Here is a 115,100-nt window from a genome sequence, read left to right on the forward strand (position 1 = left end):
GGCCACCCGTTCGGCCGACTCGACGTCGAGGCGACCGTAGGAGATGCCGTGCGGCAGGGTGAGCATGGCGCCGGCGAACCGGTGCCCGCCCAGGTGCGTGGTCTCCCAGGTCTCCTGGGGGTGCTCGGCACTCAACGCGGCCACGACGGGCCGGCCGAACTCCGCGCAGCACGCGTCGCGGCGTCCGTTGGTGCAGACCAGGAGCAGCGGGTGCTCGACTGGTTCGAGGCCCGACGACCGGCCCTCGGCGAGCCCGTCGAGATCGAGGTCGAGCAGGTCGTCGGCCACCTCGAACACGGTGGTCTCGAGCCACGCGCGACCCGGTGCGGCGTACCCGAGGTACACCCGGAAGGCCTCGGTCGTCGAGGAGCGACCGTGCCGCCTGATCAGCTGGACGCGTACGCCGGCCTCGGCGGCGGTCTCGGCGAGACCTGTCCGCACGTGCTCGGGCAGGCCGCTCTCGGCGAGGGCCTTGTTGCCCCAGGGGCCGGTCTGCTCGACCAGGAGGTACGCCGCGTCGACGGCCGCCGATCCGGCCAACTGCTCGTCGAGTGCACCGACCGAGCACCGGAACCGGTCGGAGGAGGCGTTCGCGGGGTCCGTCATGCGCCGAACACCCCGAGCCAGCAGTCGGCGAGCACGTCGAACCCTTGGGGCGTCGGGTGCACGCCGTCGCTGACCAGCGCGCGAGCCCCGTCCGACGACGCGGCCTGCGCCATCGGCCCGTCGGTGGCCACCAGGTCCGCGTCGAACTCCTGCGCCAGTCGGCGCACCATGGCGATCTTCTCGTCGAGGTCGGCCCGCCACGACCACTGCTCGTCGCGCACCGGCAGCAGGAACGGCTCGAGCACGATGATGCGCTCGACGCCGGCAGCGCGGGTGCGGACCAGCAGGTCGCGATATCCGGTCTCGAACCGGGACACCGGCGTCGGCTCCTGACGGGTGTAGCGGCGCCACATGTCGTTGACGCCGACCATGACGGAGACGACGTCCGGGGCGTGCGCGAGCACGTCGCGCCCCCAGCGCTGCTGCAGGTCAGGGACCCGGTGGCCGTTGATGCCGGTGTTCAGCACCTCGTGAGCGGGCAGGGCCGCGGCGACGCGGGCGACGTACCCGGTGCCGAGGTCGGTCGGGTCGGTGAGGTCGCGGCCGGCCGCCGTGATCGAGTCGCCGGTGAGAAGGAGCCTCACGCGTCGGCCCTGATCTCCATGGCAAGGTCGATGTCGATGACCTCTGACTTGGCGCCGACGGTGAGCTTGCGGGAGGCGGCCCTGCCCGAGTCGGCCCCGGCCGCGCTGACGATGTAGATGCCCGCCAGCGGCAAGGGCACGGTGAACTCGCCCTCGTCGTCGGCGTGGTCGGAGAGCACGAAGTCGCCGCCGCCCTGGTGCAGCGTGACCAGGGCTCCGGGGACGACCGCGCCACCGTCGGTGACCGTGCCCGACAGAGTCAGCTGTCGCTCCAGCGCGACGTCGTGCTGCAGCGAGCCACCACGGAAGTCGAGCACCTGTGCCTGCGGCGCCCAGCCACCGGCGTTGCCGATCAGGAGGTACTGCCCGGCGCCGGGCAGCGCCACCGAGAAGCGGCCTTCGTTGTCGCAGCGGGCCCAGTCGACCGGCCGGCCGTCCATGCGGGTGACCGTGACGATGGTGTGAGTCTGGCGGGGCACGTCGCCGCCGGGCAGGATCCGGCCGCGCACGACGGTCTCGCTGCGGTCTCCGGCGACCGCCACCGCCGGGACGCCCTCGCGTCCGGCAGCCACCGTCGAGGGCACCGGGATGCGGAGGATGACCAGGCAGGCGACGAAGCAGGCCAGCACGGAGAGCCAGAACATCAGCGTGAACGCGTGCTCGGCGGGAATCTGCCGCCCGGCGAAGCCGACCGTCATCGAGGTCAGGATCGCGGCGAGCACGGCACTGGACGTCGACCCGCCGACCGCCCGCATCAGCGAGTTGAGGCCGTTCGCGGAGGCGGTCTCGGTGATCGGCACCGAGGCCATGATCAGCGTCGGCATGGCCGCGAAGGCGAACGCCGTGCCGATGCCGACGAGCGTCGCCCCGATGATGATCTGGAGCACCGACTCGTGCACGAAGATGCGGAACACGTAGCCGCTGGCCATGATCGCGGAGCCGAGGAACATGGTGCTGCGCCCGCCGTACCGGGCGAGCAGGATGCCGGAGACCGGGGACAGCAGCACCATCACGAGTCCCGAGGGCACCATCGCCAGCCCGGCGGCACTGACGTCGAGGCCGAAGCCGTAGCCGGTGGCCTTGGGCAGCTCGAGCTGCTGCACGGTGAGCAGCATGTTGACGTACATCGAGAAGGCGATCAGCACCGACGCGACGTTGGTCAGCAGCACCGGCTTGCGTGCCGACGTACGCAGGTCGACCAGGGGCTCGCCGACCCGCAGCTCGTAGGGGAACCAGCCCGCCATCACGACGGCGGACAACGCGAGGCAGCCGAGCACTTCGGGGCTGGTCCAGCCCCACTGTCCGCCGTTGGTGACCGCGAGCAGGAACGAGGTGAGCGCGACCGAGAGGAGGACGGCGCCGCGGTAGTCGAAGCGCCCCGGAGAACGGACGTCGGACTCGTCGACGAGCAGGTAGACGCCGGCCGTGACCAGCACCCCGAACGACGCCGACACCCAGAACAGCGAGTGCCAGCCGAAGTGCTCGAAGAGTACGCCGGACAACGGGAGCCCGAGCGCACTGCCGATGCCGAGGGTGGCGCTCATCAGCGCGACACCGAAGCCGACCCGGGCGGGCGGCAGCTCGTCGCGCATGATGCTGATGCCGACCGGGATCATCGCCGCGGCGAAGCCCTGCAGCGCCCGGCCGATCAGGGCGGTCAGGAACACCGTGCCGATGGCCAGCATGAGCGAGCCCAGCACCATGCAGACCAGCGCGGTCAGGATCATCCGCTTCTTGCCGAACATGTCGGCCAGCCTGGAGACGATCGGGGTGGCCACCGCGCCCGTGAGCAGCGTGATCGTCACCATCCACGAGGCGTTCGCCTCGGAGACGTCCAGGATCTGCGGGATCTCGGGGGTGAGCGGGACGACCAGGGTCTGCTGCAGCGCGGCGAGCATGCCGGCCAGCGAGAGCACCGTGATGACCGCCCACGTGGGTGCCCGACGCGCGGCTGTGGTCAAACCCGGCTCCTGACGGTGGTGGTGGACACCCCGCAGTCTGCCAGCACCCGTCAGCCCCCGGCGATCAGTCCCGGAAGAGCCCAGGATCAGTCCCGGATGAGCCCGCGTCTGCGCCCGATCGCCGCGGCCTCGGTGCGCCCGGACGCGCCGAGCTTGCCGAGGATGTTGGACACGTGGACGCTGACCGTCTTCACACTGATGAACAGCTGCTTGGCGATCTCGCCGTTGGTGCGCCCGACCGCGACCAGGGTCAGGATCTCGGTCTCGCGGGGGGTCAGCGTGGTCGAGGCCGCCGACTCGGCCCGCACCGGCGTGGTGCCGAGCGACTTCAACGCGTCGAGGACAGGTTTGGCGCCGAGCGTCTGCGCGGACTCGCGGGCCAGGTCGGCCAGCTCGCGGGCTCCGGCCACGTCACCCGACGCCCGCAGCACCGACGCCAGGTGGGTGCGCGCCCAGGCCAGCTCGAGGGCGTGCCCGAAGTCCTCGAAGAGGATCACCGTCTCGCGCCAGATCTCGATGAGGTCGTCGACCGGCGGGGTGTCGATGCCGGCCAGCCAGCGGAAACGCAGGATCTCGGCGTCGAGCCGTTTGCCCCAGGCCCGCCCCTCGGGACCCCACAGCACCGCGGACTCCGCGGCCGCGTCGAGGACGCGGTGCCCGACGGCGAGCAGCTTCTCGGCGGTGGCGGCGTACGTCGCCCGTTCGTCGGTGCTCATCACCGGCACCGACGCCGAGAGGGCGGCGATGGTGACCGTGGACAAGCGCACCCGGGCCTGGAAGAGCTCGGGCCAGTTGGGGGTGAGCGTGTCGATGACCAGGTCGTGGGTGTCGACCACGGCCTGCGGCTTGGCGGCCCGTCCGAGCGCCTCGATCTCGACCGGCGCCGAGATGATCGCCAGCACCCCGTCGCGCGCCCAGTGCTTGCGCAGCCTGCGCAGCTCGGTCGCGTGCGCCCCACCGCGGGCGGTGAGGACGGCCAGCCGCAGCGCGACCAGCATGTCCTCGGCCATCGTCGGCGGCGACTGCCCGGTCATGTCGGTGAGCGCGAGCACCGACTCCCACATGCCGACCACGTAGGCGATCTGGGCGTGCTGGAACCGGCAGTCGAAGGCGTACGGCGCCCACGGCACGCCGGCCTCCTTGGCCCGTGCGGTGCCCCGGGCGAACGCCTCGCAGGCCTCGGTGAACCGGCCACGGTCCTGATAGGCGCGGCCGAGCAGATAGAGGGCGCGCAGCTCGGAGTTGATCGCACCGGTCTCGAGGCCGCGGCGTACGGCGTCCTCGAGGGCGACCTCGAGCTCTTCCATCGGCACTCGTTTGTCGAGGCCGACCATGGTCACCGTCACGTCGGCCGCGGTCTTCGACAGGCTGTGCGTCTCGGAGAGCGCGAGCGCCTCCATCGCGGCCTCGCGGGCGCGCTCCTTGGTGTCGCTGCCGAGCATCACCCGGGCGAAGATGGCCAGCAGCTTGGCCCGTCCGCGAGTCGGCTCGGTGGGGATGAGGGCATAGCCCTGCTCGGCATGCGCCTCCCAGTTGGCGTCGTTGTCGAACAGCTGGGCGGTCTGGGCAGCGGCCAGGTGCAGGTGGGCCAGCGCCTCGGGGTCGGTGTCGTCGGACAGGGAGGCCAGGTGTCGCTCGAGCAACGTCAGCCCGCGGTGGGGCTGGCCGACGGCGAGCAGGGCGTCGCTGGCCTTGACCACCAGGTCGGTCACGTCGATGTCGGCGGCGAGCTTCGGGTCGCTGGCGATCTCGAGGGCGTGCTCGTAGTGACGCGAGGCCTCTTGAGGCCCACCGACGGCCATCGCCTCGTCACCGGCACGGATGCTGGCATCAAGTGCGGTGGCGAAGTCGCGGGCCGCCCGGGCGTGGTGCGCGAGCTCGGCCGCCGTACCGCCGGCGCGACCGTCGCGCAGGGCCCCGGCGTACGACGCGTGCAGCCGGACCCGTTCGCCGGGGAGCAGGTCGTCGTAGATCGCCTCGGCCAGCAGGGCGTGGCGGAAGGCGTAGGCGTCGTCGCGCGAGGTGACCAGGACGTGGGAGTCGACCGCGGAGCGCAGGGCGCGGTCGAGGTCGCCCTCGGACACGCCACTGGCCTCGACGAGGAGGCGGTGGGAGACCCGGCGTCCGGCGACGGAGATGGCGCGCACCACCTGGCGGCCGACGTCGTCGAGCCGGTCGAGCCGGACCAGCAGCAGGTCGGCGAGGTCCTCGGGGACACGGGAGGCCCAGGTCGCGCCGACCAGCTCCTCGACGAAGAAGGCGTTGCCCTCGGCGCGGTCGACGATGTCGGAGACACCGGACTCGGTGAGGGTGTCGGGGTGCAGCTCGCGGATCAGCTCGCGCACGGCTGCCGGGCCGAGGGGGCTGAGCATGAGGCGCTCGACGCCGCGGATGCGGGACCACTCGGCAACCTGGGCACGCAGGGGGTGGCGGCGGTGCAGGTCTTCGGCGCGGTAGCTGACCACCATCGCGACCGGCTCGAGGAAGGGCCGGCTGCACAGGAAGCTGATCAGGTCGCGGGTGGACTGGTCGGCCCAGTGGGCGTCTTCGATCACCAGCAGCGTCGGGGCCTTCGCGGCGGCGGCCTCGAGCAGGGCGTGCACGGCCTCGAAGATGTCGGAGCGGTCGACCGAGCCCTCTCCGGCGTCGCCGCTGAGCATGCGGCGGCCGGGTTGGAGGCGGCCGAGGCCCGGGTGCATGCCGGCGACGGTGTCGACCACGTCGGGCAGGTCGGTGGCCAGGCGGCCCATCACCTCGGAGAACGGGAGGTAGGGCAGGGCGCTGTCGCCGAAGTCGAGGCAGTGGCCGGCGACGACCTGCCAGCCCTCGGCGAAGGCGACGTCGCGCAGCTCGGTCAGCAGGCGGGTCTTGCCGACCCCGGCGTCACCGGCCAGGAGCACGACATTCGGTTGGGCATTGGACTGGGCAGTGGGCTGGGCGTTCTGGCGCGCCTCGACCCTCGGCGGACGGACTCCGAGCATTTCGCTGAGCTCAGCGAGTTCGGTGTCGCGTCCGACGAGGGCCTGTTGAGTTCCGAGAGACGCCACGTCCCCCATGATGCCGGGTTCGTGGGTGGTTTCGCTCGCGGGTTTCACCCGCACGGTGCTCAACTCGCGATGTCGTCGTCCAGTGGGCGGCGTACTGAAGGGATTCGGTCCGCGTCGCGCAGCTTGCGACGACGGCGGACGGGCTTCCACAGCTCACGGTTCCGGTTGTTGCGGTAGTCGATCTCGGCGTTGGCGTAGTAGATGCTGTTCGTGTCCATGCCACAGAGACTGCGCGCCTGAGGTAGGCCACCACATGGGGCGTGAGCCCTAGGTGGGCTCCTGGGTGCCTCAGATCCGGGGGGTCAGATTCGCCGACCCGCCACCCATGTCTCCTGCACAAGTGGTACGCCGGGCCGGTAGGCCAGGTGCAGGTGGTTCGGGGCGTCGAGGACGGCGAAGTCGGCCCGGCTCCCGACCGTCAGCGTGCCGACGTCGTCGCGGGCCAGGGCCCCGGCTCCACCGCGCGTGGCGGCGTCGAGCGCCTGAGTCGGGGTCAGCCCCATCTCGCGTACGGCGAGGGCGATGCAGAACGGCATGGAGCTGGTGAAGCACGACCCGGGGTTGCAGTCGGTGGCGATCGCGATCGACACCCCGGCCGCCAGCAGGGCACGCGCATCGGGGAACGGGTGCTTCGTGGAGAACTCGACCCCGGGGAGCAGGGTGGCGATCGTGCCGCTCTGGGCCAGCGCGTCGACGTCGGCGCGACTGAGGTAGGTGCAGTGGTCGACCGCGGTGAGCCCGAGCTCGCAGGCGAGCTGCACGCCGGGGCCCTCTCCGAGCTGGTTGGCGTGCATGCGGCCCCGCAGTCCGGCGGCGATCCCGGCCCCGAGGACGGTGCGGGCCTGGTCGGCGTCGAAGGCGCCGGTCTCGCAGAACACGTCGACCCATCTGGCGTGTGGTGCCGCCGCGGCCAGCATCGGGCCGGTGACCAGGTCGACGTACTCCTCGGGAGTGGTGCCGTCGGGCACGACGTGGGCGCCGAGGAACGTGGTCTCGTCGGTGAACTGTCGCGCGACGGCCAGCGACCTGGCCTCGTCGAGGACGCTGAGTCCGTAGCCGCTCTTGATCTCGAGGGTGGTGGTGCCCTGCCGGCGCATCTCCTGCACCAGCCGGCCCACGTGGGAGGTGAGCTGTTCGTCGGTGGCGGCGCGCGTCGCACGCACCGTCGTACGGATGCCGCCGGCGGCGTAGGCCTCGCCGGCCATCCGCGCGGTGAACTCCTTGGCCCGGTCGCCGGCGAAGACGAGGTGGCTGTGGCTGTCGACGAAGCCCGGGATGACGGCCCGGCCGCCGACGTCGTACGTCGCGTCGGCTTCCGGTGCGTCGATCGCCGGGCCCACCCAGGCCACCTTGCCGTGCTCGACGACCATCGCCGCCCGGTCGAGGGTGGGCCGGTCGTGCTGCCAGGTGACCAGCTCGCCGATGTTGGTGACCAGGGTGCTCATCGGACTGCTCATCGGACTCCTCATCGGGCTCCTTCGATCGCGGCCTGCAGTTCGTGGCCGATCTCGTGACGGGTGGCTGCGGTCTCGTGGAGCACGCCGTCGACCATCACCGAGCGGACGTCCTCGGCGACGGCTGCGAAGACCGCCGTCTCGGGGCCGGCGCCGGTGCCGGCGGTGCGTGGACTGGTCAGGTCGAGGGTGACCAGGTCGGCGCGCTGCCCGACCGCGATGCGGCCGGCGTCGGGGAAGCCCAGGCTGGCGTGGCCCTCGTGGGTGGCGGCGTGCAGCAGGTCGATCGCCGTCCAATGGCCGCGCTTCTGGGTGGCCAGGCGCTCGTCGAGCTCGACCGCGCGCATCTCCTCGAACGGGTCGATCACCGCGTGGCTGTCGGACCCGAGGGTCAGCCGGGCGCCGTGGTCGGCCAGGGCGCGGGCCGGTCCGACGCCGTCGCCGAGGTCCCGTTCGGTGGTCGGGCAGAAGCAGGCGCGGGCCTGTGACCCGCCGAGCAGGGCCAGGTCGTGGTCGGTGAGGTGGGTGGCGTGGACCGCGCTGGTCATCTCGCCCAGGGCGCCGGCACCCTCGAGCAGCTCGGTCGGCGTGCAACCGTGGGCGGCCAGGCACTGCTCGTTCTCGGCGACCTGCTCGCTGAGGTGCACGTGGAGGGGTTTGCCTCGTGCTTGGTGGGAAACGGTCGGGATCTGGTCCTTCGGGACGGCGCGCACGGAGTGGATCGCGGCACCGATGACGGTCGAGTCATCGCCCTTCAGTGCGTCCACACGCTCCGCCCAGCGGTCCGCGTCACCGTCGGAGTAGCGCACCTGCACGCCCTCGGGCTCCTTGCCGATACCGGACGCGAGGTAGCACGTGTCGAGCAGCGCGATCCGGATCCCGGCGTCCCTCGCCGCGGCGATCAGCGCGTGGCCCATCTCGTTCGGGTCGGCGTACGCCGTGCCGTCGGGCTGGTGGTGCAGGTAGTGGAACTCACCCACCGCGGTGATGCCCGCGGCGAGCATCTCGCGGTAGGTGGCCCGGGCCAGTTCGTAGTACGTCTCCGGGGTCAGGCGCTCGGCGACGGCGTACATCTGCTCGCGCCAGGTCCAGAAGCTGCCCAGGCCGCCCCGCGTGTGACTGCCCTGCGTGTGGCCGCGCAGGGCCCGGTGGAACGCGTGTGAGTGGCAGTTCGCCAGCCCCGGGAGGCTCAGCCCGGCCAGCCGGATCGGCCGCGCGTCCCCGTCGCCCGTGTGCCGGGGGAGTACGTCGACGAAGCGGCCGTCCTCGACCGTCACGACGACGTCGTCCTCGACCCGATCGCCGACCAGTGCCTTCTCCAGCAGGTAGGACGTGCTCACCCGGCCGCACCCTCTCCAGCCAGTCTTTCCAGCGTCGTGGCGAGTGCCTCGACGCCGACCAGGCAGTCGGCGGTCTCGGCGAACTCGGCAGGCGAGTGGGAGACCCCGGTGGGGTTGCGGACGAAGAGCATCGCGGTCGGGATGCCCGCGGCGGAGAGGACGCCGGCGTCGTGGCCGGCCTGGGTCGGGATGATCGGCCAGTCACCGACAGCGTGGCCGGTCGCGAGCCGCCTGGCCAGGTCGTCGTCGAAGTGCACCGCCCCGGAGACCGACTCCGCGGTCACCGCCAGCACTGTGCCGTCGAGTCCGGCCCGGTCGTGGCCCATCCGCTCGATCTCGGCCATCAGCGCCGCCAACGAGTCGTCGGTGGCGCAGCGCGCGTCGAGCCAGGCGGTGACCCTCGAGGGCACGGCGTTGGTGCCGTTGGGGACGGCCTCGATGCGGCCGAACGTGGCCCGCTCCCCCGACAGCCTGGCCTGCTTGTTGGCCGCCAGGGCGGTCATCGCGTAGGTCAGCATCGGGTCGTGCCGGTCCTCCATGCGGGTGGTGCCGGCGTGGTTGGCCTCGCCGGTGAAGTCGAAGCGGTAGCGCCCGTGGGGCCAGATCTCGCTGGCCACACCCACGGCCGCGCCACGGTCGACGAGGTCGCGGCCCTGCTCGACGTGCAGCTCGACGAAGACCCCGACGTTCTCGAGCAGGTGACCGGTGCCGAGCTCGGGCTCCAGACCGGCCGCCGACATCGCGTCGAGCAACGGGACGCCGGCGCGGTCACGCAGCTCCCGGGCCTGCTCGGGAGTGGTGGCACCGGTCATCAGGCGCGAGCCGAGACAGGCGAGCCCGAAGCGTGAGCCCTCCTCCTCGACGAAGGCGCCGATGCCGATGGGACGCGCGGGCACGAAGCCACGGTCGCGCAGGTGATCGATCGCCGCGAACGACGAGACCACGCCCAGCGGACCGTCGTACGCCCCGCCGTCGAGCACGGAGTCGAGGTGGGAGCCGGTGAGGACGCCCGGACCCCCCGCCGACGCGGCGCGCCACCAGCCGATCGTGTTGCCGTTGCCGTCGGACTCGACCTCGAGCCCGCGGGTCGCACACTGCTCGAGGAACCAGGCGTGGCACTCGCGCTCTGCGGATCCGAAGGGTTGTCGGAAGTAGCCGCCGCTGCTCGCCGAGCGTCCGATCGGGTCGAGGTCACGCCACAGCTGCTCGAAGGTCACCCCGACAGTCCACCGGTCGCGGGTCCCCGGGTCAACGCGGCCCGCCCGCGACGCGTCTCGGATCCGAGACGTGGGATGCTCCCGCCCATGGAGTTCAGTGAGGTCGTCCGACGACGGCGCATGGTTCGGCGGTACGACGACCGCCCGGTCGACCCGGCCGTGCTGGACCGGATGCTCGAGCACGCCACCCGCGCACCGAGCGCCGGATTCACCCAGGGCTGGGCGTTCCTGCGTCTGGACACCCCCGAGTCGGTGGCGCGGTTCTGGCGCGCCACCAGCCCCGACGAGGGCGCGAGCAACGACTGGCTGGACGGCATGCGCACGGCGCCGGTGGTGATCGTGCCGCTGTCCCACAAGGACGCCTACCTGACCCGCTACGCCGAGGAGGACAAGGAGTCCTCCCACCAGCGCTGGCCGGTGCCCTACTGGCACATCGACACCGGCATGGCGGCCATGCTGATCCTGCAGACCGCGGTCGACGAGGGCCTCGGTGCGTGCTTCTTCGGCATCCCCGACGGGTGCACGCAGTCGTTCCGCGACGAGTTCGGCGTACCGCCGGAGTTCAAGCCGATCGGCGCGATCACCGTCGGCCACCGGCTCCCCGACACCGGCTCGAAGGGATCGCCCTCGCGGCGCAGGCGAAGGGCAGTGGACGAAGTCGTGCACCGCAACGGCTGGTAGCGCATAGGGTCGCGCCATGGGAGACCCCAGCACGCCGATCGGGCGGCTCCAGGCACTGATCCGCATACCGACGGTGTCGTACGCCGACCGCGCGCGCACCGACACGACGGCGTTCGAGGAGTTCGCCCGGCAGCTGGCCGAGAGCTTCCCCCTGCTGCACGCGAAACTCGACAGGACCGTCGTGCTCGACCACGGCCTGCTCTTCCACTGGCGAGGCGCCAGCGACGCCAGGCCCGTCGTACTCATGGCGCACATCGACGTCGTCCCCGTCGAGGAGTCCGACACCTGGCAGCACCCGGCATTCGGCGCCGAGATCCACGACGGCGTGCTCTGGGGCCGGGGCACCCTCGACGACAAGGGCTGCCTGGCCGGCATCTGCGAGGCGGTCGAATCCCTGCTGGGGCAGGGATTCACGCCCGCGCAGGACGTCTGGCTCAGCTTCGGCTGCGACGAGGAGGTGATGGGCAAGGCCGCCCCCGAGGCGGTCCGCATCCTCACCGAACGTGGCGTCGAGCCGTGGTTCGTGCTCGACGAGGGCGGCGCCGTCGCCTACGACGCCTTCCCAGGTGTCTCGAAGCCACTGGCCGTCATCGGCGTCACCGAGAAGGGCATCACCAACGTCCGGCTCACCGTCGAGGGCCGCGGCGGGCACGCCAGCATGCCGACGAGGATGGACACCACGGCCCGTCTGGCCCGGGCCATCCTCCGGCTCGACCAGAGCCCGTTCCCCAGCTCGGTGCCCGAGCCCACGGTGGAGATGTTCCGACGCCTGGCGGCGCACCTGCCGCTGCCCCTGCGGCCGATCGCCCGCAACGTCGACCGGCTCAGGCCCGCGCTGGCCCGGGCACTGGTGGCGGCCGGCCCCGAGTCCGCCGCCATGACGCGTACGACGACCGTGGTCACCACGCTGAGCGGATCGCCGGCCAACAACGTGATCGCCTCGCGGGCCACCGCAGGCATCAACGTGCGGATCATGGTCGGCGACACCGTGGCCGGGGTGGTCGACCGGATCCGCACGGTGGTCAACGACAAACGGGTCAAGGTCGACATCGTCGAGAGCAACGAGCCGAGCCCGCTCTCCCCGACCGACGACGACGCGTTCCGGCTGCTCGAGGCCACCATCGCGACCACGTTCCCCGACGCGGTCGCGACGCCGTACGTGATGATGGGCGCGACAGACTCCCGCTTCTTCACCGCGATCTGCCCGCGGGTCTATCGGTTCGCGCCGTTCCGGATGACCAAGGCGCAACGCGAGTCGATCCACAGCTACGACGAACGCATCGGGGTGGACGACTACCTCGAGGGTGTCGGCTTCTACCGGCGCCTGGTCAAGGGAATCCGATGACGCAGCCGATGGCACCGGCGCAGCAGAAGGGCCCGGTCGTCCCCGGGCTGTGGGCGATCGTCGGCTTCCTGGTCTGCGTCGAGCTGGCCAGCGGCGTGCTGCAGGGCTACTACACGCCGATCTTCAGTGACATCGCCGACCACCTCGGCATCCGTGACGCCGACGTCAACTGGTTCGAGGCCGCCCAGCTGATCCTCTCCGCCCTCGTCGTACCGCTGCTGGCCCGCCTGGGCGACCTGATCGGCCACCGCAACGTGCTGCTCATCTCGACCGCGGTGACCGCGTTCGGCTCGTGGATGCTCGCTTTCTCGCCGTCGTTCACCACGTTCCTGATCGGCTGGGCGCTCCAGGGCGCGTACGTCGTGTGGTTGCCGCTCGAGGTCGCGATCATCCACCGCCGCACCGCCGCGTCGGGCCAGCAGACGGTGCTCACCCGTCGGGCCGCGGCGTTCCTCGTCGCGGCGCTCGAGACCGGCGTGATCATCGGCGCGCTGACCAGCGGCGCACTGGTCGAGGCGACGTCCATGACGTTCCTGCTGTCGCTGCCGGCGATCGTGGTCACCGCGTGCTTCTTCGTGATCTGGTTCGGCATCGAGGACGTCCGCGGCGTCTCGTCCGGCGGCGTCGACCTGCCCGGCCTCGGCCTGATCACACTCACCCTCGGGCTGGTGATGGGCGGCCTGATCGTGGTCCGCCTCCAGGGCGTCGACAGCCTGCTCGCGTGGGGCCTGATCGTTCTCGGTGCACTGAGTCTCGTGCCGTTCATCCGCTACGAGGCAGGCCAGTCCGAGCCGTTGATCGACGTACGCCTCTTCGCCCGGCCGGACCAGTGGCCGATCCAGCTCACCGCGTTCCTGTTCGGCATGTCGGTGCTCGGCGCGCAGATCCCGCTGTCGACGTTCGCCCGCACCGAACCCGCGGAGGCCGGCTACGGCCTCCGCGCCGACGCCGGCTTCGTGTCCACCCTGATCGGGTTGTACGTCGTCGCACTGGTGATCGGCGCGCTCACCCTGCCGCTCGTGGCGCGCGTGGTGGGTGCCCGCGGCGCGATGATCGTCGGCTGCCTGCTGGTGGCCCTCGGCTACGCCCTGTTCCTGCCGTTCCACGACTCCACCGCACAGGCGCTGATCAACATGGCGGTGGCCGGCATCGGCTCCGGCGCACTCGTGGCGGCGCTGCCCGCTGCGGCCGCGGCGGCCGCACCACCCGAGCGCACCGGCTTCGCCACCGGCATGACGAATGCCACCAAGACTGTCGGCGGGGCCATCGCTTCGGCGGTCTTCGCGATCGCGCTCTCGGCGACCGGATCCCTCGAAGGGCCTGAGGAGGGGCATGCCGCGCTCGGCGGCTACCTCACCGTATGGTCGGTGTGCGCCGCAGCCGCCCTGATCGCGGCACTGGCGCTCTTCGTCATCCCCAAGGAGCCCCAGGAGCCAGAGTGACCGATGAACGACGCCGGACCCACGTCCCTCGCCTTCCCGGCCCGCTCACCTTCCTGCTGGTCCTGATCGCCGCACTGCTGCTCCCCCTCGCCCTGGTGAGCAGCTGGACCGCAGCGGTGGTCACCGACACCGACGAGTACGTCGAGACGGTGACGCCGCTGGCCGAGGACCCGCACGTGCTGGCCGGCGTACGCCGCGAGCTCGAGATCGCAGCCGTCCGGGCGATGGCGCGAACTCCCGCGGCTGGCCAGCAGACCACCCAGGTCAACCGGGTGATCAAGCAGGTCACCTCCGACAGGCGCTTCCGCACCGTCTGGGCCAGCGCCAACCGCACCGTGCACCAGCAGGCGATCGCCGTCCTGGAGAACGACAACAGCAACGTCGACACCTCGGGCAGCTACGTCACCATCGACCTCGAGCCGCTGGTCACCTACCTCGAGCGCGACCTCGACCGGTCGGGCATCCCGACGCCGCGGGTGGCGGGCGCGACGTTCATCAACGTCATGAAGACCTCCGACCTGGAGAAGTTCCGCAGCGGCTACGTCGCGATCGACCGGCTCGGCTACTGGCTGCCGATCGCCTGGGTGGTGCTGGTGATCGTGCTGCTGCTGACCGCGCGCCGCCGCCTGGCGACGCTCGGCCGCCTGGCCGTCGGGTCGATCATCACGCTGTTGCTGCTCGCCGCCGTACTGTCCGTCGCGCGCGACCGGGTCGTCGAACGCTCGCCGGACGAGGACCTGCTCGGCGCGGTGTGGGACACGTTGGCGTCGTCGCTCTGGACCAGCCTGTGGACGCTGGTGATCGTCGCGGCCGCGACGCTGCTGGTGCGCATCGTGGTCGGTGTCGTGCTGAGGACGCGGAACCGGGGCCACGCGCTGCCCCGGTGACGCCCGAGAGGCCACCGGGGTTGCGCAGCACGCACCTCTTGCCCCCTCGGTCGCGCCCCAAACCCACGTAGTCTGGAGCCGGAGCTCCCGTCGACGAGGAGGTGGCGACGTGTCCGCGAGTGAGAACCAGCCCGAGGACCGACCCGAGAGAAGTACGCCTGAGGGCAGTGCCGCCGCGGCTGCCCGCATGCGCCAACCGCACCTGTGGGTCGACCTGCAGGTCAAGCAGGCGATGGAGCGCGGCGAGTTCGACGACCTGCCCGGCGCGGGCAAGCCGATCGACGACCTCGGCGAGCACCACGACCCCGACTGGTGGCTCAAGAAGCTGGTCGAGCGCGAGAAGATCAGCATCCTGCCGCCCGCCCTGGCGCTGCGCAAGGAAGACCTCGAGCTCGAGTCCGTGCTCGACAAGCAGGCCGGCGAGAAGCAGGTCCGCTCGACGCTCGAGGACTTCAACCGCCGCATCGTCAACGCCCGCCGGCAGCTCGAGGGTGGCCCCCCGGTGGTCACGGCCCTGCGTGACGTCGAGGCCGAGGTGGAGGCGTGGCGCACTCGTCGTACGGCGAAGCGCGAAGCTGCCGCGGCCCGTCAACGCGAGACGGACGAGGGTCGACGACGCTGGTGGCGCAGGGGCTGACCTACGACCCGTCGTCGGCGAGCCGGTCGATCGCCACTGCGCGTGCGAGGTCGTCGGCGGGCAGCCTGACCTCGCGGACGATCTCGGCGCCCTCGCGACGCCACACTTCGGCGGCACCGACCCCGCGCAACGCGGGCTTCTCCCAGTCGGCGTTGTCGATCACGACGTCGGCCAGCCCGACCGGATCGCACGTCTCGCGGTAGATCTCCTGGGCGCGCAGGTAGCGCTGCTGGTCCGGGTGCGCGAGGTCGGCCGGCGTGCCGTCACGCTCCGACATCCGGGCCACCGTCACCTCGGGCGGCACGTCGAGGTAGACCGCGAGGTCCCACCGGCCCACCAGCTCGGGACGCTGCAGGAATACCCCGTCGACCACGAGGATCCCCTGCGCAGGAACGCTGGCCGGCTGCGGCTCGACGTACGCATCGGTGTCGACGTCGTGCCAGACCGGGGTGTACGTCGACCCCGCGCCGGCACGCCACGGGTCGAGCAGCTCGCGGTGCATCGCGCGGTAGTCGAAGTGCCGGCCCCACACCGCTTCCGGCGTCCGCCCGAGCGCGTGGCGGTGCTCGCGGGGGTGGTGGAAGTGGTCGACCGACGAGCGCGCCACGGGCCGGCCGCGAGCCGCGAGCTCGTCGACCAGTGCCCGGGCGAAGTGCGTCTTGCCGGAGCCGTCCGGGCCGTCGATGCCGACCAGCACCGGCCGGCGTACGTCGGCGACGAGGTCGGCGACCGCTGCCACGACCTCCCGGGACTCACTCATCCCGTCATCCTGCCAGCAGTGCTGGCAGTGTTTCTGGAAGCGGTCAGGACTCCTGCATCGGGATGCGTACGTCGCGTTCGGCCGCGACCTCGGCGGCCAGCTCGTAGCCGGCGTCGACGTGGCGGATCACGCCCATGCCGGGGTCGTTGGTCAGCACCCGCTCGATCTTCTGCGCGGCCAGGTCGGTGCCGTCGGCGACGCAGACCTGCCCGGCGTGGATCGAACGGCCCATGCCGACGCCGCCACCGTGGTGGATCGAGACCCAGCTCGCGCCGGACGCGGTGTTGACCAGTGCGTTGAGCAGCGCCCAGTCGGCGATCGCGTCGGAGCCGTCCTTCATCGCCTCGGTTTCCCGGTAGGGCGAGGCGACGGAGCCGCAGTCGAGGTGGTCGCGTCCGATCACGATCGGCGCCTTGAGCTCGCCGGAGGCGACCATCTCGTTGAACTTCAGGCCGGCGCGGTGGCGGTCGCCGTACCCGAGCCAGCAGATGCGGGCGGGCAGGCCCTGGAACGCGACCCGCTCGCCGGCCATGTCGATCCACTTGTGCAGGCGGGCGTACTCCGGCTTCTCGTCGGCCGGGAAGAGCTCCTTGATCGCCCGGTCGGTGGCCGCGATGTCGGCCGGGTCGCCGGAGAGTGCGGCCCAGCGGAACGGGCCCTTGCCCTCGCAGAACAGCGGGCGGATGTAGGCCGGCACGAAGCCTGGGAACTCGAACGCCCGGTCGTAGCCGCCCTTGCGGGCCTCGTCGCGGATCGAGTTGCCGTAGTCGAAGACCTCGGCACCGGCGTCCTGGAACTCCACCATCGCCCGCACGTGCGTGGCCATCGAGGCCTGGGCCTCCTTGGTGAAGCCCTCGGGGTCTGCCTCGCGCCGGGCCTGCCACTCCTCGAACGGCACACCCACCGGAAGGTAGAACAGCGGGTCGTGGGCGGAGGTCTGGTCGGTGACGATGTCGATGGGGGCGCCCTGCTCGAGCAGCCGGGGCAGCAGCTCGGCCGCGTTGCCGAGCACGCCGATCGACAGCGGCTTGCGGGCGTCGCGGGCCTCGACGGCCAGCTCCAGGGCGTGGTCGAGGTCGCGGGCCTGCACGTCGAGGAAGCGGTGCTCGATGCGGCGGGTGATGCGGGACTGGTCGCACTCGATGCAGATCGCGACGCCGTCGTTCATGGTGACCGCCAGCGGCTGCGCGCCACCCATGCCGCCGAGTCCGGCGGTCAGCGTGATGGTCCCGGCCAGCGTGCCGCCCTCTCCGGCGATCGAGCTCGTCGAGATCTTGTCCGCCACCGCGGCGAAGGTCTCGAACGTGCCCTGCAGGATGCCCTGGGTGCCGATGTAGATCCACGAGCCCGCGGTCATCTGGCCGTACATCGTCAGCCCGAGGTCCTCGAGTCGACGGAACTCCTCCCAGTTGGCCCAGTCGCCGACCAGGTTGGAGTTGGCGATCAGCACCCGCGGCGCCCACTCGTGGGTGCGCATGACGCCGACCGGCTTGCCGCTCTGGACGAGCATCGTCTCGTCGTCCTCGAGGGTGCGCAGCGTGCGCACCAGGGCGTCGTACGCCTCCCAGTTGCGGGCCGCCTTGCCGGTGCCGCCGTAGACCACGAGGTCCTCGGGGCGCTCGGCGTTCTCGGGGTCGAGGTTGTTCATCAGCATCCGCAGCGGGGCTTCGGTCTGCCACGACTTCGCGGTCAGCTCGGTGCCGTGCGGCGCGTGGATCGGCAGGCGCGGGTTCTGCTCAGTCACTTGAGTTCTCCGATCACTGATTCGGCGGCGGCCAGCACCGCTCCGGACTGGACGAGCGAGACGGCGGTCTCGATCTCGGGCGAAAGATGGCGGTCGGGGCCGGGGCCCTGCACCCCCGCGTCGCGGAGGAGTCGTACGACGGCACCGGTGGCCGGCGACGGTTCGAGCGGGGCCCGCATGTCGAGCGCACGGGCGGCGGTGAGCACCTCGATGGCGACGACCCGGGTGAGCCCGTCGACGGATCGGCGCAGCTTGCGGGCGGCCGACCAGCCCATGGAGACGTGGTCCTCCTGCATGGCGCTCGACGGGATGGAGTCGACCGATGCCGGGTTGGCCAGGCGCTTGAGCTCGGAGACGATCGCGGCCTGGGTGTACTGCGCGATCATGTGGCCGCTGTCGACGCCCGGGTCGTCGGCCAGGAACGGGTTCAGCCCGTGGTTGCGCGCCTTGTCGAGGAACCGGTCGGTACGGCGTTCGCTGATCGAGGCGACGTCGGCGGCGATGATCGCCAGGAAGTCGAGCACGTAGGCGACCGGGGCACCGTGGAAGTTCCCGTTGGACTCGACCCTCGCGCCCTGGCCGTCGCTGGCCGCGAGCACGACGGGGTTGTCGACGGCACTGGCCAGCTCGCGGCCGGCCACCTGCGCGGCGTACTCGACGGTGTCACGGGCCGCGCCGTGCACCTGCGGCGAGCAGCGCAGCGAGTAGGCGTCCTGAACCCGGTTGCACTGTGTCCCATCTTCTGGGGAGCCGCGGTGCGAGGCGACGATGCCGGACTCGGCCATCAGCGAGGTCAGGTTGGCCGCCGACAGCGCCTGCCCGGGGTGCGGGCGGATCGCCTGCAGCTCGGGGGCGAAGACCCGGTCGGTGCCGAGCTGGCCCTCGACGGACATGGCGGCCGCGATGTCCGCCGTACGCAGGAGCATGCGCAGATCGGCGATCGCCATCACCAGCATGCCGAGCATGCCGTCGGTGCCGTTGATCAGCGCGAGGCCCTCCTTGGCCGCCAGCTCGACCGGCTTCAGCCCGGCGGCGGCGAGCGCGTCGGCGGCGGGCATCAGGGTGCCGGCGGCGTCGCGGACCTCGCCCTCGCCCATCAGCGCGAGTGCGCAGTGGCTCAGCGGTGCCAGGTCGCCGGAGCAGCCGAGGGAGCCGTACTCGTGCACGACCGGGGTGATGCCGTGGGTGAGCAGGTCGGCCATCAGCTGCGCGGTCTCGAGGCGGATGCCGGTGTGCCCGGTGGCCAGGGTCGAGAGCCGGAGCAGCATCAGCCCGCGGGTCACCTCGCGCTCGACCTCGGGGCCGGAGCCCGCGGCGTGCGAGCGCACGAGCGACTTCTGCAGCTGGGCCCGCATCTCGGTGGGGACGTGGCGGGTGGCCAGGGCGCCGAACCCTGTCGAGATGCCGTACGTCGGGGTCTCGCCGGCGGCCAGCTCCTCGATCACCTCGCGGGCCTGGTTGATCGCGGCCTGCGCGTCCTCGCCGAGGGTGACCGCGGCGCCGTCGCGGGTGACGGCGACGAGCTCTTCGAACGAAACCGGGCCGGTGCCCACGGTGATACCAACTGCGACGGTGTCCATGCCGACCATCCAACTCCGGTCCGGCACCCCCGACCAGTGCCTACCGCCGCCCACAGTCTCGAATCCCAGACTCCCCCTCCCTCCCCTCCGCGAACCGTGTGTCGTTGATGCGCGAACCGCGTGTCGTTGATGCGCGAACACCGGATTCTTGTTGCGCGACACAAATCTCGACAAGAAGGTGCAAGACCGGATCGGACGGGTACCGGACACCCTTGGGCGGCGCCTGCACCCCGGGCGCGCGCCACCCGCCAACAGGTTGGAGATTCCCGTGGAGACCAGCACGATCATCTGGATCATCGTCGCCGTAGTCGTCGTACTGGCGCTGGCGGCCGTGATCGCCGCACTGATCAACAAGCAGCGGGCCGAGTCACGTCGGGCCCGGGCCGACGAGTTGCGCCACGAGGCAGCCGGCCGGGCCGGCAGCCTTCAGAACACGGACCAGGAAGCGCGAGCCGCCCAGGCGGAGGCCGATCAGGTCCGACTCGAGGCCGAGCGTGCCGAACAGCGGGCCGCCGAGAAGCAGCGCGCCGTCGACCAGCAGCAGGCCGACGTCGAGGGCAGGGTGCGCGAGGCAGACCGCCTCGACCCGGACGTCGACCACAAGGCGAAGGACTACTCACCCACCACCCCGGACCCGACGCCCCAGCCGGGCTCGACCACCCACATGGGCACGACTCACTCCGCCGGAACGGGCGACCCGAGCCACGCGCCGCAGCACCCACAGGGCACCCTCGCGAATCCCGACGGCACGCTGACCTACCCCGACGGGAGCCTGCGCAACAGCGACGGCAGCCTCTTCGACCTCAACGGGCCCAATCACCGCGCCTGACGCCTGCGCCACGGTTGGTCAGGCGGGAGCCAGGGCCTCGTCGGCGTCGGCGTCGGCGTCGGCGGCAAGCTGCTCACGAGCGAGGCGCTCCTGCTTGACGGCCCAGACGATGCCGCTGATCCAGGCCGCGGCCAGGCCCGCGACGATCGCCCAGACCGTGGAGGTCTCGAGGCCGAGCGACTCGAGGATCGTGCGCGCGTTGGTGACCACGATCAGGCCACCAGCGGCCACGCCGAGCACGCGGGCGGGGAGGACCCGCACGAGCCAGGCGGCGATCGGGGCGGCCACGACGCCACCAGCGAGAAGCGCCACGGCGTAGCCCCACTCGATGCCCGACGAGCCGAGCGCGAGGATGAAGCCGAGCGAGCCGCCGACCGCGACCACGAACTCCGAGGTGTCGATCGAGCCGATCACCTTGCGCGGCTCGAGGCGACCCGAGGAGAGCAGCGACGTCGTGCCCACCGGACCCCAGCCACCGCCGCCGATCGCGTCGAGCGCGCCACCGAAGAGTCCCATCGGGGCCAGGAACGCGACCGACGGCCGCTCCTTGAACTGCGGACGGCGACCGCCGAGCACCAGGAATCGCCAGATCACGTAGGCACCGAGGACCAGCAGGATCCCGCCGACGATCGGCTTGGCCGCGTCACCGTCGAGACTGACCAGGAACGTGGCTCCAGCGAACGCTCCCACGAATCCCGGTACGGCGAGGATGCCGACCGTGCGCCAGTCGACGTTGCCGAACTTCGCGTGCGAGGCACCGGAGACCAGCGACGTGCCGATCTCGGAGAAGTGGACGGCGGCAGACGCGGCAGCCGGGGCGACACCCGCGGCCAGCAGCAGCGACGAGGAGGTCACGCCGTAGGCCATGCCGAGCGAGCCGTCGATGAGCTGCGCAAGCAGCCCGACGACGCCGAGGACGAGGAGTTTCCGCATTGCCGGAGTCCCTTCGATAGTGGATCAAGGTGATTGGCTTTGTTTATATAGTAGACCAGTAGAAATTATCACCTTGGTACACGTCAAATCGACGCGCCGATCGGCTCAGCCTGCCGCGGCCTGGGCCGGGGAGGCCCCGCGCAGGATGGCCCGTGCCGGTGCCACCGCGGCAACCACCGCGATGACCACGCAGGAGACCCCGATCGACAGCAGGCTGCCCCAAGGAATCGTCAGGGGTACGTCGTGCAGACCGTCGGTCATCGGCGCGCGGAGCAGCACCGCCACCCCCACGGTGATCAGGCTTCCGAGGAGCAGTGCCACACCCGCGACGAGACCCGCCTCGAGCACCACCAGCCGGCGTACCTGCTGTTCGGTGGCGCCGACCAGACGCGTCGCGATGAACTCGTGACGTCGCTGGAGACTGCCCATCAGCAGCGTGTTCGCGATGGCGATCGCGGCGTACACCCCGCTCGGGCCGAGGACCACGACCATGCTCAGCACGTTGTTGGCCCGGGTTTCCTCGTCGCGGTCGGCCACCCACTGCTCCGACGCCAGCACCTCCGCGTCCGGAAGGTCCCGTGAGAGGTCGCTGACCATGGCCGCGGGAGTCACGCCGCTCGCTGGGTCCACGAACCAGGTGCCCGTGCCCTGTCCCCCGTGTTCCTCCGCCAGGCGGCGCGGCACCAGCACGGACTCCTGAAGGGTGTTGGCATCGTCGACGACGGCGACCACGGTCAGCTCCAGCCTGGCGTCGTCGCCGAAGGTGACCGGCACGACGTCCCCGAGCGACACCCCGGCATCCCAGGCGAAGCTGCGGCTCACGGCCATGCTCTTGCCCGTCAGCGCCGAGAGATCGCCCCTGTGGGCCCTGGTTCCTCGCCCGGCAGCCGCAGCCTCCGGGTCGATGCCCTCGGCGGTGTCGCCCGACTCGAGACCATCGGCACCGATGCCCATCGGCACGAGGAGTCCGGTGTCGGCCACCCCGACGTCGTCGCGTGCGGCGAGCTGCTCGCCGGTCCGTTCGTCGCCGCCGGTCACGACCACCGGCGCCTGGAGCTGTTGCCTGGTGACCCCGTTGTCCCAGTCCGCGGCGAAGCTGAGCGACAGGATGACCGTCCCCGCGATCCCCGAGATGGCCAGGATCGGCGCCGCGAGAGACGTCGTACGGCGTGGCATGGCGAGCACGTTCTCCCGGGCCAGGGCCACCAGCACGTTGCCGCGCAGACCGAGGGTGAGCAGCCGTACGAGCAGGGGCATCAGGAGGGGCCCGACGCAGACCAGGCCGATCACGAGCAGCTGCGGCACGAAGATGGAGAGCGCGAGGGCCAGCTCGGCGTTGCCGGCCCTGATGCCGACCAGCATGACCACTGCTCCCACCAGGCAGAGCAGGCCGGTCAGCGCCCGCCCGATGCCGATCCTGGACCGCTCGGCGGAGGCCTCCCGCATCGCCTGGATCGCGGGGATCCGTGCGGCTCGTCGGGCCGCGATCCAGGCTCCGACGAAGGCGACGGAGACTCCGACGCCGGCCGCGATCACCATCGGCCACCAGGGAGCAGCAAGGGGGATCTGCCCGGGCGCGAGTCCACGACGGTTCATCGCCCACAGCGCCACCGGCGTCAGGAGCCAGCCCAGCACACAGCCGGCGGCAGCTGCCGCCGCCGCGACGACCAGCGACTCCCCGCGCACCAACCGTTTCACCTGCCGGGGCGTGGCGCCGATCAACCGTAGGAGCCCCAGCTCACGCTGGCGTGCGGTGACCGCGAACCCGAAGGTGCTCGCCACGATGAAGATGGCCATGAATCCGGAGAAGCCGGCGACCACACCGAGCATCGCCATCGTGTCGTCGAGCGCCAGCAGGAGCTCCTCGTCGGCCGGGTCGACCGTGGCGGTGAACTCCTCCACCGACCAGATCAGCATCGTGCTGAGGGCGATCAGGGCCACGCCGAGGCCCAGGGCCACGAAGGATCCGGCGAAGAGCGCCCGGTTGCGGCGTACGTTCTGGCGGCTCAGTGACAGCATCATCGCTCGAGCTCGCTCATCGCAGCGGCGATCTGTGCGGCGTCCGCCCGGGCCAGGTCGCCGACCAGTCGGCCGTCCTCGAGGAACAGCACCGAGTCGGCGTACGACGCGGCCACCGGGTCGTGGGTCACCATGACGACGGTGAGACCGTCCCGCTCCACGGTCGCCCGCATCAGCTCGAGCACCTGTCGCCCGGTCGTGCGGTCCAGGGCACCGGTCGGCTCGTCGGCGAAGACCACCTCGGGGCGGGTCACCAGGGCGCGGGCAATCGACACCCGTTGCTGTTGTCCGCCGGAGAGCTCGGGCGGACGTCGACGGTGGTGGTCCTGGAGGCCGACCCTGGCCAGCGCCCCCATCACCTGCGCCCGTGTGGGCCGGTGACCGGCCAGCTTCAACGGGAGGGCCACGTTGTCGAACGCGGTGAGTGCCGGTAGCAGGTTGTAGGCCTGGAAGACGAAACCCATCGACTCACGCCGCAGCTCGGTGAGCCTGACCTCGGAGAGCCCGGCCAGGTCGATGCCGCCGATCGCGACGCGACCACGTGTGGGCCGGTCCAGCCCGGCCGCGCACTGCAGCAGGGTGGACTTGCCCGAGCCCGAGGGCCCCATGATCGCGGTGAACGTCTGCGGGGCGAAGGTGTGCGTGACGCCGCGGAGGGCGTCGACCGTCCCGGCGCGGGACTTGTACGTGCGGGTGATGCCGTCGATGACGACCGCGTGGGCGCGGGTCGGCAGGCTCTGCGGGGGAATCCTGGTCTGGGTCATGCGTCCAGCCAATCCGGGATCCGGGGCCCGCACGATGGCCCGGGCGAGAGGTCGGGGTAGCGCCTGCGCTACCGACACGAGGGCCGCAGGGCCCCTAGGCTCGGCCCATGCGCCGACCGACGACTGCCTGGGCAGCCCTGGCCGGGAACCCCCTGCGCTTCCTGACGTCGTCATGGCCGTGGCGTTCCTGGGCCTACCTCGCGGGCTCGTCCCTCACCGGGCTCCTCGCGCTCGTCGTCTTCATCGCGCTCGTCCTGGTCGGGATCGTGACCAGCCTGTTGGTGATCGGCCTGTTCGTGCTGGCCTCGCTGCCACTCATGGGCGCCGTGGTGGGCACGCTCGAGCGACGCCGCCTGCGGTTGATGGCGCCGGGGCAGCCGCTTGTGCCGAGCCCACACCCGCCGATCGTCGGGAAGGGCGTGCGCGCCTGGTTCCGACAACGGAGGCGGGAGGAGGTGCCGCGTCGGGAGCTCGGCTACACGGTGCTGCTCGCCGTGCTCCTGTGGGTCATCGACCTGGTGCTGTCGGTCAATGCCGTCCTCATCACCGTGATCCTGGCGCTCAGCCCCCTGCTGGCCCGGTTCGACCAGGTCAACGTCCTGATGTGGCAGGCGAACACGCCGCTGGAAGCATTGCCGATCACGCTGGTCGGCGTACCGGTCGCGTACGTGGTGTTCGCCTACGCGTTGACGGCGGTCGCTGCTGGCCAGTCCGCGCTGGCGCGGATCCTGCTGGGTGCCACCGACGCACAGCTCGAGGCACAGGTCGGTGCGTTGCGTCGCTCGCGACTCGACCTGGTCGACGCCTTCGAGACGGAGCGGAAACGCATCGAGAGGCACCTCCACGACGGGGTGCAGCAACGCCTCGTCGCGCTGACCATGACGTTGGGCCGGGCCGAGCTCGACGTGCCCGACGGCCCGGCGCTCGACCTGGTGCGGCAGGCACACGGTGAGGCCGAGGCGGCCCTGGCCGACCTGCGCGAGGCCGTGCGCGGCATCCACCCGCGGGTGCTCGTGGACCTCGGTGTCGAGGCCGCGGTGCGGGAGGTCGCCGATCGCATGCCGATGCCGGTGTCGGTCGACATCGCACTCCCCCGGCGACTTCCCGCCCCTGTGGAGGCAGCGGCGTACTTCGTGGTCAGTGAAGCGCTCACCAACGTGGCCCGCCATGCCGACGCGCGGAGCTGCCGGATCACCGGCTGGATCCAGGGCGAGCAGTTCGTGCTGTCCGTCGCGGACGACGGTGTCGGGGGCGCCGCGGTCGGCCGCGGCAGCGGTCTCGCCGGTCTCGTCACCAGGCTGGACGCGCTCGGTGGCACGCTGGGCGTGGACAGCCCTTCGGGCGGCCCGACGCAGATCAGGATGGAGTGCCCGTGCCGAATCGATCCCTGAGGGTGGTGATCGCCGAGGACCTCGCCCTGCTGCGCGAAGGACTGGTCGGCATCGTCGAGCGGGGTGGCCACGAAGTGGTGGCGGCGGTCGACACGGCCGAGGCCCTGCTGGCCTGGGTGCACAACGACCCACCCGACGTGGTGATCACCGATGTCCGGATGCCGCCGGGCCACTCCGACGAGGGGCTGAGGGCGGCCGCCACCATCCGTGCCGAACACCCGGAGACGGGCATCCTGGTGCTGTCGCAGTACGTCGCCGACGCCTACCTCTCCGCACTGCTCGAGGCGACCGGGAGCGGGGGCACCGGCTACCTGCTCAAGGACCGGGTCGGCCACGTCCGCGAGTTCCTGGAGAGCCTCGACCGGGTCGCGGACGGCGGCATGGTGGTCGACCCCGAGGTCGTCAGGCAGCTGCTCGGACGACGGCGCGACGACGGGCCACTCTCGGGCCTCACCGCGCGTGAGCGCGAAGTGCTCGCCCTGATGGCAGAGGGGCGCACCAACGGCGGCATCGCCGGCGAGCTGGTGGTGAGCGAGGCCGCCGTCCGCAAGCACGTCGGCAACATCTTCGCCAAGCTCGACCTCGAGCCAGGCAGCGACCGCCGGGTCTCGGCCGTGCTGACCTACCTCCGCGGGTGATGTTCCTGCGCGGGTGACCGGATTCGGCGCTGCCGATCTGTGCCAGCCCAAGGCCTTCCGGTCGCATTCCCGCGCGGCAACACTCGGTGACGCCCCGCGCCGGCAATGACGCCGGCCACGTCCGAAGGAGAATGTTCGTGCATCCCATCAAGTCCGGGCTCGCCGCCACCGGCGGCATGCTCGCCCTGGCCCTGGCCATCGCTCCCGCCGTACCCGCCTCGGCCGAACACTCGGCCGCAGGCGACAGGACCACCCCGGTGGCCCAGGAGTCATCGAGCCTCAAGGCCTCCGAACAGTCGAAGACCGCCGCCGCGAAGTCCGCACTGGGCCTCGCCTCGGGTGAGCAGCTGACCGTCAGGTCGGTCATCAAGGACGCGAACGGCGCCACCCACGTGCGCTACGAGCGCACCGTCAACGGCCTGCGCGTGATCGGCGGCGACTTCGTGTCGCACAAGGCCGCCAACGGTTCGATCAAGGACGTGACCTACAACTTCGGCCGGAAGTCCGTGACGCCGGCGTCGTTCTCCCCGAAGGTGAGCAGCGCGACCGCGAAGGCGAAGGGGCTGGCGACCGCACAGGCCACCAAGGGCGAGAAGGCCTCGGCAGGCGAGCTCGTCGTCTTCGTGACCGCGCAGGGCCCGAAGCTCGCGTACGACGTGTTGACCACCGGCATCCGGGCAGACAAGGTCCCGACCCGACTCCACACGTACGTCGACGCCGACACCGGCGCGGTGCTCGCCACCGACGACGAGATCAAGACCGGCGAGGGACACGGCATCCACCTCGACAACGTCACCATCGAGACCCGGACCCACACGGGCGGTGGCTTCGAGATGCGCGACACCCACGGCAACACGGCAACCGACGTACACAACCAGGGCGACCCCAACACGGGCCAGGGCCCGGCCGGTGACCTGTTCCTCGACGCCGACGACGTGTGGGGCAACGGCTCCTACACCGACCGTGCGTCGGCGGCCGTCGACGCGATCTACGGCGCGACGAAGACGTTCAACTACTACAGCACGCAGCTGGGCCGCAACGGGATCTGGAACGACGGCCGAGGCGCACCCTCGCGGGTTCACTTCGCCGACGAGATGTCGAACGCGTTCTGGGACGGCAGCCAGATGTCCTACGGCGACGGTGTGAACAACGCCGCCCCGCTGACCGAGCTCGACGTCGCCGGCCACGAGATGAGCCACGGCGTCACCGAGAACACGGCACGACTGATCTACTCGGGCGAGGCTGGTGGCCTCAACGAGGCGACCTCCGACATCTTCGGCACCGCGGTCGAGTGGTACTCCAACGCAGCCTCCGACGTGCCGGACTACCTGATCGGCGAGCTGATCGACATCCGTGGCAACGGCACTCCGCTGCGCTACATGGACAAGCCCTCCAAGGACGGTGCCTCGCGCGACTGCTGGTCGTCGACGCTCGGCGGCCTGGACCCGCACTACTCGTCGGGGCCGCTGAACCACTGGTTCTACATGCTCGCCGAGGGATCGGGCGCCAAGACCATCAACGGGGTCAGCTACAACTCACCCGTGTGCGGCAGTGCCCCCGCAGTCTCCGGCATCACCCACCAGAAGGCCGAGAAGATCTGGTACCGCACCCTGTCGACGTACCTGACCTCGCAGAGCAACTACGCCGCGGCTCGCACCGGAGCGATCAAGTCCGCCAAGGACCTGTACGGCGCCACGTCCGCGGAGTGCAAGGCGGTCGAGGCGGCGTTCACGGCCATCTCCGTCCCGGCCGGCACGGAGAAGTGCGACGGCACCACCCCGCCTCCCGGCGGCACGCTGACCAACGGCGGGTTCGAGTCCGGCCAGACCGGCTGGACCGGCACCACCGGACCGATCACGAACAACAGCGGACGCCCGGCACACTCCGGCACGTGGAAGCTGTGGCTCGGTGGCAACGGCCAGACCGCGTCCGAGAACGAGTCCCAGACCTTCGCCGTCCCGGCCAGCGCGTCCTCCCCGACGCTGACGTACTGGATCCGGATCGACACGTCCGAGGGCTCGACCTCCACGCCGTACGACAAGGCGACCGTGCAGATCAACGGGGTCACCAAGCACAGCTACTCGAACGCGTCGACACCGAAGGGCTCGTACGTGCAGAAGTCGATCGACCTGTCGGCCTACAAGGGCACGAACGTGACCCTGAAGTTCGCGGCGACCGAGGACTCCTCGCTCCAGACCAGCTTCGTGATCGACGACGTGGCCACCAACTTCTGAGGCAACACTCCCTGACAGAACACCCCAAGGCCCTTGTGGTCGCCGAGGCAGCTCGGTGGCCACAAGGGCCTTTCAGAGCCAGCCGCGCCGGCTGGCCTGCAGCGCCAGCTGGAAGCGGCTGCGCGCGCCCAGCACCTCTTCGAGTCGCGAGATGCGTCGGCCCAGGGTGCGGGCACTGATGCCGAGGTCGCGGGCGATCGCCTCATCGGTGAGGCCGGCCGCAAGGTAGGCCAGCAGCTGGCGTTCCGCCTCGCTCGCGCCGTGATCGTGCACGTCGGACTCGGCCCCGAGGGGCACGCCCATCTGCCAGTAGCCCTCGAAGATCGAGACCATCGCGTCGAGCAGGCCGGACTCGTGGACGACGACGAGCGCGCGGCGCGACCCGACCTCTCCGGGCACCGAGAGGTAGCCGCGCTTGCGATCGAAGACGGTCAGGTTGATCGGCACGTTCGAGAACACCCTCGCTTCCTCGCCCGCTGCCATGCACTGCTGGACGGCGGCGAACCCGAGCGAGTCGTTGAACACGCTGACGCCGTAGAGGGCGCGCACGTTCACGCCTCGGTCGATCGCCTCGTGGAATCCCGGATGCACGGTGGGTTCGGGGATCTGCATGCCCGGCGGCAGCCGCCTGGGCGCCACCGGTCCGATGCACAGGGCGTCGACGGAGGTCACGGCGTCGTCCATGAGCTCACGTTCCACCGTGTTGATCGCGCACTCGTCGGTGACGATCTCGACGAAGCTCTGCCGGTTGGCGGCTCGCGTCCAGATCTCGGCGAGCACGGAGCCGGTCAGCCGCGCGGCGTCGATCGCCCTCGCGTGCTCGAGCGCCAGGCGCTCCAGGGGCAGCTGCGGGGCCAGCGCCCGGACACTGCCGCCGGACAGCTCGACCAGCCCGACCGACTCGAGAGCCGTGATCTCGGGCCGGACCATGCCGTCGTCGAGGGCAACGTGTCTGGCGATCTCACTCACGGTCGCATCACCGAGATTCACGGCGGCCTGGTAGATCGGTTCGGCGAGCGGCGACAGCGACGGTACTACCCGAGAGTCCATAGCAGTGTCCTACACCACATGTCCGGTTCGTGCACCCGCCGGAGCGTCGGGTCAGAGCGTCAAGGTTCCCCTGATCAGCGTCCTGGCGGCACCGCCGACCCACTGGTCACCGGACTCGTCGGTGGTGATGCGCACGTCGCCGGAGCGGCCCAGGGCGGTGCCCTGCCTGACGGTGTACGACGACGCCGCGAGGCCGGCACCGATCAGCCACACGGCGAACCCGGCGTTGAGGGAACCCGTGACCGGGTCCTCCGGCACGGCCAGCTCGGGGCAGAACGCGCGCACCTCGTAGTCGGCCGGACCACCCTCGGCGTGCGGCCCGATCACCCCGAGGTCGAGGTCCCCGATCGCCGCGTAGTCGGGCGTCAATGCCAGCACGTCGTCCGCACTGTCGAGGAGCAGGCCCATCCAGCCCGGCCCGTTGTCGATCCAGTTGACCGCGCGCACCCTCTCCGGCGCCACGCCGAGGGCACTCAGCGCGTGGTCGAGGGTGTCCTGGTCCACCTCGCCCGAGCGCAGGAACCCGGGAGCCCGGAAGGCCAGCACGTCGCCGTCCCGACGCAGCTCGACGAGACCGATGCCGCACTCCTGGACGACCATCTCGCTCGAGGCCGGCGTACCGCCAATCTCCAACCAGGCATGGGCGCTGCCCAATGTCGGGTGCCCCGCGAACGGGAGTTCGGCGGAGGGCGTGAAGATGCGCAACCGGTAGTCCGCGCGCGGGTCGGTCGGCGGCAGCAGGAAGGTCGTCTCGGACAGGTTGGTCCAGCGGGCGAAGGCGGCCATCTGCTCGTCGGTCAGGCCGGTGGCGTCGTGCACCACCGCCACCGGGTTGCCGGTCAGCGGAGCCGGCGCGAACACGTCCACCTGGGAGAAGTCGTACGTCGTCATGCGGTCAGCCTAGGAGGTCGCAGCCGTCTCGCACTCCAAGACATTTTCGTCCACATTTCGAGAATCAAACGGTCCGCCGTTGGACCGTGACGTTCACTGGGTGGGTGACACAGTCGTCCACCACCGACATCTCCGACGTACGCCGCTGGGCCATGCTCGCGGCCAGCACAGTCGCACAGGCCGCCGGCGCCGTGATGATCCATGGTCCCGCATTCCTGATCCCGGTGCTGCACGACCAGCGCGACATGAGCCTGGCCCGGGCCGGCCTGGTCGCGGCGTCGCCCACGATCGGCGTGATGCTGACCCTGGTCCTGTGGGGGCTGGTCGTCGACCGTTCCGGCGAGCGCTTCGTGCTGCTCTCCGGACTGGCCGGCACCACCGTCGCCGGCATCGCCGCCGTGCTGGTCGACAGCAGCGTCCTGCTCGCCGTGGCCCTGTTCTTCGCCGGGGCGGCCGCCGCGTCCACCAGCTCCGCCAGCGGACGCGTGGTGGTCGGCTGGTTCCCGGCGGGGCGGCGCGGCCTGGCGATGGGCATTCGCCAGATGGCCCAACCCGTCGGCGTGGGCGTCGCGGCGATCAGCATCGCCGTCATCGCCGACCGGCACGGCATCGCGGCCGCGCTCCTGGTGCCGAGCATCGCCTGTGGCCTGGCCCTGCTGGTGGTGGCGGCCGTGGTGATCGACCCGCCACGTCCCGAGCGTCGGGTCGGCGACGCGCCCAACCCGTATGCCGCCGACGGCTACCTGTCGCGGATCCACGGAGTGTCGGTGCTGTTGGTGGTGCCGCAGTTCATGGTGTGGACCTTCGCGCTGGTCTGGTTGGTCCAGGACCGCGACTGGTCACCCGCGGCGGCCGGCACGCTGGTGGCCATCGCCCAGCTCGTGGGCGCGTTCGGGCGGATCGCGGTCGGGCACCTCTCCGACGTCGTGGGCAGTCGGATGCGGCCCCTGCGGTGGGTCGCGATGGGGGCTGCGGCGAGCATGCTGCTCCTGGGCCTGACCTCCGGTGCCGACTGGTCGGTGGCCGTGGGCCTGATGGTCCTGGCCACCGCGATCACCGTGGCCGACAACGGGCTGGCGTTCACCGCGGTCGCCGAACGCGCCGGACCGTTCTGGTCGGGCCGGGCACTCGGCATCCAGAACACCGCCCAGTTCCTCGCCGCGTCCGCCGTACCCCCCATTGCCGGGCTGGCGATCACCGAGTGGGGGTACGCCGCGGCCTTCGCGACGTCCGCGCTCTTCCCGCTGGTCGCGATCGCGTTGGTGCCGGTGGCCGACGAGCGTGCGCTCAGCTGAGCGCACGCCTCGGCCGCAGAAGACTCAGAGGATGAGTCTGGCGAAGAACGCGAAGAAGATCGCCAGCACCACGAACAGCACGCCCAGGCATCCGTAGACCGCGAGCTGGGGCGTGCCCATCGGCGGCATCCAGGCCGACTGCTCCGGCGCGGCCGGGTCGTAGCGGATCGGGATCACGCTGCCGATCACCGGCGCGGAGAACATCGGGTCACGGCCGGGTGAGTCCCGTTCGACACCGTCAGGGGTGCGGTAGCGCCAGGTCACCAGGTAGCGCCGCTGGTTGTCGTTGCCGTTCCACGACTGCACCAGCTCGGCGCCGACCACCGTCGCCTCCGCCGGCACCCAGTCGCGCAGGCGGGTGCGATGCGCGCGGAAGCGGCGCGCCGCGATCACCGCGACCAGCACGAAGAACGCCAGCACGAGGACCATGAACACCTGCGCGATCGTCATGGCGGAAGCCTCGCAGGCTGCCCGGACTCACCGCCCACCGAGTCGGTAGGCACGGACCAGCGACTGCTCGAGAGTGTTGCCGTCCCGGTCTCCGACGCGCACCTTGAGCGAGACGAACTCCCCGTGGCGGGGGTGCCGGTAGTCCGCAGCGAACTCGCCGTCGCCGAGGGCCCGCGTGGGGGCGGCCGTCCACGTGGCGCCGTCGTCGTAGGAAACCCAGACCGACATCGTGCCGATCTCCCCGGCCACCGATCCACGCTGGTGCGTGGCCTTCAGGTGCAGGGTGACCTCCTCCCCTGGCCTACCCGTGTTCTCGAGGTCGAGCGCCGGCGTCGGGCTGTCCCGTCGAGTGATCCCCGGGTAGTCGACGTCGATCAACGGCAGCATCTGCTGGGCACCGTTCCCGGCCGAGCCGAAGGTCCACACGCTCCGGGTCCGCGTCGAGAGCCCCAGCACGGTGCCGTCGTGCTCGGTGTCGGCCTCCAGGCGGTAGGTCGCCCGCTCGCCGGGCACCGCGACGCCCCCGGCGAGGGTGCCGGCGCGCTCCAGCAGCAGCTCGTCGCCGCGATAGAGGCGCAGTGACTCCGCGCTGCCGGCAAGTCCCTTCATCCAGTGGCCGGCCGAGTCGGTCAGCCCGGCCAGGTCGAAGCGCAGCTGCCCACCCGCCGTGCGCTCGTTGAGCATCTTCCAGTTGTACGGCGTCGCGGTGTTGTTCGCGATGCCGGGAGACAGCGGGGCGGCGAGCCAGTTCTCGGTCACCTTCTGCCCCGGTCGGAACACCGTGCGGTCCCTGGCGAAGAGCAGGTCGCCGGGCATGTTGTAGAGGAACTGCCAGGCGGCGTACGTCGAGGTGTCGGGGTCGGCGGTGACGTACTCGGTGCGGGTGTAGCCCAGCTCGGGCACGTAGTCGGTGGCCGTCGGGGTGCTGCACGCGCAGGGTGCCCACGAGCCGTAGCGAAGGCGCCACCCGCGCTCGCCGGTGCCGGTGGTGTGGAACCGCGAGGAGATCGTGGCCAGGTCGCGTTCGCGTACGTCGTACTCGAGACGCCGGGGGATCTCCTGCTGCTCGACGAACGTCAGGCCATAGGCGTACGGCGTCCGCGGCGTCCCGGTCAGCCGGAGCATGGTCGGTGCGTGGCCGTGTGAGAGGCCACGCAGCCTCTCGCCCTCTGCCCGGTCGACCGCGAGCACCGGTATCGGTCCACCGACCCACGGATAGAACACGCCGTCCTCGGCCGAGTAGAGCATCACCATCGGCGCGCCCGCCTCGATGACTGCCCGCACCTGCTCGGCCCAGGTCATGGTCGCGGACTCCTGCACCAGTGCCACCGATCCCGCCAGCCGGAGGCCGCGCAGATCGGAGGCGGTGGCGTGGCCGGCGTCGACCACGCGCAGCGTCCGGCTGCCGTCGATCGCCGGCCCACCTTCCTGCACGGCGTTCACCGTGTGGTGTCCGCGACCGGTCACCTCCGAGGTCAGCAGCGGAACGCCGGTCTCCCACTGCGAGAGCAGCGCGAAGGGGGCGTCGTCGACGTGCTCGGTCGGCGCCACGGAGACCTGTGAGGGCTCGCCGTCGGTGTAGTTCCAGTACCACTCGTCGGAGGTCGCCAGGTTGGTGCCGGGTTCGCCTCGCTGCAACTTCATGGTGAGCTCGCGCGGTGTCGAGGTGCGTGGCGTGCGCACCTCGACCGGCGTGGCGTTGCGGGCATCGAGCGTCACCGTGGAGTTGGGTGCCTGCACCGACACCTTGGGGTCGTGGACGATGCTCTGCTCCTCGACGAACCGACCGCTGGCGTCGAACGTGGTGATCAGGCCGAAGAGGTTGTACTCGCCCTCGGGCAGCCGCAGGGTCCACTCGGTCTGGTCGCCGGTCAGGTAGATGTTGTCCGGGTAGTAGCGGTTGTCCTTGGCGAGGTACGGCGTGGCCCGCAGCCTCGCCGTCGCCGGGCGACCATGCGCGTCGACCGCCCGGAAGGTCACGTCGACGGTGTCGTCCTGCTTGAGGAAGCCGATCGTGGTCCGCAGCTCGAGCCCTTCGGCGCCAGAAGCACCCGAGGCACCAGAGGCGACGACGAGGCCGGAGAACTCGGCGGCCTCGACCTCGGAGACGTCCACGTGCACGGTCGCGTGTGCCTGCCCACCGGCCGGCACCGTCAAGGTCGCCGGCGTGACCGTGAGGACGTCGCCGTCGACCGGGTCGCCGTGGTCCTCGACCAGCGTCGTGGACAGGTCGAGGGTGACGTCCTGGTCCGACGTGTTGGTGTAGTTGAGCTGCTTGTCGGAGGTCAGCTGCCCGTCGACGAACGGCCGGGCGAAGTAGCCCATGAACTGCATGCCGGAGTCGACGTACACGTCCTGGCGGGAGGCACGACCGACGTCGATGACGCCCGCGCCACGGTCGAACGCGTCGCCCGACGTGGTCGGCCGGGCGGTCGAGGTCAGGGCCGCCTTCACCTGCACCGGCGTCCAGTCGGGGTGCTGTTGCAGGAGCAGTGCCGCGGAGCCGGCGACGTGGGGCGAGGCCATCGAGGTCCCCGTCATCGAGGTGTACGGCGAGGTGCCGGACCCGGTGCCGGCGGCGCGGGCGGCGACGATGCCCATGCCCGGAGCCATCACGTCGGGCTTGAGGGCGCCGTCGCCCATGACTCCGTTGCGCGACCCCGACCACTTCGAGTCGGTGCGCGAGACGGCGCCCACGGTCAGGGCGCTTGCCGCCGCCCCGGGAGCGGTCACGTCCATCGTGCCGGGCTGACCGATGCTGCCGTTGCCGGCGGCGACCACGAACAACGTGCCGTCCCGGCGGGTGAGCTCGTCGACTGCCCGGCTGATCGGGTCGTCGCCCTTGGTGACCGGACCACCCAGGCTCATGTTCACGACGTCGGCGTCGTTGGACGAGGCCCATTCCATGCCGTCGATCACCCACGACGCGGCACCCGCCCCCGAGTCGTTGAGCACCTTGCCGATCATCAGGTTCGCGTGCGGTGCGACGCCACGGTAGGCGCCGTCGGAGGCCGCCCCCGAGCCGGCGACGATCGAGGCCACGTGGGTGCCGTGTCCGGCCAGGTCGTTCACCGAGCCGGTCTCCGCGAAGTCGCGGGTGGCGCCGATGCGACCGCTGAAGTCCGGGTGCGTCGCGTCGATGCCGGTGTCGAGCACGGCGACCGTGGTCCCGTCTCCCTCGAGCCCGGCCTCCCAGGCCTCGGGTGCTCCGATCTGCGCAGTGCTGCGGTCGAGCGTGGCCTCGACACGGAAGTCGAGGGAGACCCTGGCCAACCCGGTGGCCAGTCGCGCTGGTGCCCTTCCTCTGCCACTGACGGTGCCGGCCACGTCAGCCCAGAACTGTTCGGCATGCGCCTTGGCGGTCGAGACGGCGAGCGCGTCGATGCTCTCGAGCACCCGGTCCTTGGTGGCGCCCCGAGGAGCGGTTTTCCGGGCCAGCGGGGCCCGGTCGGTCGCGGCCGCGGTGTACTCGACGATGACCGGGAGCGTGGCCCGGTGGGCGTCGTCGTACCCCTGGCGCACGAGCGAGCTGACGTTGAACAGCTCGGGGTCCAGGCGCCCGGCCGCGATCAGCGTCGAGGCCGGCCCGGGCTCGACGTGCACGTCTCCCCCGGAGGTGAACGTGTGATAGCCGCCGCGCGGGTCGACGCGGCGTACGACGGTGGCGTGCTGGGTGCCGTCGGGCGCGGTGTCGAGGCGGACCACGTCTCCGGTGACCAGGGTGACCGTCGCCGACGACGCGGTCTCCTGCAGGTCCGGTCCGGGGGCCCGCGCCGCACCGACGGCGCCCGAGCCGGCCGAAGCCAGGCCCAGGACACTGACCGGGCCGACGACGAGCACCAGGATGGTGGTGCGCCAGAACTGCGTTCCCCGCATGGCAGAGCTCCTCGGATCGACAGGTGCGATGTCGAGGACATTAGGGGCGGCGGGCGGGCCGTGGGGGCCCGTGCGCTGGCCAGAACGGACATCGCCACTATCGGCCAGCCGACGGGCTCAGCCGGGGCTCACACCAGGCCGCGTGCCCGGGCCTGCACCCCTGCCTGGAAGCGGCTGCGGGCGTCGAGCAGGTCCATCAGTCCCGCGACCCGGCGCCGCACCGTGCGGGCGCTGACCTGCAGCTGCCGCGCGATCGCGTCGTCGCCCAGGCCCGCGGTCAGCAGGGTCAGCAGGGGCAGGTCGACGAGGTGCCCCTCTGCCGCCCCGGTGGCGGAGGGTGCGTCACCGCCGAACGCCGACTCGAGGGGTACGGCGCGCTCCCACAACGCCTCGAACAGCATCACCAGCGCGTCGAGCAACGCCGACGGCCCGATCAGCAGGCCGGTCGAGCCGACCGACTCGGCGTCCATCGTCAACGGGATCAGCGCCACCCGGCGGTCCGCGATCGACATCTTCAACGGCAGCCCGGCCAGCACGCGCGCCTCCTCGCCGGCGTCGGCCGCGGCGGCGAGCCAGTCGAGCTGCCCGGGCACGTCGAAGGCAGCCGTGTCGTAGATGCCTCGGCTGCGGGCGCCGCGGGTGAGGTGCTCGATCTCGTCCTCGTTGACCCCGAGCGTCGAGACGTACGGCGGCCGGTCGAAGGTCAGCACCTCCTCACGGGCGCCCAGCTGCAGCTGTCGATAGCGTGCCTGGAGCGCCGAGCGACCGCGCACGATGTCGGCCACTCCGTAGCTGGGCTCCTCGCGCTGCTCGGCCCGGAACTCGTCCGCGATCGACCGGGCCGCCAGCACCGCGCGCTGCAGCTCGCCCTCGCGCTCGGCCACCAGCGCGTCGATGGCCAGGTCGGGTCGCACTGCGCGCACGAGGTCGTCGGGGTCGCGGCTGACCAGGCCGAGCGCTTCGAGCCGTCCGATCGCGGCCCCCACGTCGGTGACCTCCTGGCCGACGGTGGTGCTGACGTCCATCAGGCTGGCCTCGCCGAGCCGCACGACCGCGCGGTAGACGGCGGTCTCCTCGGCGCTGATCCCGAGAGCTTCGAGCATGCTTCCTGCCTCGCACGTGGCCGGGTGGGTGGCTGGATGCTCCACACTAGTGCCGGGCTCGCGGGAGTCCACGTCATTAAATCGCGCGCGGAAGGAGTGCCCGATGAGCCAGGTCCCAGCAGCCACTCGGACCCTCCAGGTGTTGCGCTTCCTTGCCGCGCAGCCAGGTCCGGTGCCGCTCGACCGCATCATCACCGGCGTCGGCCTCCCCCGCAGCACGGCGTACCACCTGGTCAACACGATGATCGACGAGGGCTTCGTGACGCACCTGGCCGAGGAGCGGCGCTACGGGCTGGGCGTTGCCGCCTTCGAGGTCGGCAGTGGCTACACCCGCCAGGCGCCCCTGCAGCGGATCTCGCGCCGCCCACTGGCGGAGCTCGTCGACCGCACCGGCCAGAGTGCGCACCTCGCGGTGCTGCACGGCCGCGACGTCCTCTACGTGATCGAGGAGCGGGCACCCGGCCGGCCGCCGCTGGTCACCGACGTCGGCGTACGGCTCCCGGCCCACCTGACCGCCAGCGGCCGGGCCATCCTGGCCGCGCTGCCCGCCGCACAGGTGCGCGCCGCCTACCCGGACCGCGCCGCGTTCGTCGACCGCCACGGCAAGGGACCGTCGGGTCCGCGCCAGCTCACGGCCGTGCTGCAGGAGACCCGCCAACGCGGGCACGCCACCGAGGACGGCGAGGTCACCCCGGGGTTCGCCAGCGTCGCCGCGGCGGTGCTCGACCACAACGACTACCCGGTGGCGGGCGTCGCGATCACCCACCCGGGCGCGGAGTCCTCCGAGGCGTACGTCGACGAGGTGCGCCGCACCGCGCAGATCCTGACCGTCCGACTGCGCGGGTGAAGGCCGACTGCGACCGGTCGGACCGTCAGTAGACCAGCGTCACCGTGGCCCGGCGGTTGCGGGCGCGACCACTGCTGGTGCCGTTGTCGGCGACCGGTTGCCGCTCACCCAGGGTCACGACCTGCGTACGGACCCGGCCGGGCAGGTGCAGGGCATCGCAGACCGCCTTGGCGCGGCGCAGGCCGAGGCCGCGGTTGTAGGCCTCCGAGCCCTGGCTGTCGGTGAAGCCGGTGCAGATCACGGTGGTCACCCGTCCGACCTTCGTGCCCACCGCGCGCAGATAGGCGGCATCCGAGCTGCGCAGCGACTGTCCGGACACGGAGAACGACGGGGCACGCAGCAGCGTGAACCGCTTGCTGACCACCCGGGTCGAGGCACGGTCACGCAGCGTCTTGCCCTTCGTGGTCCTCAGCACCATGCGTCCCTGGAGGACCTTGCCGCCCGGTGTGGCGGCCACGGCACGGCCCACCGCGTTGAGCGAGACCGTCACGTTCCTGCCCTTCGCCTGGCCGTGCCCGACGCGGGTGAGGGTGCCACCCACGTTGGCGAACAACGTCACCGTGCAGGACCGGGTCGTGGCACGTCGTACGACGCAGGTCGCCGGCACCCGGGCGGTCCGACCGGACGCAACCTTGGTGAAGCCGGGCAGCCGGAGCGTGGCCCGCGGGTTGTCCGCGCCCGGGTTCGGGGGCACGACAGTGCCCAGCACGGTGGGCGTGTACGTCGACTCGGCGGTCTGGTTGTAGGCGTCGATGAGGCGGTACTTCACGGCTGTCGCCCGGCCGGTCTTCCCGGCGTCCGGCACGAACGAGACCGTGGAGGTGGCGGTGTCGAGGAGATAGGTGCCCTGGGGGACCGAGACCGTGGTCGTCTCGACACCTCCGGCATCGACGAGCGTCACCGATCCGCCGGTCGGCGGGGTGAGCGCCACCGACTGCACGCCGGTCCCCGACGTGGTCAACGGCGACGCGACCGGCCCGGCCGGAGGCAGGACGGTCGGCGTGTAGGTGCTCTCGGCCTGCTGGTTCCATGCGTCGACGATGCGGTACGTCGCGGGGGTGGGCGTACCGGCGTACCCGAACAGCGGCGTGAACGTGATGACGCCGGTCGGCCTGTCGAGCTCGTAGGTGCCCTGCCCGGGAATCGTGATGCTGTCGGTGAGGGTGACCCCGTCGAGCAGGCGCACCTCCTGCTGTTCGCCGACGGCGACGGTGGCCGACTGGGCCCCGATGGCCTCGGAGGTCAGGGGGTCGGCGACCGGCGGGTTGGGCGCGTCGGCGATCGGGGCGAGCGCGGCGCCGCCCGAGTAGCCGAAGGCGTCGTAGCTTCCCCAGGCATAGACCTGCACGCCGAACTGGTGCGGAGCGCTCAGGGAGTGCTGGCCGAGACTGACACTGAGCTGGGCCACCGAGTAGTTGGTCCCGGCGACCTCGTTGAACTGCGCGGCATCCACCGGCGTCCCGTCGAGGGTCAGGGCCCCGAGGTCGCGGGTCTGCACCAGCACGTTGATCCACGGCAGCGTTCCTGCGCCCGACGAGACGATGTCGGGTGTGGCCAGGGTGTACGCCGTGAGGTGCTGTCCGATCGGGGTGACCAGCACCATGAGCGGGTCGCCCGCCGAGTTGTCGTACCCGGAGCCGTTGCCGAACTGGGCAACCAGGGTCGGCTTGCTGGTCTTGATGACCACGGCGTCGTTGCCCGGGGCGGTCGCACCGTCAGGCAGGACCGCCTCGTAGAACTCGCCGGCGTTCAGCGTGGCGACCTGGGTGTCGCCGATCGTGACGACGGTGCCGTCCTGGTCGGCCAGCACGCGGTAGGTGTCGCCCTTGGCCCGCGTCGCGAACCGGTTCGAGATGAACTCCGTGCCGAAGGCCGAGGTCGGCGGAAGCTGCTGGATGATCGGGTTGCACGCGGGAGAACCGGTCGGAATGTTCACGCATGCGTTGCCTCCGTACACCGCGACCGGCGCCGTGGCCGTCACGGTGGTGCCGGTGACGTCCTGGCCGTCGCCGGACGTGCCGAGCTGGTAGGTCTCACCCTTGTCGAGGGTGACGGTGAAGGGCACACCGGCGGGTCGGGCACCGACCGTGGTGTGGGGCGTGATCGTCACGTCGGTGTCGTCGGCCGACCCGATCACTGTCAGTCGGCTCGAGAAGCCGCCGATGTTCTGGGTGTAGCTCAGCACGCGGTACGACGTGCCGAGCGCATCGACCGGGGTCGCCTGGAAGCCGGTGGACGCGGCAGGGTGGATCAGCGCGCCGTAGACCGAGATCGGCGTGGTCGACGTGACCTTCACACCGGCGGCTTCGACGCCGTCGTTCGAGGTCACCATCAGCCCGGAGGGCAGATCGACCTGGGCGACCGTGCCGGACGTCACCGGGACGGTGGCGAGGACGGTTCCGGCGCGGTCGGCGACGGTGACGGTGCCGTCGCTGGTGGGCGACAGGTAGACCCGCGTCTGGAGCGGGTAGCCCGGCAGGTCCGGGAAGGCCACCCAGAAGTCGGTGCCGACCGTGTCAGGGATGTCGGGCAGTGGCGTGATCAGCGACGGACTGTCCGGATCCGGCGCGGCAGGTGCTGCCGTGGCCTGGCCTCCGATGAGCACCGGCACGAGGGCCAGAAGAAGGAGTGTGCAAACAGTTCGAGCAAGCCGGTTCATGTGTCCCCACACCCATTCATCGAGCACCGAAGCGGCGCTCCGCATACCCAAAATAGGGGACGTGGAGGGGTACCGCAGTCGAATGGACATACCCGCCCACACGGGCCGGAGTGACCTGAGCCAGCCCCTTTCGTTGTGCCCTACATGAAGTGCACGCCGAACCGTCATCACCTGCGACTCCTGCTCGCCGGAGGGATCGCCGCGGGGCTGGTCGCCAGCGCGATCACCGTGCCGACGTACTCCTTCACCCGGACGGCCTCGACGCAGCAGGCCTACGAGGACGCGCGACCGGCGCAGGCGGCCGACGGTCATTGGCACAAGCACGACCCGGCCCGCAAGAACGACCTCAGCCAGTCCGACGAGCTCGCCGCCGACGCACAGGCCTCCGTCCGGGCGGGCACCCAAGACCCGACCACCGCCGAGCAGGCGCGCAGGAACGCGGCGTACGCCGCCGGCAGCCGGTCCAGCACCGACCCCACGCTGGTCCGCGCGACGCTGCGCAGCCCGCGGCTGACCGTGCCGGAGAACCGCTACGCCGTGGCCGGTGGCTGCTACACCCTGGCCGGCACGCCGGTGCGGTTCCAGGCCACCGACCTCGGGGTGAACCTGCTCTACACCTCGAACTCTGCGTTCCTGACCGGCACCCGGTCGGGCGCGGTGACCGCGGCCGCGAAGCCGTCCGCCGACGCCGAGTGGGTCACCCGCAAGACCTCGGCCGGCTTCACCTTCCAGCTGGCCGACGGCCGCTACCTCGCCGGCAACGGCACCAGCACGGCCACGACCGCGAAGGCCTTCGCGTTGCGCGCCACGACCGGTTGCCCGGCGTACCCCGAGGTCGACGTCGACGTCTCGGGCAACCCGCACGCCGGCACCACGTCGTTCCAGGAGGTGCGCGGCTACGTCGACGCCCACGTCCACGGCATGGCCTTCGAGTTCCTCGGCGGCAAGGTGCACTGCGGCCGGCCTTGGCACAAGTACGGCGCGCCGTACGCGCTGGAGGACTGCGCCGACCACAACCTCACCGGAGGCAAGGGCGCGCTCCTCGAGGCGGTGCTCTCGGGCAACACCTCCCACGACCCGGTCGGCTGGCCGACCTTCAAGGACTGGCCGGCGCCGGAGTCGCTGACCCACGAGGGCACCTACTACAAGTGGATGGAGCGATCGTGGCGCGGCGGCCAGCGGCTGCTGGTCAACCTGCTGGTCGAGAACGGCAAGCTCTGTCAGGTCTATCCGATGAAGAAGAACTCCTGCGACGACATGGAGTCGGCCAAGCTGCAGGCCAGGGACATGCGGGCGATGGAGCGCTACATCGACGCGCAGGCAGGCGGCCCCGGCAAGGGTTGGTACCGCATCGTCACGACGCCGTTCGAGGCGCGCAAGGTGATCAACCAGGGCAAGCTCGCGGTGGTGATGGGCATCGAGGTGAGCATCCCGTTCGGGTGCACGATGAAGCTCGACATCCCGCAGTGCAACCGGGCCTCGATCACCCGACAGCTCGACGACCTCTACGACATCGGCGTGCGCCAGATGGAGCTGGTCAACAAGTTCGACAACGCGCTCTCAGGGGTGGCCGGCGACGAGGGCGCGGTCGGGGCCGTGGTGAACCTGGCCAACTTCCTCGAGACCGGCTCGTTCTGGAACATGAGGCACTGCGAGCCCGCCGACGGCGAGTCCGCGGACAAGACGCAGCTCGCGCTCCCCGACATCAGCGGCGGACAGCAGGACGCCCTGTTCGGTGCGGTCGCGCAGGTCGCCGGGATCGGCCTCCCGGCGCTGCCGCTCTACGGCCCACCACTGCACTGCAACCAGCGTGGGCTGACCGACCTGGGCGGCTTCGCGATCGAGCAGCTGATGGCGAGGAAGATGCTGATCGACCCCGACCACATGAGCGTGAAGGGCCGCAGCGCCACCCTCGACCAGCTCGAGGAGGCACGCTACTCGGGCGTCGTGTCGAGCCACTCGTGGTCGACGCCCGACGCCTACCCGCGCATCTACCGGCTGGGCGGCTTCGTGGCGCCGATGGCCGGCGACTCCACCGGCTTCATGAAGAAGTGGAAGCGCCACCTCGGCTGGGCCGACAGGCGCTACTACTTCGGGTTCGGCTTCGGCGCCGACATCAACGGGCTCGCCGAGCAGGGCCAGCCGCGCGGGGCCGACGCCCCGGACAAGGTGACCTATCCCTTCGCCGGGCTCAACGGGGTCTCGATCGGCAAGCAGCACAGCGGCGAACGCGTCTACGACGTCAACGTCGACGGCGTGGCCCACTACGGTCTCTACCCGGACTGGATCGAGGACCTGCGGCGACTCGGTGGCGCCACCGACGGCGCGGCCATCGTCGAGGACCTGAACCGCGGCCCCGAGGCCTACCTCCAGACCTGGGAGCGCGCACAGGGCATCAAGCCCGACTCGTGCCGCAACCCCGGCCTGCGTCGTACGCCGACCGCGGTGAAGCGCCTCGTGCGCCCGGGCATGACGACGACCGCGGTGATGAAGGCCGTCGGTCAACCGTTCACGAGGCTCGGCACGACGTACGGCATCTGCGCCCGCACGTCGACCGAGCCCAACGTGCGCATGACGATCACGTTCACCAGGGCAGGACGGGTCAGCTCGGTTCGCTGACCACCCGCACGAAGCCCCGGGTGCCGTCGACCTCGACGGTGGTGCCGGTCGGCAGCGCCCTCAGCGCGTCGGGCAGGCAGGTCACCGTCGGGATGCCGTACTCCCGGGCCAGGATCGCGCCGTGGCTGAGCACGCCACCGGTCTCGGTGATGAGGCCGGCGATGATCGGGAAGACGCTGGTCCAGCCGGGGTCGATGTTGGAGGCGACCAGGATCTCGCCGGGCCGCACGGCGGAGAGATCGGCCAGGGTGGGCACCACCCTGGTCGGGCCCTCGACCAGTCCGGCCGACGCGGCCAGCCCGGGCAGCGCGCCCTCGGGGAGGTCGCCGACCGGAGGGATCCGCCCCTCGGTCGGGACCTCGTCGAAGAGGAAGGTCGCGGGCAGCTTGTTGCCGTGCAGCGCCCAGTGCGCGCGCGCCTCCTCGACGTACGCCGCCAGCTCGGGGTCGTCGACCGGCCCTGACGTCGCGAGCAGTGACTCCAGCCGGTCACCGGTGAGCAGGAAGATGTCCTGCTCGTGCGGAAGCGCACCGCGGGCGACGAGGCGCCGCCCCTGCTCGAGCAGCAGCTGGTGCACGTGCGACAGGAGGTAGTCGAGGTGGTAGCGCTGGTTCTCGCGGTAGACCGTGTACTCCTGGCTGAGCCTCAACACCTTGGTCAGCACCCGCTTGCGGAGCCGCCCGCTCAGGCCGCGACCCGCGGCCGCGAGCACCCGCTGTTCGGCATCGACCCGGCGCGTGGCCGCCTCGTGCTCGAACTCGGCGGGACTGGTGCCGGCCTCGAGCGAGGCCACCTGGGCACGGACGAGGCTGAGCACGAGTGAGGGCTGCTCGGCCCACCGCTCGGCGGAGATCTCACGGCTCGAGGACCGGTGGCCGTGGGTGGCGAGGAAGCCGTCGAACCCGGCCCAGAACGCAGAGTCGGCGGTGGCGTCGCGCACCTCGTCGTAGGACGCGTCGGAGCGCAGTGCCTCGAGCAGCCCCGGCTCCTGGCGCACCGAGGCGCCCAGGTCGTAGAGGTCCTGGTTGATCTCGGCGGTGCGGGTGCCGGGCAGGCCGCTGATCAGCCGCTGGAACGTGTCGGCCGGCTCCTCGGGTGCCCACGAGCGCAGCAGCTTGGCGAGCAGCGCGTGGATGATCGGCGCATGCTGGGCCATCCCCCAGCGGATCACCCGGAAGTGGTTGCGGCCGAGCTCGTGGATCAGGTCCAGCTGGCGCTGCCACTCCTCATGGGTGAGTGCCGCGAAGTCCTGGTCCATCAGCGGGACGACCTCGTTCTCGATCCGCTCGCAGTGCTGGTCCATGGCGCCCGGGTTGACCGTGATCGGCCCGCGGCCCTTGTCCTTGCGGGGTGCCCGCAGGGTGCCGAGCAGCAGCTTCGGCTCGAACTTAGCGGTCCGCACCTTGTCGGCCCAGGTCGAGTCGAACCAGGCGGTCAGCGGACCCTCGCGGTCGGCCAGCGGCACCGCGCGGGCCAGCTCGATCGCGTAGTCGCCGTTGAGGTAGATGTAGCCGTTGTGGCGGCGCAGCTTGGTCATCTCGACGATGCGCGCGCGGCCCTGGAGCGCGGCGACCTCGTCCATCTGGGGGCCGGTGATCCACGGGATCATCAGGTCGTTGCCCAGTGGGGACACGTAGTCGGCGAGGTACTCGTCACCGAAGCGGCGGGTCCACACCTCCTTCGGCTCGCGCGGCGGCAGCCCCGTGATCGGCCGGTCCTGCAGCACGTAGAGGTGGCCGCCCTCGATCGCCCACTCGATGTCGCGACGCGCACCGATCGCGGCGGTGACGTCGTGCTCGAGCGTGTGCAGCGCCTTGAGGTCACGCTCCTCCAGGCAGCGCACGGCGCGGCGCTCGGCAGGCACCTCGCGTTCGGCGACCCCACCGATCCCGGTCGGGTGCAGCTCGATCTCCTTGGCACCGATGCGCTCGGTGAGCACCTCGCCGGACTCCCGGTCGAGCACCAGGTGGTCAGGGTCGGTGCGCCCGGACACGACGGCCTCGCCGAGCCCCCAGGACGCGTCGATCACGATCTCGTCGTCGAAGGGGCGGAGCGGGTTCTCGGTGAGCATCACGCCAGCCACGTCGGCCCGGATCATGCGCTGCAGGATCAGGGCGATGCCGGAGCGCTCGGTGGCCTGCTGCGACCGGTAGGCCTCGGCGCGGTCGGTGTCGCGTGCCGACCAGCACTCCTCGACGGCGGCGGCGAGGGCGTCGACGGAGTCGATTCCCATCACCGTCTCGTAGACCCCGGCGAACGAGGCGTCGGCCAGGTCCTCGGCCACGGCGGACGAGCGCACGGCCCACTGCGAACCGGGGAACTCGGCCGTCGCCTCGGCCCACCAGTCGGGCAGCGCCTCCTTGAGGCAGGTCGCCCGGGCCTCACTGTCCAGCGACACCGGCGCGGGCACCACCCAGGCCTCGGGCACGTCGAGCTCGGCGGCCAGCAGTCGCACCAGGCCTGCCCCCTTGCCGCCGATCAGCTCCAGGTCGGCACCACTCTCGACGGTCAGCCGCGCGATCACTTGTTGCTCCCGCGCTTGGCCAGGGCGAACACCGGCAGCAGCCTGGGCAGTCGCTTGGCGATGCCGAGGTGGCTGACGTGGTGCGCGTGCTCGAGGACACCCACCCCTCGGCGTACGACCCCGTCGATCTCGGTCCGGAAGGACGCGTGGGTCTCCTCGATGAAGAGCTTGTTCTTCAGCAGGGGCACGCTGCCGAGCGCGGTGGCCTCGATGACGTACGCCGTACCGTCCTCGACGCTCACGTGCAGGGTGGCCGACTTCGGCAGGTGCGGGGCCAGCCACGTGTAGTCGATCTCGACGGCGGTGACGTGGCGGACCTGGCCGGCGTCATAGACGAAGCCGACCGGCGTGCTGGTGCCGTTGATGTCCGTCCGGGTCGCGTTGAAGGAGAGGTCGGGGCCGAACTGGCACGCGATCCAGTCCCAGCCGGTGATGCCCTCCCACTCCCGCACGCCCCACGACTTGTCGCGCTGGCCGAGCCCGTCGATCACGTGCGTCACGCCGTCGAAGGTGGCCGTGCCGGTGACGGTGCCGGACTGCTCGAAGTGGTGCTGGATCTCGTCGGCGTCACCGGGGAAGCCGTGGTGGAAGTCGACGATCGGGGTGAAGGCGGTCCACGTCAGGTCAAGGCGGTCGCCGAGCTGGATCCGCCAGGACCGGCCGGCCTCGAGCATCGTGTAGGTGAGGTCGCCGACCCGCAGTCCGCCCTCGGGTGGGCCGTCGAGCTGGCCGGGTTCGACGGTGGTGCCGACCGAGGCGTAGACGTGCTCGGCCTTGCCGTCGCGCTGGGTCACCACGACCGCATCGGCCTTGCCTGATGCGGGATTGAAGCCGATCCGGGTGAGACCGAAGGTGCTCTCGTCGGTGGTGGCCCAGTTGAAGTAGAAGCTCTCCTGCCAGTCCGGGTCGGTGCCGGGCTGGTGGAGGTTCTCGTCCTGGAGAGTGATCACGGGGTGACTCCGAATGCTTAGTTGACAGTCGTCAATTAATGATGTGGCAACTGTGCTGCGTTAGGTTGACATCTGTCAAGTAACTTCCCCGATAGAGTTCCGCCCGACCAGAGGAGAGACCACATGCGGCCACGCACCGTCGAGGACCCACAGCTCCTCGACCTGCTGCTCGAGGCCTTCGCGGACCTCGGGTACGACGGCACCTCGGTGCGCGCCCTGTGTCGCCATCTGGGGGTCAGCCACAACATGATCCACCAGCGTTTCCAGTCCAAGAACGCTGCGTGGCATGCCGCGGTGGAGCACGCGTTCGCCACCCTGAACGCGGCGATGTGGGACCCCGAGCCCGAGGTCGACCCGGCCGACCCACTCGAGGCAATCCGCGAGGTGATGGTCCGCTTCGTCGATGCCACGATCGCCCAGCCGGCCCTGGCCAGGATCATCCATCAGGAGGCGGCTCGCCCCGGCCCGCGCTTCGACCACATGCTCACGCACCACATCGAGCCGGTGCAGCAACGCGCGATCGACGCCTTCGCCCAACTCCAGGACGCCGGTCTCGTGCGCTCAGGCCCGGTGCCCGCGGCGTACTTCTTCCTGAGCACGTGGGGCATCGGCGGCATGGCGTCGTCACAGCAGCTGGCCAGGCGCGTCGGCTTCCCCGGCGACGACCCCGTCGAGTCGGCCTACCTGGCCGTCGACATCCTGATCAGCGGGCTTCGAGCTTCTTCTTCAAGCCGTTGATCATCGACCCGACGGCCAATGACAAGCCCTGCTTGACGATCACGGCACTCGGCCCGGCGAACTTGGCCACCTCGACCGCGACGGTCCAGGTCAGCTTCGACCCGGTGGGCGTCGACTCGACGACGTAGTCCTCGGCGAAGCGGCGGATGCCGGGCTTGGTCGACTCGGTCACCGCGAACGTCATCCGCTCGTTCTCGTCCCAGCGGTAGAACTTCTCACGCACGGTCACCGCGCCACCGACGGTGACCTCGCGGATCGTGCCCACGCCGTACGGCCGCTCGCCCTGCCACCGCACCTTCGTGGCACCCGGCCCCCAGGAGACGACCGCGTCGTCGGCGGCGAGCGCCTGCCACAACGTCTCGACGGGCACGGGAACCTCGATCACCTTTGTGGTGATCGCCGGGGCGGTGCGCAGGAAGGCGTCGTCAGCGGGGTCGAGGGGATACCAGGTCATTGGGCGATCCTTTGCGAGCTGGAGGACGGAGTGACGACATCTTCGTCGATGCAGGAGCGCAGGAAGCTGGCGGCCCGGCGGAGGGCTCTGCGCGCCTCCGGCACGACTCGGTACATCGTGACGTAGGAGTGCACCTGGCCGCGCGAGACGATCAGCTTGTTGAGCACGCCGGCGCGGGTGAGGCGCGCGTGCAGGGCCACCGAGTCACCGGCGAAGCACTCGGTGCCGCCGACATGGGTCTGGATCGGCGGGAACGTGCGCAGCAGGCGCAGGCTCGTCGTCAGGGGTGAGAGGCGCGGGTCGTGGTAGTCGCCGCCACCGGGGTGGAAGACCTCGGCACAACGCGCCGCGAAGGTCGGGGTCAGCACGGGATCCGGCGCCTGCGCATCGCGGCGTACGGCCTCGGTCAGCGCCGGGTCGAGAAGCGGGGAGAACAGGGTGACGCCAGCCGGCATCGGTCGGTTCTGCTTGGCGAGCGTGACCAGCAGGCCCATCGCCAGGTGACCACCGGCGGAGTCGCCCGCCACCACGATCTGGTCGGCCGGGTAGCCCTGCTCGAGCAGCCAGTCGTAGGCCGCGAGGGCATCGTCGAGGGCTGCCGGGAACGGGTGCTCGGGAGCCCGGCGGTAGCCGACGGCCAGCACGGGCAGGGCGGTCAGCACCGAGAGCGGCTCGGTCACGCACCGGTAGGCGCGCGGCGAGGAGGCCACGTAGCCCCCGCCGTGGAAGTAGATGACGGCGCCGTCGTCGGCCGTGCGGGCGTTGCGGGCCCGCACCCACTCGCCCGAGAAGCGAGCCGTGGACACCGGCTCGACCTGGGCCGTTCCGGGCCAGCCGGCAAGCACTCCGCTGGCGGCGATGGCGCCACGCAGGTAGCGCAGCTGCGCGCCCTCGAGTCGCAGATGGTCGATCTGCGGCCGCACGACGAGCCGCGCACCGGCGACCACGGCCCTGCTGGTGAGGCTCGGCCCCAGCAGCTTGAGAAAGCGGTTCACTGCTCCGACTCCGCGCGGGCCTCGAGGTCGCGCACCATCTCGTGCACCCGGCGGTCGCGGGCGAGCACCCGGTCGACACCGGCGTTGAGCACCCCGCGGAACAGGGAGTACGGCACCCAACGGGCCGGGGCGACCGTGGCGGCGGCGCGGCCGGCGATGCCGTCGGCGATCGACTCGGCGGCGGCGTCGGCCGAGATGCGGTGGTTCAACGGCCAGCCGAGCAGCTCGTCGAGACGGCGGCCCATCGGGTCGTCGTCGAGGGTCGCGGTGGCCAGGGGTGTGTCCACGAAGCCGAAGTAGGCCACGCCCGCGCTGGCCCCGTGGGGCGCGAGCTCGAGCTTGAGGGCACGGCCGATCTGCTCGGCCGCCGCCTTGCTCGACATGTAGCCGACGCCCCCGACGCCGGGCGAGAAGGCGGCGCACGAGGCCACCACGACGACATGCCCCTTGGCCGCGATCACCGCGTCGAGCGCGGGCTGCACGGTGTTGAGCACCCCGGTCTGGTTGATCGCCACGACGCGGTCGTAGTCGGCCAGGTTCATGGTGCGGATCGTGGCCGGCGGCGGGGTCACCCCGGCGTTGGCGACCACGACGTCGAGCCGGCCGTGGTGCTCGACCACGCGGGCCACCGCGGCAGCCATGGCGTCACGGTCGGTGACGTCGGCGGTGATCGGCAGGACCCGCGCACTCCCCAGGCCCAGTGCGGCTTCCTTGAGGCCGACCTCGTTCACGTCGACCATCGCGACCGACGCACCCTGGTCGTGCAGTCGTCGGGCCAGGGCCAGGCCGATCCCCTGCCCCGCTCCGGTGATCAGCACGACCTTGCCGCGGACGTCGTACGCCGGCTTGCCGAAGAGGCCGCTCATGCCGGGACCCCTTCCTTCGCCACGCGTCGTGCGACGTAGTGGTCGAGGTCGACCGTGCTGGTGCGCGCCCGGAAGCCGGCGGAGAAGCCGGGGTAGTGGGTGAAGTTCCGACCGGTCGGGCTCAGGTAGTAGCTGTGGCAGCCGCCGGTGAGGAAGACCGACTTGCTGAGCCCCTTGTCGGCCCACTCGAGGAACTCCTGCTGCGCCTCGGCGGTCACCTCGAGTGAGCGAAGGTCGGCTCGTTCCATCTCGCGCAGGGCCTCGACTATGTAGTGCACCTGGTCCTCGATCGTGATCACCGCCGACGTGTAGACGCCGGAGTTCGGGCCGAGGATCAGGAACAGGTTCGGGAAGTCGTGCAGCGTCGTGCCGAGGTAGGCCGCCATCTCGCCCTCACGCCACCGGTCACCGATGCTGACGCCACCGCGACCGTGGACCAGGTCGAAGCCCGGGTGGTCGGTCATCCGGAACCCGGTGCCGAGAATGATCGTGTCGAGCTCGTGCTCGGCGCCGTCGGCCGTGACGATGCCGCGCTCGGTGATCTCGACGATGCCGTCGCTGACCACGGTGGCGTTGTCGGCGGTCAGCGCCGGGTAGTAGGCGTTGGAGAAGGTCGGCCGCTTGCAGCCCACGGCGTACGACGGCGTCAGGCGGGCCCTCAGCTCGGGGTCCTTGACCTGCTTCTTCAACAGCGCACGGGCCATCAGCTCGAGCGGCTTCTGCAGCTTCGGCTCGTGGATGAAGCCGGGCACGAGCGCCTCGAAGGTGAGCTCCCAGGCCTTGCGGGCGGCCTTCTGCGCACCGGGCACCCTGCGGTAGACCGTCTGTGTGACCTTGCTGACGGGGCGATCCGGGTGCGGCAGGATCCACGTGGGGGTGCGCTGGAAGACGGTCAGGTGACCGGCCTGTGGCTGCACGCGCGGGATGAACTGCACCGCGGAGGCGCCGGTGCCGATCACGCCGACCCGCTCGCCGTGCAGGTCGTGCTCGTGGTTCCAGGCCTGGGAGTGGAAGACGGTGCCGGCGAAGGTGTCGAGGCCCGGGATGTCGGGCACCGCCGGTGCGCTGAACGGGCCGATCGCGCCGACCAGCACCTGCGCGGTCAGGTCGCCCGTGCTGGTGGCGATCCGCCACAGTTGCGCGTCGTCGTCCCACGAGGCGTGGGTGACCTCGGTGTGGAAGCGCACGTGGGGCAGCACGTCGTGGTCGACGGCGCAGTGGTGCATGTAGTCCTTCAGCTCGGACTGCAGCGGGTAGAGCCGGCTCCAGTTCGGGTTCGGCGCGAAGGAGAAGGAGTAGATCAGGGACGGCACGTCGCACTGGGCGCCCGGGTAGTCGTTGATCTGCCAGGTGCCCCCGACTGCGCCGGCCTTCTCGAGCACGACGAAGTCGTCGATGCCCTCCTGCTTCAGCCGGATCGCGGTGCCGAGGCCACCGAATCCGGCACCGATGATGGCGACTCGCACGTGTTGGCTCATCAGGTTCCCTCGCTTCACAGGTCGATGGTGAGGCTGTCGCCAGCGGCGCGCGAGACGCAGATCAGCATCGAGTCGTCGCGCTCGGCGGGCCGCAGCTTGGTGTCGCGGTGCTCGACGTCGCCCTTGAGGACGGCGTGCTTGCAGGAGCCGCAGAAGCCCTGCTGGCACGAGTAGCGCACGCCCGGCACCTCGCGACGGATCGCGGCCAGCGCCGACTCCTCGGCGCCGACCGGAACGGTCACTCCGGTGCGGGCAAGGTGCACCTCGAACGGGCGGCCGCCCACCACGGGCGGAGCGGAGAACCGCTCGCTGTGCAGCGACCCGGTCGGGTTCAGCGTCGGCTGCAGAACTCGCGCGGCATCGATCAGCGGGGTCGGCCCGCAGACGTAGATCGCGGCGCCCTCGTCGGCGCGAAGGAGCAGGTCGGCGACATCGGGCACGCCGAACTCGTCGTCCGGCCGGAGCTCGAGCTGCCCGCCCCCGAGACTCCGCAATTCAGAGAGGAAGGGCATCGTGGCGAGCGAGCGCCCGACGTACACCAGCTTCCAGCTGGCGCCGCGGCGTGCGGCCTCGCGCACCATCGGCAGGATCGGGGTGATGCCGATGCCGCCGGCGACGAACAGGTAGGACTCGACGTCGATGAACGTGAAGGCGTTGCGCGGCCCGCGCACGGTCAGCACGTCGCCCTGAGAGAGGCGGTGCATGGCCAGGGAGCCGCCGCCGCCCTCGTCGATGCGGCGTACGGCGATGCGGTAGCTGTTGCGGTCGGCCGGATCGCCGCAGAGGGAGTACTGCCGCTGCACGCCCGAGGGCAGGAAGACGTCGAGGTGGGCGCCCGGCACCCAGACCGGCAACTCGTCACCGCCGGGACGGCGCAACGTGAAGCTGACGACGTCGTCGACCTCGCGGGTGACCGCGTCGACGACGAGCTCGAGGTCGAAGCCGGTACGGCGGACGGGCTTCGACCGCGAGAGGTACGGCGCGGCAGAGCTGGCCGCGAAGAGTGCGGAGTAGGCCTGGGCGCCCCTGGCCAGGGCCCGGAGCCCGCGTGAGGGCTCGCTGGATCGCTCGGACGTCATCGTCGCCATCAGAGACCGCTCGCGGCGGGCGACTGGGCGAGATAACGCACGGCCTTGTCGATCGGGCCCATCTGCGACGGGTGGAAGCCGGGACGGAGGTATTGCGGGATCTCCTTGAAGATGAACTTCAGGCCGGGCATGAGGCCCCTGCGGGTGTCCTTGACGAACGCGATCGGCCACGCCCACTTGGAGCCCTTGACGTTGGGGTCGTTGGCATACATCCAGCTGGAGGTGTAGAGCCACAGCGCGAGCAGTCCGCCCGAGGCGAGCAGCGCCGTACGCACCCGGCGGGCGTAGCTTCCGTCGACGTACTGGAACACGTCGTAGGCGACGTTGCGGTGCTCCATCTCCTCGGCGCCGTGCCAGCGGAGCAGGTCGAGCATGGTCGGGTCGACACCGATCTCGTCGAACGTGCGGTTGTCGAGCAGCCACTCGCCGACGGTGGCGGTGAAGTGCTCGGCGGCGGCGTAGATGCCGAGGCGCTCGTGGAACCACGCCTCACCGGCGCGGCCCTTCAGGCCGTGGTCGCCGAAGACCTGGTCCATCAGGAACTCCATCAGCCGCATGATCTTGGGGATGTCGAAGCCGTTCTCCTGCAGATGGATCCGGAACGACTCGTGCGAGCTGGCGTGGGTCTCTTCCTGGCCGATGAAGCCGACCAGCTCCTCGGCCAGACGCGGGTCGTCGATCTGCGGCAGCGCGCGACCGAGCACGTCGGCCATCGCGCGCTCACCCTCGGGCAGCACCAGGTGCATGACGTTCCAGAAGTGCGTGGCGTAGGGGTGGCCGGGGATGTACTCGGTCGGCACGTCTGTCCAGTCGAAGGACACGTCTCGAGCGTGGATCGCCAGCGCTTCGTCGGAGTACGCCTGCTTCGTGGTTGACATCGTCATTCCCTCCAGATCAACGGGTCATCCGACTGTAACAAAGCAACACTTGTTGTTGCAATGATTCAGGGAAGGTCGCGTATGCTCGTCGTCATGAAGGACGCCCTGAGCCGTGCCGTGACCGCGGTCGCCGACTCCGCGGGCCCTGACGACGCCGCACGCCGGTCGCCCGAGACCCAACGCATCCTCGACGCGGCACTCGAGCAGTTCGCCGAGTTCGGCATCAAGCGCACGACCATCGGCGACATCGCCCGCACGGCCGGCATCGACCGGGTGACGGTCTACCGCCGGGTCGGCAACAAGGACGCCGTGATCCAGGCCGTGGTCACCCGCGAGGCCACCCGTCTCTTCGAGCTGGTCGCGGCCACCGCGCGTCGCGGCACCACGATCGAGGAGCGCGTCGAGCTCGGTTTCACCTCGATGATGGAGCAGGTGCGCGGCAACGCGATGCTGGCCCGCATGCTGCAGGTCGAGCCCGAGACCGTGCTGATGCAGCTCACGACCGACGGCAGCCTGCTGGTCACCGGCGCCACGGTGGCCACCCTCGGCTTCTTCGACGAAGCCGTCCAGGACGGCCTCCTCGACTCCACCGACGGCATGGAGGCCGCGGCCGAGCTCCTCGTGCGCATCGTGCACTCCTACATGCTCACCCCGCGCGCCCTGGTCGACCTCGACACCCACCAGAAGCTGCGTGACTTCGCCCGCGCCCACCTCGTGCCGATGGTGCTGCGCGAGATGTCCCAGCGCTGACCTCAGGGCGCGCTCAGAGCCCGTGCCGGACCCCGAGCACCTTCTTCATCAGGGGCATGACGTGACCGGCCCTCCGCAGGGTGATCAGCTCGAAGCCGGGCAGCGCGAACTTCTGGCGGACGACGCCACGCGGCCGGGCGAACTCACGCAGGCCGTCGGCGCCGTGGACCCTCCCAAACCCACTGGCGCCGACGCCTCCCATCGGCACCGCTCCCATGCCGGCAAAGGCGATCACCGAGTTGATGGTGACCTGCCCGGCGCGCACCCGATCGGCGATCTCGTCGCCGTGCGCACGTGAGAAGACCGACGCGCTGAGCGCGTAGTCGTGGTCGTTGACGAGGGTGACCGCCTCGTCGAGGTCGTCGACGCGGCGGAGCGTCACCGTGGGGCCGAAGGTCTCCTCGCGTACGGCGACGGCGTCCTCGGGCAGGTCGGTGATGACGATCGGCTCGATCAGGCGCTCACCGATCGAGTCGGGTCCACCCTTGAGGAACGTCGCCCCTCGCTCGACCGCGTCCGCGACGTGCCGGCGTACGACGTCGACCTGGGCCGGCATCGTCATCGGGCCGTAGGTCGCGCCCTTCCCCGTGCCCGGACGCACCCCCTCGAGCTCGCGCAGCAGGGCCGCCTCGAACGCATCGGCCACGTCCTTCACGACGTAGACCCGCTCGACGCCGACACAGGTCTGGCCGGAGTTGGTGAACGCACCCCAGGCCACGGCGCGGGCCGCGGCCTTCACCTCGGCATCGGCGGCCACGATCACCGGGTCCTTGCCGCCGCACTCGAGGACGACCGGGGTGAGCGTCTCGGCGCACTGGGCCATCACCCGCTTGCCGGTGCGGGTCGACCCGGTGAAGCCGATCTTGTCGACACCCGCGTTGCACAGTGCCGCGCCGGTCTCGCCGAAGCCGGTGACCAGGGACAGCACTCCGGCCGGCGCGTCGGGGTTGGCCGCAGCGAACGCGTCGACGTACCAACGACTGACCGCGGGCGTGAACTCGCTCGGCTTCAGCACCACCGTGTTGCCGGCCGCGAGGGCGAACGAGACGGCGCTGTTCGGGGCGTAGAGCGGGTAGTTCCACGGACCGATCACGCCGACCACGCCCAGCGGGTCGTAGTCGACGCGTGCGGCGTAGTTGGAGAACAGCGGCCCGGGGTTGACCTTGTGGGAGCGCAACACCTTGCCGGCATTCCCGGCGGCCCAGTGCAGGTGCTCGACCGTGAGCACGACCTCGAGCACGGCGTCGTCGAGGGGCTTGCCGTTCTCGCGGTGGATCAGCTCGGCGACCTCGTCGACGCGGCGCCACATGTGCTTGCGCCACGCGGCCAGGCGCGCGGCCCGGCCGTCGAAGCCCAGCTCACGCCACCACGTCGACGCGGTGCGCGCCGTGGCGACGACGGCGCGGACGTCGTCCTCGCCCATCACGGGGAAGGAGCCGACCAGGCCGTCGTCGGCCGGGGCGAGCGAGTCGAGACTCACGCGTCGGCCAGGTCGACGGATCGGGCGTAGGAGTCCCGCAGCTCGCGCTTGAGCACCTTGCCGGCGCCGCTGATCGGCAGCTCACCCACGAAGTCGACGCTGCGGGGCGTCTTGTAGCCGGCGATGTGCTCACGAGAGTGTGCCTGCAGCTCCTCGGCGGTCACGGTCTTCTCGGGTGCCAGGACGACGCACGCGTGCACGCGCTCGCCGTACTTCTCGTCGGGCAGGCCGATGACGGCGACCGCTGCCACGGCGGGGTGCTTGCTCAGGGCACTCTCGACCTCGGCGGAGTAGACGTTCTCGCCGCCCGTCACGATCATGTCCTTGATCCGGTCGACGACGTAGACGAAGCCGTCGGCATCGATGTAGCCACCGTCGCCGGTGAAGTACCAGCCGTCGTGCAGCACGGCGGCGGTCTCCTCGGGCTTGTTCCAGTAGCCCTTCATCACGTGGCCGCCGCGCACGCAGATCTCGCCGACCTGACCGGTCGCGAGGTCCACGCCGTCGGCGTCGACGACCTTGATCTCGGAGTGCGGAGCCGCACGCCCCCCGGAGCGGAGGTACTGGTCGTGGTGGTCCTGCGGCAGCAGCAGGGTGGCCACCGGCGCGACCTCTGTCATGCCGTAGGCCTGGGTCATCCGGATGCCGGGGAAGGCGTCCATGGTGCGCTGCAGGACACCCTCGGAGATGACCGAGCCGCCGTACAGCATGCGGTTCATCGACGACAGGTCGTAGTTGGGGATGTCCGGGTGGTCGACGAGCATCTGGATCATCGTCGGCACCAGCAGGACGTCGGTCACCCGGTGCGTCTGTACGGCGTTGAGCACGGCCGCCGGCTCGAAGAACGGCACCATCACGTGGGTGCCGCCCAGGGCGACCTGCCCGGCCCACGCGGCGAGGTCGGCGAGGTGGAACATCGGCGCCGCGTGCAGGAAGACGGCACCTTGGCCGAGGAGCTCGCCGCTGGCCACGGTGCCCAACGCCGACGTGGTCATGTTGGCCTGGGTCAGCATCACGCCCTTGGGGAAGCCCGTCGTGCCACCGGTGTAGAAGATGCCGGCCAGGTCCTCGCCGGAGCGGCGGGCGTCCTCGACCGGCTCGGCCTCAGCCAGAAGGGATTCGTAGGAGAGCATCCCCTCCGGCGTCGGGCCGTCGCCGCAGTGGATCAACACGGTCAGCTCGGGACAGTTCGGCGTGAGCGCCGGTGCCATCGGCGCGAAGGCGTCGTCGATCAGCAGCACCTTGGTGCCGGAGTCCTTGAGCGAGTAGGCGATCTCGGCCGGGCTCCACCGGATGTTGATCGGGTTGACCACGGCGCCGGCCCACGGCACGGCGAGGAGGTATTCGGCGTAGCGGTCGCTGTTGAGCGACAGCATGCCGACCCGGTCGTTGTCGACGACGCCCAACGACTGGAGGGCCCCGGCGAGCCGCGCGATGCGGTCACCGTGCACGGCGAAGGTCCGGACCCGGTCACCGAAGATGGTGGCGGGCTTGTCCGGAGTGGCCTGGATGGCGCGGTGCAGTCCTTGGGTGAGGTACATGTCGGTCTCCTGTGTCGCGATTCTCGGTGGTGGGCTCAGTTGCCGTGGAACTTCGGTGTGCGCTGCTGCGCGAACGCGGCCATCGCCTCGTTCAGGTCCGCACTGGGGAGGAACGCCGCGTTCCACGTCGAGACGTGGCGCAGACCGGCCGAGATCCGGTGCTCGCGCTCCTCATTGAGGACCTGCTTGGTGCCCTGCACGGCCAGCGGCGCGTTGGCGGCGATGTCGTTCGCCATCGCCCGTGCCCCGGCCAGCAGTTCTTCGTGGGTGTCGAACACCCGGTTGACCAGTCCGATGCGCTCGGCCTCCGCGGCGTCGATGTCCTTGCCGGTCAGCGCCAGCTCACGCAGGTGGCCCTCGCCGATGACGCCGACGAGGCGCTGGAGGCTGCCGATGTCGGCCACGATCGCGACCTTCGCCTCACGCACGCTGAACACCGCACCGGCGCTGGCCAGGCGGACGTCGGCAGCACTGATCAGGTCGACGCCTCCACCGATGCACCAACCCGAGACGGCCGCGATCACCGGCTTGCGGCAGGCAGCCACCGAGGTCACGGCAGCCTGCAGCCGCCTGATCTCGCCCATGAACGTGGTGCGCGCACGAGCCCGGGCGCCGGCACCCGGGCCGAGGGCCTCGACCCAGCGCGGCATCATCTCGTGCAGGTCGAGACCGACGCTGAACGACTTCGCGTTGCCAGTGAGGACGATTGCGCGCACGTCGTCGTCGGCGTCCAGGGCTTCGAACACGAGCGGGAGCTCGCGCCAGAACGCCTCCCCCATCGCATTGCCCTTGCCCGGACCGAGCAGCGTCACCTCGGTGACGTGCCCGGTCTGCTCGACCCCGAAGGCCTCCATCAGGGGGCCAAGCGGTCGTGCGGGAATGATTCGGTGCTCACGATGAGCGGTCCTTCCGTCGGGGGTCAGAGCGAGCGCGCGATGAGTTCCTTCATCACTTCGTTCGCGCCGGCGAGGATGCGCAGCACGCGCACGTCGGTGTAGATGCGGGAGATCGGGTACTCGTCCATGTAGCCGTAGCCGCCGAAGAGCTGCAGGCAGCGGTCTGCGACCTCGGTGGCCCGGTCCGAGATCCAGTACTTCGCCATCGAGGCCTCGGTCGCGTCGAGCCCTCCGTCGATGTGCTTCTCGATGCACTGGTCGAGGAAGGCGCGGTTGACCCGCGAGATGGTCTCGCACTCGGCGAGCTCGAAACGCGTGTTCTGCAAGGCCATCAACGGCTTGCCGAAGGCGTGGCGCTCCTTGGTGTAGGCCACGGTCAGCTCCACGGACTTCTCGATCTGCGCCTGGGCGAGGATCGCGGTGATCAGTCGTTCCTGCGGGAGCTGCTCCATCATCTGGTAGAAGCCGTGGCCCTCCTTGGGGCCGAGCAGGTTGGCCTGCGGGACGCGCAGGTCCTCGAAGGCGAGCTCCGCGGTGTCCTGGTCCTTCTGGCCCATCTTGGCGAGCACGCGGCCACGGGTGAAGCCGGGAGTATCGTCGTCGACCTCGGCCACGATCAGGGAGATGCCCGCCGCGCCGTCCTCGTCACCAGTCTTGGCGGCGACCACCAGCAGGTTGCACAGGTGGCCGTTGGAGATGAAGGTCTTGGCGCCGTTGATGACGTAGTCGTCGCCGTCCTTGACCGCGCGGGTCTTGATCGCCTGGAGGTCGGAGCCAGTGCCGGGCTCGGTCATCGCGATCGAGAGCACCCACTCACCGCTGCACACCTTCGGCAGCCAGCGCTGCTTCTGCTCGTCGGTCGCGTACGCCGCGAGGTAGTGGGCCACGATCCCGATCGAGACCGCGAAGCCCATGGAGGTGTCGCCGGCCCGCACCTGCTCCTCGAGCAGCACGGCCTCGGCCGCGAACGACGCGCCGCCGCCGCCGTACTCCTCGGGCAGGGACATGCCGACCAGGCCGAGCTCGCCGGCCTTTAGGTAGGCCTCACGGCTGGCGTGGCCCTGCGCGCGGTGCTCGTCGGCGCGGGTGAGCACCTCCTTGCCGAAGTACGTCGCCGCGAGGTCGCGCACGGCCTCGAGGTCGTCGGTCATCCAGTCCGGTCGGGTGGAACGGGAAGTCGTTGTTGTTGGCACGGTGCCAATAGTGCCCTACTGTTGGCAGTCGGTCAACAAGAACTTCGAAAGAGCGAAAGCAGGCAGGCCAATGAACACCCGCGAGTACGCCGACATCACCTACGCAGTCGAGGAGCGGATCGCCACGATCACGCTCAACCGCCCCCAGGCGCGCAACGGCTACACGCTGACCATGGCCGACGAGCTCAACGACGCCCTCGACCGCGCGGACCACGACGAGGACGTGCGCGTCGTCGTACTCACGGGGGCCGGTGACCACTTCTGTGTCGGTGCCGACCTGTCGGGTGGAGGGTTCGACGTCAACGAGGAGGGCAGTGACGCGGGGGCCTGGCAGGAGCCTGCCGGGCGCTGCTCGAAGCGGGTCCACACGATGGACAAGCCGGTCATCGCCGCGATGCGGGGCGCGGCCGTCGGGGCAGGCCTGACCATCACGCTGGCCTGCGACTTCCGACTCGCCTCGACCGACTCGAAGTTCGGACTCGTCTTCGGCCGGCGCGGCATCTTCCCCGAGGGCGGCTCTGCCTGGTACCTGCCTCGCCTGGTGGGCATGACCAAGGCCCAGGACTGGATGATCAGCGGCCGGGTCTTCGGCGCCGACGAGGCGCTCTCCTCCGGCCTGGTCACCTCGGTCCACGCTCCGGAGGACGTGCGCGAGGCGGCGTACGTCGTGGCCCGCGACCTCCGCGACAACACCGCGCCGGTGTCCGTCGCCGTGATCCGCCAGATGCTGAACCGGCTCAGCGGCGAGGCCACCCCCTTCCCCGCCCACGAGGTCGACTCGCGCCTGATCGCCGGCCTGCCGACCAACGTCGACGCCATCGAAGGCGTGATGTCCTTCCTCGAGAAGCGCCCGCCGGCCTTCACCAACACCGTCACGAAGGACCTTCCGGAGTGGCTCCCCTGGCTCGACGTCAACGCGACAGGGCAGACTGCTCCGGGTGAACATGGCTGAGCCGAGATGGCGCCGACTGGGTGCGGACCAGCGCCGCGAGGAGATCCTCGCCTGCGCCCAACGCCTGTTCGCCGAGCGGTCGTACGCCGAGGTGTCGACCACCGACATCGCCCGTGAGGCGGGTGTCGCACGGGGGCTGCTCAACCACTACTTCGGCACCAAGCGCGACCTCTACCTCGAGGTCGTGCGCGAGGCGGCGACGGTTCCACTCGTGGCCGTGGAGTCGATCCCCGAGGGGCCACTCGACGAGCGGATCGCTGCGGCCGTGGTGTGGTTCCTCGACGCCTTGCAGGAGCAGGGCTCGAGCTGGATCAACGTCGGCGTCGGCCGCGAGCCCGATCTCGACCGCATCCTCGCCCGGGCCGAGAACGACTCCGTCGACCGCCTGATGCAGCTGCTCGGCCTCGACACCGAGATCGAGCACCGCAAGCAGGTGCGGGCCGTGATCCGCTCGTTCGGCCAGCTCGCCCGCGGCGCCGGGCGCGAGTGGCTGGTTCGCAAGGCCCTGACCCGCGCCCAGGTGCAGCTGCTGCTCACCGAGAGCCTGCTGACGATCATGCGCGACGTCCTGCCCAATGCCTTCGGGACCTCGCCGCCCCGCTCGGGTCAGGCGTAGAACGCGGGCGGTTCCCCCTGCCGGCAACGTGGTTACCAGCAAGTAGGATCACTCTCACACAGCGGGACCACTGACGCGGGAGCAGCCGCAGGAATAGGGTGCCCGAGAACAAGGTGCACAGCGATGCGCCCGGGTGTGCCAGAGGTTTGACGACGAGGAGCAGTTCTTTCATGCAGATCTTCGCCATTGTGGTGTCGTTGGCCGTCACGGTTGTCGCCGTGGTGCTGACCACCCGAGCAGTCCGGGCCATGCTCGGCACGATCCGGATCGGCCAGCCGGCGCTCGGTCGCACCGACCGACCGGCGGCCCGCACCGTGACCATGCTCAAGGAGACCTTCCTCCACACGCGCATGTTGCAGTGGACGTGGGTCGGCATCCTGCACTGGTTCGCCTACGCGGCCTTCCTGGTGCTGTCGACCGCGGTGCTGCAGGCGTTCTTCCAGCTCTTCAAGGCCGACTTCGCGTGGCCGATCATCGGCCACTGGGCGCTCTACGAATGGGTCTGCGAGTTCCTCGGCCTGCTCGGCGCCCTGGCGATCATCCCGCTCTCGATCTACCGCCAGATCAAGCACCCCAAGCGCCTGGGCCGCCAGAGCCGCTTCTTCGGCTCCACGATGTGGCAGGCCTACTTCGTCGAGGCGATGGTGTTCTTCGAGAGCATCGCGATCCTGTTCATCCGTGGCGCCGAATACAAGTACGTCGACCACGCCGAAGCGTCGCACTTCCCGATCAGCCAGCTGTTCAGCCACCTCTACCCGGACTCCAAGTCCTCGCTCGAGAACATCATCTTCTTCATCGCGATGCTGAAGATCGTCTCGGCGATGGCCTGGCTGATCGTGATCTCCTCCAACCTCACGATGGGCGTGGCCTGGCACCGCTTCACGGCCTGGTTCAACATCTGGTTCAAGCGCGACTCCTCCGGCCGTACGGCGCTCGGCGCACTGAAGCCGCTGACCTCCGGCGGCAAGGCGATCACGCTCGACGACATCGATGACCTCGACGAGGACTCCCGACTCGGCGTCGGCAGCATCACCGACTTCTCGTGGAAGGGCATCCTCGACTTCACCACGTGCACCGAGTGTGGCCGTTGCCAGTCGCAGTGCCCGGCCTGGAACACCGAGAAGCCGCTCTCCCCCAAGCTCCTGATGATGGGCCTGCGCGAGCACGCCTACGCCACCGCGGGCACGATCAACGCCGGCACCGAGGGCACCGACGGCTTCGATGCGGAGGCTGCCGAGAAGTCCCTGATCGGCAAGGCCGAGCCCGGCGAGGGCGGCACCGTCCAGGACTGGTTCTACAACCCCGAGGGTGCCGACTTCGTCATCGACGAGGACGTCCTCTGGTCGTGCACGTCGTGTGGCGCCTGCGTGCAGCAGTGCCCCGTCGACATCGAGCACGTCGACCACATCGTCGACATGCGCCGCTACCAGGTGCTGGTCGAGTCGAACTTCCCCGCCGAGCTCAACGGCCTCTTCAAGGGCCTCGAGAACAAGGGCAACCCCTGGAACATGTCCGCCACGGCGCGCATGGACTGGGCCAAGGACCTGCCGTTCGAGGTCAAGGAGGTCGGCAAGGACCTCGAGGACCTCGAGTCCGTCGACTGGCTGTTCTGGGTCGGTTGCGCCGGCGCCTACGAGGACCGCGCGAAGAAGACCACGCGCGCTGTCGCCGAGCTGCTCGACATGGCCGGCGTGACGTTCGGCGTACTCGGCAACGGCGAGACCTGCACCGGCGACCCAGCCCGCCGGGCCGGCAACGAGTTCGTCTTCCAGGGCCTGGCCCAACAGAACGTCGAGACGTTCAAGGAGTTCAAGGTCAAGAAGGTCGTCTCGACCTGTGCCCACTGCTTCAACACCCTCAAGAACGAGTACAAGGACTTCGGCATCGAGCTCGAGGTCGTGCACCACACGCAGCTGCTGAACCGCCTCGTGCGCGAGGGCAAGCTGACCCCGATCAAGGAAGGTGCCGGCGCCGAGAAGCGGTCGATCACCTACCACGACCCCTGCTTCATCGGTCGTCACAACGGCGTCTACACCCCGCCGCGCGAGCTGCTCCAGATCCTGCCCGGTGCCGAGGTCAAGGAGATGCCCCGCAACTCCGAGAAGTCCTTCTGCTGTGGCGCCGGCGGTGCCCGCATGTGGATGGAAGAGACCATCGGCGAGCGGATCAACGTCAACCGCACCAAGGAAGCCGTCGCGACCGGCGCCGACCAGATCGCGGTCGGATGCCCGTTCTGCCGCGTGATGCTCTCCGACGGCCTCACCGCCGAGCAGGCCAACGGCGGTGCCCGCGAAGAGGTCGAGGTGCTCGACGTCGCACAGATGCTGCTCGCGTCGGTCAAGGGCGAGGTCGCCACCCGCGTCCGCAAGCCCGCCGCCAAGAAGGAAGCGGTTCCGGCCGCGAAGCAGGACGCCGCGACCCAGGCCGAGCCTGCCGCCGGCGACGTCACCCAGACCGCCAACACGGTCACCGACACCGAGGACGTCGGCCCGGCCGCGAAGGCCTCGGGCGGCTCGTCCCTGTTCGACACCCCCGCGGACAAGCCGGCAGAGAAGCCTGCCTCGGGTGGCTCGCTCTTCGACACCCCGGCCGACGAGCCTGCTCCGGCCGCGGAGAAGCCTGCCACGTCAGGAGGCTCGCTGTTCGACGTCGCACCCGACGCCCCGGCGGAGAAGCCTGCCGCCAAGGCGGAGCCGAAGGTCGAGCCGTCCAGCGGTACGACGGACCTCGGCGCCGGTGGCTCGCTGTTCGACGTCGCGCCTGACGCTCCGGCGGAGAAGCCGGCGGCCAAGACCGAGGGGGCACCCGCCGAGTCGGCTCCGGCGCCCGCTGCCAAGGCGGAGGCCGCTCCGGCAACCGACCTGGGTTCCGGTGGCTCGCTGTTCGACATCCCGGCCTCCGAGCCCGCGGCTCCCGCGGCGAAGTCGGAGCCCGCGGAGACCGAGCCGGCGAAGGCCGAGGCACCCACCGAGGCTCCGGCAGCACCTGCTGCCGCGTCGACCAGCACCGCGTCGACCAGCACCGCGTCGACGCCGAAGACCGACGTCGACCTCTCCAGCGGCGGCTCGCTCTTCNNGCGTCGAGAAGCCCGCAGCCCCGGCAGCGACTGAAGCTGAGGCGGCACCTGCCGCAGATGCCCCGGCCGACGAGCCCACCGAGGCACCCCCTGCCCCAGCAGCTCCGGCCGCCGCCTCGACCAGCACCGCGTCGACGCCGAAGACCGACGTCGACCTCTCCAGCGGCGGCTCGCTCTTCNCCGTCGAGAAGCCGGCGGCAGAAGCCCCGGCCGAGACGACGACTGTCGCCGAGGTCCAGACCGAGGCACCCGCCGAGGTCGCGACCGATGTTGCTCCCGCCGAAGAGCCTGCTGACCCGGTGGAGCCGGCTGCAGAGGTTGCTCCGGCCGAGGAGCCTGCCGAGGCTGCTCAGGTCCCGGCAGCCCCCGCCGCTGCGACGTCCACAAGCGCGTCTGCGCCGACGACCGACGTCGACATCTCCAGTGTGGGCTCGCTGTTCGACATCCCGGCACCCGAGGCAACCACGGTCGAGAAGCCGGCAGCTCCGGCCGATTCGGCCGAGGAGCCTGCCACCGACGAGGCACCGGCGGTCGCGAGTGCCGAAGCCGAGCCGGTCGCCGAAGCCGAGCCGGTCGCCGAAGCGGAGCCGGTCGCCGAAGCAGCACCTTCCGGCGCCGAGGTGTCACAGGCGGCCAGCGCGGCTTCGCCCGAGTCGGCCGCGGAGACGGACCCGGAGACGATCCTCGACGCCGACGACGCACCGGCTGCAGAGGCCGACGTACCGGCGCCGGCGTCCGACGCCGGGGACAAGCCGGCCGAGGACGAGCCGGTCGAGGACGAGGGCGCCGAGGCACCCGCGAAGCCGAAGGGTGAGGAGAACACCCCGAAGCAGGCCAACATCAACGAGGCGAGCTCACTCTTCGACCTCTGAGGTAGCCGCAGCGCCACGATGGCACCGGATCTCTTCCACCGACTGGGAGCGATCCGGTGCCATCGTCAATTTCACGGGTCCTGCCCTTGACGCGATCACGCGGACCCCACGGTTGGCCCGGGTTCTGCGGCGGGTTGCCCCACGGGGGCTGGTTCTGGTCGGACACGGGGGCCTCCCGGGGTGTGGGCGCCCAGCCACTGAATGCGGCGACGCCCGCTGAGTGTCCTTCACGAAGCCGGTTTCAACCCGATGACCTTTGACCGCAACGCTCGTTGGACGTCGCAGTGGGTTCGTCACACCCGAAAGGTGCCCCATGCGCTCTCGTCGCACGTTCACGGTCCTGTCCACCGTACTGGCCGGCCTCTCGCTCACCGCGGCCGCGACGCTGGCCCCGGCAGCAGCCACGCAGGCACCAGCGCCTGCGCCTGCGCTCGCCCGGGCCGCCGACACGTGGACGCCTCGCGGTGAGGACTACACCGACACCGTCACCCTCACGGACCTGGCCATCCCCATGTCGGACGGCGTGATCCTGCGCGGCGACCTCATGGTGCCCGCCGGCCCCGACGGGAAGGCGATCGACGAGAAGCTGCCCGTGGTCGTCACCATCACGGCGTACAACAAGACCTTCCAGCAGTACGGCGGCGGGCTGGCCGGCGGCGATGCGTCGTACCTCGTCAAGCGCGGCTACGCCCAGCTGACCGTCGACGCACGCGGCACCGGCAGCTCCGAGGGCACGTGGCAGGCGTTCGCAGCACGTGAGAACAAGGACGCCGGCGAGGTCATGACGTGGGCCCACGAGCAGAGCTGGTCCAACGGCAACACCGCGATGACCGGGCCGTCCTACATGGGGATCAGCCAGATCTGGGCGGGCTCTGCGCAGCCGCCCGGCCTCAGGGCGCTGTTCCCGCAGGTGCCGGGCGCCGACGTCTACCGCGACGTCGTGGCCTCCGGGGGACAGCTCGACGTCGGGTTCATCCCGCTGTGGCTCGGCCTGGTCACCGGCACCGGGATCATCCCGCCGGCCGTGACCGCCAGCGACCCGGCCTCCGGCATCGGCGCCCTGCTCTCACACCTCGGCGGTGCCCTCACCTTCACGACTCCGCTGCTGCTCGACGCGGTGCTCGGCCAGGAGCCGGCGTACGACGGGGAGTTCTACGAGGAACGCAGCTCGATCAACGTGGTCGACAAGGTCAATGTGCCGACGTTCTTCGTCTCCGGCGAGTACGACCTCTTCCAGCGAGGCACCCCGCTGCTCTTCGAGAACCTGCAGCAGCGCGGTGTGCCGACCAAGATGGTCATCGGCCCGTGGGACCACCTGCAGGGCTCGTCGGGCGCCGACATCGACCAGGCCGGGTACGGCGAGCTCGGCGAGCTGCAGCTGCGCTGGTTCGACCACTACGTCAAGGGCATGCCCGACCCGACCCTCGACTCGGACATCGCGCCGTTGACCTACTACGAGCAGGGCTCCGGCGACTGGCGCACCAGCCAGAGGTGGATCGGCCCGCAGCTGCAGGCGACCAGCTACCGTCTTTCCGGTTCGGCCATCACCGGCGCGAAGAACGGCGGTCTCACCACGGGTACGCCGACCGCCGGCACCGCCGACGTACTGCCCCTCCCGGTGGCCGGCCTGTGCACGCGCTCGATGAACCAGTGGACCGCCGGACTGCCCAACGCGACCGGCCTGGCCAGCCCGTGCCTGGAGAACAACGCGCTCAACGACAAGGCGGGCGTCGTGTTCGAGACCGAGCCGGTCACCACGCCGGTGTCGATCCAGGGCCCGATCAACGCCCGGCTCTACGTGTCGAGCACCAGCGGCGACGGCATGCTGTCGGTGGCGGTCGAGGACGTCGCACCCGACGGCACCGTCTCTCGATTGACCGGCGGCTGGCAGGTGATCTCGTTCCGCGAGCTCGACACCTCGAAGTCGCGGTACCTCGACGGCAAGCTGATCCAGCCCTTCCACCCGTTCACCAGGGAGTCGAAGAGGAAGCTGCTCGGCGGCGCCGTCGAGCCGGTCGACGTCGAGGTCTTCCCGACCGGTGCGCAGATCCAGAAGGGCCACCGACTGCGGCTCGCCGTGCAGTCCTTCGACATCCCACACCTGCTGCCGACCCTGCCCGACCTGCTCGGCAGCCTGACCGTGATGAAGATCCACACCTCGGCGGCCTACCCCTCCGAGCTCACGTTGCCCACGATCAGGCCGTCCGCTTCCACCGCTGTCTCGCGGATCCGCAGGTAGCGCGCCCACCGAATGTGAGATCTGTGTCGGTCCCACAGCCGCTTCACGACACATTTCCCACTCCCGGCGCGCCATGACGCCACCGTGACACCAACTGATGTCACGAATGCCTTGACTTGACGTCATAGTGATGTCAATGTGGTGCGCATGGACATCACGCCGTACATCGACAGCCTCCGCCGGGACCTCGTGGCCGCGGCCGAGACCGGCGACGCCCAGGTGAAGGCGGCCGCCGAACGACTCGCCATGGCCCTCGACCCGGCCGCCCGGCTGGCGTTGATGGAGGCCATCTCCCACGCCGCCAACGAGATCACCGCCGAGATGCCGTCAGGCTCGGTCGACGTCCGCCTCAACGGCCGCGAGCTGGGCTTCGTCATCGACACCCCGATGGCCGCACCGGCCCCGCCGCCCCCTCCGCCGCCCGCCGCCGACGAGGTCGAGGAGGACGGCACCGTCGCCCGCATCACGCTCCGCATCCCCGAGTCGGTCAAGGCCCGGGCCGAGGAGAAGGCGGCCCGCGCCGGTCACTCGCTCAACACCTGGCTGGTCAACGTGGTCCGCACCGCGACCAGCGACGACAACGCGATCAACGTCGACATCGACCTCTCGAGCCTGCCGTTCCTCGGTGGTGACCCGTTCGGTCGTGGCCCCACCCGCGGCAAGCGCCGCATGACCGGCTGGATCTGAGCACCCAGCAACTCCCATCAAACAAACTCACGCTCCAGCGCGCAGGCTGGAGCGGTGGACGAACACACCCTGGAGAGATCATGGAACGCATCTTCGAGACCCCCGCCTCCGTCGAGCTGTACGTCGAACTCGGCCGGGGCAGCCTGAACGTCACCGCCGCCGACGTCGGCCGCACCACGGTCAGCCTCACCGGCAAGAACGCCGACCAGGTCAGCGTCGAACAGAACGGCGACGGCATCTCCGTCATCGCACCCAAGGAACGGAGCGGGTTCTTCGGCGGCAACGAGTCGCACGTCGACGCGGTGATCACCGTGCCGAGCGACTCGCGCCTGGTCACCAAGACCGGGTCCGCCGACCAGCACGCCGAGGGCCGCTTCGCACTCGGCAACCTCAAGTCCGGCTCCGGCGACGTGTCGATCGGTGAAGTCACCGGCGCACTCGTGATCAACACCGGGTCGGGCGCGGTCACCGTCGGGCAGTCCGGTGGCGACCTGCGGCTCAAGAGCGGCTCGGGCGACGTACGCATCGAGCACGCGGCCGGCACCGTCGGAGTCTCGACCGGCAGCGGTGACGTCACGATCGCCGAGTCCGAGGGGCCGGTGATCCTGAAGTCCGGCTCCGGCGACGTGGCCATCGGTATCGCGACGGGAGAGGTGACCGCGCAGACGGCCAGCGGCGACGTGACCGTCAAGGAGCTGGTGCGCGGCAGCCTCAACTCGAAGAACGCCTCCGGCGACATCCGCGTGGGCATTCCCGCAGGCATTCCGGTCTGGACCGACGTCAACACCGTCTCCGGCCGGATCGCCTCCGACCTGGCCGGCGCCGGTCAGCCCGACGGCGACCAGGACTACATCGAGCTCCGCGCCACCACCGTGAGTGGCGACATCACCCTCAAGCAGCTGTGAACCAGGAAGGCAGAAGACCATGGACATGACCAGCTACGACCTCGAAGCCAGTGCCCACCGCGTCATCGACGACCGGCTGGCCCGCGCCGCGCGACCCAAGGCGCCGGCAGGCAGCAGCGTCCGGGTTCCCGGACCGCGTCGCCGCCACGCGCTGGCCCGCCAGTTCCGCCGCATCGCCGACGCCCTCGACGCCTGAGTCAGGAGCGCATCGCGACGCCGTGCCGCCAGTAGCCCATGAAGGCCACCTGGTGCCGGTCGACCTCGAGCTCCTTGACCAGGGCCCGGCGCAACGTGGTGACGACCTTCGACTCCCCCGCGATCCAGGCGTAGAGCCCGGCCAGGTCGTGGCCCACCACGACCGCGTCGCTGAGGTCCTCCCCGGACGAGGAGTGCGTCGGGGTCTCCCACAGGTCGGGGTCGACGGCCTCGTCGGCCACGAACTCGACCACCGGCGCCAGGCCGAAGTGCTCCCGGACCGCGGCGATCTGCAACTCCCCGTGGGTCGCACCCTCGCGCGGCAGCCAGATCAGCTCGACGCCGTCGGGCCCGTCCAGCTCCTGCACGTCGGCGGCCACGGGCACCTCGATGAACGCCGTGCCCACTGCCGAGACCGGCAGGTCGTGCAGGATCGAGGCGATCGCCGGCAGGGCCGTCTCGTCGCCGACCAGCAGCAGGTTGCGCGCCGTCCCGGGCTCGAACTCGATGCCGCCGAACGGTACGCCGCGGCGCGGGGCCAGGGTCACGAGGCGGTCGCCGACCTTGGCCGAGGCGGCCCACGCGGACCCCGGTCCGGTGGCACCCTCCGCCAGGTGCAGCACGAAGTCCACGACCAGGCGGGTCTCCGCACCGGATCCGCGCACCTCGCGCACGGTGTAGGTGCGGAGGTGTCCGCGCTCCTCGGTCGGGATGTCCATCCAGGTGGCGAACCACGACTCGTCGGCGCCCTCGAACGACGCCAGCTCGCCGGCGTCATTGGGGAAGACCAGCTTGATCCGCTGGTCGTAGACCGGGCCGTCGACGCCGAAATCGGCCAGCTCCGGGCTGGCCAGCTCGACCCGCAGGAAGGTCGGCGACAGGCGTTCCACCGCGCTCACCTCCACCTCGGCGAGGATCATCGGCAGCTGCTGGGCAGTCGTGGTCATGAGTCGGTCCTTCCGTGGTGGCGGCCCCTCGGGACCACCATGGGGGTGTGGGAGATCGGGTCGTTGATCACACGGCTCTCGAGGCCGAAGACGGTGCGCACCGTCTCCTCGGTGACCACGTCATGCGGACTTCCCTCGGCAGCCACTGTTCCCTCGCGCATCGCGACCAGGTGGTCGGCGTACCGCGCGGAGAGGTTGAGGTCGTGGAGCACCATCACGATCGTGGTGCCGCGACTTTGGTTCAGGTCGGCGAGCAGGTCGAGCATCTCGACCTGGTGGGCGACGTCGAGGTACGTCGTCGGCTCGTCGAGCAGCAACAGGTCGGTGCCCTGGGCCAGGGCCATCGCGATCCACACCCGCTGGCGCTGACCGCCCGAGAGCTCGTCGACGAACCGGTCGGCCAGGTGCGTCGTGTCGGTCAGCTCGAGGGCCTCGGCCACTGCTCGCTCGTCGTCGGGGCTCCACCGGCGGAACGCACCCTGGTGCGGGTGACGTCCACGACCGACGAGGTCGACGACACTGACGCCCTCCGGCGAGATCGGGTTCTGCGGCAGCAACCCCAGGGCCCGGGCCACCTTCTTGGTCGAGGTCTTGTGGATCGCGTGTCCGTCGAGCAGCACGGAGCCCGCGGTCGGCTTCAGCAGCCGGGCCATGCCACGTAGCAGCGTGGACTTGCCGCACCCGTTGGCACCGACGATCACCGTCACTGCCTGGTCGGGCACCCGCACCGACAGCTCGGAGACGACCGGGCGGTCGCCGTACCCCAGGGAGACGGAGTCGGCGACGAGGCGGGCACCGCCGGGTTGCGTGGGAGTCGGCCCGGGAGTCGTGTTCACGGCAATCTCCTCACGCTCGACGTGTGCGGGCTCGATCAGGGCAGTCATCATGCCTTCCTTCCGGCGCGGCCGACGGCCAGCAACCACAACAGGAACGGTGCGCCGAGGGCGCCGGTCACGACACCCACGGGGTAGTTCACGTCCGTGAGCATGTAGTCGGCCGCGTAGTCGGCGGCCACGACGATCACGGCACCGACGAGCCCGGCGCCGACCAAGGTGGCGCGTCCGCGGTTCAGGAACCGGGCGATCGGCCCGGCCAGGAACGACACGAACGCGATGGGCCCGGCGGCCGCGACGGCCGCGGCCACCAGGATCACGGCGAGCAGCAGCAGGAGGTCCACGCGACCGGGGCGTACGCCGAGTGCCGCGGCGGTGTCCTGCCCCAGCTCGGTGATGCGCAATGCGCGGGCCACCCAGAACACCAGGGGCAGCAGCACCGCGAACGCCACCGCGAAGAACCTGACCGTCGGCCAGTCGACCTGGTTCAGGCTGCCGGTCATCCAGAGCAACGCCAGCTGGGCGTCGTAGGTGTCGGCGCGGGTGAAGAGGTACTGGATGACCGACATCAGCCCGGCCGCGACGCCGATGCCGACCAGCACGAGGCGGTAGCCGAGCAGGGTGCCGGCGACGAGTCGCACCAGGATCGCGACACCGATCGCACCGGCCATCGCGGCCACGCTGATCCAGTTGCCGGTCTGGTCGAGCGCCACGATCGCGAAGACGGCGGCGGCGCTGGCACCCGTGCTGACGCCGATGATGTCGGGGCTGGCCAGCGGGTTGCGAAGAGTCGTCTGGAAGACCGCGCCACCGACGCCGAACGCGACGCCCACGAGCACGCCGAGGAGCGCCCGCGGCAGCTTCACCTCCATCACGATGTAGGAGGCCACCGGGATCTCGGTGCCGGTGATGATGCGGAAGAAGTCGGGGATCGTGATCGTGTAGTCGCCGAGCAGGACACGGGCGCCGAACACCACCACCAGCAGGGCACCGAGGCCGGCCAGGACCAGGCCCGAACGGCGTGCCGGCCTGCGTCGCGCGCGTCGTACGACGGTCACGTCGACGTCACGCTCGGGGGCCAGGAGTGCGGTCATCACAGGCCTCCCATCCGGCGGCGGCCGATCATCCAGAGGAAGACGGGGACGCCGAGCACGGCGGTCATGATGCCGACCTGCACCTCGGTCGGCGGCAGGATCACGCGTCCGACGACGTCGGCGGCGAGGGTGAGCACGGCGCCGTACCCGACGCTGAACGGCAGGATCCGTCGGTAGTCGGAGCCGACCACCGACCGGACCAGGTGCGGGATGACCAGTCCGACGAAGGCGACCGGGCCGGCCAGGGCGGTGGCCGTGCCGGCGAGCAGCACGATCGCCAGCCCGATCACGATGCGGTCGAGCACGACCCGGCGGCCGAGGCTGCGGGCCAGGTCGTCGCCGAGGGCGAGCAGGTTGAGCAGCCCGGCGCCGGTGAAGGCGAGCACGGCGCCGAGCACGAGGAACGGCAGACCGGTGAGGAGCACGTCGAAGTCGCGCCCTCCGAGCGTGCCGACCTGCCAGAAGCGGAAGACGTCGAGGGTCTTGCGGTCGGTGAGGAGGATCGCGGAGATCCAGCTGCCGAGGGCGGCGGTCAGTGCGGCACCGGCGATGGTCAGCTTCATCGGGGTGGCACCGTCACGGCCGAGCGACGCGATGGCGTGTACGGCGAGGGCAGCGACGGCAGCTCCGGCGAAGGCGAACCAGAGGCGCCCCTGGAGGCCGTTGATGCCGAGCCAGGAGATGGCCAGCACCATCGCGAACGAGGCGCCGGCGTTGATGCCGAGGATGCCGGGGTCGGCCAGCGGGTTGCGGGTCAGGCCCTGCATGCAGGCACCCGCCAGGGCCAGGGCGGCGCCGACGGCCAGGCCCAGGCAGGTGCGTGGCCACCGGGCAAGGGCGATGCCGTGGTCGACGTGGCCGGGGTCGAGGACAGCGGCCGGGGAGATGGTCACGCTGCCGATGAGCATGGAGCAGGTGGCGACGACGACCACCGCCGCGATCATGATCGCGACGGCGGTCGTCGTACCGGTCGGAACCGGTCCCATCCGGCCGGCTGTGGCGGTCCTTCCGGAGGGGGTCGCCAGGGTGGTCACGAGCCGGCGACAGCCTTGGCCACCTGCGGCATGAAGTGCTCCATGGCGTAGGGGATCGACAGCGGCGTCGGCGACGAGAGGCCCAGCGCGTCGGTCTTGTTGGTCGAGGCCAGGACGTGGCCGTCCTTGATGCCGGGGATCTGGCCCAGCAGCGGGTCGGCCTCGAACTTCGCCAGGTCGCCGTCGGTCTCGGCGTACGTGATGAAGACGTCAGCCTCGAGCTCCTTGCCGCGGTCGGCGGAGAGGGTGCCGTAGAACTGGCCGGGCTTGCTGAGCTCCTCGATGATCGGGGCGTTCACCATGCCGGTGTCGGTGAGCAGCAGCGGGCGGTTGTCCGCGACGGTGTAGTAGTCGATCTTCGACATGTCGGTGGTCGCCAGCGAGGTGAAGATGAACGACTTGCCGACGATGTCGGGGTTGTCCTTGCCGGCCTGGGTCAGCGAGGCCTCGGTCTGCTTCTTGACGTCGGCCGCGATCGCCGTACGACCCAGCGCCTTGCCGACCAGGTCGAGCGAGTCCTGCCACGACGTGAGCCACGGGTCGCCGGGGAAGGCGACGACGGGGATGCCGCCGTTGATCTTGGAGAGCTTCTTGTAGTCCTTCTCCGTGATGCCGGAGTTGGTGGCCAGGATCAGGTCGGGCTGGAGCTGGGCGATCTCCTTGAACGGCACGCCGTCGGTGTCGCTGAGGCGCTCCGGCTGCTCGCCGCCGAGCTCCTCGAGCTTGGCGTCGAACCACGGGGTCGAGCCCTGGTCGTTGCCGCCCCAGCTGATGTCGGTGGCACCGATCGGCACGATGCCCAGCGAGAGCGCGGTGTCCTGGTCGGTCCAGCCGAGGGTGACGACACGCTTGGGCTCGGCGTCGATCGTGGTCTCGCCGTAGGCGTGCTCGACGGTGACCGGGAAGGCGTTGGCGTCGGGCTCGGTGACGACCTTGGAGTCGTCCTTCTCCTCGCCGTTGGCGGAGCCGGTGGCGCAGGAGGTCAGGGACAGGGCCGCTGTCGCCAGCAGGGCGGCGAAGAGGGTGCGGGGGCGCGTCATACTGCGTCCTCTCGGGAAGTTAGGGCATGCTTATTAAGGTCACCCTAACTCCGGCCCCCCGGAATTACGCAAGTGGGATCTGCCGTTAATCCGCCGTGACCCGCACCACAGTGTCGGACCACGCACAGACCGGCGCGCTCAGATCTCCGTGCGGTGGAAGTTCTGGAAGGACTTCGACGGCGTCGGTCCGCGCTGGCCCTGGTAGCGCGAGCCGTACTTCTCCGAGCCGTAGGGATGCAGCGACGGCGAGGTGAGCCGGAAGAAGCAGAGCTGGCCGATCTTCATTCCCGGGTAGAGCTTGATCGGCAGCGTCGCGACATTGGCGAGCTCGAGCGTCACGTGGCCACTGAAGCCGGGGTCGACGAAGCCGGCGGTGGCGTGGGTGAGCAGGCCGAGCCGGCCCAGCGACGACTTGCCCTCGACGCGGGCCGCGATGTCGTCGGGCAGCGTGACCACTTCGTACGTCGACCCGAGCACGAACTCGCCGGGATGGAGGATGAACGGGTCATCGCCCTCCGCCTCGATCTCCCGGGTCAGGTCGGACTGGTCGGCCGCCGGGTCGATGTGCGGGTAGCGGTGGTTCTCGAAGACCCGGAAGAACCGGTCGAGGCGGAAGTCGATGCTGGAGGGCTGGACCATTGCCGGGTCGTAGGGCTCGACGGCGATCCGCTTCGCGTCGATCTCGGCCAGGATGTCGCGGTCTGAGAGGAGCACCCGGACAACCTACCGTCCCCAGCTTTGGCGGTCAGGCAGGTCCGCGACCAGAATGGCCGCATGACCTTCCAGCGGTACGTCGCCCTGGGCGACTCGTTCACCGAGGGCGTCGGAGACCCCGACCCTGCCCGCCCCAACGGCCTGCGCGGCTGGGCGGACCTGGTGGCCGAGCAGCTCGCCGTACAGGATCCCGACTTCACCTACGCCAACCTCGCCATCCGTGGTCGCAAGCTCGACGGCGTGCTCGCCGAGCAGATCGAGCCGGCAGTGGCGATGCGGCCCGACCTCGTGACGATCTACGCCGGCGGCAACGACATGCTCCGCCCGAAGGTGGACCTCAACGGCCTCATCAGGCGGTACGACGACGGCCTCGGCAAGCTCGCTGCCACCGGTGCCCACCTGGTGCTCTGGACCGCCCACGACCCGAGTGCCTCACGGTTCTACGCGCCACTGCGCGGCCGGTTCGCGATCTACAACGAACTGGTCCGCGAGCTGGCCGACTCCTACGACGCCACGCTGATCGACTTCTGGCGATTGAGGGAGTACCAGGGCTGGGGCCTCTGGTCCGACGACCGGCTGCACATGAACTCGGCCGGCCACCAGCGGATGGCGATCGAGGTGCTGAACCGCCTCGGCATCACCCACGCACTCGAGGTGCCGGACCCGGCGCCTGCCCCGGTGTCCGTGCCGCGCCGGGAGGCCCTGGGCGCGAACCTCCGGTGGACCCGCACCGAGGCCCTGCCATGGGCGCATCGCCGCCTGACCGGCCGGTCCTCCGGTGACACGGTGAGCCCTCGTCGCCCGGAACTCGGTCCGGTCGAGTAGCATCTTCCCCGTCCGACACTGCTCCGCGTGGACCCTTCCATGCGAGCCGGCCGGACACTGCGGACGTAGCTCAGTTGGTAGAGCGCGACCTTCCCAAGGTCGATGTCGCGAGTTCGAATCTCGTCGTCCGCTCCATTTTCTCTTCTTCGCTCTCTTCTTCTCCTTCTCCTCCTCCCCACGAACCGCGTGTTCTTGATGCGCGAACCGTGGACTCTTGAGCGCCCAACCGTGGATTCTTGACGCGGTCCACCAAGAACCCACTGGTCGAAGCGCGACAACCCACGGTTGGCGCATCAAGAATCCACGGTTCGCGACGGATGAATTACAGGTTTGTAATTCGTACGGCGTGTCGCTGCGATGTTTCTCATGTGACTGATGGGATACTTGACGATTCGTGTGATCTCTGGGAAGAGTGGTGCGTGGCCCACTCCCGAGCCCATCGAGGTCTTCCCCATGAATCGCCGTCGAAGTGCCGCCATCGGCACGTTCGCCATGGTCCTGATCAGCTACCCCCTCACGTCGGGCGCGAGTGCCACGACCGCCTCCCCCTCCACGACCGCGAAGCCACCCGCCGCGCCGGTCCTCCCGCTCAACGCCACCGCGGATCTCGGCAAGGTCACCCCGGAGATGCAGGCCGAGATCGACCGCGTGCTGGCCGAGGGCCGCACCGTCGCCTCCCGCCAGGTGGCCCGCACCGACGCGGCCACCCTGGTCAGCAGCCAGGTGCGCTGCGCCGACCTCGAGGGCCAGCGCTACTGCCTGGGCACCGGGTGGACCGACGAGCCCGAGTCCGAGGTGCAGGCCGAGGCCACCGCCAGCACCCGGGTCGGCCTGGGCCGGACCACCGCGCGGACCGCCGCCACTGAGTCCACCGGCGACCTGACGTTGGCCGACCAGCTGCGCCAGCGCGCCGCACTGCCGACGGCCCAGCGCCAGAAGGTGGAGCGTGCCGAGCTGGTCACGGCGGCCCGGTCGGTCGCCAAGGTCTGGCTGTTGCGCCACCAGCTCCAGGGCAAGCCGCTGCCGACCGGCTTCGTCGAGCGGCACCCCGAGATCCACGCCGACGACTCCCCCCTCAGCGCCCGTACGACGACCGCGACCGCAGGCACCACGACGGCGGCGCCGGCCCGCAAGACCTCCGCGGACTACCCCGAGGCCTTCAAGATCCTCGACGAGCGCCGGGTCGCCGAGCAGACCAGGACCTACTGGTGCGGTCCGACCTCGATGCAGATGATCGGATGGGGCTGGCGGGGGTACCGCAACTCCCAGATCTACTGGGCCAACAGGCTCGGCACCACCAGCAGCGGCACCGCGATCAGCGAGATGGTGCGGGTCACGAACGCGTACACCGGGTTCGACAACCCGAAGCGCGCCGGCACCTACGTCGTCCTCGACGTCGGCAACTGGACCTGGGGACAGTGGTGGCTGCTGCAGATGCGGCACATCTACGACTACCGCGCACCGGTGATCCTCCACCCGATCCTGCTCAAGCGGTTCTACCCCTACCTCGATGACGACGCGAGCGGTCACTTCCAGGTCGGTCGCGGCTACGACAAGAACGGCAGCCGAGGCCGGCTGCTGAAGTACTTCGAACCGTGGAACCAGCAGCGCTTCGACCCGTCGGAGCCGTTCATCTCGCGCAACCAGACCCGCTACGCCTACCGGTCCTACCGCGCGAACCTGGCCCACTCGATGCACAACATCGGCGTCTGATGCGGGCACGCAGCATCACGGTCGCCGTCCTGCTCGCCGCGACGCTCAGCGCGTGCGGTGGCGGTGGTGAGGACGACGAACCGCAGGGCATCGCCGACCCCTCCGACACGGGGAGCAGCAGGACGACGGACGAGCCACCGACCGACGGCTCCACCCCGGACGGCTCCGACACCGACAAGGCGCCGGCCGACACCAGCCCCGAGGCCACCCGCAAGCTCCTCGACTGGCAGCCGGTGACCGGCACCGGTCAGAGCATCGTGCGCGACGCGGAGTGGACCCTGAGCACCGACGAGGCCCGCTCGCAGGCGACCCTGGACGGCCCCAGGCCGGTCACCATTCCCGCCGGGGCGGGGCGTCAGATCTCCGACACGTTCCTCACCGACTCCTCGGCCGTCGTGGTCGCCCAGGACAAGGCGGAGACGAAGCCGCAGCTGATCACGCAGGTCGACCTCGCGTCCGGGAGGAAGACCACTCTCACCGATCCCGCGCCCGGCCCCGGCGGCCCGTTCGCGGCGTACGGCGACACGTTGGCCTATGCGACGTACACGCCCGGCAGCGACTACTGCCTGGCCACCGTCGACCTCGCCGCAGGGTCCGGAGCGAAGGGCTACTGCGCACCCAGGCGGCACGGGTTCACCAACGTGTCGGTGAGCCCCGAGGGCACCTCGATGATGACGTTCGACGCGAAGCGTCCGGTGGCCTGCCGCACGCTGGTCGATGTCGAGGGCGGCGAGGTCACCCCGATCGACGGCGTCGAGGAGTGCAAGGGCTGGGACGTGCTGGCCACGCCGTCCGGCCACGTCTGGTCGACGATCCCGAAGGAGAACCGGATCGAGGTGGGCGACATGCACGCCTCGGTCGACGGGACGACGTACGACCTCGGTGAGGCCACGACCGGATCCCTGCTCTGGTGCGGCGACTCGGCGTACTTCTCGCGCGACCGCGGCGCCGACGGCAACGCGGCACTGTTCCGCTGGACCCCCGAGGCGACCCTCGAGCTGGTCTACGAGGCACCAGGCAAGGGCGACTCGTTCCTGGTCACCCCCACCTGCGCCGGCAACGTCCTCACGATCGAGGCCTACGGCGAGGGCGGCGACGAGACCGTGTCGGCTACCGTGCCCGGATGAGAGAAGGGACGTGAGCACGCGATGAGTCCGGACGTCACCGACGAGCAGATCCAGGCGCTTGCCGCCAGCGCCAAGCCCTACAGCCTGGCCCAGCTCCACTGGGGCCCGGAACGCCACCGGGCAGATGCCGACACGATCGAGCGGGAGCACCAACGGCGCATGGTGTCGTTGCGCGCGGAAGGCGTGATCGCGATCCTCTGCCCGGTGTCCTCCGACACCGTGGCTGGCGTGGCGATCATGACCGAGACGCCCGAGCGGGCCCGGGAGATCATGGCGGCCGACCCGTGCGTGCAGGCCGGAATGATGACCTGCGAGATCCTCCCGTGCGCCGGCTTCCCGGGCGACTCACTGCCCGGGTGAGCGGATCAGGCGGTCACGCCTAGGCTTCGGTCATGGCTGAGTTCGCCGGGTTCCCCGTTGCCGCACTGGACTTCTTCGACGACCTCGAGGTCGACAACACCAAGTCGTTCTGGGAGGCGCACAGACAGGTCCACGCCGAGTCGGTCAAGGCACCGATGGTCGCCCTGACCGCCGCACTGGAGCCCGAGTTCGGCACCGCGAAGGTGTTCCGCCCCTACCGCGACGTACGGTTCGCGAAAGACAAGACGCCGTACAAGACCCACCAGGGCGCCTTCGTCGGGGTCGCCCCGGCCACCGGGTGGTACGTCGAGGTGTCGGCGCGCGGCGTACGGACCGGCGGCGGGTTCTACGAGGCCAGCGCGCAGCGGTTGGCCGCCGTGCGCGACGCGATCGACACCGAGCACACCGGCAAGGAGCTCGAGAAACTCCTTACCAGGTTGAGGAAACTCGGCTGGAGCATCGGCGGCGACACCCTGAAGACAAAGCCCCGCGGCTACGACGCCGATCACCCGCGGATCGACCTGCTGCGGCACCGTTCGCTCACCCTCGGCCGCGACCACGGCTTCGAGCCGGTGATCCACACGCCCGAGTTCGCCGACGTCGTACGCCGGGACTGGCGCGAGCTGCGACCCGTCGTCGAGTGGATCGCAGCCCGCACCGACACCCTGGAGTGAGTCAGCGGTACCAGCGCTCACTGCTGACGATGGCGGCGAGCTGCTCGGAGGTCAGCGGAGGCTCCACGGCCACGATGCCGTCGGACCCCTTCTCGGCACCGGTGTTGAGCGCCATCGAGTAGAAGCGGTAGCCGTCGACACCCCAGTAGGACGCGTCGTTCGAGACCTGGTTGGCCGGCCCCATGCCCTTACCCCACTGGGGAACACGGTTGTCCTTGCGCAGGTAGGAACCGTTCGGCGTCTGCTCGCAGTTCGCTGACTGCGCGCACTCGTCGTCGATCGCGATCGGCTCGTAGCCCTTGTCGAGCCGCCACTGCGGGTTGTACTCGTCGATGTAGATCGAGACCGACGCACCGTCGACGGTGAAGTTGATGCGGTCGGCAGGACTCTGCGGGTCGTCGGTGTCGTGGCGCACGGTCAGGTCGGTGACGGTGACACCGGCCGGCAGCAGTCGGCGTAGGACCGCCTCCATCTGGCCGGTCGGGATCAGCTGCCGCTGGGCCTGCACCTCGGGTGCGGCGGCCACGTGGGGCGACGTGAAGTCGTCGCGCGCAGACGAGGCCGCCGGCGTCGCGTCCTCGAGGAACTGGGGTACGACGAACGCGCCGGCACCGATGACGCCAACGGCGGCCACCGACGCGATCGTCGTACCCACCCGTCGGCGCTGCCTACGGGTCCGGCCGCGGGCGATGCCACCCGCGACAAGCGTTTCGACGTCCGGGGTGAGGTCCCCGGTCGCCCGGTGCAACAGGTCCTGGACGCCAGGTTCGTGGTGATTGGTCATGAGGGTTCCTTCAGGGGATGAGCAGATCGGGGAGTGACGTGCCGAGGACGTCCCGGATGCGGGACAGGGCGCGCATGCTGCGATTGCGCACGGCCCCGGGGCTCACGCCGAGCCGGTCGGCCACCTCGGCGACGGAGACGTCGTCGAGGTAGCGCAGCACCAGCACCGCGCGGTCCATCGGGTCGAGCGCATCGAGCGCGGCGGCGAGCGAGAGCCTCAGGCTCGGGTCACCGTCGGGCGTTCCCTGTTCCGGCAGCTCGCCGACGGGCCGCTCGTGCGAGCTGCGCCGGCGCTGATGGTCGATCCAGGTGTGGACCAGCGCCGTGTGTGCGTAGCCGGCCGGGTTCTCGAGTCGTCGACCGAGCTTCCGGGTCCAGCGCACGTACACCTTGGCGAGGGTGTCCTGGACCAGGTCCTCAGCCCGATGGGCGTCACCGCACAGCAACCAGGCCGTGCGGTAGAGGTGAGGAGTCCGCAGCACCGCGAACTCCTCGAACTCCTGGTCCTTCGACATGTCACTCCTTCGGACAGTTGGCGTCACCCCTCATGACGCATCGACCTGCCCGATCTGTCACAGACCTCTTTTCTACTCCTTTCGGAGTGACTGGTCCTTGCGGAGCGTCGCCATGGTCCGCTCGACCTCCCAGTGCGCGGCCATCGAGGCGATCAGCCCGTCGTCGGTGACCCGGTACGTGGCGATCAGGTCGGTGTCGGCAAGCGTGCCGTCCTCCATGCGGGTGCTGAACGTGCCGATGTTGGCGCAGGCGTTGCCGTTGGCGAACGAGTCGCGGATGGTGAAGCGGAACTCGGCGACCGGCGCGATGGCCAGGTCCCAGAAGGCGGCGATCGCCTCCTTGCCGCGATGGCCCTTGCCCTCAGCGTCGAAGAACGACGGTCCGACGGGGTCCTCGAGCAGCGCGTCGTCGGCGAAGAGCGCGAGCCACTCCTCCTTGGCCTTGCGCGACACGGCGTCGTAGGAGCGCTGCGAGAGGCGGCGGGCGGGGTGGTCGCCGTCGGGCGCCTCCCAGGTGATGGCGTCTGACTCGATCATGTCCAGCATCGTACGCCGCAACTGCAACGTGTTCTAGTTTGTGCCTCGACAAGGTCACATCCGGTCGCAGTCGACGTTCTCCCACCGTTCACCGCGTCGTCGGATCGGGATGCCACGGTCGCACCATGGCACGCAAGAAGAAGATCCTCCTGCACATCGGCCCGAACCCGTCGGAGCTCGCACGGACGCACGACGCGCTCGCCGCCGAGGCGCCGCTCCTCGAGACCGTCGGGTACGCCGTCGCCGGCGCGACCGGAGACCAGTTGGACGCCGCCGCCCACGAGATGCTCCGCAGCCACAAGTCGGCTGGCCTGAAGCGCAAGGACGTCGAGGGCTCCTGGGCTGCCGCCTGCCGGCGCATCGCGAAGGCGAAGGTCGACGCGGTCGTCAGCCAGCCCCGCTTCTGCACCGCGGACGGCGCGCAGATCGCACTCATCGTCGACGCGCTCGCCGGTCTCGACGTACACGTCGTGGCGACGCCCGAGGAGGGCGAGGAGCCCGACGAGCTGGTGGCCCGCTGGTCGAAGCACCTGAAGCCGGGCCGCACGCACGTCGCACCGCTCAGCGCGGACGCGGCGGCCGTCGACCTCGCCGAGGAGCTGGTCGGCATCGCGCTGTGCCTGCAGCAGCGGGACCTCGACGCGAAGATCACCAAGCTCAAGCAGCGTCGAAAGCTGGTGCGCCACCGACTCGCGCTACGCGAAGCCTTCTGAGGACATCAAGGATCCACGGTTCGAAGCACAAGAATGCACGGTTCGCGACGCAAGAATGCACGGTTGGTCAGCACCGCCAGGCATCAGTGCGGCTGCCAGGCGTCCTCGTCGGCCGTCCGGGAGGTGACCGCCTTGGGCAGCTTGCCATCAGCGAGCTGGGCGATCGAGACCTCTTCGAAGACGTCGCGCAGGGAGCGGCGGGCCGCGATCCAGACGTGCTGGAGCACCGACGCCTGCTCGTTGTAGGTGACCGCCTCGGGACGCAGTCCGTAGACCGAGACCAGCGGACCGTCGACGGCCCGGATCACGTCGGCGACGCTGACCTTGCTCGCCTCGCCACTGAGCCGCCAACCACCGGACTGGCCGCGCTGCGACACCACGACCCCGGCCCGACGGAGGTCGGCCAGGATCGCCTGGAGGAAGCCGTGCGGGATGTCCTGTCGTCGTCCGAGCTCTTCGGCGCTCACCGGGGAATTGTCGGTCCGCCCGGCCATCTCGATGAGGGCGCGCAGGGCGTAGTCGGACTTGGCAGAGACTCGCATGTGGCCAGTCTCTCAGATAGTTGAGCGAAGAACTCGACCATCCTCCAGGTGACGTGACGGGTCTCGCCTTGCATCCGGGCGGATCGCAATCCATAATTAAGTTACTGACGAGTAGAAGATCAGCCTCGTCGCTTCCCTTCACATGGAAAAGGTGGGTCAGTGAGCCACTACAAGAGCAACCTCCGCGACATCGAGTTCAACCTCTTCGAGGTCCTCGGCCGAGACGAGATCCTGGGCCAGGGTCCGTTCGCCGATGTCGACTCCGAGACCGCGCGGGCGATCCTCTCCGAAGTCGAGCGCCTCTCCCGCGAGGAGCTCGCCGCGTCGTACGTCGACAGCGACCGGAACCCGCCGGTCTTCGACCCCAAGACCAACACGGCACCGATCCCCGAGTCGTTCAAGAAGAGCTACCAGGCCTGGGCCGACGCCGAGTACTGGCGCCTGAGCATCCCCGCCGAGCTCGGCGGAACCCCCGCCCCGTCGACCCTGAACTGGGCGATCGGCGAGATGGTGCTCGGCGCGAACGCCCCGATCTGGATGTACGGCGCCGGCCCGGCCTTCGCCGGCGTGGTGTTCAACAACGGCAACGAGCGTGACAAGAAGATCGCCCAGCACATCGTCGACCGCCAGTGGATCACCACGATGGTGCTGACCGAGCCGGACGCGGGCTCCGACGTGGGCGCCGGCCGCAGCAAGGCCACGCTGAACGACGACGGCTCGTGGAACATCACCGGCGTCAAGCGCTTCATCACCTCGGCCGAGAACGACATGACCGAGAACATCATGCACCTCGTCCTCGCCCGCCCCGAGGGCGTCGAGGGTGTCGGCGGACCGGGCACCAAGGGCCTCTCGCTCTTCCTCGTCCCGAAGTTCCACTTCGACCACGAGACCGGCGAGCTGACCGGCGAGCGCAACGGCGCCTACGTCACCAACGTCGAGCACAAGATGGGCATCAAGGTGTCCAACACCTGCGAGCTCACCTTCGGCGACCCGCAGGTCGGTGGCGGCGAGGCCGCCCAGGGCTGGCTGCTCGGTGAGGTGCACAACGGCATCGCCCAGATGTTCCAGGTCATCGAGAACGCCCGCATGATGGTCGGCACCAAGGCCATCGCGACGTTGTCGACCGGCTACCTCAACGCGCTCGAGTACGCCAAGGAGCGCGTCCAGGGTGCCGACCTGAGCCAGGCGGCCGACAAGACCGCCCCGCGGGTCACGATCACCCACCACCCCGACGTACGCCGGTCGCTGATGACCCAGAAGGCGTTCGCCGAGGCCATGCGCGCGCTGGTGCTCTACACCGCGTCCTACCAGGACAAGGTGATGATCGCCGAGGCAAACGGTGAGGCCGACTCCAAGGAGGCCAAGCTGGCTGCCGCGGTCAACGACCTGCTGCTCCCGATCGTCAAGGGCTACGGCTCCGAGCGCTCGTGGGTGCTGCTGGGCACCGAGTCGCTGCAGACCTTCGGTGGCTCGGGCTTCCTCCAGGAGTACCCGATCGAGCAGTACGTTCGTGACGCCAAGATCGACACGCTCTACGAGGGCACCACCGCGATCCAGGGCCAGGACTTCTTCTTCCGGAAGATCGTCAAGGACCAGGGCCGCGCGCTGGGCCACCTGGCCGCCGAGATCGAGTCGTTCATCAAGAACGCCGAGGGTGACGCCGACGGCCGTCTCAAGGTCGAGCGCGAGCTGCTCGCCAAGGCCCTCGAGGACGCCAACGCCATGGTCGGCACGATGATCAACGACCTGATGTCGGCCGACGCATCGGCCGAGGGCGGCGACCTGCGCAACATCTACAAGGTCGGCTTGAACACCAGCCGCCTGCTGATGGCGCTGGGCGACGTGGTCTGCGGCTGGCTCCTGCTCAAGGGTGCCGAGGTGGCCCTCGGCAAGCTCGCCGGCGACGTGTCGGAGAAGGACCGCCAGTTCTACACCGGCAAGGTCGCCGCAGCCCAGTTCTTCGCGCAGAACAACCTGCCGAAGCTCTCCGCCGAGCGCGTGCTCTCCGAGAGCGTGGACCTGTCGCTGATGGACCTCGACGAGGCCGCCTTCTGAGGCACTGCTTGACCGCACGAACAGCCTGACCGCACGAGACAGGGCCGCAGCGAATCCGTTCGCTGCGGCCCTGCTCTGCGTCCGGTGGGGCTGCTTCCGCGCAATGGGGGTACGGATACGTACGTCGAGCAAGGGAGCAACTCATGGGTATCGGACTCGGAATCGTCCTGCTGGTGATCGGGTTGGTGTTCGCCCTCGGCGCCATCGACCTGCCGGCCAGCATCGACGACGTGGTGGCCAGCGAGACTCTCGGCTGGATCCTCGTCGCGGTGGGAGTCCTCGCGATCGTGCTGGCCCTGGTGATGAACGCGCAGCGCTCGCGCACCACGCACGTGGTCGACGACCGTCGTCCGCCGCCGCAGGTGTGATCCGCACCGCTCAGCGGCGTACGGCCTTCGACGGCGAGCGCCGTGTCCAGGCTCGCAAGAGATGGGGTCAGGAACCAATGCGGCGAGCGGGTCCCGGGCAACTACCATGGGGGCAACCCGGACCCCCTCAGTGAGGCCCTCGCTTGCTCGCGCTCGTCGCCGCCCATTTCGCACTGGCCGCGCTGTGCCCTGCCCTGGTGCGGCTGCTGGGTCGCCGTACGTTCCTGGTCGTCGCCGTCGTCCCGCTGATCACCTTCGTCTGGGCGCTCTCGCTGACCGCACGGGTCACCGACGGCGAGACGCTGACCCAGGACGTCGAGTGGCTCCCGAGTCTCCACTTCGACATCGCCCTGAACCTGGGCGTCCTGCAGTGGCTGATGACGCTGATCGTCAGTGGCATCGGCGTGCTGGTGCTGGCCTACTGCGCGTGGTACTTCGAGGACGACGACCCGTCCCTGGGCCAGTTCAGCGGCGTCTTCGTCGCCTTCGCCGGTGCGATGCTCGGCCTGGTCCTCTCCGACGACCTCCTGCTCCTCTACGTCTTCTGGGAGCTGACCACGGTCTTCTCCTACCTGCTGATCGGCAACGACCCGGCCAGGCGCGCGAGTCGACTGGCCGCCATGCAGGCCCTGATCGTCACCACCCTCGGCGGACTGGCAATGCTGGTCGGCATCCTGATGCTGGGCCAACTGTCGGGCACCCACCGGGCAAGCGAGCTGGTGTCACACCCCCCGGACGGCACGGTGGCCACGGTGGCGGTCGTCCTCATTCTCGTCGGGGCACTGAGCAAGTCCGCGCTGATCCCGTTCCACTTCTGGCTTCCGGGCGCCATGGCGGCTCCCACGCCGGTCAGCGCCTACCTCCACGCCGCGTCGATGGTGAAGGCCGGCGTCTTCCTGGTCGCGCTGCTGGCCCCCGGGTTCGCCGACGTACCCGGGTGGCGGGCCACGGTGCTCACCCTCGGCGTGCTCACCATGCTGCTGGGCGGATGGCGGGCGCTGCGGCAGTACGACGTCAAGCTGCTGCTCGCCTACGGCACGGTCAGCCAGCTCGGCTTCCTCCTGGTGATCTTCAGTGTCGGCACCCGCAACACCGCGCTGGCCGGCCTCGCCATGCTGCTGGCCCACGCCCTCTTCAAGGCCACCCTGTTCCTCGTGGTCGGCATCATCGACCACAACGCCGGGAGCCGCGACCTGCGTGAGCTCTCCGGGGTCGCCCGGAAGATGCCGGTCGTTTTCGCGGCCGCCACCGTGGCCGCGGCCTCGATGGCCGGGCTGCCGCCCCTGCTCGGCTTCGTCGGCAAGGAGAGCGTCTTCGGCGCGCTGGTCGAGGACACCAACGCGGCCGTGGTCGCCGGGGTCGTCCTCGGATCCGTGCTGACGATGGCCTACAGCCTGCGGTTCATGTGGGGCGCCTTCGGCACCAAGCCCGGGGTCGCGGAGACCTCTGTCGAGCCAGTCGCTGCCGGTTTCGCGGCGTCCCCGGTGATCCTGGCGGCGCTCACCCTGGCCCTCGGTTTCCTCGGGCCGGGCCTGACGCACGCCTTCGAGCCCCACCTCGACCAGTTCCCCGAGACGCACCACCACGCAGAGCTCGCCCTCTGGCACGGGCTCGAGCTCCCCCTGCTCCTCTCCGCCGTCGCCGTGGGCGTCGGGCTCCTCCTGTTCTGGAAGCGCCGACTCTTCGCCCAGCTGCAGGCACTCACTGCCTCGACCTGGAGTGCCGAACGGGTCTACCGCGCCGGCATGAGGGCCGTGGACCGCAGTGCGGTCGAGGTCACCGGTCTGACCCAGCGCGGCTCCGTGGCGGCGTACCTCGCGTTCATCCTGCTCGTCGTCCTGGCACTCCCCGGGGCGGTGATGGTGATCAACCTGACCGACGACCTCGACGTCGTGCTGTGGGACTCCCCGGCCCAGGGCGTGGTCGGTGCCCTGGTCGTGGTCGCGGCGATCTTCACCGCCCGCTCGCGGCGCCGGCTCCGCGCGGTGATCCTGGTCGGCACCACCGGCTACGGCACCGCCATGCTCTTCCTGCTCCACGGCGCCCCCGACCTGGCCCTGACCCAGATCCTCGTCGAGACCACCAGTCTCGTCGTCTTCGTGCTGGTGCTGCGCCGTCTTCCCGAGTACTTCACCGACCGGCCGTTGAGCGGACGGCGCTGGCTCCGGATGCTGCTCGGCCTGGCCGTGGGGCTGGCCGTGGCCGGCTTCATGCTGCTGGCCACCAACGCCCGCAGCGGCGACCCGGTCTCGGTCGACTACCCCGAGCCCGCCCTGGCGTACGGCGGCGGCCACAACATCGTGAGCGTGATCCTGCTCGACATCCGGGCCTGGGACACCATGGGCGAGATCTCGGTGCTGGTCGCAGCCGCGACCGGCGTGGCGAGCCTGATCTTCCTCGACACGCGCCTCTCGGGCATCCGCCGGGTGCGCGAGATCCCCTATCCCGAGACGGTGGAGAAGCTGCCCACGTCACCTGGTCGCCGCGTGTGGCTGCCCGGGCCCCGCACGCTGAGCCCGGACCGTCGCTCGATCATCTTCGAGGTGGTCACCCGACTGATGTTCCACACGATGGTGGTGCTCTCGATCTACCTGCTCTTCGCCGGCCACAACCACGTCGGCGGCGGCTTCGCGGCCGGCATGGTCACCGGGCTGGCGCTGATGGTGCGCTACCTCGCCGGGGGCCGCTACGAGCTGGACGAAGCCGCACCCGTCGACGCGGGCATCCTGATGGGGACCGGCCTGTTCGTCGCGACCGCCGCGGCGCTGGCCCCGATCGCCTTCGGTGGGGTCGTCCTCCAGAGCGCCCAGATCGACTTCCACCTCGGCCCGCTCGGCGACCCGCACCTGGTCACGTCGGTCTTCTTCGACCTCGGCGTCTACCTGGTCGTCGTCGGCCTGATCCTCGACCTGCTGCGCACGTTCGGCTCCCGGCTCGACCGCCAGATCCTCAGCGAGGAGCGCGCGGCAGAGAGCGCGGCCGCCGGAGGTGTCCGCCTGTGAACGCGAACCTGACCCTGATCCTGACCGCATCGTTCCTCTGCGGCACAGGCGTCTACCTCATCCTGGAGCGCAGCCTGACCCGGGTCCTGGTCGGCCTGCTGATGCTCGGCAACGGCGTGAACCTGCTCTTCATGGTCGCCTCCGGCCCCGCCGGCGAGCCGCCCATCATCGGCTCCGCGCACGCCGAGGACATGAGTGACCCACTCCCGCAGGCCCTCGTCCTCACTGCGATCGTGATCGCGCTCGGCACCACCGCGTTCCTGCTCGCGATGGCTCACCGCAGCTGGCAGCTCAACGGCCACGACGACGTGCAGGACGACGTCGAGGATGCCGCGATCCGGTTGCTCGCCCAGGCCGACGAGGCCTCCGACAGCCACGACCTCTCCCAGGAGCTCACCACGGACGACCCCGGTGAGGACACGTTCGAGGAAGAGGGAGCAACCACATGAGCGTCGACACGACCACCCTCATCCCGCTGCCCGTCGTACTCCCCCTGCTCGGGGCCGGCCTCACCTTGATGCTCTCCCACCGGCCCCAGGCGCAGCGGTTGGTGACCATCTCGATCCTCACGAGCGTCGTCGCGATCGCCTCGATCCTCGTCGTGGAGGCCGACCGCAACGGCCCGCAGGTGCTGTGGATCGGCGGCTGGGCCTCCCCGCTCGGGATCGCGCTGGTCGCCGACCGGCTGTCGGCACTGATGCTGCTGGTCTCCGCGGTCGTCACCCTGCTGGTCCTGCTCTACTCCCTCGGCCAGCGGATGACCGACGACCAGAAGGAGGCGCCGGTCTCGATCTACCACCCGACGTTCCTGGTGCTGGTCGCCGGAGTCTCCAACGCGTTCCTCGCCGGTGACCTGTTCAACCTGTTCGTGTCCTTCGAGATGCTGCTCTTCGCGAGCTACGTGCTGCTGACCCTGGGCGGCACCGAGGCGCGCATCCGGGCCGGCACGATCTACGTCGTGGTGAACATGCTCTCCTCGAGCCTGTTCCTGATCGCGCTCGCCGCGGTCTACGCCGCGACCGGCAGCCTCAACTTCGCCCAGCTGGCCGTGCGCCTGGACGAGGTTCCCGACGGCACCAGGCTGATGCTGCAGCTGCTGCTGCTCACCACCTTCGCGATCAAGGCGGCCATCTTCCCGCTGTCGTTCTGGCTCCCCGACAGCTACCCGACCGCCCCGGCACCGGTCACCGCGGTGTTCGCCGGATTGCTGACCAAGGTCGGCGTCTACGCGATCCTGCGCGTCCAGGTGCTGCTCTTCCCCGACTCGCCGCTCTCCGGGCTGCTGATGTGGGCCGCGCTGCTGACCATGGTCATCGGCATCCTCGGCGCCGTCGCCCAGTCCGACATCAAGCGCATGCTCTCCTTCACCCTGGTCAGTCACATCGGCTACATGGTCTTCGGGATCGGGCTCGCGACCCAGGCCGGCACCTCCGGGGCGATCTTCTACGTCGCCCACCACATCACCATCCAGACCGCGCTCTTCCTCGTCGTGGGCCTGATCGAGCACCGAGCCGGGAGCACCGGCCTGATGCGGATGGGCGGCCTGGCCCGGTTGTCACCGCTGCTGGCGGTCCTCTTCTTCGTCCCGGCGATGAACCTGGCCGGGATCCCGCCGATGTCGGGATTCATCGGCAAGGTCGGCCTGCTGCAGGCGGGCCTGGCCGTCGGGACTCCGCTCTCCTACGCCCTGGTCGCGGCGGGTGTGGTGACCAGCCTGTTGACCTTGTACGCCGTCGCGAAGACGTGGGGCCTGGCCTTCTGGCGCACGCCCGAGCAGGCGCACGAGATGATGCGCGCCCTGCCCGGTCTCGAGGACGACCTCGACGACAGCCACCACCAGCACGGCTTCGTGATCCACCGCCAGCACGTGCACGTCGGTGGCACCGCGTTCGGCACCCAGGAGCTCGCCGAGGCCCGCCGGGTGGTCGACGAGGACCAGCCCGACCGTGACCTGCACCAGCGACTCGAGGACGGCTCGCTGCCGGCGCGTCTGCCGCTGGGCATGGTGCTGCCGACCGCGGCGCTGATCGCGTTCAGCCTGGCCCTGACAGTCGTCGCCGGACCGCTCTACGGCTACACCGACCGTGCCGCGCACGACCTGCAGGAGCGTACGCCGTACATCTCGTCGGTGCTGGGGGACGACAGATGAGCCCGACCCGCATGCCCCGCCACCGCACCCTGCAGGTGCCGGTACTGCTGTGGCTGACCCTGGTCTGGCTGATGCTGTGGCGCGACTTCAGCCTCGGGAATGCGGCATTCGGCTTCGTCGTCGCGCTCGCGGTCTGCCTCTTCTTCCCACTGCCCCCGTTGCGGATGCACCTGCGGGTGCGACCGCTCCCCCTGGCATGGCTGGTGCTCCGCTTCCTCTGGGACGTCGTCGTCTCCAGCCTGCTCGTGGCCAGGGCGACCCTCGGCCCGACGAAGAACCTGCGCAACGCCGTCGTCGAGGTGAACCTGAAGACGCCCTCCGACTTCGTGCTGACGGTGGTGGCCGAGATGATCTGCCTGATCCCGGGAAGCCTCGCGGTCGAGGCCCGGCGCTCGACCCACACGCTCTTCTTCCACGCCTTCGACGTCCGCGACGAGGCGGGAGTCGAGGTCTTCCGGCAGCGGGTCCTCGCCCAGGAACGCCGTGTGGTCAAGGCGTTCGGGACCCGCATCGACCACCTCGAGGAGGCACCCGCATGACCGTCGTCCTCTACATCTGCGCCGGCATGCTCGGCCTGGCCTCCCTCCTGCTGCTGGCCCGCATGACGATGGGCCCGACGATGCTCGACCGGACCGTCGCCCTCGACGTGCTCACCGCGGTCGGCATCTGCGCCCTCGCGCTGGAGGCAGCCCTGAACCGCAACACCACGACACTGCCGATCCTGTTGGTGCTGACCCTGTTGGGCTTCGTCGGATCGGTGAGCATCGCCAGGTTCAGCCGTGGCAGTGACGACATCGATGCGGAGGATCCCTGATGAGCTGGACCACCGTCGCCGACGTCATCGCCGCCGCCTGCATGCTGAGCGGCGCGACGCTCGCGCTGATCGCGGCCATCGGTGTGCTCCGCCTGCCCGATCTCCTGAGCCGGATGCACGCCGCCACCAAGCCGCAGGTGCTCGGGCTGCTGCTGGTGCTCACCGGCCTCGGCTTCCGGCTCCGTGACCCCGAGGCGATCGGGATCCTCGTGCTGGTCGCGCTCTTCCAGCTGGTCACCTCACCGGTGGCCAACCACATGGTCGGTCGGGCCTCGTTCCGTGCCGGACAGGTCGAGGTCGACCGTCTGATCGTCGACGAGCTCAGCGACTGCCTGCCCCATATGGACGAGCCCCGCGGCGCCCCCTGATCTGTCGCCAACCGCGTCCTCTTGACGTCCGAACCGTGGGTTCTTGCGGTCTCGGGGATCAAGAATCCACGGCTCGCGCATCAACGATGCGGTGTTCGCGCATCAAGAATGCGGTGTTCGCGCATCAAGAATGCGGTGTTCGCGCATCAAGAATCCACGGCTCGCGCGCCAAGGGGGAGCACCAGGTCGGCCTCGCCGTCGGGCGTGATCCGGACCGGCACACCCCAGTCCTGCTGGTGCATGTGGCAGGCCGCACCCTCGCCACCGTCGGCGTCGCAGGACGCGGCACGCGCGGCCACGTGCAGGACCCCCTCACCCACCATGGGGTCGAGCTCGAGGGTGCGCACGAGATCGGTGGTGCGTCCGTCGCCGCCACGGATCAGGGACGGCGGCGTCGCGGTCACGATCAGCTGACTGGACGGGCCGAACCGGTCGTCGACCTTCTGCCCGGGCGGCGGCGTGAACGGGACGCGCAGCTCGACCGTCGCGCCGATCTCGGTGACCGGCCGCTGGGTGCGGGCCTCGAAGCCCGTGTCGGCGCCGGTCGACTCCAGTGACACCTCGACGACGCGGTGCGCGGCCGACTCGACGACGTACGCCGTGTCTCCGTCGACCAGCAGGCCCGACGGCTCGCCGAGCCCGGTGGCGATCGTGGTCAACTGACCCGTGGCCGGGTCGAAACGGCGCAGCGCGCCGTTGTAGGTGTCGCAGACGCCGATCGTGCCGTCGGGGAGTACGGCGACGCCCAGTGGGTGCTGGAGTCGTGCGTCGTCGCGCCCGCCGTCCTTGAAGCCGAAGTCGAAGAGGCCGTGGCCGATGGCGGTGTGCACCTCCCCCGCGTCGACGTACCGCAGTGACGAGGTCTCGGCGTCCGCGAGCCAGAGTCGCTCGCCGTCGGCCGCCAGTCCGCTGGTCTGCGCGAACCAGGCATCCTCGAGTGGTCCGTCGAGCAGGCCTTCGTTCGTCGTACCTGCGGCGACCGCGACGTCACCGGTGCGCGGGTCGAAGGTCCAGAGCTGGTGGATGCCGGCCATCGCCACCCAGACGTTGCCCTGCCACCAGGCGACGTCCCACGGGCTGGAGAGCCGCTCGACGCCGTCGCCCTGCATGGCCTGGGTGCCGTCGCCGGCCAGCGTGCGGACCTCGCCGGTGGCAAGGGTGAGGCCGGCCAGCCGGTGGTTCACGGTGTCGGCGACCACCACGTCGTAGCCGACCTCGGCGGCCACGTCGTCGGGCAGGAGGCACAGCCCGTTGGGCTCGCGGAAGCCGTCGAAGCGGCGTACGACCACCTCGCCGTCGAGCTCGACGACCTGGTGGTGGCCCGCGTCCGCGACGAGGAGGTGGCCGTCGGGCAGCGCGATCGCCCTGGCCGGGAAGCGGAGGTCGGTCTGCTCCGGCTCCGGCGGGACGTACGGCGAGTCGCCCGGCTGCAACGTGCCCTTCCCACCGTGCGTCTCGACGAGCTCACGGACCATCGCGGAGATCGCATGCGCATGGCCCTCGCCGGCGTAGTGCGCGACGACGTAGCCCTCGGGGTCGATGAGCACGAGCGTCGGCCAGGCCCGGGCGGTGTAGGCCTGCCAGGTGACCAGCTCGGGGTCGTCGAGCACCGGGTGCGCCACGGCGTACCGCTCGACCGCGGCCGCGAGAGCGTCGGGATCTGCCTCGTGTGCGAACTTCGGCGAGTGCACCCCGATGATCACCAGCTCGTCGGCGAACTCCTCCTCGACCTCGCGCAGCTCGTCGAGGACGTGCAGGCAGTTGATGCAGCAGAAGGTCCAGAAGTCGAGCAGGACGATGCGGCCGCGCAGGTCGCGCAGGGTCAGCGGTCCATCGGTGTTCAACCAGCCGCGGCCCCGGAGCTCGGGGGCGCGGACGCACGGACGGCTTCCCATGCCGCCCATTGTGACAAGCGGCTCAGAGGCCGGACGCCGTCGGGTGCCGCCGATAGGCTCGGCCCCATGACTGACGAGCAGCGACTTGCCGGATACGTCGAGGCCTGGTGGCAGGCGATCGGCGACTTCACCACCCTGTTGGAGGAACTCGACGAGGTCGACTGGAAGCAGGCGACCGACCTGCCCGGCTGGAACGTCCAGGACGTCGCCGCGCACACCGCCCACCTCGAGGCGATCCTGGCCGGTGCCCCCGAGGAGACCATCGACATCGGCGAGCCCGAGCACGTCACCGGGCTGATGGGGCTCTACACCGAACAGGGCGTCGTGGCCCGGCGCGACCGCACGCCCGACGCGCTGATCGACGAGATCCGCCAGTCCACGACGAAACGCCGCACCGAGCTGCTCGCGGACCCGCCGACCGACGGCAAGGCCAAGCCGTCACTGGTCTTCGGCGGCGTCCCGTGGGACTGGAACACCCTGTTGCGCAACCGGCCACTAGACGTGTGGATGCACGAGCAGGACGTCCGCCGGGCCACCGGTCGCCCCGGCGACATGGACACCTCACCAGCGCGTCACACCACCGACTACATGCTCGAGGCGCTGCCGATCATCGTCGGCAAGCGGGTGGCCCCGGCGACCGGCACGACGGTCGTGATCGACGTGGCCGGCAGCGAGGAGAAGGCCGTGTCCGTCGGTGACGACGGCCGGGCCTCCGTGGTCGACGTGCCGTGGAACCCGACGTCCCGGATCACCATGGGCCGCGAGGCGTTCATCGTGATGGCCGGCGGCCGTCGCACTCCCGAGGGCATCGAGCTGCACGGCGACGCCGCCCTCGGCCAGGCCGTGGTCGACGCGTTCCGGACCACACCGTGAGCTGGGACCTGTCGCAGATGCCCGACCAGGCAGGCCGCACGATCCTGGTCACCGGTGTCACCAGTGGGCTCGGCACCCACACCGCCCGCGAGCTCGCCCGACGCGGCGCCCGCGTGGTCCTGGCCGCCCGGTCCGCCGACAAGCTGGCTGCCACGCGTGCCGCGCTGCTCGAGGAACTGCCCGAGGCCGCGTTCGAGGAGCTGGTCGTCGACCTCTCGTCACTGGAGTCCCTACGCCGGGCCGCCGCCGAGGCCGAGCGGTTCGGTGCACTCGACGTGCTCGTGCACAACGCCGGCGTGATGGCCACGCCCGAGCGCCGTACCGTCGACGGCCTCGACCTGCAGATGGGCACCAACCACTTCGGCCCGTTCCTGATGACCGGCCTGCTGCTGCCCCAGCTGATCGCCTCGGGCGACGGTCGCGTGGTCAGCGTGGCCTCCAACGCGCACCACCTGACCAAGGTGGCGCCGTTGTGGGACCCTCGCGAGCCGCAGGTCAGGTACAGGCGCTGGGTGGTCTACTCGCAGTCAAAGCTGGCGAACCTGCTCTTCACCTACGAGTTCGACCGTCGTGCCCGGGCAGCCGGCATCCCGGTGCGAGGCCTGGCCGCGCACCCCGGGTACGCCGCGACCCACCTGTTGTCCTACGGCCAGACGCTGAAGGGATCCGGCGGGTTGACCAGCATCCTGGACGCCGCGATGAAGGCCGGCGCCCAGTCCGCGGAGATGGGTGCCCTGCCCACGCTGATGGCGACCACCGACGACCTTCCCGGCGGCACCTACTGCGGACCCGGCGGCCTGCGCCAGATGCGTGGCCTGCCGCGGGTCGTCGGCTCCAACCGGCTCTCCCGCGACGAGGAGAACCAGCGCCGACTCTGGGAGATCTCGGAGAAGACCGTGGGCCTCACCTACCCCTTCTAGATAGTGCGGCCCAATTGGGGTCAATGCCCCGCCTACTCGGTCCGATCGGACCTAGTGTGCGGCCTACTCGGTCCGATCGGGCCGGAGCGCCGAGTGCTCGCCAAGGTGCCCGATGCCTCGGGCCGCCTCGCGCTCCGGGGCGGCCCTCGGTGGTCGCGGCCGTCGCGAACAGGCGCCGAGAGACGCAGTTTGGCTCTGACGGAGCCGTGTACGGGTCCAAACTGCATCTCTCGCGGTGGGCGCCGCCGGAGGTGCGTCGCCCCGGAGGCTCGTCCCGAATTCAGCAGCCTCCTAGACGTGGCGGCGGGACTGCACGATCCGGAAGCGCGAGGCGACGTACGCCCCATCCGTGTAGGACGCGTTCGCGGCCGGGTTGGCGCCGGTGCCGTGGAAGTCGGAGAACGCGGCCGACTGGTTGACGAAGACACCGCCGAGCAGGTTCTCGCTCAGCGCCACTCCGGCATCCAGTGCAGCGTCGCGCATCGACGCGATGACGCCATCGTCGGTCGAGTAGACCGCCGCGGTCATCGCGCCGTGACGCTGCACCGTGTCGCGGAACAGGTCGATCGACTGGGCGGTGTCGGCGGTCGAGATCAGGTAGGCGACCGGCCCGAAGCACTCGCTCTCGTAGACGTCGGAGTCGTTGGCGCTCAACCCGACCAGCGTGGGCGTGCGCACCGTCGCGTCGGCGTACGCCGGGTGGGTGACCTCGCGGGACGCGACCAGCACGTCACCACGCTCACCGGAGCCCGCGCCGGCCAGGCGCTCGAGCACGCCGGGGTTGACCACGCCACCGAGCAGCTCGACCGCGCGCGCATCGTCGCCGAGCAGCTTGCCCAGGGCAGCCTCGATGCCGGCGGACACCTCGGCCGGACTCTTGGTGCCCTCGTCGGTCGCGATGCCGGCCGAGGGCAGGTAGATGTTCTGCGGGGCGGTGCACATCTGGCCGGAGTAGAGGGCGAACGAGAACGCCAGGTTCGCGCACATCGCGCCGAAGCTCGACGTCGAGTCGACCACGATCGTGTTGACGCCGGCCTTCTCGGTGAAGACCGTGGCCTGGCGGGCGTTGAGCTCGAGCCAGTCGCCGAACGCGTTGCCGCCGGTGAAGTCGATGAGCCTCACCGCGTGGTGCAGGGCGAGGTTGGAGGCGAGCTTGTCGGCCGGGTCCTCGGCGGCGAGGGTGACGAGATTGGCGTCGAAGCCGGCCTCGGCGAGCACCTCCCGGCAGACCTGCACGGTGATCGCCAGCGGCAGCACGGCCTGCGGGTGCGGCTTGACCACGACCGGGTTGCCCGTGACCAGCGACGCGAAGAGCCCGGGCCAGGAATTCCACGTCGGGAAGGTGTTGCAGCCGATCACCAGGGCCACGCCGCGGGGCACGACGGTGAAGGTCTTCTCCATGCGCAGCGGCTCGCCGCGACCAGGCTTCTCCCACAGCGCCGTCGCCGGGGTGCGGGTCATCTCGGCGTGCGCGTAGGCGATCGCCTCGAGGGCACGGTCGAGGGCATGTGCGCCACCGGCCTGGAAGGCCATCACGAACGCCTGGCCGCTGGTGTGCTGCACCGCGTTGGCCAGCTCGAAGACGCGCGCGTGCAGCCGGTCGAGGATCTCGAGGCAGACACCGGTGCGGGCGTCGGGGCCGGCGTCGCGCCAGGCCTTCATGCCGGCCGCAGCCGACGCGAGCAGTGCCTCGACGTCGTGGGCGCGCGGGTAGCTCACGCCCAGGTCGAAGCCGTACGGCGACCGCTCGGTCGCCACCGTTCCCTCCGCACCGGGTGTGGTCAGCGGGAAGTCCGTGCCGAGCCACGCGTCGAAGGCGGCCTTGCCCTCGGCGGCGGCGTTCTCGCCGTAGACCTTGGGCGAGGGCGACTCGTTGAACGCGGAGTAGTAGCCCCGGCTCACGCATGCCGCCTTGGCCTGGTCGAGGCGCTCGGAGTGGCGGGCGAAGAACTCAGTCTGTGACACCATCCCGCCACTGTGGCACACGAGTGTAAGACCGCCAACTCAGGCACTGGTGGCCAGTAGCCTGCCGCCCATGCCCCTCCTGCGTCCGATCAGTCCCGGCGACCACGCGTTCGTCCTGGACCTCAACCACCGCAACGTCGAGGTGCTCTCGCCGATGGACCAGACCCGCCTCGACACGCTTCTCGGCTGGGCCGACCGCGCCGACATCATCGAGCACGACGGAGAACCCGCCGGCTTCGTGATGACCTTCGCCCCGCGGTCGTCGTACGACTCGGAGAACTACCTGTGGTTCACCGGGCACTACGACACGTTCTACTACCTCGATCGGATCGTGCTCGACCAGCGCTTCCGCCGCCTCGGCCTGGGCAGGCGGGTCTACGAGGAGCTCGAGCGCGTCGCGGCGGCGTACGACCGGATGGTGCTGGAGGTCAACATCGACCCGCCGAACCGACCCTCCCTCGACTTCCACCGGCGTCGCGGCTACGACGAGGTGCACCGCCTGGGCAGGGCGCACGTGGTGGCGCTGATGGCGCTCGAGCTGGCCGCCCGGCCCCAACCACGGAGCGGAAAGTAGCGGCGCGGGAACCCGATGATGGGGCAGACTCGTCCCATCACTCCCGCCGCACTCCGCGGTTGAAGCCCGGTCATTGCGGGTAGAGGGGCGCCGTCGCGTTGGGCGGCGCTGATGAAGGGGATCTTCGTGAAGACCAAGTGGATTGCGGTCACCGCGGTCGTGGCGGCTGCCGTGGTGGCACTGGTGGCGGTGCTCGCCCTGGGCCTCATCGGAGGCGAGGGGGACAGCGAGGCGTCGGCCGGCAAGGCCGCCAGCCCCTCCGGCGGATCGACCACGGACGACACCGACGACCCGGACCCGGGCTCCGACACCGACCCCGAGGACCCTGCGTTCAAGGCGGCCGAGAGCAGGACCGTCGAGGACAGCCTCTACCCCAACGTCGGCGACCCGATCGTCGACTCGCTCCACTACGGCCTCGACCTGACCTGGGACCCCGAGGGCAAGAAGCTGACCGGCAAGGCCGAGGTCGCGTTCCGGGCGACGGCCACCCAGCAGGAGTTCCAGCTCGACTTCGGTGAGGGGCTCGAGGTCACCGCAGCCACGCTCGACGGCACGGATGTCGATGTCTCCCACCCGGGCAAGGACCTGGTCGTCAAGGCCCCGGTGACGAAGGGCCAGAAGTACCTCCTCGTCGTCGAGTACGACGGCACGCCGGTTCCTGCCGACGCACCGACGACGCGCAGCGACTTCTCCACGACCGGCTTCACCATCACCGACGACGGCGACGTGTGGACGATGCAGGAGCCGTACGGCGCCTACACGTGGTACCCGGTCAACGACCAGCCCGCCGACAAGGCGTTCTACGACTTCACCATCACCACCCCCGCCCCGCGCATGGGCATCGCCAACGGCACGCTGACCTCCCAGAAGGAGGTCGACGGCAACACCGTGAGCACGTGGCACCTCGACAGCGCCGCGTCGTCCTACCTCGTGACCCTGGCGATCGGGGAGTACCAGAAGACCGAGGACAAGTCGGCCAGCGGAGTGCCGCTGACCTACTGGACCGAGGTCGGCGACGACCGCGCACTGAAGGCGATGCGCTACACCCGCGAGGCCGTCGACTTCCTCGAGAAGAAGCTCGGGCCGTTCCCGTTCACCTCGCTCGGCTCGGTGGTCGTCGACTCCGAGAGTGCGATGGAGACCCAGCAGATGATCACCTACGGCAACAGCGACTACACGCTCTCGCCCGAAGTGGTCGTCCACGAGATCGCGCACCAGTGGTACGGCGACATCACCTCGCCCAGCGACTGGAAGGACGTGTGGATCAACGAGGGCATGGCGATGTACATCCAGGGCGTCTTCGAGGCCGAGCAGACCGGCCGCACCATCGACGAGGTGATGGACGACTGGGCGACGTACGAGACGCAGTACCGCGCCACCGCCGGCCCGCCCGGCAACTACGACCCGCGCACGTTCGGTGAGAGCAACATCTACTACGGCCCCGCCCTGATGTGGGACGAGCTGCGCAAGAAGGTCGGCGACGACCGGTTCTGGGCGATGGTCCGCAAGTGGCCGACCGTCCACGAGCAGGGCAACCCCACCCGCGAGCAGTACCTCGACTGGGTCGAGCAGGAGACCGGCGAGGAGCTCACCGACTTCTTCGACGCCTGGCTGATGGGCACGAAGACCCCGAAGCGCAGCTGATCCACGCTGCTGACAGCGACTGCGCTGACAGCGAACGGCGGCCGGTCTCCCTTGTGGGAGGCGGGCCGTTTCGCTTTCGTGGGGGCATGAAGATCCTGGTGCTGGGTGGCACGGTGTTCCTCTCGAAGGCGGTCGCGGCCGCGGCGGTGGCGCGGGGCCACGAGGTGACGTGCGCCTGTCGGGGCACGTCGGGCCGGGTGCCCGACGGTGCCCGCCACGTCGTGCTCGACCGCGACTCGCCCGACTGGTCAGCCCTGGAGACCACCGAGTTGTTCGACGCAGTCGTCGACGTGGCCCGCCACCCGTCCCGGGTGAGGGACGCGGTGGCGACTTTCCCCAGTGCCCATTGGGTTTTCGTGTCCACGATCAACGTCTACTCCGACGACTCCATCCCCGGCGGCACGCCCGACACCCTGCCCTTGCACGAGCCGATCACCACCGACGAGGATCCGATGTCCGGGCCCGAGGTCTACGGCGCGATGAAGGTCGCCTGCGAGCAGGCGGTCCGCGACGGCGCGGCCTCGTCGACCGTGATCCGGCCGGGCCTGATCGTGGGCCCGGGCGACCCCAGCGGCCGGTTCTCCTACTGGCCGCCGCGGGTGGCCGAGGCCGGTGAGGTGCTGGCACCCGGATCCCCCGACGACCCGGTGCAGGTGATCGACGTGCGCGACCTGGCGGAGTGGATCGTCACCTGTGCCGAGCAGCGCACCACCGGCATCTACGACGGCACCGGACACATCACCACGCGCAGCGCGTTCCTCGACGAGGTGGCCCGCGGCGTCGGCGCCCAGCCGTCGTGGACGTGGGTCGGCCAGGAGTTCCTCGCCGAGCAGGACGTCGACCCGTGGTCCGGCGACCGCGCGCTGCCGGTCTGGCTCCCGCTTCCGGAGTACGCCGGCCTGATGTCCCACGACGTGGCCGCGTCGTACGCCGCCGGACTGCTGACCCGACCGTTGGCCGACACCGCGCGCGACACGCTGGCCTGGCTGCGCGCCACCCCCGACGCGACGACGACAGGTCTCGGTCGCGAAGACGAGTCCGCGGTGCTGCACACCTGGCATAACCTCGGCGAGTGACCTCGACGCGTCTCTCCGCACACCAGTTGATCGACCTCGTCCTCGACGACCGGTCGTGGGCCTCGTGGGACACACCGCCGGCACGCCGCGACGTCGGCGAGAAGTACGCCGCACAGCTCGCGGCCGCTGCTGGGAAGGCCGGCACCGACGAGTCCGTGATCACCGGCGAGGGACGGATCCGCGACCGCCGGGTGGCCGTGCTCGCCGGCGAGTTCGGCTTCCTGGCCGGGTCCATCGGGCGCGACGCCGCGGACCGGCTCGTGGCCGGCATCGAGCGCGCCACCGCCGAGGGACTGCCGTTGCTGGCCGCCCCGATCAGCGGCGGGACCCGCATGCAGGAGGGCACCCCGGCGTTCGTGCAGATGGTGCGGATCAGCGCGGCCGTCGCCGCCCACAAGAACGCCGGCCTCCCCTACCTCGTCTACCTGCGCAACCCCACCACCGGCGGAGTGATGGCCTCGTGGGGTTCGCTGGGCCACGTGACCGTGGCCGAGCCCGGTGCACTCACCGGCTTCCTCGGGCCGCGGGTCTACGAGGCGCTCTACAGCCGGCCGTTCCCCGAGGGCGTGCAGACCGCGGAGAACCTCCACGCCCACGGCATCATCGACGCCGTCCTGCCGCCCGAGGCCCTGGCCGACATCGTCGACCGGGCGCTCAACATCCTGCTCGCCCCGCGCCACGGCATCGCCGCCGTGCCCGACCCGGTCGACGACCCGATCCCCGACGTCGACACGTGGGACGCCGTACGACGCTCGCGCAACCCGGAGCGCCCCGGCGTACGACGCCTGCTGAAGTACGCAGCCACGGACGTCGTGCCGCTCAACGGCACCGGCCAGGGCGAGGCCGACCCCGGGCTCCTGATCGCGCTGGCCCGGTTCGGCGAGGCACCGTGCGTCTTCCTCGGCCAGGACCGTCGCGGGCAGACCACCGACCACCCGATGGGACCGGGCGCGCTGCGCGAGGCACGCCGCGGCATGCACCTCGCCGTCGACCTGGGACTGCCGCTGGTGACCGTGATCGACACCCAGGGTGCGGCCTTGTCCAAGGAGGCCGAGGAGGGCGGGCTGGCCGGAGAGATCGCTCGTTGCCTGGCCGACCTGGTCACGCTCGAGGCACCGACGCTGTGCCTGATGCTCGGCGAGGGCAACGGCGGTGGCGCCCTGGCCTTCCTGCCGGCCGACCGGGTGATCGCGGCCCAGCACGCCTGGCTCTCGCCGCTCCCGCCCGAGGGAGCCAGCGCCATCGTGCATCGCGACCTCGACCACGCTGCCGAGATGGCACGCAGCCAGCAGGTGCACGTGATCGGCCTGCACCAACGCGGCATCGTCGACCGCATCGTGGCCGAGAAGCCGGACGCCGCGGAGGAGCCGGAGGAGTTCTGCCACCGGGTCGGCGGCGTGCTCGAGTTCGAGCTGGCCCGGCTGCTCGACTCCGGGCCGGGGTCACCGGCCGAGCGCACCGCCCGCTATCTCTGAGCCTCGATCACCGGCTACCGGGCGTCCCGGATACTGGGGCCATGAGTGAACCGGCAACCTCCGCGCCCCGAGTCGACCTGCTCCGTGGGCTCATCGAGGGAACCACCGACCCTGCCGAGGCCGAGCAGAGCCTGCGCGAGATCCAGGCCGAGCTGGCCGCCTTCCGGCTCGAGTACTCCTGCGGCATGGAGGAGGTCGCGACCAAGATCAACATCCTGCGCCAGGAGTTCGAGCAGACCCAGGACTTCGGGCCGATCGAGCACGTGAAGACCCGGCTGAAGTCGATGGACAGCCTGGTCGACAAGATGCGGCGCATCGACTGCCCGCCCGACCTGGTCACAGTGCGCGAGCGGATCCGCGACATCGCCGGCATCCGGGTCACCTGCGCGTTCGTCGAGGACACCTACCGCGTCGCCGAGATGCTGACCCGCCAGCCGGACCTGACCGTGCTGGAGACGAAGGACTACATCGCCACCCCGAAGGCCAACGGCTACCAGAGCCTGCACCTGATCGTGGAGGTGCCGGTCTTCCTCTCCGACCGCTCGATCAACGTGCCGGTGGAGCTGCAAATCCGCACGATCGCGATGGACTTCTGGGCCAGCGTCGAGCACCGCATCTACTACAAGTACGACGGCGCCGTGCCCGACGACCTGCAGCAGGCGCTGCTGACGGTGGCCAGCACGGCGTCCGACCTCGACGGCCAGATGGGCCGGTTGCGCGACGAGATCCAGTCGCTGGCCACGTCGGAGTGACGCTCAGACCGACCGCACGGCGTCCCTGAACTCGACGACGTCGGCGAACCTGTCGGCCGGGTCCTTGGCCAGCGCGCGGGCCAGGATCGCGTTGAGCCTCGCGACCACCGGCTGGTCGCCGGTCAGCTCCGGCACGGGAGCGGAGATGTGCGCGCTCATCAACTGGTAGTCGCCGGTGCTCCAGGCGTACGGCGCCTCGCCGACGAGCACCGCCCACAGCAGGCAGCCGAGGGCATAGACGTCGCTGGCCGTGCTGGCCTCGACACCGTGGTGCAGCTCCGGTGCCATGTACGACGCCGTACCGAGCATCCCGGACGCCTTGGTCAGGTCGGAGTCGGCCGTCCGGGCGATGCCGAAGTCGGCGAGGTAGGCCCGCACCTGGCCGTCGCGACGGCTGAGCAGCACGTTGGCCGGCTTGATGTCGCGGTGCACCAGGCCGGCCGCATGCGCGTCGACGACACCGGAGGCGACCTGCGCGACGAGGTCGAGGGCCGTGGCCAGGGGCGGGGTCCCGTTCGCGCGGAGTGCGGCGGCAAGGTCACCGTCGGGGATCAGCTGGGTGGCGGTCCACAACAGTCCGTCGTGCTCGCCGTGGTCGTGCACCTGGACGACGTACGGCGAGCGCAGTGCCGCCTGGGCCCTGGCCTCACGGGAGAAGCGCGCCCGCATCACCGGGTCGTCGGCATGGCGCCGCGACATCACCTTGAGCGCCACCGGGCGGTCCAGGGAGAGCTGGGTGGCCTCGTAGACCACGCCCATGCCCCCGTGTCCGAGGGTGCCTTCGATGCGGAAGTCGCCGAGCACCGAGCCCGGCCCGAGGGCAGAGGTGTCGAGGGCGGCGGCGGCCGGCCGTGAGGCGGAGGCACGGGTTGCGGACATGACTCCACCCTCGTGAAATCGGGCACGCGCCACATCCGTACGCGTACTCAGGTCGCGTGGGAGTACTCACTCACCGGTCGACGTGGCAGCATGCCGCCATGCCCGGAGACTGGTCCGCCCGAGCCCTCGACCACGTGGCCCGGCGCGCCACCGGCGCGGCACTCGACCGAGGGCACCGTGTCACGCTGAACTTCCATCCCGACCGCGTCTCCCGGGGCGCCACGGTGCTCGAGCACCTCGCGAAGGACGGCTGCTACCGGTCGCAGTTCGAGACCGGCACCAGCAACGGCGGGCTCACCGCCCGGCCCGGCGGTGACCGTTGGACCTGGGAGCAACGCATCTTCGGGCACGCGTACGACGACGCACCGGTCGCCGAGCGACCGAAGTACGGCGCCCTGAACCATCGCGGGCGCCGGATCGGCGCCGCTCCACGGTTCGGGTCGGCGCACCTGAGACTGGCCGAGCACGTCCTCGACCGGACCACGTTCTGCTTCCCCGACTCGGTCTTCGACCCCGACGACTACGGGACGGCGCGCCGCTTCGCCCTTGTCCCCCTCGCCGACGCCTTCGCCGACCGCGCACGCACCGACGAGGTCGAGGCGCTGGAGGGAGGCGTGCTGGACGACTACATCGAGGCCCACGTCCACGGCACGGTCGACCTGGCCGCGGACGTCGAGGCGTTGGTGCTCGATCCGTGCTTCCGCGACTCAGACATCGAGGTGCAGGCCCGCGCCCTCGACGTACCGGTCGAATGGCACGAGGGGCGCCGGCTGCTCGTCGACGTGCTCGGGCAGCATCCCGAGTTCCGTGGGCCGCGCATCGTCGAGGTCGGGCTCCGGGTCGCGCAGGACGGCGTGCTCGACGCCGCAACCATCGGCCGCGCCGCGCTGGCCGACGACGAGGACCCCCAGGACCTCAAGAAGGTCTGGCACCACGTGGCCCGGTTCGGCTCCCCCGTCGAGCACTGAGCGGCGCAGACCGGGCTCAGTGACTCACCTGACGTGGATGCCCAGTCCCGACCGGCCCGGGGCGTGGTTGTCCTCCAGGACGAGGTCGTCGTCGTAGTCGCCGCGATTCTGGAAGCGGAACGGGATCGGGTCTTCGCTCTCCAAGCCGTCCAGGCGCGCCCGCAGGGACTTGGTGAGGGCGGCGTGGGCCTCCGCGTCGACCCGGTTCGCCCCGTAGTGCACCAGGGGCGGCACGACCGAGATGCCGACGTACCAGAGGAGGCCGTGCTGAATCGGGAACAGCAACTCGTCGATGGACCCGTTGACCCCGCGCGGACCCAGCGACGCCTCCCTCCCTCCCGCGGTCACGACGAGCATGGCCCGTTTGCCGGCCAGGAGCCCGTCGCCGTAACGCAAGGTGCGGCCCGGATGCATCGGATCGGCGATTCCGTAGCCGAATCCCTTGGTGAACACGCGGTCGAACCAGCCCTTGAGGATGGCCGGTGCGGCGTACCACCACAGGGGAAACTGGATGACGAGGTTGTCGGCCCAGGTGATCTTCTCCTGCTCGGCGAGGATGTCCGGGCTCAGCGCACCCGAGGCCTGGTGGGCCTCGGACTCGGGCCCGTACCGCACAGGCGCGTCCGGATCCCGGCCGGGGAAGTCGCCGCCGTCGGCGACCGCCTTCCAGCCCATCGCGTAGAGGTCGGAGACCCGTACGTCGTGCCCGTTCTCCCGGAGCCTGGCGATCCCCTCGTCACGAAGGGAGCCGTTGAGGGAGCGCGCTTCCGGGTGCGCGAAGACCCACAGAGTGTTCAACGGGAGACCCGTTCGAACACGGCGGCCAGGCCCTGCCCGCCGCCGATGCACATCGTCTCCAGCCCGTAACGCGCCTCGCGACGGTGCAGCTCGTGTGAGAGCGTCGCCAGGATGCGGGCGCCGGTGGCGCCGGCCGGATGGCCCAGGGAGATGCCGGATCCGCTGACGTTGAGCCGGGTGTCCATCGGGTCGACCTTCCATTCTCGCAGGCAGGCGATCACCTGGGCGGCGAACGCCTCGTTGATCTCGATCAGGTCGATGTCGTCGAGTGTCAGCCTCGAGCGCTGGAGCGCCTTGGCCACCGCGGGCACCGGGCCGATTCCCATGGTCCGCGGGGGTACGCCGGCCACCGCGGCACCCACGATGCGCACGAACGGACGCAGACCGAGCTCGTCGGCTCGCCGTCGCGTGGTGACCACGCAGGCCGCTGCGCCGTCGCTCTGCCCGCACGCGTTGCCCGCGGTCACCGTCGAGTCGGGGTCGATGGCGGACCGCACGGCCCGCAACCGACCGAGGTCCGCCAGGGTCAGGCCGGCCCGCGGGTGCTCGTCGGTGTCCAGGACCTGCTTGGGCGTACGGCGGCTCGCGGGGACGGTGACCGGCACGATCTCGTCGGCGAAGGTGCCGTTCTTCTGCGCGTGGACGGCCTTCTCCTGCGAGTGCAGGGCGAACTCGTCCTGCTCGGCCCGGGAGATGTCGTATTCGGCGCGCAGGTTCTCCGCGGTCTCGAGCATGCCGCCGGGCACCGGGAAGTTCACCCCGCCGGCGGTGGTGCGGCCGCGGACGATCCGGTTGACCATCTCGACGGAGTCCCCACGCACGCCCTGCTTGAGGCCGAGGGCGTAGAACTCGGCCTGGGTCATCGCCTCGACGCCGCCGGCCACCACCACGTCGGCGAACCCGCTGGAGACACTCGTCGCGGCGTACAGCACGGCCTGGAGGGAGGACCCACAACGCCGGTCGAGCTGAAGTCCGCCGGTGCCGACGCCGAACCCGGCGTTGAGGGCGGCCACCCGGCCGATGGCGGGTGCCTCGCTCGTGGGATAGCAGTAGCCGAAGACCACGTCGTCGACGACGCCCTCGCCCAGGCCGGTGCGGGCCGCGAGCCCGGTGAGCGCCTGGGTGGCGAGGTCGGCAGCCGTCAGGTCCTTGTACATGCCGCCGTCGGCACCCACGGCGGTGCGCACCGGCTCGCAGATCACGATCTCGCTGCCGGGATCGGCGCGGTCGACGTCAGTCATGATGTTCCTTCCGTGCCGGCACTCGCCAGCTGCTTGGCCATTTCGCGGAGCGCGACCGCCCGGATCTTCGCCCCGTTGGTTCCTGCTGTCATCGGCATCTCGTCGATCAGGTGCACCTGCGCCGGCACCTTGAAGCGGGCCAGCGTCTCGGCACACCAGGCCCGCAGCTCCGCCGGGTCGGGCGTGGTGCCGGGGCGCGGTACGACGAACGCGACGGCCTGGGTCTCCCCGGTGACGTCGAGCCCCACCACCTTGACCAGCTCGACGGCCTCGTGCTCGATCAATCGGGTCTCGATCTCGGCCGGCTCGACAAGGAAGCCCTTGAGGCGCAGGGAGTCGCCCATCCGGCAGAGGTACTCGAAGGTGCCGTCCCCGGCCGCGGTGCCGAGGTCGCCGGTGCAGAACCAGCCGTCGCGGCTCCGCACGCCGGCGGCGATCCCGCCGTCGACGTCGCCGAGGTAGGAGTCCACGACGTTTGGGCCCCGGAACTGGAGCTCCCCGGGCCCGTCGGCGAGCTCGCCCGTCACCGGGTCGACGCTGCGGACCTCCATGCCGGGAGTGACCAGTCGGCCGCCTCCGCGGTGACGCAACGGCAGTGGGGTGTCCGGGGACCAGAACCCGGTGAGGGCGAAAATCTCGCTGGAGCCGTAGATGCCCAACACGGTGGCGCCTGTCTCGGACTCGACCCAGGCAGCGATCCGACCGGACTCCCCGTAGAAGTCTCCGATCAGCAAGCGCCGGAACGCGGTGAGGTCCCGGGGACGTTCCCGCCACGAACGCATGAGGCGTCCGGCCACGTCGTCGGCGACCGTGAGGTGGGTGACGGCGAACCGTTCCATCAGGTCGAGGGCGCGGTCCGCGTCGAATGACGGCATCAGCAGCAGCGACCCGCCCGCGAGCAGCCCGGCCATGCCCGGGCTGTGGGCGAGGACTCCGGACCACGGGAGCACGAGCAGCGAGACGCTGCCCGCGTCCAGGTCCGCCGCGGCCGCGACCGCCAAGGAGTGGCCGGCCGTCGCGCAGGCACGGTGGGCGGCCAGCTTCGGCCGTCCGGTCGAACCGGAGGTGGTGAAGGCCACGAACAGATCGTCCGGGTGGTCGACGAGCGCCCCCGGGTCGGTGACTCCACCGGCGGCCGGGCTGGGTGCCCACGCTCCGGCGCCGACGTCGTAGGCCGCCAACGCCTGCGCGTCGGCCGGGGCACTGCCGGGCCCGGTGACCAGCGCCACCGACGGGGCCGGTGCGTCGACGGACTCCGTGGCCGCGTGCAGCACGGTGGCCAGCTCGAGCCTGAGGAAGCCGTGGGCCACCGCGATGACCCGCGGCCGCGCCTTCGCCAGGACGTGGGCGACCTCGTCCACGCCGTACCGGGTGTTCACACCGATGACGTGGGCGCCGAGTGCGGCCGCGGCGAACTGCCACACCACGGCGTCCGACCAGTTGGGCAGCCAGACCGCGACGCAGTCGCCCGGCTCGACGCCGTGGTCGCGGAGATCGTCGCGAACCGCAACGCTGCGCTGCCAGAGGTCGACGCGGGTGACGGGAGCCGGCGGTTCGCAGTGTCCCTCCCAGAGGGCGACCGCGTCCGGGGCCGCCTCGACGAGGCGGGCCAGGTGGGAGATCGGGCCGGCGCTCACAGGTCCTCGAGCCCCTTCAGCCAGCCGTGCAGTACATCGGCGAAGCCGTCGATCTCCTCCATGGGGTAGTGCCCGATGCCGTCGAGAACGGTCAGCTCCGAGCGTGGGATCCGCTCGGCGGTGCGGGCGACGTCCGCGGGGTCGACCCAGAGGTCGTCGACCCCCGCGACGAGATGCACCGGGCACGCGACGGCGTCCAGGGCATCGCCGAGATCCTGCGTGGTCCAGCCGATCAGGTCGCTGTTGGAGACCACCGGGTCCTCGCGTCGGTGCATCCGCGCGATCATCTCGACGGTCGCCTCGGGGACGGTCCCGCCCACGACGGCCTTCGTGCCGAAGTACGTGCGATCTGCGCGGGACGGTGCGGCTGAGTCGATGAGCTCGCGCTCGAGTCCGCCGACGGAGAGTCGGGGCGCGGTGTCTCGCTGGCCGTGGGAGGCCATGGCGACTGCGCCGCGGAGGCGGTCGCCGCGACGGGTGGCCAGGTCGAGGGTGATCCGGCCGCCGATCGAGCAGCCCACGACGAAGGGGCGGTCCAGGCCGAGCGTGTCGATGAGCTCCTCGCACCACGCGGCGTAGTCGCCAAGGTCGCGGACCGGGCCTGCGGGAGCCGGCTCGGACTTGCCGTGGCCCGGCAGGTCCGGCACCACCACGTGGTAGCCGTGTGCGGCCAGCGCCTGCTGGGTGTGCCGCCACTGGACGCCATGCTGTCCCGCGGTGTGCAGCAGCAGCACCGGGGTCCCCCGCCCTTCTTGGAGCACGAACGACGTGCACCCGCCGACGTCGAGATAGTCAGCGCGCATCGTGAGCACCTTCACTTCCTGCCAGGTCCCGGGCCCGGTCGACCAGGGCGACGACGGCCGCCTGGAGCCGGAGGTATTCGTAGGCGTTGCCGGTGACCGCGAACTGGTCCATCATCGCCCTCCGGACGAAGTCGTTGGCCGGCCCGGTGAGGAGATCGACCCAGTCACGCTCGCCCGCCTCGACCGCGAAGGTCGCACCAGTCACCGTGCGAGTGCCGGCTTCCAGGACCCGACCCTTGTAGACCCGGAACTGCGCCTGTTGCTCGCCGTACCCGATGCCGATCGTGCCGTCCCAGGTGCTGGTCTCGGTGCGGAAGGCCGGGTCGGCGTCCAGCAGTGCCGCGAGCGCCGTGGCCCAGGCGCGGGTGCCGAACGCCCGGTTCGTACGCGCTTCCTCGTCGTCGACCGCCGAGCGCACGGGCACCAGTGACGTGACGGTGCCCTCCTGGCACAGCCCGCCGTCGTCGTCGTGGAACCTGATGTGCCGGGTGACGACCCCCTGCTCGAGATCGGGGGTACGTCGGCAAGCGGTCACCGTGGTCTCGACGAGGATCTCGTCGGTGGTGCGGACGGGTGCCAGGTAGCGCCACGCGGCAGCCAGGTCCCGGCCGACCGAGAGGTCGGAGGCCGCGAGGGCGGCGGCGAGGGCGGCGCCGTCCACGTGCGTGTCCGTTCCGGGGGCGCCGGGGAGGGCGAGGTGGGCGGTGAGTCGCTGCCCCACCCGGAAGTCCTCGAGACGGGTCGGCACCTCGGCTGCTTGCGACGTGGTGCTCACGCACTTCCCCCCAGCATGTCGTCCGAGATCACCCGGAGCTGGATCTCGTTGGCGCCCTCGAAGATCTTGGTGAGCCGGGCGTCCCGCCAGTGGCGCTCGACCGCGAAGTCGGTGGTGTAGCCAGCCCCGCCGAAGATCTGCATGGCGTCGCTGGTGACCCGTTCGGCCATCTCGCTGGCGACGTACTTCGCCATCGCCGCCTCGCGGTCACACCGGCGACCCGAGTCGATCTCGGTGGCAACGTGGTACATCAGCTGGCGCGCCGCCTCGACGTCGGCGGCCATCCGCGCCAGCTTGAAGCGGACGTCCTGGAACTGCGTGAGCGGACCACCGAACTGGCGCCGGGTCTGTGCGTACGCCGTGGCGTCGTCCAGGGCGGCCTGGGCCAGGCCGATCGCGCGGGCGGCGGTGTGGGCACGACCGACCTCGAGGCCGCCCAGGGCCAGGTAGAAGCCACGACCCTCTGCGCCGAGCATCGAATCGGCCGGCAGCCGTAGCCCGTCGAACGAGAGCTCCCAGGTGCTCCACCCGTGATACCCGATCTTGCGCACCTTTGTGCCGCTCACCCTTGCAGGGAAGGCGCCCCGCGGCTTGTCGACGAGGAAGGCACTGATCCCGCGGTGGGGCTTGGCCGGGTCCTTGTCCGACGTACGGGCGAAGAGCACGAGGTAGTCGGCCTGGTCGGCGTACGTGCACCACATCTTGGTGCCGTGCACCACCCACTCGTCGCCGTCCCGGCGGGCCCGGCAGGACAGGTTGGCGACGTCGGATCCTGCTTCGGCCTCTGAGAGCGCGAACGCGCCGAGATACTCACCCGAGGCCATCCGGGGCAGGAGCTCCTTGCGCTGGACCTCCGTGAACTCGCCGCCCATGCCGTTGCCGCGCGCCAGCAGGCTGGACACGCTGAGCCAGCCCTGCGCGAGCTCCTCGGCCACCAGGCAGTACTCGAAGACGCCGAGGCCGAGGCCGCCGTACTCCTCCGGGATCATCAGCCCGAAGAAGCCGAGCTCGGCCATCTCGTCACGCAGCGCATCCGGGATGGTGCCCTGCTCCGGGTCGAGCTCGTCGGCGATGGGGCGCACGCGCTCGCGGGCGAACTGCCTGGCCAGCTTCTGGATCTCCAGGCGCTCCTCGGTGAGGTGGCGCGGCGTGTCGGGGCGTGGTGCGGGGCGGTGGGTCATCGTGCGCCCACCTCCAAGCCGTCGAACTCGTCGGCACGGTTGGCGGGCAACTGCTTGGCGACCTTGTCGAGTGCGTCGAGGGGCCGGTGCCTGGTCTCGGGGGCCAGGTAGCCGGCAACGAAGGTGATCGCAGCCAGGCCGATGACGTACAGGCCCACCGGCCACGAGGCACCACCGGCAGCTGAGGAGAGCCCGACGGAGATGAACGGAGCCATTCCACCGAAGACCACCGCGCCGACCTCACGGCTGAACGCCGCGCCGCTGTAGCGGGTCTCGGTGGCGAACAGCTCGGCCAGGATCACGCCCTGGACGCCGAACATGATGCCGACGCTACCGCCCTGGGCGATGCCCACGGCGAGGATCGCGAGCAGCGGGTTGCTGCTGCCGGCGAGCCAGAAGAATGGGAAGGCGTACGCCGCCGCGAAGACCGCACCGGCCAGCAGTACCGGGCGTCGTCCCCATCTGTCGGAGGCGAGGCCGGCCAGCGGGGCGGTGAGCATCACGGCAAATCCGGCGACGACGAGGCTGGCGGTGCCGACCTCGGGCGAGTGGCCGGCCTTGGCCATGAACGCGAGTGCGTAGACCTGGTAGACGTAGCTGAGAGCCAGCGGTGCCGCGACCATGCCCATGACCAGCAGGATGTTTCGCCACTGCGTGCGCAGCAGGGTGCGCAGTGGCGAGCGGGCCGGCGTGTCGGCCTGGTCGTCCCGGCTGTCCTGCACGTTCTCCTCGAAGGCGGGCGTCTCCTCGAGCCGGAGGCGCATCCACATGCCCAGCCCGATCAGCACGATGCTGGCCATGAAGGGGAGGCGCCAACCCCAGGCGAGGAACTGGGCGTCGGTGGTCAGCGCGGTGGTGAGCAGAACGGCCGCGGACGACAGCACCAGGCCGGCGTACGCACCGGACGCACCGATGGCGCCGTACACACCTCGACGGTTCTCGGGGGCGTACTCGACACCGAAGATCGCTGCGCCGCTGTACTCGGCGCCGGCGCCGGCGCCCTGCACCAGGCGGAGGAGCACGAGGATCGCCGGGGCCGCCAACCCGATGGAGGCGTGCGAGGGAATGAAGGCCATCAGCGTCGTGGAGACTCCCATGAGCATCAGGGCTGCGACGAGGGCCGGCTTGCGACCGAACTTGTCGCCGATGTGTCCGAAGACCACCGCGCCGATCGGGCGGGCGACGAAGCCGACCCCGAACGTGGCGAGGGAGAGCAGGAGCGACATGGTCGCACTCTGCGAGGGGAAGAAGACCTCGTTGAAGACGAGCGCCGCGGCCGTCCCGTAGAGGAAGTAGTCGTACCACTCCAGGGCGGACCCGAGCAGTACCGCGCCGGCGACGCGGGCCAGCACTCCTCGCTCCTGGGTGGCGGCGGGCGACGCCTCTGCGTGCTTTGCCATGGCTGTTGCTCCTCGGTGTGACCAGCCGTTCGCGGACGTACGAACGATCGTTCTTGTACGATAGGGTGACACCGACGGATTCCGCAAGAGGTCGATCGAAAGAGGGTGAAGACAGTGAGCACCGGGCTTGGCGTCGAGGAACGGCTCCGCCGGATGGAGGACCTGCACGAGCTCCAACAGCTGCGTGCCCACTACTGCCAGCACCTGGACTCGGGCAGGTGGGACGAGCTGGTCGAGCTCTTCACCCCCGACGGCGCCTTCGTCGGACTCTCCACCGCCCGCGGGCGCACGGGGCTAAGGGAGTTCTTCAGCAATCTGCAGTCAGGAAGCCTCTCGGCCTGGTGGCACTTCTCCTCGAACGAGACCCTCGAGGTGGACGGCGACCGGGCGACCGGGCAGACCTGGTTGCTGCAGCCGTGCGTCGTCGACCGGCAGAGCCAGCTGGCAGCGGGGCGCTACGTCGACACGATGGTCCGCTGCGAGGACGGCCGCTGGCGCTTCGAGGAGCGCGCGGTGCGGTTCTTCTGGTGGAGCGACGTCGAGCAGGGATGGGAGCCGGGCACCTTCGTGTGGCCGCCCGCGCGTGACGCGGCCGATCGTCCGGGGGCCGGCCAGTGAGTGCACTAGGGTCCGAGGACATGAAGAAGCCCAGCCCACCACGAGCGCGCGGCGCCAAGCTGGACTCGATCCTGGACGCGGCGCTCACCTCGTTCGCCGAGCAGGGGTTCAACGGCGCGTCGATGCGGACCATCGCCGGTAGCGCGGGCACCAGCCTGTCCAACCTCTACAACTACTTCCCCTCCAAGGACGACCTGCTGGTCGCCGTCCTCAAGGACGCCAACGACGAGCTGCTCAGCCGACTGGCCGACCGGCTCGCCGGCGCCGGCGCCCGTCCGACGGAGCGACTGCGCGCGGCGGTCCAGGCATACGTCGAGTTCTCCACCGACCACCGCCTCGCGTCCATCGTCGCGATGAGCGAGTTCCGCTACCTCGAGGGCGAAAATCGGCAGGACGTCGTCGAGTCACGCGACTCGACGGAGCGGATCTTCGTCGACCTGGTCACCGAGGGCGTGCAGGACGAGAGCTTCCGCACCGCGCACCCACGCGAGGCCGCCCGCGCGATCCTGCTGCTGTGCGCGACCGTTCCAACGTGGTACCAGCCCGACGGCGGACTCACTCCGGACGCGCTGGCGGCCCAGCAGGCAGACTTCGCGCTCGCGCTGGTCAGGTCCACTGAAGGCTGATCGCAATCCGGGTCGAGCAAGGGGTGGAAGGGCCGACAACTCGGTCATAGAGTGATCTGGGTCACACACACCAGACCCCGGGAGCAACCATGCCGATCAAGCGCCGCACCCTGCTCAAGGCCACCCTCGCCGTAGCCGCAGCCGGACCCTTCGCGGGCCTGGTCGCCGCGCCTGCTGGGGCGCGCACGTCCGCACGACCGTTGGGGCTGGTGCCGATCAAGGACCATCGCGACGGAATCGTGCGCCTGCACCTGCCCCGGGGCTTCAACTACCGGTCGTTCCACGACACCGAGTTCCCGGTGGTGCTCGACGACGGCACCCATCTGCCGGGCAGGCACGACGGGATGGGAGCGTTCGCCGGCCCCGACGACACGGTCGTGCTGATCCGCAACCACGAGGTGAACGGCCCCGGCGCACCACTGGGCCCCGGCCCTCTCTACGACCCGATGACTGCCGGAGGGACCACCACCATCCAGGTCACCAAGCAGGGCGAGGTACTCGCCGCACACAACAGCCTCGCCGGGACCCAGATGAACTGCAGCGGCGGAATCATGCCCTGGGGCGCGTGGGTCACGTGCGAGGAGACCGTGAACGGCCCCGACGTCGGCGCAGACTTCACAGGTGCTCCCAACACCAGCCTGACCAAGCGACACGGCTTCGTCTTCGAGGTGCCGTTGCACGGGGCAGCGACCGCAGAGCCGATCACCCGAGCCGGGCGCTTCGCACACGAGGCGGTGTCGTTCGACCCGACCGAGGGCGTCCTCTACCTCACCGAGGACAACTTCGGCTTCCCGTCAGGCTTCTACCGCTACCGCCCGCGCACGAACCCGATGACGAGCGGCTCCCTCGACAACGACGGCACCTTGGAGATGCTCGCCGTCGTCGGCACACCCAACGCGCACCTCGAGGCCAATCAGGTCCAGGGAACCACCTACCCCGTCGCCTGGGTGCCGATCGCCGACCCCGACCCGTCCTTCCCCTACACCCCCGGCCAGCCGGCGCCCACCACCAACGACGAGGCCATCTCGTACGTCGGCGACCAGGGTCGCGCCCAAGGTGCCGCCCTGTTCTCCCGCTGCGAGGGACAGGTGTACGACGACGGCGTCGTGTACTTCACCGCAACCCAGGGCGGCGGCCCCGTCGCGCCGTATCCCGCAGGCCCGGCGCCGACCGGGTTCGGCAACGGCACCGGGCAGGTGTGGGCCTACGACACCAAGGCGCAGACACTGACCTGCATCTTCCAGTCCCCCGACGACGACGTGCTCGACTTCCCCGACAACATCACCACCAGCAACGACGGCACCCTGGTCATCTGCGAGGACAGCGCCGGCGACAACTTCCTGCGCGGTCTGACCCGTGACGGCGAACTGTTCGACATCGGCCTGAACAGGTTGCGCAGCAGCTCGGGCGCACCGCGGTTCGGCGACGAGTTCGCCGGGTCGACGTTCAGCCCTGACGGCCACACGCTCTTCGTGAACATCCAGGCTTCACGAGGCATGAGCTTCGCGATCTGGGGTCCGTGGAGGTCGATCGGCGTCTGAGGCGGGCGGTCGGCAACCGGCGCGGCGGCGAGCTCAGAACCCGGGTCAGCTGAGCGGGCCATCAAGGTCCGAGCAACAAGGATGTGGATTGCAGTCACCTGGTGACTGCGATCCACATCCTTGTCGGGTGACTCAGAACAGCAGGGCGCTGGCCGGGTCCTCGAGGATGCCGGCGACGTCGGCGAGGAAGCGTGAGCCCTTCTCTCCGTCGACGTGGCGGTGGTCGAACGACAGCGCCAGCGTGGTCACGTCGCGCACGCACAGCTCGCCGTCCGCGTCGACCCACGGCTTCTTCTTGATGGAGCCGAAGCACAGGATCGCGGACTCGCCCGGGTTGATGATCGGCGTGCCCGCATCGACCCCGAAGACACCCACGTTGGTGATCGTGAAGGTGCCACCACTCATCTCGGCCGGCTGGGTCTTGCCCTCGCGCGCGGTCTTCGTGAGCGCGTTGAGGCCCTCGGCGAGCTCGAGCAACGAGAGCTGTTCGGCACCCTTGACGTTCGGCACGACCAGGCCACGCGGCGTTGCGGCGGCGATGCCGAGGTTCACGTAGTCCTTGAACACGACCTCGCCGGCCGGCTCGTCCCAGAACGAGTTGATCTCCGGCGTACGCCGCATCGCCAGCATCACCGCACGGGCCAGCACCAGCAGCGGCGAGACCTTGACGTCCTTGAACTCGCGACGCTTCTTGAGGCGGTCGACGAACTCCATGGTCGAGGTGACGTCGATGGTGACCCACTCGGTGACGTGCGGGATCGTGAACGCGGAGTTCACCATCGCCTGGCCCATCATCTTGCGGACGCCCTTGATCGGCTCGCGCCGCTCCCCACCTGCAACGGCCGCCGAGGCACTCCCGCTGGTTGAGGAAGGCACGCCGCCTTCGTTGGTCGAGTAGCGAGCGCCAGCGATTTCGGAGGTCGAGTAGGGAGCGCCAGCGACCGTATCGAGACCCGTATCGAGACCCGCACCACTCGCCGCGGCCTGCACGTCGTC

General features: G+C 70.3%; 99 protein-coding genes and 1 tRNA gene (2 of these 100 cut by a window edge). 47 read left to right on the forward strand and 53 right to left on the reverse strand.

Annotated features, from left to right (window positions below; translation table 11 throughout):
• The 8 genes from ASH02_RS21440 to ASH02_RS21470 all read right to left on the reverse strand — a co-directional run.
• A protein-coding gene (locus ASH02_RS21440; protein WP_056683149.1) for a sucrase ferredoxin crosses the window boundary here: on the reverse strand, positions 1-606 show its 5' portion. It extends 333 nt beyond the left edge of the window; the window shows 606 of its 939 coding nt (coding positions 1-606); it begins with the start codon at positions 604-606; its stop codon lies beyond the left edge, outside the window.
• Positions 603-1,190 carry an SGNH/GDSL hydrolase family protein gene (locus ASH02_RS21445; protein WP_056683151.1) on the reverse strand — a complete coding sequence of 196 codons (588 nt, stop codon included), beginning with the start codon at positions 1,188-1,190 and terminating at the stop codon, positions 603-605. The genes ASH02_RS21440 and ASH02_RS21445 overlap by 4 nt, the downstream gene beginning before the upstream one ends.
• The gene (locus ASH02_RS21450; protein WP_200950080.1) at positions 1,187-3,151 is read right to left on the reverse strand and encodes an MFS transporter; all 1,965 of its coding nucleotides are present in this window, start codon (positions 3,149-3,151) and stop codon (positions 1,187-1,189) included. Before ASH02_RS21450 ends, ASH02_RS21445 begins: the two co-directional genes overlap by 4 nt.
• An 86-nt stretch (positions 3,152-3,237) precedes the next feature.
• The gene (locus tag ASH02_RS27395; RefSeq protein WP_162250981.1) at positions 3,238-6,198 is read right to left on the reverse strand and encodes a helix-turn-helix transcriptional regulator; all 2,961 of its coding nucleotides are present in this window, start codon (positions 6,196-6,198) and stop codon (positions 3,238-3,240) included.
• A gap of 59 nt (positions 6,199-6,257) precedes the next feature.
• Positions 6,258-6,416: a hypothetical protein gene (locus ASH02_RS26245; RefSeq protein ID WP_156388729.1), complete on the reverse strand. Its 159-nt coding sequence runs from the start codon at positions 6,414-6,416 to the stop codon at positions 6,258-6,260.
• Between the two features lie 84 nt (positions 6,417-6,500).
• Positions 6,501-7,643 carry an imidazolonepropionase gene (gene hutI, locus ASH02_RS21460; RefSeq protein ID WP_056685079.1) on the reverse strand — a complete coding sequence of 381 codons (1,143 nt, stop codon included), beginning with the start codon at positions 7,641-7,643 and terminating at the stop codon, positions 6,501-6,503.
• Positions 7,644-7,663: 20 nt separating this feature from the next.
• Complete coding sequence (locus ASH02_RS21465) at positions 7,664-8,992, reverse strand: formimidoylglutamate deiminase (protein WP_057295422.1); 1,329 nt, start codon at positions 8,990-8,992, stop codon at positions 7,664-7,666.
• Positions 8,989-10,209, reverse strand: a complete 1,221-nt coding sequence (locus tag ASH02_RS21470; protein WP_056683160.1) for an allantoate amidohydrolase — start codon at positions 10,207-10,209, stop codon at positions 8,989-8,991. Before ASH02_RS21470 ends, ASH02_RS21465 begins: the two co-directional genes overlap by 4 nt.
• A gap of 87 nt (positions 10,210-10,296) precedes the next feature.
• Here ASH02_RS21470 and ASH02_RS21475 point away from each other — a divergent pair, with 87 nt between their 5' ends.
• The 5 genes from ASH02_RS21475 to ASH02_RS21495 all read left to right on the forward strand — a co-directional run bounded on the left by ASH02_RS21475 (position 10,297) and on the right by ASH02_RS21495 (position 15,201).
• Complete coding sequence (locus ASH02_RS21475; RefSeq protein ID WP_056683163.1) at positions 10,297-10,890, forward strand: nitroreductase family protein; 594 nt, start codon at positions 10,297-10,299, stop codon at positions 10,888-10,890.
• Between the two features lie 16 nt (positions 10,891-10,906).
• Positions 10,907-12,235, forward strand: a complete 1,329-nt coding sequence (locus tag ASH02_RS21480) for a M20/M25/M40 family metallo-hydrolase (RefSeq protein WP_056683166.1) — start codon at positions 10,907-10,909, stop codon at positions 12,233-12,235.
• Positions 12,232-13,677 carry an MFS transporter gene (locus ASH02_RS21485; RefSeq protein WP_056683169.1) on the forward strand — a complete coding sequence of 482 codons (1,446 nt, stop codon included), beginning with the start codon at positions 12,232-12,234 and terminating at the stop codon, positions 13,675-13,677. The genes ASH02_RS21480 and ASH02_RS21485 overlap by 4 nt, the downstream gene beginning before the upstream one ends.
• The gene (locus ASH02_RS21490) at positions 13,674-14,564 is read left to right on the forward strand and encodes a hypothetical protein (protein ID WP_056683174.1); all 891 of its coding nucleotides are present in this window, start codon (positions 13,674-13,676) and stop codon (positions 14,562-14,564) included. Before ASH02_RS21485 ends, ASH02_RS21490 begins: the two co-directional genes overlap by 4 nt.
• Before the next feature lie 109 nt (positions 14,565-14,673).
• Positions 14,674-15,201 (forward strand): J-domain-containing protein, encoded by a 528-nt coding sequence (locus ASH02_RS21495; protein ID WP_056683177.1) that lies wholly within the window; start codon positions 14,674-14,676, stop codon positions 15,199-15,201.
• Position 15,202: 1 nt separating this feature from the next.
• Here the strand turns inward: ASH02_RS21495 and ASH02_RS21500 are convergent, their stop codons facing one another.
• From ASH02_RS21500 to hutH, 3 genes are read right to left on the reverse strand one after another with little or no spacing between them, the layout of a single operon-like run.
• Positions 15,203-15,961 (reverse strand): AAA family ATPase, encoded by a 759-nt coding sequence (locus tag ASH02_RS21500; protein WP_056683179.1) that lies wholly within the window; start codon positions 15,959-15,961, stop codon positions 15,203-15,205.
• A 43-nt stretch (positions 15,962-16,004) separates the two neighbouring features.
• The gene (hutU, locus tag ASH02_RS21505; RefSeq protein WP_056683182.1) at positions 16,005-17,705 is read right to left on the reverse strand and encodes a urocanate hydratase; all 1,701 of its coding nucleotides are present in this window, start codon (positions 17,703-17,705) and stop codon (positions 16,005-16,007) included.
• Positions 17,702-19,285, reverse strand: a complete 1,584-nt coding sequence (gene hutH, locus ASH02_RS21510; RefSeq protein WP_056685082.1) for a histidine ammonia-lyase — start codon at positions 19,283-19,285, stop codon at positions 17,702-17,704. Before hutH ends, hutU begins: the two co-directional genes overlap by 4 nt.
• A 268-nt stretch (positions 19,286-19,553) precedes the next feature.
• On the opposite strand from hutH, the gene ASH02_RS21515 reads away from it, so the two are divergent.
• Positions 19,554-20,114 carry a hypothetical protein gene (locus ASH02_RS21515; protein WP_056683185.1) on the forward strand — a complete coding sequence of 187 codons (561 nt, stop codon included), beginning with the start codon at positions 19,554-19,556 and terminating at the stop codon, positions 20,112-20,114.
• Between the two features lie 18 nt (positions 20,115-20,132).
• Here ASH02_RS21515 and ASH02_RS21520 read toward each other — a convergent pair whose 3' ends face one another.
• The 3 genes from ASH02_RS21520 to ASH02_RS21530 form a co-directional block, all read right to left on the reverse strand.
• The gene (locus ASH02_RS21520) at positions 20,133-21,047 is read right to left on the reverse strand and encodes a sulfite exporter TauE/SafE family protein (protein WP_056683188.1); all 915 of its coding nucleotides are present in this window, start codon (positions 21,045-21,047) and stop codon (positions 20,133-20,135) included.
• Between the two features lie 105 nt (positions 21,048-21,152).
• Complete coding sequence (locus ASH02_RS21525; protein ID WP_056683191.1) at positions 21,153-23,069, reverse strand: FtsX-like permease family protein; 1,917 nt, start codon at positions 23,067-23,069, stop codon at positions 21,153-21,155.
• Positions 23,066-23,830, reverse strand: a complete 765-nt coding sequence (locus ASH02_RS21530) for an ABC transporter ATP-binding protein (protein ID WP_056683193.1) — start codon at positions 23,828-23,830, stop codon at positions 23,066-23,068. The genes ASH02_RS21525 and ASH02_RS21530 overlap by 4 nt, the downstream gene beginning before the upstream one ends.
• 107 nt (positions 23,831-23,937) lie before the next feature.
• Here ASH02_RS21530 and ASH02_RS21535 point away from each other — a divergent pair, with 107 nt between their 5' ends.
• From ASH02_RS21535 to ASH02_RS21545, 3 genes are all read left to right on the forward strand, one after another.
• On the forward strand, positions 23,938-25,221 hold the full coding sequence (locus ASH02_RS21535) for a sensor histidine kinase (protein ID WP_056683196.1): 1,284 nt from the start codon (positions 23,938-23,940) through the stop codon (positions 25,219-25,221).
• Positions 25,203-25,859 (forward strand): response regulator transcription factor, encoded by a 657-nt coding sequence (locus ASH02_RS21540; protein ID WP_056685085.1) that lies wholly within the window; start codon positions 25,203-25,205, stop codon positions 25,857-25,859. Before ASH02_RS21535 ends, ASH02_RS21540 begins: the two co-directional genes overlap by 19 nt.
• A gap of 137 nt (positions 25,860-25,996) precedes the next feature.
• On the forward strand, positions 25,997-28,093 hold the full coding sequence (locus ASH02_RS21545; RefSeq protein WP_082563972.1) for a M4 family metallopeptidase: 2,097 nt from the start codon (positions 25,997-25,999) through the stop codon (positions 28,091-28,093).
• Between the two features lie 72 nt (positions 28,094-28,165).
• Here ASH02_RS21545 and ASH02_RS21550 read toward each other — a convergent pair whose 3' ends face one another.
• Together ASH02_RS21550 and ASH02_RS21555 are read right to left on the reverse strand one after the other, a co-directional pair.
• Positions 28,166-29,143, reverse strand: a complete 978-nt coding sequence (locus tag ASH02_RS21550) for a helix-turn-helix transcriptional regulator (protein WP_056683199.1) — start codon at positions 29,141-29,143, stop codon at positions 28,166-28,168.
• Between the two features lie 51 nt (positions 29,144-29,194).
• The gene (locus ASH02_RS21555) at positions 29,195-30,034 is read right to left on the reverse strand and encodes a PhzF family phenazine biosynthesis protein (protein ID WP_056683202.1); all 840 of its coding nucleotides are present in this window, start codon (positions 30,032-30,034) and stop codon (positions 29,195-29,197) included.
• Between the two features lie 104 nt (positions 30,035-30,138).
• Here ASH02_RS21555 and ASH02_RS21560 point away from each other — a divergent pair, with 104 nt between their 5' ends.
• On the forward strand, positions 30,139-31,329 hold the full coding sequence (locus tag ASH02_RS21560; protein WP_235532596.1) for an MFS transporter: 1,191 nt from the start codon (positions 30,139-30,141) through the stop codon (positions 31,327-31,329).
• Positions 31,330-31,353: 24 nt separating this feature from the next.
• Here ASH02_RS21560 and ASH02_RS21565 read toward each other — a convergent pair whose 3' ends face one another.
• The 3 genes from ASH02_RS21565 to ASH02_RS21575 form a co-directional block, all read right to left on the reverse strand.
• Positions 31,354-31,779 (reverse strand): DUF3592 domain-containing protein, encoded by a 426-nt coding sequence (locus ASH02_RS21565; RefSeq protein ID WP_056683205.1) that lies wholly within the window; start codon positions 31,777-31,779, stop codon positions 31,354-31,356.
• 27 nt (positions 31,780-31,806) lie between these two features.
• Positions 31,807-35,655: a S8 family serine peptidase gene (locus ASH02_RS21570; RefSeq protein WP_056683208.1), complete on the reverse strand. Its 3,849-nt coding sequence runs from the start codon at positions 35,653-35,655 to the stop codon at positions 31,807-31,809.
• A gap of 128 nt (positions 35,656-35,783) precedes the next feature.
• On the reverse strand, positions 35,784-36,758 hold the full coding sequence (locus ASH02_RS21575; RefSeq protein WP_056891539.1) for a helix-turn-helix domain-containing protein: 975 nt from the start codon (positions 36,756-36,758) through the stop codon (positions 35,784-35,786).
• A 103-nt stretch (positions 36,759-36,861) separates the two neighbouring features.
• Between ASH02_RS21575 and ASH02_RS21580 the strand changes: the two genes are divergently transcribed.
• Positions 36,862-37,605, forward strand: a complete 744-nt coding sequence (locus ASH02_RS21580) for an IclR family transcriptional regulator (protein ID WP_056683214.1) — start codon at positions 36,862-36,864, stop codon at positions 37,603-37,605.
• Between the two features lie 25 nt (positions 37,606-37,630).
• Here ASH02_RS21580 and ASH02_RS21585 read toward each other — a convergent pair whose 3' ends face one another.
• Positions 37,631-40,216, reverse strand: coding sequence for an OmpA family protein (locus tag ASH02_RS21585; protein ID WP_056683217.1), 2,586 nt, complete (start codon positions 40,214-40,216; stop codon positions 37,631-37,633).
• Between the two features lie 192 nt (positions 40,217-40,408).
• Between ASH02_RS21585 and ASH02_RS26250 the strand changes: the two genes are divergently transcribed.
• A complete protein-coding gene (locus tag ASH02_RS26250) occupies positions 40,409-42,883 on the forward strand; it encodes a hypothetical protein (protein ID WP_056891540.1) in 2,475 nt (824 codons plus the stop codon).
• On the opposite strand, the gene ASH02_RS21595 is transcribed toward ASH02_RS26250, so the two are convergent.
• Positions 42,867-45,407, reverse strand: coding sequence for a PEP/pyruvate-binding domain-containing protein (locus tag ASH02_RS21595; protein WP_056891541.1), 2,541 nt, complete (start codon positions 45,405-45,407; stop codon positions 42,867-42,869). The two genes, ASH02_RS26250 and ASH02_RS21595, sit on opposite strands and share 17 nt — an antisense overlap.
• Positions 45,404-46,357, reverse strand: coding sequence for a DUF7064 domain-containing protein (locus ASH02_RS21600; protein ID WP_056891542.1), 954 nt, complete (start codon positions 46,355-46,357; stop codon positions 45,404-45,406). Before ASH02_RS21600 ends, ASH02_RS21595 begins: the two co-directional genes overlap by 4 nt.
• A 123-nt stretch (positions 46,358-46,480) precedes the next feature.
• On the opposite strand from ASH02_RS21600, the gene ASH02_RS21605 reads away from it, so the two are divergent.
• On the forward strand, positions 46,481-47,095 hold the full coding sequence (locus ASH02_RS21605; RefSeq protein WP_056683231.1) for a TetR/AcrR family transcriptional regulator: 615 nt from the start codon (positions 46,481-46,483) through the stop codon (positions 47,093-47,095).
• On the opposite strand, the gene ASH02_RS21610 is transcribed toward ASH02_RS21605, so the two are convergent.
• The 6 genes from ASH02_RS21610 to ASH02_RS21635 are packed head-to-tail and all read right to left on the reverse strand — an operon-like array spanning position 47,061 to position 52,854.
• Complete coding sequence (locus ASH02_RS21610) at positions 47,061-47,549, reverse strand: SRPBCC family protein (protein ID WP_056683235.1); 489 nt, start codon at positions 47,547-47,549, stop codon at positions 47,061-47,063. The genes ASH02_RS21605 and ASH02_RS21610 overlap by 35 nt on opposite strands.
• On the reverse strand, positions 47,546-48,544 hold the full coding sequence (locus ASH02_RS21615; RefSeq protein WP_056683239.1) for an alpha/beta hydrolase fold domain-containing protein: 999 nt from the start codon (positions 48,542-48,544) through the stop codon (positions 47,546-47,548). Before ASH02_RS21615 ends, ASH02_RS21610 begins: the two co-directional genes overlap by 4 nt.
• Positions 48,541-49,410, reverse strand: coding sequence for a short-chain dehydrogenase/reductase (locus ASH02_RS21620; RefSeq protein WP_056683242.1), 870 nt, complete (start codon positions 49,408-49,410; stop codon positions 48,541-48,543). The genes ASH02_RS21615 and ASH02_RS21620 overlap by 4 nt, the downstream gene beginning before the upstream one ends.
• Positions 49,407-50,888, reverse strand: a complete 1,482-nt coding sequence (locus ASH02_RS21625) for a flavin-containing monooxygenase (protein ID WP_057295423.1) — start codon at positions 50,886-50,888, stop codon at positions 49,407-49,409. Before ASH02_RS21625 ends, ASH02_RS21620 begins: the two co-directional genes overlap by 4 nt.
• A gap of 14 nt (positions 50,889-50,902) precedes the next feature.
• Complete coding sequence (locus ASH02_RS21630) at positions 50,903-51,967, reverse strand: PDR/VanB family oxidoreductase (RefSeq protein ID WP_200959218.1); 1,065 nt, start codon at positions 51,965-51,967, stop codon at positions 50,903-50,905.
• Between the two features lie 8 nt (positions 51,968-51,975).
• Positions 51,976-52,854 carry a metal-dependent hydrolase gene (locus ASH02_RS21635; RefSeq protein ID WP_056685093.1) on the reverse strand — a complete coding sequence of 293 codons (879 nt, stop codon included), beginning with the start codon at positions 52,852-52,854 and terminating at the stop codon, positions 51,976-51,978.
• Between the two features lie 93 nt (positions 52,855-52,947).
• Here ASH02_RS21635 and ASH02_RS21640 point away from each other — a divergent pair, with 93 nt between their 5' ends.
• A complete protein-coding gene (locus tag ASH02_RS21640) occupies positions 52,948-53,604 on the forward strand; it encodes a TetR/AcrR family transcriptional regulator (RefSeq protein ID WP_162254284.1) in 657 nt (218 codons plus the stop codon).
• Positions 53,605-53,617: 13 nt separating this feature from the next.
• Here the strand turns inward: ASH02_RS21640 and ASH02_RS21645 are convergent, their stop codons facing one another.
• From ASH02_RS21645 to ASH02_RS21660, 4 genes are all read right to left on the reverse strand, one after another.
• Positions 53,618-55,084, reverse strand: a complete 1,467-nt coding sequence (locus ASH02_RS21645) for an aldehyde dehydrogenase family protein (RefSeq protein ID WP_200959219.1) — start codon at positions 55,082-55,084, stop codon at positions 53,618-53,620.
• The gene (locus ASH02_RS21650; protein ID WP_057295426.1) at positions 55,081-56,625 is read right to left on the reverse strand and encodes an acyl-CoA synthetase; all 1,545 of its coding nucleotides are present in this window, start codon (positions 56,623-56,625) and stop codon (positions 55,081-55,083) included. The genes ASH02_RS21645 and ASH02_RS21650 overlap by 4 nt, the downstream gene beginning before the upstream one ends.
• 35 nt (positions 56,626-56,660) lie before the next feature.
• Positions 56,661-57,479, reverse strand: a complete 819-nt coding sequence (locus ASH02_RS21655; protein WP_057295427.1) for a crotonase/enoyl-CoA hydratase family protein — start codon at positions 57,477-57,479, stop codon at positions 56,661-56,663.
• Between the two features lie 65 nt (positions 57,480-57,544).
• A complete protein-coding gene (locus tag ASH02_RS21660; RefSeq protein ID WP_057295428.1) occupies positions 57,545-58,672 on the reverse strand; it encodes an acyl-CoA dehydrogenase family protein in 1,128 nt (375 codons plus the stop codon).
• A 112-nt stretch (positions 58,673-58,784) separates the two neighbouring features.
• On the opposite strand from ASH02_RS21660, the gene ASH02_RS21665 reads away from it, so the two are divergent.
• From ASH02_RS21665 to ASH02_RS26260, 7 genes are all read left to right on the forward strand, one after another.
• A complete protein-coding gene (locus ASH02_RS21665) occupies positions 58,785-59,666 on the forward strand; it encodes an enoyl-CoA hydratase-related protein (RefSeq protein ID WP_057295429.1) in 882 nt (293 codons plus the stop codon).
• Positions 59,659-60,282 carry a TetR/AcrR family transcriptional regulator gene (locus ASH02_RS21670; RefSeq protein WP_057295430.1) on the forward strand — a complete coding sequence of 208 codons (624 nt, stop codon included), beginning with the start codon at positions 59,659-59,661 and terminating at the stop codon, positions 60,280-60,282. Before ASH02_RS21665 ends, ASH02_RS21670 begins: the two co-directional genes overlap by 8 nt.
• Positions 60,283-60,452: 170 nt before the next feature.
• The coding region (locus tag ASH02_RS25785; RefSeq protein WP_156409840.1) for a (Fe-S)-binding protein at positions 60,453-63,356 on the forward strand (2,904 nt) is incomplete at its 3' end.
• A gap of 1,187 nt (positions 63,357-64,543) precedes the next feature.
• Positions 64,544-66,469, forward strand: coding sequence for a CocE/NonD family hydrolase (locus ASH02_RS21685; RefSeq protein WP_057295432.1), 1,926 nt, complete (start codon positions 64,544-64,546; stop codon positions 66,467-66,469).
• A gap of 147 nt (positions 66,470-66,616) precedes the next feature.
• Positions 66,617-67,156 (forward strand): toxin-antitoxin system HicB family antitoxin, encoded by a 540-nt coding sequence (locus ASH02_RS21690; protein ID WP_056683275.1) that lies wholly within the window; start codon positions 66,617-66,619, stop codon positions 67,154-67,156.
• An 80-nt stretch (positions 67,157-67,236) separates the two neighbouring features.
• Positions 67,237-68,061 carry a DUF4097 family beta strand repeat-containing protein gene (locus ASH02_RS21695; protein WP_056683277.1) on the forward strand — a complete coding sequence of 275 codons (825 nt, stop codon included), beginning with the start codon at positions 67,237-67,239 and terminating at the stop codon, positions 68,059-68,061.
• A 19-nt stretch (positions 68,062-68,080) separates the two neighbouring features.
• On the forward strand, positions 68,081-68,257 hold the full coding sequence (locus tag ASH02_RS26260; protein ID WP_156393670.1) for a hypothetical protein: 177 nt from the start codon (positions 68,081-68,083) through the stop codon (positions 68,255-68,257).
• Position 68,258: 1 nt separating this feature from the next.
• On the opposite strand, the gene ASH02_RS21700 is transcribed toward ASH02_RS26260, so the two are convergent.
• From ASH02_RS21700 to dcd, 6 genes are all read right to left on the reverse strand, one after another.
• Positions 68,259-69,203 carry a siderophore-interacting protein gene (locus ASH02_RS21700; protein ID WP_056683280.1) on the reverse strand — a complete coding sequence of 315 codons (945 nt, stop codon included), beginning with the start codon at positions 69,201-69,203 and terminating at the stop codon, positions 68,259-68,261.
• Positions 69,200-70,087 (reverse strand): ABC transporter ATP-binding protein, encoded by an 888-nt coding sequence (locus ASH02_RS21705; RefSeq protein ID WP_082563867.1) that lies wholly within the window; start codon positions 70,085-70,087, stop codon positions 69,200-69,202. The genes ASH02_RS21700 and ASH02_RS21705 overlap by 4 nt, the downstream gene beginning before the upstream one ends.
• Complete coding sequence (locus ASH02_RS21710) at positions 70,087-71,130, reverse strand: FecCD family ABC transporter permease (protein WP_056683285.1); 1,044 nt, start codon at positions 71,128-71,130, stop codon at positions 70,087-70,089. Before ASH02_RS21710 ends, ASH02_RS21705 begins: the two co-directional genes overlap by 1 nt.
• A complete protein-coding gene (locus tag ASH02_RS21715) occupies positions 71,130-72,116 on the reverse strand; it encodes a FecCD family ABC transporter permease (protein WP_056683287.1) in 987 nt (328 codons plus the stop codon). Before ASH02_RS21715 ends, ASH02_RS21710 begins: the two co-directional genes overlap by 1 nt.
• A gap of 44 nt (positions 72,117-72,160) precedes the next feature.
• On the reverse strand, positions 72,161-73,204 hold the full coding sequence (locus tag ASH02_RS21720) for an ABC transporter substrate-binding protein (RefSeq protein ID WP_056683289.1): 1,044 nt from the start codon (positions 73,202-73,204) through the stop codon (positions 72,161-72,163).
• Between the two features lie 138 nt (positions 73,205-73,342).
• A complete protein-coding gene (gene dcd / locus ASH02_RS21725; RefSeq protein ID WP_056683292.1) occupies positions 73,343-73,918 on the reverse strand; it encodes a dCTP deaminase in 576 nt (191 codons plus the stop codon).
• Positions 73,919-73,978: 60 nt separating this feature from the next.
• On the opposite strand from dcd, the gene ASH02_RS21730 reads away from it, so the two are divergent.
• The 6 genes from ASH02_RS21730 to ASH02_RS21755 all read left to right on the forward strand — a co-directional run bounded on the left by ASH02_RS21730 (position 73,979) and on the right by ASH02_RS21755 (position 78,617).
• Positions 73,979-74,743 carry an SGNH/GDSL hydrolase family protein gene (locus ASH02_RS21730; RefSeq protein WP_056685100.1) on the forward strand — a complete coding sequence of 255 codons (765 nt, stop codon included), beginning with the start codon at positions 73,979-73,981 and terminating at the stop codon, positions 74,741-74,743.
• 59 nt (positions 74,744-74,802) lie between these two features.
• Positions 74,803-74,878 (forward strand) — tRNA-Gly (locus ASH02_RS21735).
• A 318-nt stretch (positions 74,879-75,196) separates the two neighbouring features.
• Positions 75,197-76,456 (forward strand): C39 family peptidase, encoded by a 1,260-nt coding sequence (locus ASH02_RS21740; protein WP_056683295.1) that lies wholly within the window; start codon positions 75,197-75,199, stop codon positions 76,454-76,456.
• Positions 76,456-77,583 (forward strand): hypothetical protein, encoded by a 1,128-nt coding sequence (locus ASH02_RS21745; protein WP_056683299.1) that lies wholly within the window; start codon positions 76,456-76,458, stop codon positions 77,581-77,583. The genes ASH02_RS21740 and ASH02_RS21745 overlap by 1 nt, the downstream gene beginning before the upstream one ends.
• 21 nt (positions 77,584-77,604) lie before the next feature.
• Positions 77,605-77,943 (forward strand): hypothetical protein, encoded by a 339-nt coding sequence (locus ASH02_RS21750; protein ID WP_056683302.1) that lies wholly within the window; start codon positions 77,605-77,607, stop codon positions 77,941-77,943.
• 32 nt (positions 77,944-77,975) lie between these two features.
• Entirely contained in the window at positions 77,976-78,617 is a 642-nt protein-coding gene (locus ASH02_RS21755; protein ID WP_057295433.1) for a DUF2461 domain-containing protein, read from the forward strand.
• 1 nt (position 78,618) lies between these two features.
• On the opposite strand, the gene ASH02_RS21760 is transcribed toward ASH02_RS21755, so the two are convergent.
• The 3 genes from ASH02_RS21760 to ASH02_RS21770 form a co-directional block, all read right to left on the reverse strand.
• Complete coding sequence (locus tag ASH02_RS21760; protein WP_056891558.1) at positions 78,619-79,401, reverse strand: hypothetical protein; 783 nt, start codon at positions 79,399-79,401, stop codon at positions 78,619-78,621.
• A 10-nt stretch (positions 79,402-79,411) separates the two neighbouring features.
• The gene (locus tag ASH02_RS21765; protein ID WP_056683310.1) at positions 79,412-79,915 is read right to left on the reverse strand and encodes a SigE family RNA polymerase sigma factor; all 504 of its coding nucleotides are present in this window, start codon (positions 79,913-79,915) and stop codon (positions 79,412-79,414) included.
• Positions 79,916-79,987: 72 nt separating this feature from the next.
• The gene (locus ASH02_RS21770) at positions 79,988-80,452 is read right to left on the reverse strand and encodes a nuclear transport factor 2 family protein (protein ID WP_056891729.1); all 465 of its coding nucleotides are present in this window, start codon (positions 80,450-80,452) and stop codon (positions 79,988-79,990) included.
• Positions 80,453-80,577: 125 nt separating this feature from the next.
• Between ASH02_RS21770 and ASH02_RS21775 the strand changes: the two genes are divergently transcribed.
• Positions 80,578-81,165, forward strand: a complete 588-nt coding sequence (locus tag ASH02_RS21775) for a hypothetical protein (RefSeq protein ID WP_056891559.1) — start codon at positions 80,578-80,580, stop codon at positions 81,163-81,165.
• Between the two features lie 83 nt (positions 81,166-81,248).
• On the opposite strand, the gene ASH02_RS21780 is transcribed toward ASH02_RS21775, so the two are convergent.
• Positions 81,249-81,707, reverse strand: a complete 459-nt coding sequence (locus ASH02_RS21780) for an RrF2 family transcriptional regulator (RefSeq protein ID WP_056683318.1) — start codon at positions 81,705-81,707, stop codon at positions 81,249-81,251.
• 159 nt (positions 81,708-81,866) lie between these two features.
• Between ASH02_RS21780 and ASH02_RS21785 the strand changes: the two genes are divergently transcribed.
• The 8 genes from ASH02_RS21785 (at position 81,867) to mnhG (ending at position 90,463) form a co-directional block, all read left to right on the forward strand.
• Positions 81,867-83,762 carry an acyl-CoA dehydrogenase gene (locus ASH02_RS21785; protein WP_056891560.1) on the forward strand — a complete coding sequence of 632 codons (1,896 nt, stop codon included), beginning with the start codon at positions 81,867-81,869 and terminating at the stop codon, positions 83,760-83,762.
• Positions 83,763-83,905: 143 nt separating this feature from the next.
• Positions 83,906-84,130 (forward strand): DUF6458 family protein, encoded by a 225-nt coding sequence (locus ASH02_RS21790; protein WP_082563868.1) that lies wholly within the window; start codon positions 83,906-83,908, stop codon positions 84,128-84,130.
• A gap of 143 nt (positions 84,131-84,273) precedes the next feature.
• Complete coding sequence (locus ASH02_RS21795; protein ID WP_056891561.1) at positions 84,274-87,132, forward strand: Na+/H+ antiporter subunit A; 2,859 nt, start codon at positions 84,274-84,276, stop codon at positions 87,130-87,132.
• Entirely contained in the window at positions 87,129-87,581 is a 453-nt protein-coding gene (locus ASH02_RS21800; RefSeq protein WP_056683325.1) for a Na(+)/H(+) antiporter subunit C, read from the forward strand. The genes ASH02_RS21795 and ASH02_RS21800 overlap by 4 nt, the downstream gene beginning before the upstream one ends.
• Positions 87,578-89,281 carry a Na+/H+ antiporter subunit D gene (locus ASH02_RS21805; RefSeq protein ID WP_056683328.1) on the forward strand — a complete coding sequence of 568 codons (1,704 nt, stop codon included), beginning with the start codon at positions 87,578-87,580 and terminating at the stop codon, positions 89,279-89,281. The genes ASH02_RS21800 and ASH02_RS21805 overlap by 4 nt, the downstream gene beginning before the upstream one ends.
• Positions 89,278-89,820, forward strand: coding sequence for a Na+/H+ antiporter subunit E (locus ASH02_RS21810; protein WP_082563869.1), 543 nt, complete (start codon positions 89,278-89,280; stop codon positions 89,818-89,820). The genes ASH02_RS21805 and ASH02_RS21810 overlap by 4 nt, the downstream gene beginning before the upstream one ends.
• Complete coding sequence (locus tag ASH02_RS21815; protein WP_056683331.1) at positions 89,817-90,095, forward strand: monovalent cation/H+ antiporter complex subunit F; 279 nt, start codon at positions 89,817-89,819, stop codon at positions 90,093-90,095. Before ASH02_RS21810 ends, ASH02_RS21815 begins: the two co-directional genes overlap by 4 nt.
• The gene (gene mnhG / locus ASH02_RS21820; RefSeq protein WP_056683334.1) at positions 90,095-90,463 is read left to right on the forward strand and encodes a monovalent cation/H(+) antiporter subunit G; all 369 of its coding nucleotides are present in this window, start codon (positions 90,095-90,097) and stop codon (positions 90,461-90,463) included. Before ASH02_RS21815 ends, mnhG begins: the two co-directional genes overlap by 1 nt.
• A gap of 146 nt (positions 90,464-90,609) precedes the next feature.
• Here mnhG and ASH02_RS21825 read toward each other — a convergent pair whose 3' ends face one another.
• Complete coding sequence (locus ASH02_RS21825) at positions 90,610-92,358, reverse strand: NHL domain-containing thioredoxin family protein (RefSeq protein ID WP_082620988.1); 1,749 nt, start codon at positions 92,356-92,358, stop codon at positions 90,610-90,612.
• 66 nt (positions 92,359-92,424) lie between these two features.
• On the opposite strand from ASH02_RS21825, the gene ASH02_RS21830 reads away from it, so the two are divergent.
• Together ASH02_RS21830 and ASH02_RS21835 are read left to right on the forward strand one after the other, a co-directional pair.
• Positions 92,425-93,231, forward strand: coding sequence for a maleylpyruvate isomerase N-terminal domain-containing protein (locus ASH02_RS21830; protein WP_056891563.1), 807 nt, complete (start codon positions 92,425-92,427; stop codon positions 93,229-93,231).
• Positions 93,228-94,151, forward strand: a complete 924-nt coding sequence (locus ASH02_RS21835) for an oxidoreductase (protein ID WP_082620976.1) — start codon at positions 93,228-93,230, stop codon at positions 94,149-94,151. Before ASH02_RS21830 ends, ASH02_RS21835 begins: the two co-directional genes overlap by 4 nt.
• 291 nt (positions 94,152-94,442) lie before the next feature.
• Here the strand turns inward: ASH02_RS21835 and paaN are convergent, their stop codons facing one another.
• The gene (gene paaN, locus ASH02_RS21840; protein ID WP_057295435.1) at positions 94,443-96,119 is read right to left on the reverse strand and encodes a phenylacetic acid degradation protein PaaN; all 1,677 of its coding nucleotides are present in this window, start codon (positions 96,117-96,119) and stop codon (positions 94,443-94,445) included.
• Positions 96,120-96,186: 67 nt separating this feature from the next.
• On the opposite strand from paaN, the gene ASH02_RS21845 reads away from it, so the two are divergent.
• From ASH02_RS21845 to ASH02_RS21865, 5 genes are all read left to right on the forward strand, one after another.
• Positions 96,187-96,690 carry a GNAT family N-acetyltransferase gene (locus ASH02_RS21845; RefSeq protein ID WP_057295436.1) on the forward strand — a complete coding sequence of 168 codons (504 nt, stop codon included), beginning with the start codon at positions 96,187-96,189 and terminating at the stop codon, positions 96,688-96,690.
• Between the two features lie 126 nt (positions 96,691-96,816).
• Positions 96,817-98,334, forward strand: coding sequence for a M1 family metallopeptidase (locus tag ASH02_RS21850; protein ID WP_156409830.1), 1,518 nt, complete (start codon positions 96,817-96,819; stop codon positions 98,332-98,334).
• Positions 98,335-98,420: 86 nt separating this feature from the next.
• The gene (locus ASH02_RS21855) at positions 98,421-99,410 is read left to right on the forward strand and encodes an NAD-dependent epimerase/dehydratase family protein (RefSeq protein WP_057295438.1); all 990 of its coding nucleotides are present in this window, start codon (positions 98,421-98,423) and stop codon (positions 99,408-99,410) included.
• A complete protein-coding gene (locus ASH02_RS21860; protein WP_057295439.1) occupies positions 99,407-100,885 on the forward strand; it encodes a carboxyl transferase domain-containing protein in 1,479 nt (492 codons plus the stop codon). Before ASH02_RS21855 ends, ASH02_RS21860 begins: the two co-directional genes overlap by 4 nt.
• A 41-nt stretch (positions 100,886-100,926) precedes the next feature.
• On the forward strand, positions 100,927-101,637 hold the full coding sequence (locus ASH02_RS21865; RefSeq protein WP_082563870.1) for a GTP pyrophosphokinase: 711 nt from the start codon (positions 100,927-100,929) through the stop codon (positions 101,635-101,637).
• Positions 101,638-101,640: 3 nt separating this feature from the next.
• Here ASH02_RS21865 and ASH02_RS21870 read toward each other — a convergent pair whose 3' ends face one another.
• Positions 101,641-102,516, reverse strand: coding sequence for a serine/threonine-protein kinase (locus ASH02_RS21870; RefSeq protein WP_056683356.1), 876 nt, complete (start codon positions 102,514-102,516; stop codon positions 101,641-101,643).
• A gap of 98 nt (positions 102,517-102,614) precedes the next feature.
• Here ASH02_RS21870 and ASH02_RS21875 point away from each other — a divergent pair, with 98 nt between their 5' ends.
• Positions 102,615-103,484, forward strand: a complete 870-nt coding sequence (locus tag ASH02_RS21875; protein ID WP_057295440.1) for a DUF3626 domain-containing protein — start codon at positions 102,615-102,617, stop codon at positions 103,482-103,484.
• A 24-nt stretch (positions 103,485-103,508) separates the two neighbouring features.
• Here the strand turns inward: ASH02_RS21875 and ASH02_RS21880 are convergent, their stop codons facing one another.
• Genes ASH02_RS21880 through ASH02_RS21910 form a run of 7 tightly spaced genes read right to left on the reverse strand, consistent with a single transcriptional unit; the run spans position 103,509 to position 111,319 of the window.
• The gene (locus ASH02_RS21880; protein WP_057295441.1) at positions 103,509-104,282 is read right to left on the reverse strand and encodes an NAD(P)H-dependent oxidoreductase; all 774 of its coding nucleotides are present in this window, start codon (positions 104,280-104,282) and stop codon (positions 103,509-103,511) included.
• On the reverse strand, positions 104,279-105,523 hold the full coding sequence (locus tag ASH02_RS21885) for an acetyl-CoA C-acetyltransferase (protein ID WP_056891568.1): 1,245 nt from the start codon (positions 105,521-105,523) through the stop codon (positions 104,279-104,281). The genes ASH02_RS21880 and ASH02_RS21885 overlap by 4 nt, the downstream gene beginning before the upstream one ends.
• Complete coding sequence (locus ASH02_RS21890) at positions 105,520-107,160, reverse strand: AMP-binding protein (RefSeq protein ID WP_057295442.1); 1,641 nt, start codon at positions 107,158-107,160, stop codon at positions 105,520-105,522. Before ASH02_RS21890 ends, ASH02_RS21885 begins: the two co-directional genes overlap by 4 nt.
• Positions 107,157-107,963: an alpha/beta fold hydrolase gene (locus ASH02_RS21895; RefSeq protein WP_056891732.1), complete on the reverse strand. Its 807-nt coding sequence runs from the start codon at positions 107,961-107,963 to the stop codon at positions 107,157-107,159. Before ASH02_RS21895 ends, ASH02_RS21890 begins: the two co-directional genes overlap by 4 nt.
• Positions 107,953-108,738 (reverse strand): hypothetical protein, encoded by a 786-nt coding sequence (locus ASH02_RS21900; RefSeq protein ID WP_057295443.1) that lies wholly within the window; start codon positions 108,736-108,738, stop codon positions 107,953-107,955. The genes ASH02_RS21895 and ASH02_RS21900 overlap by 11 nt, the downstream gene beginning before the upstream one ends.
• A complete protein-coding gene (locus ASH02_RS21905) occupies positions 108,735-109,919 on the reverse strand; it encodes an acyl-CoA dehydrogenase family protein (RefSeq protein WP_056891570.1) in 1,185 nt (394 codons plus the stop codon). The genes ASH02_RS21900 and ASH02_RS21905 overlap by 4 nt, the downstream gene beginning before the upstream one ends.
• A complete protein-coding gene (locus ASH02_RS21910) occupies positions 109,916-111,319 on the reverse strand; it encodes an MFS transporter (RefSeq protein WP_057295444.1) in 1,404 nt (467 codons plus the stop codon). Before ASH02_RS21910 ends, ASH02_RS21905 begins: the two co-directional genes overlap by 4 nt.
• A gap of 114 nt (positions 111,320-111,433) precedes the next feature.
• On the opposite strand from ASH02_RS21910, the gene ASH02_RS21915 reads away from it, so the two are divergent.
• The 3 genes from ASH02_RS21915 to ASH02_RS21925 all read left to right on the forward strand — a co-directional run bounded on the left by ASH02_RS21915 (position 111,434) and on the right by ASH02_RS21925 (position 114,104).
• Entirely contained in the window at positions 111,434-111,937 is a 504-nt protein-coding gene (locus ASH02_RS21915) for a nuclear transport factor 2 family protein (protein ID WP_200959221.1), read from the forward strand.
• A 20-nt stretch (positions 111,938-111,957) separates the two neighbouring features.
• A complete protein-coding gene (locus ASH02_RS21920) occupies positions 111,958-112,563 on the forward strand; it encodes a TetR family transcriptional regulator (RefSeq protein WP_057295446.1) in 606 nt (201 codons plus the stop codon).
• Between the two features lie 89 nt (positions 112,564-112,652).
• Positions 112,653-114,104, forward strand: a complete 1,452-nt coding sequence (locus tag ASH02_RS21925; RefSeq protein ID WP_057295447.1) for a PhoX family protein — start codon at positions 112,653-112,655, stop codon at positions 114,102-114,104.
• Positions 114,105-114,236: 132 nt separating this feature from the next.
• On the opposite strand, the gene ASH02_RS21930 is transcribed toward ASH02_RS21925, so the two are convergent.
• Positions 114,237-115,100: the 3' portion of a dihydrolipoamide acetyltransferase family protein gene (locus ASH02_RS21930; RefSeq protein WP_082599559.1), read on the reverse strand. 687 nt of this gene lie beyond the right edge of the window; 864 of the gene's 1,551 nt are visible here — the last part of the coding sequence; its start codon lies off the right edge, out of view; the stop codon is at positions 114,237-114,239.

Origin of the sequence: Nocardioides sp. Soil796, from assembly GCF_001429525.1 — a bacterium.
Lineage (GTDB): Bacteria > Actinomycetota > Actinomycetes > Propionibacteriales > Nocardioidaceae > Nocardioides.

What these genes read in the sequence shown, in the direction of transcription:
- ASH02_RS21710 (WP_056683285.1), bottom strand. Translation starts at nt 71,130, where the DNA reads ATGACCGCACTCCTGGCCCCCGAGCGTGACGTCGACGTGACCGTCGTA.
- ASH02_RS21605 (WP_056683231.1), top strand. Translation starts at nt 46,481, where the DNA reads ATGCGGCCACGCACCGTCGAGGACCCACAGCTCCTCGACCTGCTGCTC.
- mnhG (WP_056683334.1), top strand. Translation starts at nt 90,095, where the DNA reads ATGAGCTGGACCACCGTCGCCGACGTCATCGCCGCCGCCTGCATGCTG.
- ASH02_RS21760 (WP_056891558.1), bottom strand. Translation starts at nt 79,401, where the DNA reads ATGACCAATCACCACGAACCTGGCGTCCAGGACCTGTTGCACCGGGCG.
- ASH02_RS21865 (WP_082563870.1), top strand. Translation starts at nt 100,927, where the DNA reads ATGAGTGAACCGGCAACCTCCGCGCCCCGAGTCGACCTGCTCCGTGGG.
- ASH02_RS21895 (WP_056891732.1), bottom strand. Translation starts at nt 107,963, where the DNA reads ATGCGCGCTGACTATCTCGACGTCGGCGGGTGCACGTCGTTCGTGCTC.
- ASH02_RS21845 (WP_057295436.1), top strand. Translation starts at nt 96,187, where the DNA reads ATGCCCCTCCTGCGTCCGATCAGTCCCGGCGACCACGCGTTCGTCCTG.
- ASH02_RS21730 (WP_056685100.1), top strand. Translation starts at nt 73,979, where the DNA reads ATGACCTTCCAGCGGTACGTCGCCCTGGGCGACTCGTTCACCGAGGGC.
- ASH02_RS21580 (WP_056683214.1), top strand. Translation starts at nt 36,862, where the DNA reads ATGAGCCAGGTCCCAGCAGCCACTCGGACCCTCCAGGTGTTGCGCTTC.
- ASH02_RS21695 (WP_056683277.1), top strand. Translation starts at nt 67,237, where the DNA reads ATGGAACGCATCTTCGAGACCCCCGCCTCCGTCGAGCTGTACGTCGAA.
- ASH02_RS21770 (WP_056891729.1), bottom strand. Translation starts at nt 80,452, where the DNA reads ATGATCGAGTCAGACGCCATCACCTGGGAGGCGCCCGACGGCGACCAC.
- ASH02_RS21780 (WP_056683318.1), bottom strand. Translation starts at nt 81,707, where the DNA reads ATGCGAGTCTCTGCCAAGTCCGACTACGCCCTGCGCGCCCTCATCGAG.
- ASH02_RS21715 (WP_056683287.1), bottom strand. Translation starts at nt 72,116, where the DNA reads ATGGGACCGGTTCCGACCGGTACGACGACCGCCGTCGCGATCATGATC.
- ASH02_RS21485 (WP_056683169.1), top strand. Translation starts at nt 12,232, where the DNA reads ATGACGCAGCCGATGGCACCGGCGCAGCAGAAGGGCCCGGTCGTCCCC.
- ASH02_RS21885 (WP_056891568.1), bottom strand. Translation starts at nt 105,523, where the DNA reads ATGACTGACGTCGACCGCGCCGATCCCGGCAGCGAGATCGTGATCTGC.
- ASH02_RS21920 (WP_057295446.1), top strand. Translation starts at nt 111,958, where the DNA reads ATGAAGAAGCCCAGCCCACCACGAGCGCGCGGCGCCAAGCTGGACTCG.
- ASH02_RS21775 (WP_056891559.1), top strand. Translation starts at nt 80,578, where the DNA reads ATGGCACGCAAGAAGAAGATCCTCCTGCACATCGGCCCGAACCCGTCG.
- ASH02_RS21815 (WP_056683331.1), top strand. Translation starts at nt 89,817, where the DNA reads ATGACCGTCGTCCTCTACATCTGCGCCGGCATGCTCGGCCTGGCCTCC.
- ASH02_RS21740 (WP_056683295.1), top strand. Translation starts at nt 75,197, where the DNA reads ATGAATCGCCGTCGAAGTGCCGCCATCGGCACGTTCGCCATGGTCCTG.
- ASH02_RS21805 (WP_056683328.1), top strand. Translation starts at nt 87,578, where the DNA reads ATGAGCGTCGACACGACCACCCTCATCCCGCTGCCCGTCGTACTCCCC.
- ASH02_RS21670 (WP_057295430.1), top strand. Translation starts at nt 59,659, where the DNA reads ATGGCTGAGCCGAGATGGCGCCGACTGGGTGCGGACCAGCGCCGCGAG.
- ASH02_RS21825 (WP_082620988.1), bottom strand. Translation starts at nt 92,358, where the DNA reads ATGGGAAGCCGTCCGTGCGTCCGCGCCCCCGAGCTCCGGGGCCGCGGC.
- ASH02_RS21550 (WP_056683199.1), bottom strand. Translation starts at nt 29,143, where the DNA reads ATGGACTCTCGGGTAGTACCGTCGCTGTCGCCGCTCGCCGAACCGATC.
- ASH02_RS21660 (WP_057295428.1), bottom strand. Translation starts at nt 58,672, where the DNA reads ATGACCGACGACCTCGAGGCCGTGCGCGACCTCGCGGCGACGTACTTC.
- ASH02_RS21530 (WP_056683193.1), bottom strand. Translation starts at nt 23,830, where the DNA reads ATGACCCAGACCAGGATTCCCCCGCAGAGCCTGCCGACCCGCGCCCAC.
- ASH02_RS21620 (WP_056683242.1), bottom strand. Translation starts at nt 49,410, where the DNA reads ATGAGCGGCCTCTTCGGCAAGCCGGCGTACGACGTCCGCGGCAAGGTC.
- ASH02_RS21855 (WP_057295438.1), top strand. Translation starts at nt 98,421, where the DNA reads ATGAAGATCCTGGTGCTGGGTGGCACGGTGTTCCTCTCGAAGGCGGTC.
- ASH02_RS21790 (WP_082563868.1), top strand. Translation starts at nt 83,906, where the DNA reads ATGGGTATCGGACTCGGAATCGTCCTGCTGGTGATCGGGTTGGTGTTC.
- ASH02_RS21720 (WP_056683289.1), bottom strand. Translation starts at nt 73,204, where the DNA reads ATGACGCGCCCCCGCACCCTCTTCGCCGCCCTGCTGGCGACAGCGGCC.
- ASH02_RS21910 (WP_057295444.1), bottom strand. Translation starts at nt 111,319, where the DNA reads ATGGCAAAGCACGCAGAGGCGTCGCCCGCCGCCACCCAGGAGCGAGGA.
- ASH02_RS26260 (WP_156393670.1), top strand. Translation starts at nt 68,081, where the DNA reads ATGGACATGACCAGCTACGACCTCGAAGCCAGTGCCCACCGCGTCATC.
- ASH02_RS21705 (WP_082563867.1), bottom strand. Translation starts at nt 70,087, where the DNA reads ATGACTGCCCTGATCGAGCCCGCACACGTCGAGCGTGAGGAGATTGCC.
- hutH (WP_056685082.1), bottom strand. Translation starts at nt 19,285, where the DNA reads ATGGACACCGTCGCAGTTGGTATCACCGTGGGCACCGGCCCGGTTTCG.
- ASH02_RS21810 (WP_082563869.1), top strand. Translation starts at nt 89,278, where the DNA reads ATGAGCCCGACCCGCATGCCCCGCCACCGCACCCTGCAGGTGCCGGTA.
- ASH02_RS21755 (WP_057295433.1), top strand. Translation starts at nt 77,976, where the DNA reads ATGGCTGAGTTCGCCGGGTTCCCCGTTGCCGCACTGGACTTCTTCGAC.
- ASH02_RS21925 (WP_057295447.1), top strand. Translation starts at nt 112,653, where the DNA reads ATGCCGATCAAGCGCCGCACCCTGCTCAAGGCCACCCTCGCCGTAGCC.
- ASH02_RS21570 (WP_056683208.1), bottom strand. Translation starts at nt 35,655, where the DNA reads ATGCGGGGAACGCAGTTCTGGCGCACCACCATCCTGGTGCTCGTCGTC.
- ASH02_RS21480 (WP_056683166.1), top strand. Translation starts at nt 10,907, where the DNA reads ATGGGAGACCCCAGCACGCCGATCGGGCGGCTCCAGGCACTGATCCGC.
- ASH02_RS21655 (WP_057295427.1), bottom strand. Translation starts at nt 57,479, where the DNA reads ATGGAGGCCTTCGGGGTCGAGCAGACCGGGCACGTCACCGAGGTGACG.
- ASH02_RS21635 (WP_056685093.1), bottom strand. Translation starts at nt 52,854, where the DNA reads ATGTCAACCACGAAGCAGGCGTACTCCGACGAAGCGCTGGCGATCCAC.
- ASH02_RS21745 (WP_056683299.1), top strand. Translation starts at nt 76,456, where the DNA reads ATGCGGGCACGCAGCATCACGGTCGCCGTCCTGCTCGCCGCGACGCTC.
- ASH02_RS21555 (WP_056683202.1), bottom strand. Translation starts at nt 30,034, where the DNA reads ATGACGACGTACGACTTCTCCCAGGTGGACGTGTTCGCGCCGGCTCCG.
- ASH02_RS21535 (WP_056683196.1), top strand. Translation starts at nt 23,938, where the DNA reads ATGCGCCGACCGACGACTGCCTGGGCAGCCCTGGCCGGGAACCCCCTG.
- ASH02_RS26245 (WP_156388729.1), bottom strand. Translation starts at nt 6,416, where the DNA reads ATGGACACGAACAGCATCTACTACGCCAACGCCGAGATCGACTACCGC.
- ASH02_RS21625 (WP_057295423.1), bottom strand. Translation starts at nt 50,888, where the DNA reads ATGAGCCAACACGTGCGAGTCGCCATCATCGGTGCCGGATTCGGTGGC.
- ASH02_RS21700 (WP_056683280.1), bottom strand. Translation starts at nt 69,203, where the DNA reads ATGACCACGACTGCCCAGCAGCTGCCGATGATCCTCGCCGAGGTGGAG.
- ASH02_RS21665 (WP_057295429.1), top strand. Translation starts at nt 58,785, where the DNA reads ATGAACACCCGCGAGTACGCCGACATCACCTACGCAGTCGAGGAGCGG.
- ASH02_RS21870 (WP_056683356.1), bottom strand. Translation starts at nt 102,516, where the DNA reads ATGTCCGCAACCCGTGCCTCCGCCTCACGGCCGGCCGCCGCCGCCCTC.
- paaN (WP_057295435.1), bottom strand. Translation starts at nt 96,119, where the DNA reads ATGGTGTCACAGACTGAGTTCTTCGCCCGCCACTCCGAGCGCCTCGAC.
- ASH02_RS21520 (WP_056683188.1), bottom strand. Translation starts at nt 21,047, where the DNA reads ATGCGGAAACTCCTCGTCCTCGGCGTCGTCGGGCTGCTTGCGCAGCTC.
- ASH02_RS21565 (WP_056683205.1), bottom strand. Translation starts at nt 31,779, where the DNA reads ATGACGATCGCGCAGGTGTTCATGGTCCTCGTGCTGGCGTTCTTCGTG.
- ASH02_RS21685 (WP_057295432.1), top strand. Translation starts at nt 64,544, where the DNA reads ATGCGCTCTCGTCGCACGTTCACGGTCCTGTCCACCGTACTGGCCGGC.
- hutI (WP_056685079.1), bottom strand. Translation starts at nt 7,643, where the DNA reads ATGAGCACCCTGGTCACCAACATCGGCGAGCTGGTCACCTGGCAGCAC.
- ASH02_RS21610 (WP_056683235.1), bottom strand. Translation starts at nt 47,549, where the DNA reads ATGACCTGGTATCCCCTCGACCCCGCTGACGACGCCTTCCTGCGCACC.
- ASH02_RS26250 (WP_056891540.1), top strand. Translation starts at nt 40,409, where the DNA reads ATGAAGTGCACGCCGAACCGTCATCACCTGCGACTCCTGCTCGCCGGA.
- ASH02_RS21690 (WP_056683275.1), top strand. Translation starts at nt 66,617, where the DNA reads ATGGACATCACGCCGTACATCGACAGCCTCCGCCGGGACCTCGTGGCC.
- ASH02_RS21575 (WP_056891539.1), bottom strand. Translation starts at nt 36,758, where the DNA reads ATGCTCGAAGCTCTCGGGATCAGCGCCGAGGAGACCGCCGTCTACCGC.
- ASH02_RS21525 (WP_056683191.1), bottom strand. Translation starts at nt 23,069, where the DNA reads ATGATGCTGTCACTGAGCCGCCAGAACGTACGCCGCAACCGGGCGCTC.
- ASH02_RS21750 (WP_056683302.1), top strand. Translation starts at nt 77,605, where the DNA reads ATGAGTCCGGACGTCACCGACGAGCAGATCCAGGCGCTTGCCGCCAGC.
- ASH02_RS21475 (WP_056683163.1), top strand. Translation starts at nt 10,297, where the DNA reads ATGGAGTTCAGTGAGGTCGTCCGACGACGGCGCATGGTTCGGCGGTAC.
- ASH02_RS21500 (WP_056683179.1), bottom strand. Translation starts at nt 15,961, where the DNA reads ATGAGTGAGTCCCGGGAGGTCGTGGCAGCGGTCGCCGACCTCGTCGCC.
- ASH02_RS21905 (WP_056891570.1), bottom strand. Translation starts at nt 109,919, where the DNA reads ATGACCCACCGCCCCGCACCACGCCCCGACACGCCGCGCCACCTCACC.
- ASH02_RS21650 (WP_057295426.1), bottom strand. Translation starts at nt 56,625, where the DNA reads ATGTACCTCACCCAAGGACTGCACCGCGCCATCCAGGCCACTCCGGAC.
- ASH02_RS21640 (WP_162254284.1), top strand. Translation starts at nt 52,948, where the DNA reads ATGAAGGACGCCCTGAGCCGTGCCGTGACCGCGGTCGCCGACTCCGCG.
- ASH02_RS21765 (WP_056683310.1), bottom strand. Translation starts at nt 79,915, where the DNA reads ATGTCGAAGGACCAGGAGTTCGAGGAGTTCGCGGTGCTGCGGACTCCT.
- ASH02_RS21630 (WP_200959218.1), bottom strand. Translation starts at nt 51,967, where the DNA reads ATGACGTCCGAGCGATCCAGCGAGCCCTCACGCGGGCTCCGGGCCCTG.
- ASH02_RS21830 (WP_056891563.1), top strand. Translation starts at nt 92,425, where the DNA reads ATGACTGACGAGCAGCGACTTGCCGGATACGTCGAGGCCTGGTGGCAG.
- ASH02_RS21875 (WP_057295440.1), top strand. Translation starts at nt 102,615, where the DNA reads ATGCCCGGAGACTGGTCCGCCCGAGCCCTCGACCACGTGGCCCGGCGC.